The sequence below is a fragment of the Photobacterium sp. genome (assembly GCF_057456235.1).
Window position 1 is genome coordinate 57,672 of record NZ_JBVCPH010000010.1, and the last position, 100,667, is coordinate 158,338.

Sequence of the window (100,667 nt, forward strand, 5' to 3'; positions counted from 1 at the left end):
CGACAACGCCAAACTGAATGCCCGCACGCAATGTCGCAAGCTTGATGTAGTCAGTCAGCACCTGCCAGAGGCCAATCCAGGCATGGATAAGAATTGACAGCAACGCCAGCATGGTGAAGACCTTGGTACTCAGCTTGCCAAAAAAAGCGGTCCAGGTTTCGTAGCTCAGATCCGAGCCGAAGGCGAAAAATCCAACCATATAGATGGTGTAAAAGGTTAAGATGATTGCCGTCGCGCGGATCAGGATAAAATCGTGAACACCATTACGTCCGACTGTTGATACATTGTTTACCATACGAGGCCTCCGGCGAAGACGGCAAGAACCGCTACAATTGCGAAGCTCACTTTGGTGCTCGCAATGCCGGTATCCATTTCTTCAAAATATCCCATGTCCATTAGTAAATGACGCACACCGACCACAATGTGATAAAACAATGCCGTCAGCACTCCCCACAGAATGAATTTCACGAAAAAACTGTCAACAATGTTGGCAGCACTTGCGAAACCTTCCGGGGTAGAAAGGGAAAGGCCTAATAACCAAAGTAGAATTGCAACAGAAACAAACGTAATAACGCCTGATACACGGTGTAAGATCGACGCAATCGCCGTAATAGGGAAGCGAATCGTCTGTAGGTCGAGGTTGACAGGTCTTGGCTTTTTAACTTTCACGTGTTTGCCCACTCAGCTCCATTGAAGCATATTATTTTTATTAAACTCTCCGGCTCAGTGCTATGCCAACGAACAAGAGTAACAATCCCATAACCTTTGGTTGCAGTTTTGTGCTTTTAATGACAAAAAAAAACCTTCAACCTAAGTGACTAATATTGTTGATAACTTATCCATTAACTTCTGGCATCAGCATAACCAGAGACCTGCCGCGAGTATACGCCCCGTAACAACCAAACACAAATCGTGTTACATGACCTCTAACACGATTTGAGATATTTGTACCATTTACTTCAAAGTTGTTAACAAGCGCATACAAAAAACCACGAAAATTGACAACTGCCGTGGCAAACGGTACAACTAGCATACATCCGTCTTGGATCAGGATTATAAAAATAGCAAAGGAGATTGTTATGGCAGATAAGAAAGCTACTCTTCACATTGAAGGGAAAGCACCTATCGAACTGCCGATTATCGGGGGCTCCCAAGGGCCAGAAGTCATTGATGTGCGTAAACTTGGCGCTCACGGTTACTTTACATTCGACCCTGGTTTTCTAGCCACTGCATCATGTGAATCTCAAATTACTTACATTGATGGTGACAAAGGTATTCTGCTTCACCGCGGTTACCCTATCGACCAATTAGCCAATAACGCTGACTATTTAGAAGTCTGCTACGTACTTTTATACGGCGATGTCCCTACACGCGACGAGTATCAGCAATTCCGAACCACGGTTACCCGTCATACCATGGTCCATGAACAAATTGCCAGCTTCTTCCACGGCTTCCGTCGTGATGCTCACCCTATGGCAGTAATGTGTGGTGTGGTTGGAGCCTTAGCGGCGTTTTACCATGATTCACTAGATATCAATAATGATGAACACCGTGAAATCACGGCATTCCGCCTGTTGTCAAAAATGCCGACACTGGCTTCAATGTGTTACAAGTATTCAATCGGTCAACCATTCATTTTCCCAAGAAACGATCTCGATTACGCTGAGAACTTTCTACACATGATGTTCGCAACCCCATGTGAAGAGTATGAAGTCAGCCCTGTCGTTGCCCGTGCAATGGATAAAATCTTTACTCTGCATGCCGATCATGAACAAAACGCATCTACCTCGACAGTCCGTCTTGCCGGCTCTTCTGGTGCCAACCCATTTGCATGTATTGCGGCGGGCATTGCCTCACTATGGGGTCCAGCGCATGGTGGTGCGAATGAAGCATGCCTGAAAATGCTGGAAGAAATTGGCAGCGTTGATAAGATCCCTGAGTTTGTTGAGCGAGCGAAAGATAAAGATGACCCATTCCGCCTTATGGGCTTCGGTCACCGCGTTTATAAGAACTATGACCCACGCGCCACAGTAATGCGTGAAGCATGTCATGAAGTCTTAGACGAGCTGAATATTCAGGACCCACTCCTTGACATCGCGATGGAACTGGAGCGCATCGCGCTTTCCGATCCGTACTTTATTGACAAAAAACTGTATCCGAATGTGGATTTCTACTCTGGTCTTATCCTGAAAGCGATCGGTATTCCTATTTCGATGTTTACCGTTATTTTTGCGATGTCACGCACCGTTGGCTGGATTGCGCACTGGAGCGAAATGCATGATGACCCAACCAACCGTATTGGCCGACCACGTCAGCTTTATACCGGTAAGCTTCAGCGTGAATTTCAGCCTATTCACGAAAGAGAGTAACTAGAAAAAGCGAGTGACGAGAAACTTGATTCTCGTCACTCGCAACTTAAATGCTAAACCGGATTATCAATATCAATATACCCCACTTCCAACTGATGCTCTCTGGCCAACCACTCCCCTAAGGCTTTTATGCCATAACGTTCGGTAGCATGATGACCGGCACTGAAATAGTGAATACCCATTTCACGCGCGATATGAACGGTTCGCTCTGAAACCTCACCAGATATAAAAGCATCAAGCCCTTTTTGACCAGCCAGCTCAATAAAATCCTGCCCCCCTCCAGTACACCAACCGACAGTTTTAATACTTGCCGGTGCATTATCGCCAATATGTAAGGGTTCGCGATGCAGGGCAATCGCAATGCGAGAAGCAAGATCTTCACCACTCACCGCTTCATCCAGCTGACCGTAAATGGCAACAGAGTGCGGATTGCCCTCTTCTAATCCACCGAGGACTTCAAAATCCAGTAGCTGCCCTAACCGCGCATTGTTACCCAATTCGGGGTGCACATCTAACGGCAGGTGATAGGCATAGAGATTAATGCCATTTTCAATCAGTGCTTTAATACGCTTGAATTTCATCCCTCGGATTTCAGCAGGCTCTCCTTTCCAGAAAAAACCGTGGTGTACCAGAATGGCATCAGCGTTTACTTCAATCGCGCGATCAATCAATGCCTGGCAGGCAGTAACACCGGTAATGACTTTTTTGATTTCTGACTTACCTTCAATCTGCAAGCCATTCGGGCAGTAATCTTTGATCAGGTGCGGACTTAGCAGCGCATTTAATGCTGTTTCCAATTTCAGGTTATTCATTATTGATCCTTTTTTCCAGTCACCAATATTTTATATCAAATCGACCACCAGCTTATACCAAATAGCAAAAAAGCTGCACCGCTGCAGCCTTTTCAATATGTTAGAACATGTGATTCTCACATTAGAAAAGCTCTTTGGCACCGTGTTCAGTCTGTTTTAACCAGACCGGTTTTGTGCTTGTTTTCAACCAGACACGGTGGAGATAACTGTAAAATCGTGAGCGTAGTGAGATCGGCAAGAAGACAACAACCGGAAATGACAGAACTCCGGCAGACACAACGAAAGTACGGCGTAAGATGATGCTGTAAAGTGGAAATCGAGTGTACATTTTGCCCCCTGAAACTGGTCTAACCTGTTATTACTTTAATCCATTTACTGTAATAACACTATGACATACAGTTTAATTATCGACCATGTTGGGCTATTAATAAGATATATTCGAGCAAAAAGAAGACACTGAGAATAAAGATGTCGTTTATTTACAATGACGCAACAAACCACCAGCAATATGAAAACAACATCAAGGCAGTTTTGCATTGCCCGCCTCTTACTCTCAATACACCTTACCAGGTCGATGAGGCATGGTTTGCCCATTTTAGAGAAAATGCGTTGATACCTGAAGTCACCCCCTATCAAGGAAACAGGCGTCTCGGCTTTTATTACCAATGGTTATGGCAGCAAATCATTGAAGCCCATCCTCACTATCAGTTAGTTGCCGAAGAAATCCAACTCCATTGGCACCATAAAACGTTAGGGGCTATCGACTTTTTTGTTTTGAATCAGCAAACCAACCAACTTGAGCATTGGGAAGTTGCGATTAAATTTTATCTCGCTTATCAGAAACAATGGCTGGGGCCGAATGCGGCCGATCGACTTGATAAAAAGATAGCCCGGATGGTTGAGCATCAGCTGATGCTGTGTGAGCATCCTGCTTATAAGGAGCAATTACAAGGTGTGTACGGTCAACCAAAAGTAAAACGACTGATCATGCAAGGCCGCTTGTTTTGCTCCCAGAATGATCGCGAACAGGGTTCTGAAATAGCGATTAACCCCAACGTATTAACGGGCCGGTGGTGTTTTCGTTCTCACTTAAATGAGATCCTGACCGGAAAAATGCCATTAAAGATATTGGATAAGCCACAATGGTTAGCACCGCCCCGCTATGATCAGCTGTCAAAACTGCTGGATATTAATAAGCTGACCACTCCGACTCAGGCAGTATCGGCTGATAATCAGGTATGGTTTGTGGTACCCGATCACTGGCCACAGAATGAAAGTATATAAAAATCTCCATCCATAAAAAAACGCCCTCAATGGTTTAAATGAGGGCGTTTTCTCTATTTTTAGCTAATAACTGTGCGTAATTAATAGGCTAACAATGGATTACAAGCCAGCATCAGCGAAGACTTTACTGACAATTTCTTGTGCTTCTTTTTCAATAAGGCTCAAGTGGTCCTTACCTTTAAAGCTTTCACAATAAATCTTGTAAATATCTTCCGTTCCTGACGGACGAGCAGCAAACCAGCCGTTATCAGTCGTGACTTTCAGACCACCAATCGCCGCACCGTTGCCTGGCGCATGCGTCAGGCGTGCAGTAATCGCATCACCCGCTAACGTTTCAGCGGCAACCATCTCAGGAGACAACTTACTCAGGATCGCTTTCTGCTCACCATTAGCCACCGCTTGTAGACGGTTATACTCAGAGGCACCATGCTTAGCAGCAAGTTCGTCGTAGTATTGTTGCGGGTTCTTACCTGTTACTGCCGTAATTTCTGCCGCAAGCAGACACAGCAGAATACCGTCTTTGTCTGTTGACCATGGCGTACCATTCATACGCAGGAACGAGGCGCCGGCACTTTCTTCACCACCAAAGCCAAGCTTGCCAGAGTACAATCCCTCAACGAACCATTTGAAGCCAACGGGCACTTCGCACAAATCGCGGCCAAGATCAGCCACAACACGGTCGATCAGTGCACTTGAAACTAATGTTTTACCAACCGCAACATTTTGGCTCCACTCCGGACGGTGGCGGTACAGGTAATCAATAGAAACGGCTAAGAAATGGTTAGGGTTCATCAAGCCTGCAGGGGTTACAATACCGTGGCGATCATAATCAGGGTCGTTACCAAACGCTAAGTCGTAATTGTCCTTGTGTGCGAGAAGCCCAGCCATTGCATAGGGTGAAGAACAATCCATACGTACCACACCATCTTTGTCGAGAGACATAAAACGGAATGAAGGGTCGATAGATTCATCAACCAATGTCAGATCAAGACCATAATGGGCCGCAATTTGACGCCAGTATTCGATACCGGAACCGCCAAGCGGATCAACACCAATTTTCAGATTCGCTTTTTGGATCGCTGCCATGTCGATAACATTGACCAGGTCGTCAACATAAGGTGCAACAAGCTCTTTCTCAACAACCAAATCGCTGGCAAAAGCAGCTTGGATAGAGACACGCTTAACATCCACCAGGCCATTGGCTATGATTTCATTGGCGCGTTTTTCAATGGCAGAAGTCAACTCACCTTCCGCGGGGCCACCATGCACAGGATTGTATTTAATACCACCATCTTGAGGCGGGTTGTGAGACGGTGTGATCACAATGCCATCTGCTTTATCAGCATTTGCCTCGTTGTGGCAAAGAATCGCGTGGGAAACACCTGGGGTTGGGGTATAGCCTCTACCTTCCTGGATCACAACCCTGACATTGTTAGCAACCAGTACTTCTAAGGTTGAAGTAAATGCAGGCTCTGATAATGCGTGGGTATCTTTACCTAAGAAAAGTGGACCTGTTACACCATTTTCAGCACGCACTTCAGCAACCGCCTGCGCAATCGCCCAGATATGATGCTGGTTAAACGTGCCTTTATCAGCCGTTCCACGATGACCAGAAGTACCAAAGGCAACTTGCTGCTGTGGATTTGAAGCACTCGGCTCAATGAGAAAATAGTTTGCAACTAATGCAGGGATATTATGCATATCTTCTTGCTGAGCGCGTTGGCCAGCACGAGGATGGATCGCCATTAACTTATCCTTGTAAACGAAAGGCATATTGCCTGTTATATTTCACCGCACACTTTTTCGATAATCTCAGCATTAAAGCTCATTTTGGCCATAAACTGATCAACCATCTGCCGTTTGCGATCTGTATTGGTATTCGTGATCACCCAGAAAGGAGTTTCTGGAATAACTTTCGGCTTGGTCGTTTTACCACTCGCAAGTAAAGTTTCTTCGTTATCAGCAAAGTAAACGCGGGTACGACCCTTAATCGAAGCAGCTTCAATAAAGCCTTCCGGATCGATGCGATAAAGTGAAGACAAGATCAGCATAAAACGGCCTATCGCTTTCTCTTGTGCCGCAAATTCATCAGAAATAAGCAAAGATCGCATTTCTTTCACGCGATCTATTCTTGGCTCATTACCCGCATCTTTGCTTACCACGATACCTTTAGGACGCACAGGCAGCACAACCTCACGTTGTTGCTCATCAGTCATCAATAGTAAACGACGCAAAATATCGGATGCGCTTTCGCCGATATGCTGGGTTTGACTGGCGATATAACGATATAGCTCTTCGTCTACTTCAATAGTCTTCATCGTAGTGTTCATTATCGTTCCGTTTAAAAATCACGGTGAGATTATAACGTGAACCGGGGTTATACTCTACGGTAAATACCATACCTAATAAGAGAAAATAGTCAGTGAATCTTCATTATCGTGTTGAAGGCCAGGGTGATGCGGTCATTTTGATCCATGGTTTGTTTGGCAGTTCAGACAATCTGGGGCTGCTCGCCAGAGCCTTGAAAGATAATTACAAAGTGATCAGCATCGATCTTCGTAATCATGGCCAATCCCCTCACACTGAAACTTTCACCTATCACGAAATGGCTGGTGACATCTTAACCGTCGTTGAACAGTTAGATATAGAGCGATTCTCAGTGATAGGGCATTCAATGGGCGGCAAGGTTGCGATGGCGCTGACGGAATTAGCTGCAGCGCGGATGAATCACCTTATCGTACTTGATATCGCGCCGGTTCATTATCTGGTACATCGCCATCAAAATGTCTTTGCCGGTCTGCGTGAGGTGGCAAATCATACCGTGAGTAGCCGCAGTGAAGCTGAGACTTACCTGGCCCAGCATATTATCGAACCGGGTGTTCGGCAGTTTTTGCTGAAGTCATTTGCTAAAAGCGAAAACGGTTACCGCTGGCGTTTTAATGTTGAAGGATTAATTGCCAATTACGACACCATTATGGGTTGGAATGAACTGCCACCGTTTGACGGCAAGACTTTATTCATCAAAGGTCAAGGATCTGAATACATTTTACCGGAACACCGCGAAGCGATTTCAAAACAATTTCCACAGGCAAAAGCCCATATGGTGGCAAATACCGGCCACTGGCTGCATGCCGAAAAACCAGAAACCGTGAATCGGATCATTCTCACCTTTTTACAGCGCCTTTAACGTTACAGTCATGTTATAGTCTGCACTTAGTTAAAATATTGTCAGGGATAAGTATGCTATATGAATACATGGATTTGCTTGAGTCTATCGGGCTAGATTTATTATTTGCAGCAATCTTCTTCTTTATCGGCATGGCTATAAAAGACGTCTTGAAACAAGGCAACGTTCCACCATTTGGCCGTAAGATCGTTTGGCTGGTGCTATTCTTAGGCTGTGCAGGCTTTATTACCAAGGGGCTCATTCAGCTTTTCTGGGAAGGTACCGGCCTAAGTTAAATCTTGATAAGCAGATAATTACGAGCAGCAATGATTGTCTTGGTCAATCTCGGACCAACCCTATCTGATTGACGTAATCGCTTGTTTCAATGCTCAATCGCGATGTCCTCAACAATTTAACTCGTTAACAGACGGCTGATGCAACGCTGGGTTGTTCACTTAATTAGCGAGATCGGTATAATAACGGCCAATAATTAATATACGGGTAATCTCTACTATGGCGAGTGTAGGAATCTTCTTTGGTAGCGACACAGGTAATACCGAAGCTGTCGCGAAAATGATTCAGAAACAACTAGGTAAAAACCTGGTTGAAGTAAAAGATATCGCGAAAAGCAGCAAAGAAGATATCGATAATTTTGATCTACTGCTTCTGGGTATCCCAACATGGTACTACGGCGAAGCACAATGTGATTGGGATGACTTCTTCCCTGAGCTTGAAGGTATTGACTTCTCAACCAAACTTGTCGCTATTTTTGGTTGTGGTGATCAGGAAGATTACGCAGAGTACTTCTGCGATGCCATGGGGACTGTTCGTGATATCGTTGAAGCGCGCGGCGCAACGATTGTTGGCCACTTCCCAACGGATGGCTTTGAGTTTGAAGCGTCTAAAGCTTTGGTTGACGACAACACCTTTGTCGGCCTATGTATTGACGAAGATCGCCAGCCAGAACTCACTGAAGAACGCGTTGAAAAATGGGTTAAGCAAATTTACGAAGAAATGTGCCTTGCTGAATTAGCTGACTAATTCGTAGCCGTTTATACCCAAACCTCTTCGAAAAATAATGAAACGCGCCAAACAGGCGCGTTTTTCTACTGCTCAATCAGATATTTTCCTCATCCTAAAAACCTGCCTCTTCATTTGCAGTTTCGTCCTTCCAGCGATAGCGTACTTTTTCGTTATACCGTATCCGTTTAACTTATTAGATTACTAATCTGCGTATATCGATGACATGCAAATACAAATACCCAACATTTTCATAAACTAAAGAAAAGTTACATATCTCATAGATTCATTTCTTATTAAGGTTTATTGTTACCCTGTGGTCACTTATAATGAGCAGATATGCGAAAGACTATCTCAGCTTTTTTTTTGCGGATAGCCAACAGGAAACTCGAATGTCAGATAATAATCAAGCGCTTAAGCAAGCAGGCTTAAAAGTTACACTTCCACGCCTTAAGATCCTAGAAGTGCTGCAAAAACCTGACTGCCAACACATTAGTGCTGAAGATTTGTATAAGAAACTGATCGATATTGGTGAAGAAATTGGTTTGGCGACGGTTTACCGCGTACTAAACCAATTTGATGATGCCGGCATTGTAACGCGCCACCACTTCGAAGGCGGTAAATCCGTTTTCGAACTCGCGACTCAACATCATCACGACCATCTGGTTTGTCTCGATTGTGGCAAAGTTATCGAGTTTTCTGATGAAATCATCGAACAACGCCAAAAAGAGATCGCGTCAAATTTCAATGTACGTCTGACTAACCATAGCCTATATCTGTATGGTCACTGTATGGAAGGTGATTGTAATGAAGATCCAAGCCTGCATCGGGTCAAATAAGATCTTCTGCAAGCAGGGCCTCATAACCAGCCCCGACTGCCCATAAAAAAACCAGCCACGTGGCTGGTTTTTTATTTGGTCATTTTAACTCGCTTTAGTCGCCGATCTTAGCCCAAGTATCGCGCAAACCTACGGTACGGTTAAAGACAAGATTCTCTGCAGAAGAGTCTTTGTTATCCGCACAGAAGTAGCCCATGCGTTCAAACTGGAACGCTTTTTCTGCTTCTGCATTCATCAGGTTTGGTTCAACAAACCCTTGCTTCACGGTGAGTGACTCAGGGTTGATAACCGAGACAAAGTCATCTTCTGCCGCAGGATTCGGTACTGTAAACAGGCGATCATATAAACGAATTTCTGCTGGAACACCGGCCTCAGCAGACACCCAGTGAATCACACCTTTCACTTTACGGCCGTCAGTAGGGTTTTGGCCCAATGTTTCACTGTCGTACGTACAGAAAATGGTCGTAATATGACCTTCCGCATCTTTTTCGATACGCTCAGCTTTAATGACATAAGCGCCGCGCAAACGCACTTCTTTACCTAGTACCAGACGCTTGTACTTCTTGTTCGCTTCTTCGCGAAAGTCCTCACGTTCGATCCAAACTTCACGGGTGAAAGGAACTTCACGCGTACCCATTTCTGGCTTGTTTGGATGATTGCTTACGGTCAATGTTTCAGCACCGCCGGTAAAGTTTTCAATCACCACCTTCACAGGATCAAGCACAGCCATTGCACGAGGTGCATTTTCGTTCAGATCGTCACGAATACAAGATTCTAATGAACTCATTTCAATGGTATTTTCTTGCTTCGTTACCCCGATTCGCTTACAGAATTCGCGAATTGAAGCAGAAGTGAAACCACGACGGCGCAGGCCAGAAATCGTAGGCATACGCGGATCATCCCAACCTGAAACCAGTTTATCCGTCACCAGCTGGTTCAGTTTGCGTTTTGACATTACCGTGTATTCAAGGTTCAGGCGGCTGAACTCGTACTGATGCGGGTGGCAGTCGATAGTGACATTGTCCAGTACCCAATCGTACAGACGGCGGTTATCCATAAACTCTAGCGTACAGATAGAGTGCGTAATACCTTCCAGCGCATCTGAAATACAGTGCGTGAAGTCATACATAGGATAGATACACCACTTATCACCGGTCTGGTGATGATCGGCAAAACGCACACGGTAGATAACCGGATCGCGCATAACCATAAACGGTGATGCCATATCAATTTTCGCACGAAGACACATTTTACCTTCTTCGATTTCGCCGTTCTTCATCTTTTCGAACTGCTGAAGGTTTTCTTCTACGCTACGATCGCGGTATGGACTATTTTTACCGGGCTCGGTCAGGTTGCCGCGGTACTCACGCATTTGCTCGGGACTTAGCTCATCAACATACGCTAAGCCTTTATTAATTAATTCAATAGCAAACCCGTATAGCTTATCGAAATAGTTTGATGAGTAACAAATCTCACCGCTCCACTCAAAGCCCAACCAGTTAACATCGTTCTTAATAGACTCAACGTATTCGATGTCTTCTTTCTCAGGGTTCGTATCATCAAAGCGAAGATTACATTGTCCCTGATAGTCCTGAGCAATACCGAAGTTCAAACAAATTGATTTAGCATGACCGATATGCAGGTAGCCATTCGGCTCCGGCGGGAATCGGGTATGTACGCTTGTATGTTTGCCACTTGCTAAATCCGCATCAATAATTTGGCGGATAAAGTTAGTTGGACGAGCTTCAGAATCACTCATCAATTAGACCTCGTGTGCTTACAGGATTTTAGAACTCACTATGATCCATAAATATGGGTCACTACTCAACAAATAGTATGCATTGTTTATCGATATGTATAAAAAAACCCCGCAAAAGCAGGGTTAAGTACATCGGATTGTTTTATGGTCCCCAATTTAGGTGCCAAGCAACGACATTTCACTCAGGAATCCACCTCAAGGATGGTATACCCCAACCACCTCAGTAGCTTCTTGATAAGCTCGCAGGGGTAAGCCTATTAAGAAACCGGCTCCCGATCGGGAGCCAGTTGTTACATAGTGACTATCTTTTAAATTACTTTAATAGCGAAGTAATTAAGGCAATTTCACCGAAGACAGATCTTCTGATGCCGGGATTTTTTTCATTTCGCCGGCAACAATTTCGGCTAGAGGGCCAAGGATAACCTGCAGGTTATTTGAACCCAGCTTAACCACACCCATTGCACCTAACGCTTTCAACGTCTTCTCATTAGCCAGGCTGCTATCTTTCAGTGTAAGGCGCAGACGCGTGATACACGCATCGATGTTATCCAGGTTGCCATGGCCGCCAAGCGCTTTCAGGTATTGCTTAGCCAGTTCGCCAGTTTCTTTTGAACCGGTAATACCACTTTCTTCAACCTCGTCATCTTCACGACCTGGTGACTTCAGGTTGAAGGCACGAATTGCTAAGCTGAAAGTAGCGAAGTACAGGATAAAGAAAGCAAAACCGATGAACAGAAGCGTTACCGGTTTAGTTGCTAGACCCCAGTTCAATACGAAGTCAATTAGACCCGCAGAGAAAGTAAAGCCGTGAAGCGTACCAAACATGTTAGCAACAACTAGCGCGAGACCAGTGAATACCGCATGCATTGCATACAGTGCAGGTGCCAGGAATACGAACATGAATTCTAGCGGCTCAGTGATACCAGTCAGGAAAGAACAGAATGCTACTGAACCTAGGGCACCCATAACTTGACTACGCTTGTGCTTAGGAGCAGCAAGGATCATAGCAAGAGCAGCACCTGGCAGACCAAACATCATTATAGGAAAGAAGCCGTTCATGAATGTACCAGCAGACTTGTCACCACCGAAGAAGCTGTGCAGGTCACCCGTTTTGATTGTTTCAGTCACTTCTTTAACTACTGCTGTTATTTCTGGAGTTACAGCGTTTTTAAATTCAAATAGGTGAGACTGACCTACAACCAGCTCTTTAGCAAGTGAAGGATCAACACATAGCTGAGTAATACCGTTTAGAACTGCTACCGGTTCAACATTGATCACCTGACAAGAGCCCATACCAAACCAGAAGTAAGAGTTAAGTACATGGTGAAGACCAACAGGAATTAGACCACGGTTTAGTACACCGTATACGAACTGACCGATTGCACCAGAACTTGAAACGGCGTGTGCCAGTGCATCAAGTCCTGCTTGAATATGCGGCCATACTTCACCGGAAATAGCACCAAGTACTAATGCGAACAGACCAGACATAATCGGTACAAGACGTTTACCAGCAAAGAACGCTAGCCATGAAGGAAGGCTTGTCTCGTAAAAACGGTTATAAGAATGGCCAGCAACGATACCTGCGATAATACCGCCGAAGAACGACATATTAATTGATGGGTCGATTGTTTTAGCTGTAGCGTCAAGTACAAAATAAGCAACAGCACCCGCAAGGCCTGCAGCACCAGAGCCATCTTTAGAAAGACCGATCGCGATACCCAGACCAAATAGTAAAGGTAACTGACCGAAGATTGCGCCGCCAGCTTGAGCCATAAATGGAATATCAAGCACATCCGGTTGTCCTAACCGCAGTAACAGACCAGCAACTGGCAGTACTGCAATTGGAAGCATTAAAGCCTTCCCTAGTTTTTGCATGTATCCAAGAATATTCACCGTTAGTTCCCCCTAATTGGTTTCTTAGATTTGATTATCAGATAACTTACTTTAGCTATTTGATAAAGTCCTCATCAGTGTAAGAAGTTTATTTCGCACCGCAAATTAAAACGTTGCCAATTGTGATCTCAGTCACCTCGCAGAGTAAGATCTAGGCGATTTTGCTAGCCCGATCATAAAACTTATTTTATGATTCAAAACAAAGGCGCTATACCGCTATAATTATTTTGTTTTATCTATCTTGAATGAGGTGTCACTGTGAGACTAATTCCACTGAATAACGCGAAAGATGTCGGCTTGTGGTCTGCCCGCTATATTGCTGATTCTATTAATAAATTTGGGCCAACAGCAGAGCGTCCTTTTGTTCTTGGTTTACCTACTGGTGGTACCCCTCTAACTACATATAAGCGCCTTATTGAGCTTTATGTGGCGGGTGAAGTAAGTTTCAAGCATGTCGTGACTTTTAATATGGACGAATATATTGGCATTCCTGCTGATCATCCTGAGTCCTATCGCAGCTTCATGCACAATAATTTCTTTAACCATATCGACATTCAAGAAGAAAACATCAACCTTCTTGACGGCAACGCTGAAAATCACCAAATTGAGTGTCAGCGTTATGAAGATAAAATTAAATCTTACGGCAGAATTAACCTGTTCATGGGCGGTGTCGGCAACGATGGTCATATCGCATTTAATGAGCCGGCATCTTCATTAGCCTCTCGTACTCGTATCAAAACACTGACCCAAGATACCCGTATCGCGAATTCTCGCTTCTTTGATGGTGACATCAATCAAGTTCCGAAATACGCCCTTACTATTGGTGTCGGTACCCTGCTTGATTCTGCTGAAATCATGATTTTAGTGACTGGGCATAACAAGGCGCAAGCTCTTCAAGCTGCTGTTGAAGGCTCAGTAAACCACCTATGGACGGTATCGGCACTGCAACTGCATCCCAAGTCACTGGTTGTCTGTGATGAACCAGCGACCCAGGAACTGAAAGTGAAAACGGTTAAATACTTCCAGGAACTGGAAGCAAAAAATATTAATAATCTATAACTATAAATGATCACCTTCACTATCGCTACTGGACAGGATAGCAAGAAGGTGAATCGTTACAATAACCTTTAACATAAAAGGAAATGTTCATGTACGCGCTTACCAATTGCCGTATTTTTACCGGTAGCGATGTGCTGGATAACCACGCCGTCATGATCGACGGCGTGAACATTCACGCTGTTTTCCCGGTAGCTGATCTGCCCAAAAATATCAAATCTGTTGATCTTAAAGGGGCTAACCTGACCCCTGGTTTCATCGACCTGCAGCTAAATGGTTGTGGCGGTGTGATGCTAAATGACAAAATCAATGCCGACACTATTCATACCATGCACCGTGCCAATCTGAAATCTGGTTGCACGAGCTTTCTGCCGACTCTGATCACCTCGTCTGATGAAGATATGAAAACGGTCATCGCCGCAGCTCGCGAATATCACAGCCGGTATCAGAACCATTCACTGGGTTTACACCTTGAAGGCCCTTACCTGAATGTGATGAAGAAAGGTATTCACAGCGTTGACCACATCCGTCGTTCTGATGATGCAATGATCCAAACCATCTGTGAAAACGCAGACATCGTGACCAAAGTAACTCTTGCCCCAGAACAAAACGCTCAAGAACATATTGAACAGCTGGTTGAAGCCGGTATTGTTGTTTCAGCAGGCCACACCAATGCATCTTATAAAGAAGCTCGTAAGGGTTTTGCTGCAGGTATCAGCTTTGCGACTCACCTGTTCAATGCCATGACACCCATCGCCGGGCGTGAACCGGGGATGGTTGGCGCAATCTATGACACGCCAGATGTCTATGCCGGCATTATTGCCGATGGTTTCCACGTTGATTATGCCAATATTCGCATGGCACATCGCATGAAAGGCGAAAAACTTGTTTTAGTGACTGATGCAACTGCACCTGCAGGAGCAGACATGGATCACTTTATTTTTGTCGGTAAGAAAGTATATTATCGGGATGGCAAGTGTGTGGACGAAAATGGCACACTTGGTGGCTCGGCGCTTACCATGATTGAAGCGGTTCAAAACAGTGTCGAGCATGCAGGTATCGCCCTGGACGAAGCGATTCGTATGGCAACTCTTTATCCGGCACGCGCAATTAGTGTTGAGAAAAAACTGGGGGCCATCAAAAAAGGCATGGTTGCAAACCTTGCTATTTTTGATCGTGACTATAACGTTCAGGCGACTGTTGTTAACGGTGAATACGAGCAGAACATATGACAGGCGGACAAATTGGTAATGTAGATCTAGTTAAACAGCTTAACAGTGCTGCTGTTTACAGACTAATAGACTTGCAAGGCCCTATTTCACGAATTCAGGTTGCAGACGTGAGTCATCTTGCTCCGGCAAGTGTTACTAAAATCACCCGCCAATTGCTTGAGCGCGGGCTAATAAAAGAAGTCGCGCAGCAAGCATCTACCGGTGGTAGACGTGCCATATCGCTGACAACCGAGTCAGCACCTTTTCATTCCATTGCGATCCGTCTCGGACGTAATTACATCGAAATAACCCTCTATGATCTGAGCGGAAAATATGTTGCAGGCGCAGCAGATCCGTTCACCTACTCCACCCAGCAAGAGCTGACCGAGGGTTTACTTGGTCACATTCGTAAATTTATCTCAGATAACCAGAGTGTCATGAGAGAGCTGGTCGCATTTGGTATTACCCTGCCAGGTCTGATTGATCCTGAGAAAGGGATTGTCGAGTACATGCCCAATATCGAGGTTGATCATTTTCCGCTGGCGGAAATTATCCGAGACAAATTTGGCGTATCTTGTTTTCTTGGCAACGATATCCGTGGCCTGGCGCTGGCCGAGCACTATTTTGGCTCCAGCCGGGATTGCGAAGACTCGATTTTAATCAGTATGCATCATGGTACCGGTGCCGGCATTATTGTTAATGGCCAGGTATTCCTGGGCTATAACCGTAATGTCGGTGAAATTGGTCACATCCAGATTGATCCTCTAGGTGATAAATGCCAATGCGGCAACTTCGGCTGTTTGGAAACCGTCGCCGCCGATCCAGCCGTTATTAAGCACGTACAGACGTTACTTAATCAAGGCTACCCGAGCAGCTTACAGGAATTGGAAGATCTCACGATGCCCGTGATCTGCGAAGCCGCAAACAAAGGTGACGAACTGGCCACTCAGGCATTAATAAAAGTGGGCAACCAGTTAGGTAAAGCGCTGGCTATGACCATCAACTTATTTAATCCACAAAAAATTGTTGTGGCGGGCAATATTACCCTGGCACAAGACATTGTTTTCCCAGCAATTCGACGGTGTGTCGAAACCCAGTCTCTTTCCACGTTCCACAAAGATCTACCGATTGTCGCATCGGAACTTTATGGTCAGCCAACCATTGGCGCTTTTTCGATGATTAAACGTGCGATGTTAAACGGCGTATTACTGCAGCGTATGCTTGAAGACTAATTCAGGGCCATAAGTTGTCTTGTAGCAGCCTAATTTATAACACTTTATCGGGGGATGGGTCAGACAGACACATCCCCCTTGTGCTATATTGAGCGCCCGTTTCACTCACTAAGGATTGTCACTTCAGCTATGGAACTCGTCTTCATCATTGCCGCTTTTCTGGCTGGTTTCATCGCACTGCGATGTAAACTTCCCCCTTTAGTCGGTTTTCTGGTTGCTGGTTTTGCCCTCAATAGTGCTGGCTTTCATTCGACCGAAACCCTCACGACATTGGCAGATCTGGGTGTCACCCTTCTACTGTTTACCATCGGTCTGAAATTAGACGTTAAGACCTTGTTAGCTAAAGAAATATGGGGCGGGGCGACGATTCACAACCTACTCTCAACCGCCCTGTTTACCTTGTCATTGCTCGGTTTAAAACAACTTGGCCTTGGTATGCTCACCGATCTCGACATCGCGCAACTTGTCCTGCTCGGCTTTGCCTTGTCTTTTTCCAGTACGGTCTTTGCCATTAAAGCCCTGCAAGAGAAGGGGGAACTTAACGCCACCTACGGTACCTTAGCTATTGGTATTCTGGTCATGCAGGATATCTTTGCCGTTGTCTTCCTGACAGTCTCAATGGGGAAAATACCGGATATCACCGCATTAGGCCTGTTTGCCCTGCCCCTACTGCGGCCATTATTGTTCAGGATCCTTGACAAGGCGGGACACGGTGAAATGCTGGTTCTGTATGCCATCTTCCTGGCTTTGGTTGCCGGGGCTGGCTTATTTGAACTGGTCGGTATCAAGGCTGATCTTGGCGCCCTCATTCTCGGCATGCTACTGGCCGCACACCCTAAAGCCTCAGAGATGTCCAAGACTCTCTTTAATCTTAAAGAGCTGTTGCTGGTCTGCTTCTTCCTCAACATTGGTTTAGCAGAAGAACCGACGCTTGATGGCTTCCTAATGGCGGTTGTGCTGCTTTTGCTGCTTCCGATCAAAGGGCTCCTTTATTATCTTATTTTCAGCCTGAGCCGTTATCGCGTCCGCACCTCATTACTTGGCACACTCACCCTGTTTAACTACAGTGAGTTCGGTCTTATTGTCGGTGGAATGGCCTATAAACTAGGCTGGCTGCCCGGCAGTCTGTTGGTTGCAATTGCCATATCGGTTTCACTCTCCTTTTTAATTTCCGCACCACTCAACAGCATGGGCCACAAACTCTATACAGAAGCCGCAAAATGGCTAAAAGAATATGAACCGGCAAAACTGAATGCCAGTGATAAGTTGATCGACCTGGGTGATGCCAATATTTTAATTTTAGGGATGGGGCGAATCGGCAGCGGAGCCTATGACGAACTGGTCCTGCGTTATGGGAAACAGGTGATTGGTATCGATACTCGCGAAGACTCTGTTGAAGGCCACCGGACTGAAGGTCGTAACGTGATCCATGGTGATGCAACCGACCCTGATTTCTGGGCTAGAGTGATGGCTAATCATCGTGTCAAATTGGTTTTACTTGCCATGCCACACAGCCAGGCCAACACCTTTGCCCTGGAGCAAATTCACCTGCGCGACTATAAGGGTAAAATAGCAGCCATCGCCAAATACGATGATGATGAAGAGCTGCTCTATGAGCTGGGGGTTGATGCGGCTTTTAATATCTATAATGAAGCCGGAAGCGGTTTTGCACGCCATGTTTGTAAAATCTTAACACCTGATATCAAGCAAATTTAATTCCTGTATTCAATAGCTCGTATATCTGGCTCAACAAACGGCAGCCAAGGCTGCCGTTTGTTTTTACGGTCAAAAAACGCCAACAAATAGACCGCATTCGGAAAAATAAAGGATAAACGAATACTATTCACCAACTAGTCTTTTCTTTAATTGATTGAGGGTTTTTTATTGCATTTAGTTACCGAATACGCAATTTTAACAAACAAGCAAGGGGTGAAGCGAGAGGCGAGTGACTAGAAACTAGAAACTAGAAACTAGAAACTCGCCACTAAAACTCAACTCCCTCGAAAGAATTAGGGATTGCACCAAAAATATTAAGGTTGGAGTGGAAAGTATGTGTTCAGTATTCGGTATCTTAGACATTAAAAGTGATCCAGCAGCACTGCGTGCTACAGCACTGGAAATGTCAAAAAAAATGCGTCACCGAGGCCCTGACTGGTCTGGGATCTATTCATCAGAAAAAGCGATTTTAGTCCACGAGCGTCTTGCTATCGTTGACCTGAATAGCGGTGAGCAACCACTTTACAACCAAGACAAAACCCACGCTTTGGCCGTTAATGGTGAAATCTACAACCACAAAGAGCTGAGTGCCGAGTTTGCATCGGATTACCCATTCCAAACCGAGTCAGATTGCGAAATCATTCTTGCACTTTATAAAGAAAAAGGCCCTGAGCTGCTTGATTATCTGAACGGTATTTTTGGTTTTATTCTCTACGATGCAGAACAAGATGCTTACCTGATTGGTCGTGACCATATTGGTATCATTCCTCTGTATCAAGGCTACGATGAGCACGGTAACTACTATATAGCCTCTGAAATGAAAGCTTTGGTACCAGTCTGTAAATCCATCACCGAATTTCCTCCGGGCCACTTTCTGTGGAGTAAAAAAGGCGAACCAGTGCGTTACTACAAACGTGACTGGATGGAATATGACACGGTTGCTGAGGCAAAAACAGACAAAGTCGCCCTGATAAACGCAATGGAAAGTGCGGTAAAACGCCAGTTAATGACCGATGTACCCTACGGCGTTCTATTATCAGGCGGTCTCGATTCTTCCGTTATTTCAGCTATCACCAAGAAATTTGCGGCACGCCGTATTGAAGATAATGAGCAGTCACAGGCCTGGTGGCCTACCCTGCACTCATTTGCCATTGGTCTTGAAGGCGCACCGGATCTAAAGGCCGCCAAAGTCGTGGCGGACAGCATCGGTACTGTTCACCATGAACTGAAATACACCGTTCAGGAAGGACTGGATGCGATCCGTGACGTGATTTACCACATCGAAACCTACGACGTGACCACCATTCGCGCCTCAACGCCAATGTACCTGATGGCGCGTAAGATCCGTGCGATGGGGATCAAGATGGTGTTATCAGGTGAAGGGGCTGACGAAATATTTGGCGGTTACCTGTACTTCCATAAAGCGCCTAACGCCAGGGAGTTCCACGAAGAGACGGTACGTAAACTCCTTGCGCTGAATATGTTTGACTGCGCGCGGGCCAACAAGTCGATGGCGGCCTGGGGCATTGAAGCGCGAGTACCGTTCCTGGATAAAGATTTCCTAGAAGTCGCTATGCGTTTAAACCCTGAAGATAAAATGTGCGGCAATGGCAAAATGGAGAAACACATCATCCGGGAATGTTTTGGCCATTACCTGCCAGAATCTGTTGCATGGCGTCAAAAAGAGCAGTTCTCTGATGGCGTAGGCTACAGCTGGATTGATACGCTAAAAGAAGTGGCAGAAGCAAAAATTACGGATAAGCAACTGGAAACAGCTAGTTTCCGCTTCCCGTACAATACGCCAACCACGAAAGAGGGGTATGCGTACCGTGAAATCTTCGAAGAGCTTTTCCCTCTGGAGGATGCTGCGAAATGTGTACCTGGCGGCCCGTCGATTGCGTGCTCAAGTGCTAAAGCTATTGAATGGGATGAAAGCTTTAAAAACAGTGCCGATCCATCTGGCCGCGCCATTGCAGCCGTGCACAACGAAGCCTATTAAAAAATAGAGTAGAGTTATCAGGTGCGCGTTTCGAGAAAAGAGACTCGCAGCCTTGAGGAAATAAAAAACCGCCAACTACGGCGGTTTTTTTTATTTGGAATACTACGTTGCTTTTCCTAGGACCTAGAACCTGCTCTTCCTAGGATCCGCTCTTATCTTTCCCAGTATGCTTCTTCCAGGCTGTCTTCGCGCTCTGGTAAACCACGAGATAAACGCGGCGAGTGCTGAGCCAGTACTTCATAGCTCACACGGTTTGCGTACAGACAAACCTGTGAAAACGATGAATAGGTCAGGAAGTTATGCTGATGCTTGCTGGAATTCGGCACGTTGTCTTTGTGATAACGGTTCGCCGACATATCATGCAGTACGGCTGACAGTGCGCCATCACCGGCACCATTGGTATTCTTAATACGCTCTGGGCCACCCATGTATGGTGCAATGTGTGAGTACACCTTAATTGGATTCTCACAACCGGACTTAACCATCGGACGGCTGAACTCATAGCGGTTGAATTCAGGAATGTCACCAGGCAGCAGAGGCAAACTCGTTTCACGCTTCGCTGATTCCTCAGTATAGCCTGCGGTATATAACCCAATAGGACCGGCGGTACACAGTACTAAATCAACCCATTCCAGTGTTTTATCTGACGCGAGCAATGGATCTGACTCGCCCGTCAGTGCTTCGGCTTCATCTTCATTCATCGCAACCACCGTGACATGATCGCGTAAGAAATCACGCCACCACTGCGGATCGTCAGCAATCACAAACTTGGTGCCTAATGTCAGAACAACTGGCACATCGTATTTCTTCGCATATTCAATAGCACGCATGGTAGCATCAGGCATCGGATCGCCGTCTTTACAACGTACCAGATAAGCCGTTAATACCAGCGCCGACGCACGTTTGAAAATATCTTCCGAGATACTATCAGGATGCAGTTGGTTCATGCGGCCTTCATTAATTGCGAAGGTACGCTCACCATCTTTGGAAATCAGAGCAAAACAGCGACCTATCGCACCATCAACGGCCTGCAGGTAATTCATATCCATACGGCTTGAGGTGTTGCAAAGATAGCGGTAGGCATAGCTGCCAATTTCAATATCTTTGCTCATGACGCCTAACAGCACCGATTTATCATCGGCCAGTACAGAATAGTTATGCAAAGTGTTACCAATCGTGCCGCCCGCAAACTCGTGGGTGATCAAATCGTTTTCTTTTAACTCTTGATAAAGTGCTTCCGCTTTATCATCCGTAATGACCAATGAGTGGCCTTTACTCAGCTCATAGCGCTCCAGGAATTCATCACCCACATACGCTTCAATATCAACCAAGGTCTGATCAATACCCACCACGTGGGCGCGTGTCAGACGCTTTTCTGGTTTAGTTTGACTAATAAGTGGATCACGCGCATGTACAGGAAAGTAATGCTTTGATTTACGTTGGCCTGGAAATTTCATGGGAATGAGCTGTCAGTTGTGAATTTTTGCGGATTCTATCACAGAATATAGAACAAAAAAGGAAAAGCTCTCGCAGTTTGTGAGAGCTTTCTCGCTTCAACAGGAAACTTTTTAATACAGTTAATACCCAAACCAGCTCGAGGTATGGCTACCAACCTTGGCTATGCTGTTCGACTAAACTGACCATCATATCAATATGGGCCGGGCTATCATTCAGGCATGGAATTAAATTAAACTCCTCGCCTCCGGCTTCGATAAACGCTGCTTTACACTCTTCAGCAATCTCTTCTAATGTTTCTAAACAATCGACAGAGAACGCCGGACATATTACATCCAAACGCTTAACGCCTTTTTTCGCCAGTGCTTCAATGGTTTTATCGGTGTATGGCTGTAGCCATTCTTCACGACCAAAGATCGACTGATAGCTCATGCTCATCTTGTCACGGCTCAGTGCTAACTTTTCCGTCAGCTTCGCCGTGGTACCATTACAGTGCTCCGGGTATGGGTCACCATTATCGGCATAGCGCTTCGGAATACCGTGATAAGAACAGAGCAGATAATCAGGCTCACCTTTTTCCGCCCACAGTTCATTGACCGACCTAGCCAACGCATCAATATAATCCGGATGATCAAAGTAATGGTTAACAAAGCGAAGCTCTGGAATCTCGGGCTTTTCTTTCAATACCTTAGCGATTTTATCAAACACCGCCGCCGTCGTCGTGCGCGAGTATTGAGGGTATAGCGGTAACACCAGTACTTTCTGACACCCCTGTTGTTTCAACTCTTGCAAAGCCGATTTAATATCTGGCTGGCCATATGTCATGCCCAATGCAACAGGAACATCAAGACGCTGAGCTAATTGTTGCTGCTGACGGCGGGAATAGACCATCAGCGGTGATCCCTCATCCATCCAGACCGCTTGGTATAATTTAGCGACTTTGGGCGCGCGAATAGGCAATATCACGCCATGTAAAATGGGGCACCACAGCCAGCGGGTCATATCGACAACACGTTGATCATGTAAAAATTCAGATAAAAAACGTTTGACCGCGGAAGGGGTTGCTTCGTCTGGGGTACCAAGGTTAACGAGTAGCACACCATATTTATTAATAGTCATTCCCACCTACTGAGTACTTATGTAATCTGAAAAAGCTTATGTTACCACTAAGCGATTAACACTAAAGGCCTAATTAAAAGATTACTGCCACATGTGTGACTTCTAATTAATGTATTTGGTATTAATACGTTAGATAAAACAAGTCGATCATTTCACCATATATAAAAACGGGCGATACCAAGAGGTATCGCCCGTTTTTTTATTGGTAGAAACTACCAATAATTAAGCAAGTTTTTTTTCTAGCTCGGCACTAACAGCTGCAACGTCCTGAGTACCATCGATTTTGATGTACTTAGTGTTACCAGCTTCAGCCTCTTTACCGTAGTAAGCGATCAGCGGAGCAGTCTGCTCATGATAAACGCCTAGACGTGCTAGAACTGTTTCCGCTTTGTCGTCTTCACGAACAACAAGATCTTCACCTGTTTCGTCATCTTTGCCTTCAACCTTCGGCGGGTTGTAAACAACATGATAAGTACGACCAGATGCCAGATGAGCACGACGACCCGTCATACGCTCAACGATAACATCGTCAGCCACATCAAATTCGATAACGTAATCAACAGCAACGCCATTTTCCTTCAGGCCGTCAGCCTGAGGAATAGTGCGAGGGAAACCATCTAGTAGAAAACCTTTTGCACAATCGTCTTGGGCAATACGCTCTTTAACCAGACCAAGAATGATATCGTCAGACACCAACTGACCAGCATCGATGACTGATTTTGCTTGTTTACCTAGCTCAGTACCTGCTTTGATCGCTGCACGTAGCATGTCACCGGTAGAAATCTGAGGAATGCCAAATTTCTCCATGATGAATTGTGCCTGTGTACCTTTACCTGCACCTGGAGCGCCCAGAAGAATGATGCGCATCGTGATCCTCTCTCAAAAATAAGCTGAATTTATCAAAAATCGTCGCTTCTCAAAAACATGCAAAATACACTGATTAGCCAGCTGTCGCAAGCCCGGTACCATGGCCGGGCTTGATTACATGCTTTATCAGAATACTCTTTGATATCACATTACTTATCGCCATATGAATGGCGACTAAGATTAAAAACGATTAGGCCTTAGTCAGAAGCTTGTTCACTGCGGCAACAAACTGTGATGGATCTTCCATTGAACCTCGTTCGGCCAGCATTGCCTGACCCAGCAGTAGTTCAACCCAGCGTCCGAAGGTTTCTTCATCTGCTTCATCTGCCATTTGCTTAACCAGTGCGTGCTCCGGGTTCAATTCAAAGATGTACTTCACTTCAGGCGCATCGTGGCCAGCGGCCGCTAGCAATTTCGCCATTTGTGTACCCATCTCGTTCTCATCAGTTACCACAACAGCCGGGGTATCGTGTAACTTAAACGTTGCGCGCACATCTTTAACGCGTTCGCCCAAATACCCTTTAGCTCGCTCAACGACCGACTTGAACTCTTCTTCAGTTTCTTTGTGCTTCTCTTTTTCTTCTTCGTTTTCAAACTTAGACAGATCAAGATCCGCTTTAGTAATCGCCTGGAATGGCTTACCGTCGAAATCCGCCAGATGACCCATCAACCACTCATCGATACGGTCGTACATAAGGATCACTTCTAAGCCTTTCGAACGGAATTGTTCCAGGTGGGGGCTGTTCTTCGCAGCAGTAAAGCTATCTGCCGTCAGGAAATAAATTTTATCCTGGCCTTCTTTCATGCGTTCTACATACGCCGCCAGTGAGACATTCTGCTCGGCGGTATCGTTATGCGTAGAGCTGAAACGCAGTAAGTTGGCAATCTTTTCACGATTAGAGAAGTCTTCCACCGGGCCTTCTTTCAGTACCTGACCAAATTCCGTCCAGAATGTCTGGTATTTCTCTTCGTCATTCTTTGCCAGGCGCTCAAGCATCGTCAGGGCACGCTTAGTGCATGCCTTACGCAGGGCCTGAGTTACTTTGTTGTCCTGAAGAATTTCACGGGATACATTCAGCGGTAAATCATTGGAATCAATCAAGCCACGCATGAAGCGTAAGTAGCTCGGCATGAACTGCTGCGCGTCATCCATAATGAAGACTCGCTGAACATACAGCTTAAGGCCGTGCTTGCTATCGCGGTTATTCATGTCCCACGGCGCTTTAGACGGAATATAAAGCAGGCTGGTGTAATCCTGGGTGCCTTCAACGCGGTTGTGGCTCCAGCTTAGCGGCTCAGCAAAGTCGTGAGACACATGCTTATAGAATTCATTATATTCTTCGTCTGTGATATCCGACTTATTTCGCGTCCACAGGGCCTGCGCTTTATTGATCTGTTCCCACTTGACCCCAGTTGGCTTACCTTCCTCATCATATTCAGTCGTCTGAATATGAACAGGAATACCAATATGATCAGAATACTTACCAATAATGCTGCGCAGACGGTGTTCATCTAAAAATTCTTTTTCATCATCACGAAGATGAAGAATGATCTCGGTACCACGGCCGGCTTTAGTAATGTCTTCAACCGTGTAATCACCCTCGCCAGCAGAGTGCCAGCTAACGGCTTGATCGGCAGGTACGCCCGCTGCACGTGTGTTAACGGTAACAGAATCTGCAACAATAAAGGCGGAATAGAAACCCACACCGAACTGGCCGATTAATTGTGATTCTTTAGACTGATCTTCACTTAGCTTGGCAAAGAAGTCTTTCGTACCAGATTTTGCAATGGTACCCAAATGCTCGATCACATCGTCACGCGTCATGCCGATGCCATTATCACTGATGGTTAACGTGCCGGCCTCTGCATTGAAAGACAATTTAACCCCGATATCTGCATCATTTTCGTAGAGATCAGGTTGAGAAAGTACACGGAACCGAAGCTTATCGGCAGCATCTGAGGCATTGGAAATCAATTCACGTAAAAAAATCTCTTTATTTGAATATAAAGAGTGAATCATCAGATGCAGAAGCTGTTTCACTTCCGATTGAAAACCACGGGTTTCCTTATTTTTATGTAGCTCTTGTTCGCTCATCTAAACTCCAAAGTAATCATTTTACGTAATTCCTTACATATATGTGGTCATTGGATTGGTTTTCAAGCTATAAAATGGCTTTCACATGCTTTACTTTTTTTCAGTTCGATTTTTCATTTTTTTACATTCAGATTATGTTCAGCGAAACATGGTATACAGATGTCTGAATTATATCTCCGGGGCAAAAAATGCATAAGATACCCACCAAGCTCCTGATCGGGCAACGCTTCCTTTTTGACCCTTACGACAACAGCCTGATTGATCAACATGAAAATAATGCACTGACACGCCTTGGCAGCAATGAGAGCAGAGCCTTAAGTCTGTTGATTGAAGAGCCGGGAGCGATCATTACCCGCACGCGCTTACATGAATACGTTTGGCGAGAACAAGGCTTTGAAGTTGACGACTCCAGCCTGACACAGGCAATATCTACGTTGCGTAAGGCTTTGAAAGATTCTACAAAATCTCCGGGGTTCATTAAAACTGTACCAAAACGGGGCTATCAGATGATAGCCGTTGTAAATGAGTACCAACACATACCCGCCACAGTTTTGCATGAGACTTTCAGTGAGCAGCCAACAGCACAGGCAGCATTATCGGACTCTGAGCATGCTCAGCTGCAAGATAGTGCGAAGACAACGACCAGCCCTGACGGTCAAAAGAGTGCCGCTAACCCCGTTCAATTGTCAGAAAAAATGGGGCTTTGGGCCCGGCTGGCTCTCGTTGTTGCGTTCCTGTTACCACTGCTGGTCAACATGGGCTTTCCGCCTAAATCAGCCGCTTTTGAACCTCTTTTTGATGTCGAAGGCGTGCAAGTCTTAACACCGAAAAATCACCCTGTGCTTTCAGATTGGCAGCCGATAATTGCCAGCTGTGTTCATGCTTATCTCGGATATCATCAAGATAAGATTCGGCCGGTTAAAGTCATTGTAACTGGCGGCCAAAATAATCAACTTTGGCTCAACTACATTCACGATACAGCAGTTCCGGATGAAAACGTTACGCTTCGCTTGCTGACAAGCCAAGAGGATAATTCCAACTTATGTCGATAAAACGTAAACCCGCGCAAATACCGGCACGATTAAAACGCTTCTGGCCGTTTATTGTTTTAGCCTGCTCTGCCATTTTCAGTACTTGGCTGTATTACTCGAGCGACTACAAGCAAGAGCGGCTGTTAATCTCGCGTGAATGGCAATCGAATACCGTGAGCCGAATCGAAAAGACCCAACTGGACCAACTCGGTATGCTGCGTCGTATCGAGCAAGCCAGCCATATGGTTTATCTGCCGAATAAAATGTATTCACGCATTACCCAGATAAAACTGTTCAGTGCCACTGATCAACCGCTGATACTGCATATTTCCGAATCAGGTAAATGGGATGTCAGTGGTGGTTACTTGCTGACAGAGCCCGTCGAATTTAAAGACATCACTTCAGGTCATAATGAAGACTTTCAGAAACAAGATCTAACCACTGTGAAGAAGATATTCCGGATGGATGCACAGAAGAGCCGTCGCATTGATATACTTAATGAAAAATCAATGCTGTTAACCAGCCTGACTTACGGGTCGAGTATTCTTCATTCATTATAATTTATACTCAGTAAGCGGTCAGGGAGCACCTGAGGCCAAAGAACAAAAAAGGAGCCAAAGCTCCTTTTTTTATATTTATCAGCGATCTTTCAGATAAAAAAATACCAACCGTCAGAATCACTCTGGCGATTGGTACTTATACTCACAGGCTGCCTTAATATAACTTATGGCGACCCGCGATAGAGTGAGACAGCGTGGTACCGTCCACCAGCTCTAATTCACCACCAACCGGAACACCGTGAGCAATTCGGGTTGCCGTCACGCCATACTCATTACATAACTCAGCAATGTAATGTGCCGTCGCTTCACCTTCAACTGTCGGGTTCGTCGCCAGGATCAACTCAACAATCCGTTCTTTTTGCAGACGAAACTCAAGTACATCTAAACCGATATCTGAAGGGCCTATACCGTCTAACGGCGACAAGTGCCCCATTAGCACAAAATAGCGTCCCGAAAACTGTCCGGTCGCCTCAACGGCAACAATATCTGCTGGCGTTTCGACAACACAGATCAAGCCATTTTCCTGACGTCGGGGGTTGGCACAAACCGCGCAGATATCGTCTTCGGTAAAAGTACGGCAATCTTTACAGTGGCCGATTTCCGTCATTGCTTTGGTAAGGGCATCCGCAAGTTGCAGACCACCCTGACGATTTCGTTGCAACAAATTGAAGGCCATCCGCTGCGCTGACTTGGGGCCAACCCCAGGCAAGCAACGTAAGGCCTCCATTAATTGTTCCAGTAATTGACTGGTGCGCATTGATTAAAATGGCATCTTAAAGCCAGCCGGCAAGTTCATGCCACCGGTAACACCAGCCATTTTTTCTTTCTGAGCATCTTCGACACGGCGGGCTGCGTCATTAAACGCAGCTGCGATCAAATCTTCCAGCATGTCTTTGTCATCTTCCATCAAGCTGTCATCCAGCTCGACGCGGCGAACACTGTGGCTGCCGGTAATGGTTATTTTTACCAGGCCAGCACCAGATTCACCAGTGACTTCCATATTGGCAATTTCTTCTTGCATCTTCTGCATGCGCTCTTGCATTTGCTGCGCCTGCTTCATCATGTTGCCCATACCACCTTTACCAAACATATTATCTCTCTCTATTGGTCTGGTTAATTTATAACGGCCTAACGCTGTCTTCATCCAAAACAGCGGCAAAGCGCTGACAGATAAAGTTCACATTTGGATCACTCAATAAACTCTGTTTCGCTTGATTAAGCTTCTGTTGATAAAGCGCTTCTCGCCATTCAAGTGGCGATTGGCCCCTTTCACTCAGCTCAATCGATAATTCTACCGGTACTGCCAGTAACCCATTCAGTGCTTGCGTCAACTGCTCCCGGGCTTTAGGGCTATCCAGATGTGCCTGTGACTGGCGTAATGACAAAATAACCAGATTGCCATTCTGTTCAAACGCTGAATTCAACGCTAACTGCTGGACCAACCGCCCTACATCTAGCTTAGTCACTAAATCGGACCAACTATCCTGATTTGCCGCTTCTTTGACAAGCAATTTCGCCATCTCTGGCGTTTTTTCATGCTCTAATGCCTGCTTGATATTACGAGGGGCGACATCAACCTTCATCGCTTCAGGCTCTGCTGCCACCATCGGTTTCCAGCGATACCCATCCTCTTCTAATGGCGTTTCGCCTGGAGAAAAATGATCAGATTGAGGTGGAGCCATCGACGCCGGCATCGCAGGGTTTCCCGAGACAGGAGCAGTTCGTCCTGAGTCCGGTAAGTGCGAGCCAGAATGCTTATTGGCAATCCGATCTAACACATTCGTTGCGACTTTTTTAGCTAACGTCGATTCATTTTTTTTTGGCGATTGCTCGTCATTGCCGCGTTTAGTATGGCTGCGTAGTTTATTACGCGCGGCCAGCAAACCGGACGCCGCCGATTGGGGCTGTAACGGTTGCGCCAGAGTAACCGTTGGTTCAGGTGGCGGTGCCATTTCAGACGATGTCATCGCCGACTGAGGAGCAGCGGGGACGGTCTCTGGATGGCTAGGTTGAACCGGAACCTGAGGCTGTGAGTTCATCTGTGCTTTCAATGCTTGAACGCGCTGTATCCCCTGCTGCGGTATCTGCTGTTGTGGCGCCAACTGTTCCTGATTTGAATGGGCAGCATTCACTGGTGCCATGTTGGCAGGGGCCGAGTTGACAGGAACCGGCGGCTCACTTGTCGGAACGGCAATTGCCTGAGGGATGATCCCCTGCCCTGCAACTGGACGGAAAGCCAGCATCCGTAGCAACACCATCTCTAACCCGGTACGCCCATCAGGGGCAAAAGCCAAATCCTGACGGCCTTGCAGGGCGATCTGATAGCATAGCTGTACATCTTGTGGAGACATCGCCGTACTTAAGGTAACAATACGCTCAGCATCGGGGGCGCTTTGATCCAGCGCAGCCGGTAATGCCTGATACATCGCGACCCGATGTAATTGTGCAGCCAGTTCACGCAGCAGGCTATCCCACTCAACGCCGACATTTGCCAGCTGTTCAAGACTCGCCATCGCCGGTTTCGCATGACCCAGAGCGACTGCTTCCAGCAAATATAAGGCTTGATCGGTATTCAGGGTTCCGAGCATCGCTGAGACAGAAGCTGCATCTATCTGACCATTACCCAGCGCAATGGCTTGATCGGTCAGGCTCAATGCATCACGCATACTGCCTTCAGCTGCACGTGCCAGCAGGTTTAACGCCTTCTGTTCAAATTCAACATTTTCTTGATTTAATACATTATCAAGCTGAGTTTGGATCTGGGCGTTATCCAGATGCTTAAGGTGGAATTGCAAGCAGCGGGATAAAATCGTCGCCGGTAATTTTTGCGGATCAGTCGTTGCGAGAATAAATTTGACGTATTCCGGTGGCTCTTCAAGGGTTTTCAGCAGCGCATTGAAACTATGACGAGATAACATATGTACTTCGTCAATAAGGTAAACCTTAAAGCGACCGCGGGCCGGTTTATACTGAACGTTATCAAGCAGTTCGCGGGTATCTTCAACTTTTGTTCTTGATGCCGCATCAATTTCTAACAGATCAACAAAACGACCTTCGTCAATTTCACGACAAGTATCACACTGACCACAAGGTGTTGCCGTAACTCCCTGCTCACAGTTCAATCCTTTGGCAAAAATACGCGCAATTGTCGTTTTACCCACACCCCGGGTACCGCTGAATAAATAAGCGTGATGAAGACGGTTATGTGCGAGCGCGTTGGCCAGTGCTGTTAATACATGGGACTGTCCTACCACATCACTAAATTGATGTGGCCGCCATTTACGTGCCAGAACCTGATAACTCATGTGATATACCTTACTGAAACGTAATTATTCAGTATATTTCCGTAGCAATTCAAGCCGTCAATATTAACACAGAGAGAAAAATGGAGCGAGAGGGCACAATCGTGAGCGCCCAATCATTAGCCAACTTCACACAAACCTGACCGTTAACGTTTTCAGTTTTATATAAACCAATATTAGTGACCGTCAAAACTACACAGGCTAAACACATTCAGTCCCATGCCGTTCAAACGCTCTTCTCCGCCGATATCAGGCAGATTAATCACAAACGCCGCATCTTCAACCAGACCACCTAAGCGGCGTACCAGCTTAGTTGTCGCCTCAATCGTGCCGCCCGTTGCTAACAAATCATCGACGAGCAAGATCTTATCGCCTTCAACAATCGCATCAATATGAATTTCTAACGTATCTTTGCCATATTCAAGCTCATAACTCTCGGAAATCACTTCACGCGGTAATTTCCCTGGTTTGCGAACGGGTACGAAGCCTACGCCTAACTCAAGCGCCAATGGAGCACCGAACAGAAAACCGCGCGCTTCGGTACCGATGATTTTAGTAATTCCTTTATCGCGGTATTGCTCAAACAGTACCTGAACTGTGGCGCGATATGCTGCAGAATCTTCCATCAGACTGGTGACATCACGAAACAATATGCCTGGCTTTGGGTAGTCAGGAATAGATTTGATGCTATTTTTAATCAGGGTTAACTGGTCTTGAGTCGCGTATTCTTGAGTCATAATTGTTTTCCGTGCACCAAAGTTCGCCCTTCTACAGGCCAGGTGCTTAAATCGAGTTAAACGCCCGCGACTGTAAAGTGCCAGAAGCAAGAGCGGGGTTCCTAATACCAATGACATTATGTCAGCACGCAATACTATTGATTTTTTTTCACGGGAGCAACTGACTCTATGATTGGCAAACGATTAAACCAGAGAAGTAATGTTGCGCCGATCACAATCAGCATAATTTTATGCCAGAGGTGAGGCACCAGGGTAACAGAGAGGGCAAAACTAAGTACTATCGAAATATTGGCACGCCGCTTCACCGTTGGTGATAACGCCCGGTTTTCGTGCCAGTTAATCAGAACCGGGCCTAAATGTGGATGCTTATGCAACCAGCGACTCAGCCGGGGCGAGCCGCGCATAAAACAGGCGCTGGCCAATAGCAAAAAAGGGGTCGTCGGCAATAAGGGAAGAAAAATCCCTGTCACACCTAAAACCACACACAGCCAACCACAAATGACCAGTATGGTTCGCTTGATCAGCGCTTTCACTACCTACTCCTTCTAATCCCCTTTACTCAATAGTAACCGAAATTTTAATGCGTTATATAACCAAGTAACCTCAAGATACAGGTTACTTGGGTATAGCCTTATAGTCAGATTACTGTGTCAGTATCCTGATACAGGTTAAGCTCGCCGGTAAGGTTGCAAAAAGCAATGCAAAAATAAATCCGACAAAGTAAGTGAAATTGTACGGATCTTTATAACTGTGTTCCATTATGTACTTCCTTTTTAAGTCTATTTGAGCGGCTGATATAACGGTCTGAAGCTTCTTTGAGCTCGATTTATTTGTAAATGGACTATATCAGGGGATGAAACTGACAAAAACCGAAGGAAAATACGGGTATTCGGGCGAAGAGTCATAAAGATTTGATTCAAATCACAATCAAACAATAAAAGCGTTTTAGACTAAATTCATCACCAATAAATAAAAAAACAACTATGACAACGTCAGAAGCTATTTATCAGCAATTACAAACCACTTTGGAGCAACAGCACATTGCGCTGACCAAAGAACTCAAACACGAGATGCTTTTAAACACCTTGGCGCCTTCGGTGACGACAATCGAAACCGCAGATCTCAATGATTTGATCATGATGGCAAAGTCTTCTTTTATTCCGGACTTATTTGATCTGGCGATCAGAGTGGAAAAAGTTGATGCTGCAGTCTGCTCGGTCAAATTAGGGATGTATGGCTTGTGCGTCGATTGTGAAGAGGAAATTGAGATTGATGACTTGTTAGAAGACCCGGCTCAGCCTCGCTGCCGAGCCTGCCGTGATCACAGCCGGTATCACCATGACTGACCACAGACTTTGCTGGGTTAAATCAGTCTAATTGAGGGCAACCCAGCAAAGCGGATCTGTTGCCCGTCGCTCTATGCTATAACCCAGACCACCATTATTAGATATCAGGCATATTCAGGTATAAAAATAGTTTTGCTGTAAACACAGATCTCTATACCTGACGATACAATAGCCTGATTAATTAAAGTCGTGCTCAGCCATCCAGATTTTAAAGGCTTTTTTCTCTTTATCAGACGCTTTGGTGTACCACATTTTAAGCTGAGTCAGCGAGTCTCCGGTGATTTTTACCTCTCCCTGCTCGGTAACCTGAACGGCAACTTTTTCCAGATCAACCGCATAGCCCTGCTCAAAGACAATACCATTCTGACTATTATAGTCAGCCACTAACGCTTCCATATCGCTGAAAGCTGCAAACCCTGCCCCCTGAAGTTCAGTATATTTGATGGTTTCTTTCATCCCATCCGCATATTCCAGCGACCAGTCGGCACCGCGCTCAAAGTGTGCTTTTGCCTGTGACAGTGTCGTCAAATTCGGCAGAACAATCGTGGCATCTTTATCGGCCACATTGAAATCGAACAGATAAGGCCGGGTGGTAAATATCGTCCCTTTGGAGCCATTTTTAACTTCGCCGTCAAACCGAACCACGATCTGATGCTTGCCATTAGTCAATTCGATACTTTTGGTGGGTGACCAATATGAAGATAAGACTTTCTTGCCATCAACCACCAGTAATTCGATATTTTCACTGGTCGATAATGTTGCAGCATGCACACTTGCCGACAGCATGAATAAAGCAGCCAATGTTAACTTTTTCATTTACACCCTTAAATATGAATAAAAACAATTCACTCAAAATAGCAAAAAGCCGCCCAAAAAGGCGGCTTTTTTATGAAGTATTCTCAGATTACATCAATCTTAGAATTTAACTTCCATACCAGCTAGGTAACCGAAGTCGTAATCAGCATTGTCAGCGTCAGCATAACCAACTTCAGCATAAACTTTAACGTTGCTGTGCAACTGCTGAGTCACGTTTGCATAAACGTTATCAATTGTGTTGTTAGCTTTATCTTGATCAGCACGGTTATAACCTAGAGCAAAAGTCGTTCTGTCCATAGTGTAAGAACCGTTCAGTTCGATTAATGAAGTATCTTCATCAACAGAGCCGCCCTTCTTCACTTCAACTTCACCATAAGACGCTGCAAACGAGAATGCACCCATGTTGTATGCGCCTTCAAGATTGAAAGCTTCATTTTCTTGCTTAGTTGCAGCAGTTGATGCAGTTTCAGATGTGTAGAAGTAAGCACGAACGTCCAAGTCACCAAAACGTGCACCTAGACGACCATCGGTGATGGTACCATTTGTGTTCAAGAAATCTGTTGCACCTTTTGCACCTTCAGCATCTAAATCGTGTGAAAGACCAAAGTAGAACTGACCGTTGTCAAATACATATTTAACAGTTTCAGAACCTTCAGTATCGCCAAAGCTAATTTGCTCAAAACCTAGCTCGTAGTCTTTACCGACGCCTGCATCATCAGAGATAAGCAGCTGACGACCAAAAGTAAACGTACCGAAGTCGCCACTCAGACCAACCCATAGATCATCGTTAGTTACGTCTGATTTCTCAAACGCAAAACCAATACCGGCAACTGCGTTTAGATCACCAGTAAGCGCGATAGTTGTGTTAAGCGCTAGGTCACCGTCATCAAGGTGAAAACCTGCATCGTCGTTAGACGTGTCTTTTTGAATTGCCTGAAAGTACTGAACTTCAGCTGCAGCTGACAGGTCAACGAAAACGCCGTCTTGATCATACAGAGTAACGCCTGCTGATGCAGAACCTGCAGCTAGTAGAGCTGGTACAGCTAGTGCTAATAGAGTCTTTTTCATGATATCCACTGCCTTATTCTTATTGAGTATGGAATTTCCGTTTCCAGAATTCCTTTTCTTATATTCCCCCGGTCATCCATCTGCTTTAAGCATCAAGAGAAAAAACAACCAAGAGTGAGTAACTTGTGGAACTCATCCTGCAGAACTTCAAACTGCATGTCAAATATTCTAATAGCATGCTCAAAAAACATAAAACTAACTAAAAACCAATGAGTTGGAGCTAATTGAGATTAATTATCAAACACAATTAAGCGTTGATAAATCAAGGTTCACTTTTTAACACGATAAAATAAACAGAATATAATCCCGATATGGCCACCATAAAACAGCAAATAAACCTAAATTACCACAAAAAAGTACCATTAATGGATATATCATTGTTTTTGAACCGCTCAACGGTACTCCCGACAAAGGTTCAATCTTATTTCGTGATGAGATTCTCATTTTATTTATAAACTATTCGGAAATTTGTCACCGCTCACATTTAGGGCTTCATGCTATAATCCCCATCCCTGCCAAAACGAAGTTTAAGAAATGTTACACAGCCAGATCAAAAGTGATATCAAACAATGCTATGAGAACCTGGGAAACCAGCTGGACAATTTTATTCCCCGTCGAGCACAAAACTACCTGGTTGCAGAAATCGCCAAAACTCTGGCTGGTGAATATGATCCGAAACACCGAATGCTCGTGGCAGAAGCGGGGACGGGTATTGGTAAATCGCTGGCTTATTTGCTGGGTGGGATCCCTTTTGCACAATTTAATAACAAAAAATTACTAATCTCGACGGCAACAGTGGCATTACAAGAGCAGTTGATAAACAAAGATCTTCCCCTGTTCAACCGAATTTATCCTCGAGAGTTCAGCTTCATTCTGGCAAAAGGTCGTCAACGTTATTGTTGCACCCATAAACTGGAAGCATGCTGTACCACAGACAGCGACCCGCAAGTGGCATTATGGGAAGAAAAACCTAAAAAGTCTGATTTAGAACTTTTGCGACGAATGCTAACAGCCAGCCAGGAAAGGAAATGGGATGGTGATCGTGACAGCTGGCCGACAACGATCCCCGATCGCGTCTGGCAACAGATTATGGCCGACAAGCACAGTTGCCATGCCGGTATGCCCAAACACCGTAGCTGTCCGTTTGCCAAAGCCAGAGAGCATATGGATAAAGCCGACGTTATTATAGCCAACCATGCCCTGCTGATGGCGGATATAGAGCTTGGCGGGGGCGTGATCCTGCCTGAGCCCGAGAATACAATTTATATTATTGACGAAGCGCACCACTTGCCGCAGGTCGCGCGAGATTTCTCCTCTGCCGCCGCCAGTCTTAAAGGCGCGGCAAGCTGGCTGGAAAAGCTGAACCAGTCCGTCAGCAAACTGGCCGATCTGGCTGAATACAGTAAATCCGGGCGCTTTCAGACTACCTTACAAGAAAATATCCAGCATCTGATCCCTACGCTGCGTCAAATGGCCACGAATATTGATCCCGCCTTGTTAAATAAAGATGGAGTCTATCGCTTCGAACACGGTGAACTACCAGCCTGGCTGGAAGAAGAAGCCAAAGGCTGTAAAGAGGCGAGTAAAAAAGCAGGGCAATCACTGGGTAAGATCCATGATTTAATTTCCGAACGGTTAAAAGAGAACGAGATAGTGCCTCGATTGGGTGAGCAAGCCCTGGCTGAATCCGGGTTCTACCTACAGCGTCTTGAAAACCTGGAAAAGGTCTGGACATTAATGGCTCAGCCGAGCAAGGATAAAGGCGCGCCTTTAGCACGCTGGATAGAAAAAAGTCCGGAGCGGGAAAATGATTTCATTGTAGAAGTCTCTCCCCTTGAAGTGGGTTATCGCCTCGATCAGTTACTGTGGAGCCGCGCGGCTGGCTCAATCTTGGTATCAGCAACGCTGCGCGCGCTGAATCAATTTAGCTATTTCTGCCGTCAGGCCGGTATCTCAGAAAATGACGGTACTCGCTTTCTGGCTTTAGCCTCCCCGTTTGACTACCAGAATAACGCCCGCTTAGTCATCCCTGCATTGCCACTGGAACCACAGGCAGATAAGTTTACCGATTTGCTGATCAAAACGTTGCCGGAATACTTAGAAGGGGAAACGGCCAGTCTGGTCCTTTTCTCTTCCTATTGGCAAATGAACAAGGTCACAGAACAGCTTCGCCCTCTGGCGAAAAAAAACAAGTGGCAATTACTGGTTCAGGGCGAAGAGTCTCGCCATATTATTCTAAAAAAACATAAAGAAAACTGTAAAAACGGCATAATAAGCATCCTCTTTGGTACGGGGAGTTTCTCTGAGGGCCTTGATTTACCAGGTGATTTACTTACCAATCTCATTATTACCAAGATCCCATTCGCAGTGCCGACATCTCCGGTTGAAGAAGCGCATGCGGAATACATTGAAAGTCGTGGCGGCAATCCGTTTTTACAAATTTCAGTGCCTGAAGCCAGTAAAAAGCTGATCCAATCGGCAGGACGTTTACTGCGAAAAGAAGATGATTCTGGTAGAGTCGTGCTGCTTGACCGCCGGGTGATCAATCGCCGTTATGGCAAGGCATTGCTTGATGCCCTGCCGCCTTTTAAGCGTGTGATTGAATATACTTAAAAGTAGTAACGACCGAGATTCTCGGTACTCGCTTAGAGGGCCGCTTTGGCCATAGAATAGACACGAATATTCAAGGTACACGCCAATGTCTGATCTCGCTCGCTTAGAAGCTATCATTAACCAACTGACGACCGAAGCAGCTCAAATTGACCGCCAGCGTGGTGAGGCCTTACGGCCTTTGTTTGATGAGCAATTATTTCGTTGCCGCAGCAAGCTACTAACACCGTGTGTTGATGAAATCCACCATGAAATAACAGCATTGCGTAAAGAGCGCCAGGCCGGAAAGCTGCTCCCCTCTCGGACTCAACATATCTGCGAGAAAGTCATCGCTCAAATTCAGGCGATCCAACGCGAACTGGCGACGTTGAAAATCCGTAAAAATGAACCCAAAAGGCCAGGTAGCTGGCGCCGTCCAATCAATGAGCTCTATCAGGACCTGTCCCAGCACAAAGACTGGGAGCGCCGTTTGGCAGCAATGCTACGGGATAAAGAACTGTTATTCCGCCACTGCTCGACAATGACTGAACAGCAAAATCTACAACAAGAAATTCTGGCGCTTGAAGGGCGATTATCACGCTGTCGTACTGCGCTGGTAAGCATTGAAAAGAGCATTACTCATCGTGAGCGAAAAGGGTAAAAGGCTTTACTGCGCCCTGTTCCCCGGCAACTCGTACACCACACTCATCCATAAGAAAGGTCAGTATGACAAAAGACAATCCCTCAGCATCGCTGGCAGAAGCCCCTGAAGACACTCAATTGGCTGTCGATCTCATTTATCTGCTAGAAAGTAATGAAATCGAACCGCAGGTGGCTCTTTCAGCCCTGGAGATCGTAAAGAAAGATCTGGAAGCTAAGTTAGGGTAAAGATTCATTCTTTGCTCTTATTCATTCCAGCTCAAATAAAGAGTCATAAAATTGACCATTTGTTTAATTGATCGCCATATAATTAACGTTTTTTGTGCTGACAGCACATTATTTAAAATATCATTTCATCTTGATTCGAAAATAAATAGAATGGGCTTCTCAGATCATCATTAAATATCACTCAATAATAATGATGGCTAATACTTATTTTTCATCACTAAGGTTTATTCATGAAGAAGGAATTTCGTATCGCTGCGATTGTTGCAGCCATTACGCTATCAGGTTGTGCGTCAGATTCTAATTCAACAACCAGTCTACCATTAGAAACCAATCAGGCTCAAAACGAGACTCAACTTCAGGATGTCACCCAAGCACTTGATTTCGCGAACAATACATTAGAAGAATCACACAAAATAGAATTAGCTTGGTTTGCAACAGAACAAGTAAAAGATGCCGTCGATGCCCTGAATGAAGCCAAAGAGTATTTTGCTGAATTTGAACATGATCCATCAGAGGCAAATAGCAGTGCAGGAATATTCAGTTCTAAAACCAATATTCAGGAAACTCAAGATGCATTAGCACAATTTAATGTTTATATTCAAAAGGCTAACGCTATCCGTAGTGAAGCTTTAACGGTATTAGAAGAAGCCTTTAGTTATCGCAAGCAACTGGATAGCATTGAGGCTGAGAAATATTACCCGAGCACAACTAAACAATTAGAACAGCAACTAAAGAAATTGGTTAATTACGTTGCCGATGACAACGCTGAAAATGCAATCAAATACCAACCAGAACTCGTGCGAAAACAGCGCGTTCTGGAGGTCAAAACAGTTACCAACATTTACCTGTCTGAAAGTCAGAAAGAGCTAATACGCCAGAAAACAGCGAATATCAGCAGGCATGCACCAGAGACCCTGCGCCATGCTGAAGCAACACTAAAAGCGGCCGAAGCGTTTATTAACGCTGAACCAAGAGCCATCTCGCGCATTGCTGATAAAGCAGAAGAAGCCCGCTTTGCCCTTGCCCATTCACAGCAAGTTGCTACGGCCGTGCAAAAGCTGAAAGCGATGCCGCAAAGCGATTATGAGCGCCACATTGTCAGCTATGAAAAAATTCTGCTGGAAGTCAGCGTCGCTCTCGGCTCTGGTGATCTGCGTGATCAGCCGATATCCCTGCAAGGCAAGCATCTGGTCAATCACATCAAAACTAACCTGCAAGGGCAAAACGACAGCCTGATGGCGCAGAAAGAAGCCGAAGCCAAGTTAGAAAACAAACACGATCAGAACAGCGCTCTACAGCTGGAAATCGCCGAACTCAAAGCAACATCCGCCAAAGAGCGCCGGATGCTCAGCGAAGAAAAGAATCGCTATTTACAGCAGGTTGCCGAGCTGTCGGCACAGCTTAACCGGGCTAAATCACCCCAAGCCGTCCAGCCAGAGCAAGTCTCTCCGGTGAAAAATACTGAAGCAGACCAAAAGCCGGTACAAAAAACGGAGGTTTCAGCAACGGAGACTCCTGTTGAGAATGCAACGGCAGAAATCACCGCTGAAACGACAAGTTAACCCAAGACCTTCTATTGGATAAAAAAAGAGCCTTTGCTCAGCAAAGGCTCTTTGTTATTTTTCCCGGAATAAATTAAGATTTAGGCATTAAGACATGTTCAAGCTGCGTTGTTTTACTGCCCATTAACCGCTCGATTAAATGGTTAATGTCATCTCTGCTGATCTGCTCGATCTGCTTGTCAGGATCATTAACCGCATCCAGACCATAACCATGTACCAGATAGCGCGTCATAAACCAGGACATTTCTTGTGCATTGGTCGCCATTGGCTTCAAGTCACTGGCCAGCTGTTTCGCGGCAGAATCTCGCTCCTCCTCGGTAATACCTGAACGTAAATCACCGATAAGTTCGGCCATCGCGCTGCGCACCAGATCCAATTTCCCGGCATCGGCATTAATTTCAAGTATCAACCGCGAAACTTTACTTCCATCAGGCATGATATTAAAGGCCGTCGGCGAATAACCCAAGCCATATTTCTCACGTAATAACGTTATCGCTCGCTGAGAAAATACCCTCAGCATCATATCTTCGGCAAAGACATCCTCGACGGTTTTGGCGTTACCTTCGGCCAGAAAGCTCACCCCGTAAAACATGCCGGATTCATTGGATATCGGCAGTAAAATATCCTCTGGCTGCTTATCAAATTCAATAATATGGTGGTTATCACTTGGCTTCGCCATAGGGATATTCGCAACATAGCGGGTCAGTAGCGGTACGAGCTCATCGGCTTCAATATTACCGACAACCACCAGCTTGAAACCTCGGTTCTGACCAAACAATTGCCGATAAACTTGCTGAACCTGCCCTGCACTCACGCCTTGATAGGTCTTACCGTCATGAATATAACGCAGGCTATCAGGCGTATAGAGATGACTATAGATCTCTGCATTAAACCTGCCGCCAGACGATGCCAACCAATTATCACGCTCGCTGGCAAATTGTTGCTGTACTTGCTTAAACTGAACTTCATTTACCTTTGCATGGCTTGCCGCTTCTCGCAATGCCGCGAAAGCCAGCGGTACTTTTTCGTAACGAGTCTGAAGGTAAAAACCGTGTTGGGTTTCATCGATAAACGGATTGAGCATCGTTTCATTACGCGTCATATATTGATTCAGCTGTGCCGCGTTAAAATCGCCCAACCCGCTGCGAAGAAATGTATTTACGGTTAAATTAGAGGCCGCATACAAAGCAGGATCCAATGCCGCTATTCCCCCCAACGATGAGTAATACATATAGACTTGCTTTTCGGCGGCCGGCATCTGCTTCAGCCACACTTCCACCCCATTGCCTAATTGCCACTTCGTGGTATCTGGACTTATTTGCTCAGTGCTTACAATGGCTCCCAATGTTGACGGAACCGGAAAATCCGTCATGGTTTTAGCCATAAGCAGAGGCGCCCCTTCAGCATCGAAAAGTACCTTATAAGCTTGGTTAGTCAGCTCCAGCTCAAAGGGTTGCTCTTGCTTTTCGATACCAAAAAAGGGTGTTGTAGACTTTTTGCTCAGCCTGTTTTTTAGTGCCTTATTTGTTTTCGCTAACTCGTTGGATTCAATAAAGGCTGTCAGGTTGGCTTTATAATCCTCTTTTGCCTGAACAGGCATTTGATCAATCAATGCATATACTTTGACATCCGCCATTTTACCCGACGTCATCTGCCGCCAGTCACCGTCAATATTTTCCAAATCACGGTTAAACAGGGCTAATGCTGTGCTTAACTCAACAGCTCCCACCCCGTGATCGCGCAGGCTCGCCAACTCCTTGGCCAAGAAAGCCTGACTCTGTATGCGATCTGATGCGTTAAATGAAATATCAATCACTACCTGCTTGCGATCAAGCAGATCAAACGGCATAACCATTACTGCGTGGATCGGGGTATTGGTGGCTAACATCCGTTCACGTAATCGTTGCTCAATCAGAATATTCAGCAAATTATCATTCATGATCTTCTGCTGATCGGCATGAGAGCTAAATGCCCTCGCCTCAAGATCAAACACGATACTCATGGTTGCAAGCTGACCTTGCGGAGCAATCAGGGCTATCGGATTCTCACCGACAGGATTCACCTTAAAATCTTCTGCTTGCTGGGCACCCGGATCTTGCTGCCAGCTCGTAAACATCTCACTGACAAGTTGCTCGGCTTGCATTGCCGTAAAGTCGCCGGAAATAACCAGTTCAGCATTATTAGGCTGATACCAGCTTGCATAGAAGGCCGCTAATTCTGCAGGATCAATATTTTCAATTGAAGCTTTGGTTCCCAGTACATCATGCTTACTGTGTTCACTATTAGCCAACAAAGCAAAATGCGCCTGCAGATCAAGCGGCATTTCATTTGGTCGTGATTGACGAATTTCACCTAACACCACTCCTTTTTCGGCTTCAATGGCGTCGGGGGTTAATAACAGGCCGTCAGCAACATCTCTGAACCAGGTCAGGGCCGGCTGCAGTTCAGTTTGATCAGGCAGCGCTATCTGATAAACCGTATGGTCATAATAAGTATAAGCATTCAGGTCGTTACCAAAATCAACACCGACCTTTTCAAACAAGGCGACAACGTCATTTTCGCTGAAGTGCTGACTGCCGTTAAATGCCATGTGTTCGAGGAAATGGGCATACCCCTGCTGCTGCTCTGTTTCTTGCAGGCTACCGGCGTGGATCAAAAAGCGAATTTCTACCGGCTCACCGGCTTTAGGGTGAAAGTGGTATTTCATCCCGTTGGTCAGCACACCTTGTTGCCAATCCGGATCTGGCACTATCGGTTTCTGCTCAGCAAGATTGGTTTGGCTGCAACCAATCAAAACTATAGCCAAAGAAAACAATACAACTATTCTCGATATAATGCCTTGCCTCATGTTTTTAGTCCCATATATATAAATTAATCAGCATATTAGCCTTTATGAAAAGGTGTTAAAAATATCAATAAAAACAAATGACTCCTCTAAAACAAAAACAACGAACGGATTCACACTTCAAAAAAGAAACAGTGTGCAATAGTAACTTGTTCCTGTAAAGGCTCGAATAAGAATAATATCTGCAGATCTGCGCCCGACCTTAGTGCCTGGAAATTATCACAGAGACAGCATATTGAGATCACTTAGGTATACACTTAAATATGTTGCATGCCGCCCCGGAGTACATAAGGACACTATGATGAAAAAGATGATTAATCATGTTGATAACATCGTAAGAGAGCAACTGGAAGGGATCGCTAAGGCGTACCCGGAACTACAGGTAAACTTTGAACCTTTTTATATCTGTCGCAAAACACGCGGCAAGCCTAAAGTCGCACTGATTTCAGGCGGCGGTAGCGGTCACGAGCCGATGCATGGCGGCTATGTCGGTTTTGGCATGTTAGACGGCGCATGCCCGGGGGAAATGTTTACGTCACCAACCCCGGATCAAATGTACGAATGCGGCCAGCAGGTTAATTCCGGAAAAGGGGTTCTGTTTTTAGTTAAAAACTATACCGGCGATGTGCTGAATTTTGAAACCGCCGTCGAGCTGCTTCATGGCGACGGCATTGCAGTTCAAGCCGCATTGATCGATGACGATGTCGCCGTAAAAGACAGTTTATACACTGCAGGCCGGCGCGGTGTCGCCGCTACCGTGCTGGCAGAAAAAATATTGGGCGCCGCGACAGAAGAAGGCTATACCCTGGAGCAATGCACCAAACTCGCTAAACGCATCACTAACCGTGGCCGCTCAATAGGTATTGCCCTGTCTGCCTGTACCGTGCCGGCAGTCGGTAAACCGGGCTTTGATTTGGCAGACAACGAAATTGAATTTGGTGTCGGCATTCATGGCGAACCCGGGATCAGACGAGCGCCTTTCACTGACAGCGACACCGTTACCACCGAGATGATGGCAGAAATATTTGATAACGCCCCATATCAACGCACCATTCGCCGCTGGAACAACGACACCGGCGAATGGCAAGAAGAAAGCTGGACGACGGAAGCCCTGAATAGGGGCGATAAAGTGATTGTGCTGGTTAATAGCCTCGGCGGCACCCCTATTTCTGAACTCTATTGTGTCTTCCGTAAAGTCGCTGAATTACTTGAGCAACAAGGTATTACCATCAAGCGTAACCTGATCGGCGCTTACTGCACATCACTTGATATGCAAGGTGTCTCGATTACCGTTCTGAAAGTCGATGATGAAATGCTGTCACTGTGGGATAGGCCCGTAAATACACCAGTGCTACGCTGGGGCTGTTAGCTAAAGCGAATGATGGAGGCCAACATGATAGTGACTAAGCAGCACATTGTTAAATGGCTGGAAACCGCCGCTGATATTTTTTCCCGGCAGGAGAATTTTCTCACCGAATTAGACCGTCAGATTGGCGATGCCGATCATGGCTTAAATATGAATCGTGGTTTTCGAAAAGTGATGGAGAAGCTCCCAGCCGTGGCCGACAAAGACATTGGGAGCATATTAAAAGCCACCGGAATGACACTGCTGTCAAGCATCGGCGGTGCCAGCGGGCCGCTGTATGGCACCTTCTTCATTCGCGCAGCATCCAGCGTTATGGGAAAAGAAGAACTGACATTAGAGGAGCTTGTGACAATACTCGATGACGGTGTCAAAGGCGTGCAGCTACGAGGTAAGGCTGTCGCGGGCGATAAAACCATGGTTGACACCTGGCTCGCGGTGATCAACAGCCTACGACAGCAACCAGGTAGTGAAATGGACCTCGCGCTGGAACACGCAGCACAAGCGGCTGAACAAGGCATGAAAGCCACTATAGAAATGCAAGCTCGTAAAGGGCGGGCAAGCTATCTGGGTGAACGCTCTATCGGCCACCAAGATCCCGGAGCAACCTCGTCATACTTCTTATTTACCGCCCTGTGTGACAATGTATTACTGTCACGGTAAGGTCTGACCAAGGTTTAACATGGTAAATATTGTCATTGTTTCTCATAGCCGGCGTTTAGCTGAAGGCGTTGTAGAGCTGGCCGTTCAAATGACCCGCGGACGAATAAAAATGGCCATTGCCGCAGGTATCGACGAGCCCGACAACGACAAAAAAAACGGCCTCGGTACCGATGTCGTTGCTGTCATGTCAGCCATTGAGCAGGTCTATTCCGCTGACGGGGTATTGGTGCTGGTTGATATGGGCAGTGCCATTCTCAGTGCAGATATGGCGCTGGAATTACTCGGTAGTGAACAGGCAAAAGCCGTATACGTTTGTGCCGCACCACTGGTTGAAGGCTCTATTGCCGCCAGTGTCGCCGCCGCGGCCGGCATGCCGATTGAACAAGTGATCCATGAAGCCCACGGAGCGCTTGCCGCCAAATACCGACAACTGAATCAAACCATGCCGCTACCCGCTGAAAAGCCATCGGCTGCATCTCTCGTAGCCGCGCCTCTTTCAACCGATACTCGAAAAGCGGTGATCCCGCAGCCTGCTGAGCAATTGCAGTTTTCATGGCAGATCCAAAATCCACACGGTATCCACCTCCGTTCGGCCGCAGCCATTGTCACCGCCGTCAGTCCGTTTGATGCCGACGTATGGCTCAGCAAAGGTGGGCAGCAAATCAATGCCAAAAGCATCAATAAAATCACCCTGCTTGGCCTTAAGCATCACGATACAGTGATTTGCATCACCCGCGGGAAAGAAGCGGGGCCAGCCCTCAATGCATTTCGCGCGTTGGCCCAGCGGCATTTCGGAGAAGATCTTTCCGGCGAAGACATTCTCAGAGAAGGTATGTCCGGAAAAAACACGGTTCGGTAAGCTGAACTTACTGGATTACTGGCCCGTGACGGGCGGCGTTCTGGGCAACTTAAAAATAATCAGGCACTGTCATTCCGGCTCCTCTCTTGGTCTTGCCCGTTAGCTCATTAACCAGCAATGTGGTGATTTCCCCTGCCGGCTTGGGTCGACTGAACATATAGCCTTGCAGCATATCGCAGCCTTCCTTGAGCAAAAAGGCTAGGTGTTCCGGCTCTTCAACCCCCTCCGCCACCACCTTAAACCCCAGAGCATGGGCCATGGTGATAACGGCAGATAAAATCACATTGTTATTCCTGTTATTAATTTCACACATAAAACTTCTGTCTATCTTAAGAATATCAATGGGCAGGTTTCTCAGGTAGCTAAGAGAAGAATAACCGGTTCCAAAATCATCAAGTGCAATGTTAATATTTTTATCATGCAACCGCTCCAGCATGGCGAAAACGTCCTGCTCGCCATTTATAATGGCTGTTTCTGTTAACTCAATATAGAGTGAGCCCGGAATGATTCCACTGTTCATAATGCAATCACTTAACTCTTCAGCAAAATTAAGGTTATTCAGTTGTATTGCAGATACGTTGATTGCCAGCTGGATCTCGGTAATCCCCATATCCTGCCAAACTTTTAGTTGACGGCATGCTTCTCGAATAACCCAGTCACCAATGGCCGTGATCAAACCATTTTTTTCGGCTAACGGAATAAACAGATCGGGTGGGATCCAACCTAATTCTGGATCATTCCAGCGAATAAGGGCTTCCAGTGAAGTAATATGATGGGTACGGCCATCGATGATTGGCTGGAAATAAAGTTCAAACACCTCTCTTTCTATCGCTTCATGCATTTTTTGCCCGATGTTCGAAAACTCATAATTCTGCTGGCTAAGCATATCAGTGAAGTTCTGGTATCTCCCTCTACCCATTTTTTTAGCATGATACATAGCAATATCGGCATTTTTTATCAGCTCCTGGGTCGTAATGCCGTTCTCGGGATAACACGCGATACCAATACTGCCGCTGATATAATAATTTTTATCGTCAATCTTGATTGGTAAAGCAATCACATCAAGAATTCGTTGAGCGACTTTTTCCACACCAGCCACCGCGGAATCGCCAGTAAGCAGCACCGTAAACTCATCGCCGCCAAGTCTGGCAATCATATCTCTTTCGTTGATATAACTGATGCAATCTTTCTCGCGCAGATTTTTATGAATACGAAGCGCCACCTCGTGAAGCAGCTGATCACCGGCGCAATGACCAAGGCTGTCATTGATCTGCTTAAAATTATCTAAGTCGATGAACATGACGGCAAGATGACTATTATCATTAATTGCGCTTTCTAACGTTCTGTTGAGATGCTTGGTAAACATGAAACGGTTAGGTAAGCCCGTCAGGAAATCATTGAATGCCAGATCGCGGATCTTTTCATTCGATTTAAAGAGTTTAAAGCTCATTCGATTAAATTCATGGCCTAGCTCATTCAGTTCGTCATCTCCCGACGTTTTCACCTGAACCAATTCATTGTCATGACTTAAGCGTAAAAAAGCCTGATGCAGATTTTTCAGTGGCCGGACAATTTGAAAATGGCTGAAAGAAACCAGCAAGGGGATAAATATTATAATAGAAAACAGAGTAATGATGGCCACAAGCATACTGATATTACGGCTCGATTGTAATAAGACCTTATACGGTAGCAGTGCATGAAGCCGTAATTGATGTTGCAGGTTAACGCTGGTGTGGTAGTAATCTTTTCCCTCTATATCGAGAAGATTAAAAGTGCTCTCTTCGGCCGATTTTAATTTCGATGCTAAATCAAGTGGCGTTATAGTTTTCGCATTTTTTGCCGAATAAGGTAATACGACTTCCCCCGATTGTTCGGTGATTAAAAAACGTCCCCCACTCCAGGAAAAATCACTCAAGGCATCATTTAACACCTCCAAGTTTACGGTTATTACCAGGTAACCACGCACTTTCGGAAGGGCGGTAAAAGAATCGACCGCCTTGTTGATAATATCTAGCCGTTTAGAAACATACAGGCTGAATTCACCATTGTCTGGATTAACCATAAATTTCGCATGGTGATTATTCTCATTTTTCGCGATGGCCGAAAACAATACGCTCCCCTGTTCGGTTTCTGTCTGGTTCGGAATAAAAGGAACCGTTAACCGGAGATCTTCATAACCATCGGGCAATATCACCCGCATTTCATAATACTCGGGAAATACCTGCATAATACTTTTCAGCTTGCTTAACAAAGGGCGCTGCATCAACGTATAGCGCTCTTCTTTATCATCGGTCAGTATATAGTTTCTTAATAAATCGTCTTCCGTGATCAGTTCGACATTGGCTTGTGCTGTTTTCACAAGCCTGTCGGTCTGAGCAACAATTTGCTCAAGAAATTTTGTTATCTGAGTCACACTGCCCTGCTCTGCAGTGCTTCTGAGTTCAACAAAAGCAATGGTACCTAGCAGCACTTGCGGTATGCAAAGCAACAGTACAAGAAGGATTGGCAGCTTGACTTTTAGTTTCATCGCGAAAGCTACTGAATAATACTGATGGCAAGCCTATTGCGTTGACGCTGCGCATCGGCTGAAAGTAACTTATAAAACTCGGATTTTTTCAGGCTGTCCGGGTCCGGGTAAATCGCCTCGTTGCTCAAAAACGCCTCAGGTAACAGCTTTTCCGCCGCCAAATTGGGTGAGGCATTGCAAACAAATTGGGCCAGTTGGGCCGCATTCTCCGGCTGGTTGATAAAGTTGAGAAAGGCATAGGCCAGTTCAGGCTGTTTTGCGTTCGCGCCGATAGTTAAATAGTCGACCCAGATCCCACCTCCCTCTTCAGGCAGCACAAAAGTCAGATTTTCACTGTGCTTCTGTACCATCACGGCATCACCGTTATAAACCATCGACGCCAGAATCGTCCCGGATACGATGGGTGAAGTTTCATCAAGTGTCATGTAAATATAGGAATTAACCATGTTTTTTTGGGCATGCAACACTGCTTCGACCTCTTTAAGTTCGGTACTCTCTTCGCTATTGGCCGAATAGCCCAGTGATTTCAACCCCATACCAATCAGATCACGGGTATCCTCAAACATGCCAATTTTACCTCGTAGCTCAGGAATGGGATGATAAAGTTGCTGCCAGCGGGTGATTGGCTCTTCAAGTAAGTCATGCCGGTAGATAATACCCACGGTTCCCCAGAAGTAAGGGACTGCATACTGCTCTGCCCCTGAGAAGGTACTTCGCCACTCCGGGTTGATATGTTGTAAGGTAGGGAGTTTCTCTTGTTCCAGCTCAGCCAGCCAACCGCGCTTGATATAGCTTGCCAGATCAACACCGGAAGAAAGGATCAGATCATACCCTTCAGCATTATTTTGCAGCAACATTTCAGATCGCTGTTGATCAGAGCCGAAGTATATTTCAACCACTTTGGCCTGATACTGTTGTTCAAAACGCTGAACAAGCTCGGGGTCAAGGTATTCACTCCAGTTTAGAATCGATAAGACTTTCTCAGCACAATAGGCTGATTGAGGAAAAAAAGATGAAGAACAAAGGATAAGCACGGCACTTATCATTGATATTTTTATCGTTGTCATAAGCACACTAATCCTTGGCCATCTACATTCCAGATTAGTAAACGATAATAAAATTTACAAGACAGCCATGCCTGCCTTTCTATCTACATTCCCACGTTTGGCTTAATTAGCCAAAGGCTTAGCGAATATGTGGCGTTGATTGAAAGTAGCGAGGGAAAAACAAAAAAAAAGTGCGATGATATTTTATTTATTCACTTTATCCTCAAGCCCAATATCATCAGCATCATCTTCAACAAGCTTTTGTTTCTCCGCTTGTTTTTCATGCAGAGCATCAATTAACTTTCGGTTTAGTTCGGCAAAATAGATATCTTCTTCCGCCTTTCCCTTCAGACGCATACGCTCAGTGAAGTCAGCCATATTAATACCTCAAATAACCCTCATAGATTAATATTAGCTTATTAAGCTGTATCAAGTAGATCTGGATACTACCTGCAAATAAAAGAGAAGATAGATGCGATGGAAGTTTGAGTGCGCCGGGGGGGAAGAGCGACGGCTTGGCTTTACACGAGGATAGAAGGTAAAACTGAGATTGCTTGTGATGACTTAAGCAAGTGCTAGGACCTGCCCAACAACCTCAGATTCATTAGTCAGGTTAGATGCCTGCACGCTTTAACAAGCCAGTCATCAATGGTGAGCTTGCCTTCACCTGTTTAGACTTAGCCTTAAACTCACGAGCCAATGCCACATCGTGCATTTCGTTCGCGATATAAATCATCGACTGGTACATATCGCGTGGTGTTTTGATGCGTGCAGCGTCGTTTAGCGGACTGATGATTTTAACAACATCCCCGCCCGTTTTGTTGTACTTATTGGCATACTCAAGAACAGAATCAAACAACTTATCCAAATCAAGCATAAAGTCAGAGTTCTCTACACCCTGCTTCTTCATCTCTTTCAGGTTTCGCTTTCTTACTTGCTTAATGATAAATCCAGGCGTGTTTAATTTCCGATAACCGTAGAAACCCGCAAGAATCAGTAAGACAGTACCACCTGCCACATACCCCCAAATTGAACCTGAAGATTCAACAACCGGCTGAACCACATCGACAGCATTTGCAACAGAGACTGGCACATCAGACATATTTGTAACCTTTAACTTAAATAAAACGGAACATCAGAGACATTATGCATGCCGCAACCAAAGGGCTATGCGTTTTATCAATTTTTATGTCGAATAGAGTGACAGAGGTCAAGATTTTGACAATTCCTCGCCATCATTGGTGCGGCAAAGGGAAGGCTCGCCTATGCATCCCAGCGTTTTGTGCCTGTCTATAGCCTGGCTGACGCCAACTGGCAGCGCGGGATATCTGCTGGATCAGGTTGGCCATCGGCATCGCATTTAGCTAACAGCTAACAGCTAACAGCTAACAGCTAACAGGAGATTTTTCAGTTAGCCATTGGTTCAACATTGCGGTCAAGGCAGGCTTAGAGGCTGGTTTAGTCAGATAGCCATCCATCATGTTGCTGATGATTTCCAGCTCTCGCGATCCAGACTCGCCTGATAGCGCTATGACGGGGGTAGCAGGGCTGAGCTGTTTGATTTTTGCTGCTGCATCAAAACCATTCATCACTGGCATTTGAATGTCCATGAGAACAAGATCGATAGGATTGTTCTGGAATATATCGACCGCGATTTTGCCATTATTTGCCTGAATCGTATCAATACCCAGTTGTTCGAGGTAGAGCTTTATCAAGGCACGTTGAACCTCTTGATCGTCAACGATCAGAATCGTTTTTCCGCCATAATCTCCTGTCGCCGGCGTAGATAGCGGTTGATTGGCAACAGAACCTGGCTGACGTTGCACAGCGTCTATCACAGATGAATGGTTCACTACCTCATCGTAAATTGAACTCTCAACAGACAAGATCGGGAAAATCAAATGGAACTCGGTGTACTCCCCATGTTTTGATTTGCACTGAATACGGCCGCCAAAGGAGTTCATGACTCGTAAACAATACCCGAGCCCAAGACCACTACCACCATTTTTGTTATAACTAAAAAAGTCGTCAAAGATCCGCGTGCGGATATTCTCTGGTATACCTGGCCCGGTATCTCTGAAAACGACCCTATTTTCGTGACCGTTAGAACAAGATGTTATTTCAATGCGGCTCTCTGGATAGGAATCAAAATAGTAAATCGAATTACGGCATAAATTGAAAATCACAAAGTTAAATAACGTATCGTTGACCCTGACAGAAAAGTCTTCATTGATATTCAGATGCACCCTGCTTTCAATTTGTTCACTCTCAAAACCATATTGATTAAGGGCCTGCATCAATAAGCGCTTGATCGGTGATGTCGTCATTGGTTCTTGATCGAGCGATGAGTTGTTCACTTCTCGCAAAATGATATTGATCAGCTGCCTCCCCCTGTCAATTGCCATCTTACCTTTTTCTATCTGATCCAGAAGCGTCTTGAGATCAGCCTGTGTTTGCACCTGTATTTGGAGTGTTTCCAGGTTGAGTTGCAATTGAGTCAGGGGGTTGCGCATTTCATGCGCGATTGAATTTGCTAATGCCTGAGATTGACAAATCCGTCGCTCAAAATTGATGTAACCTTGCGCTTGTTTCAGCACTTTTTCTAATACCACTAACTCTTCATTTGAAAACAATCGACCGTCTTGCTTATGGGGTGAAATCAACAGATGCGAAATCATCTGCTGGCTGTCAAAAAGCGGCATAACAACGGCCGCTTCGTTCTGGCTCATTTTATAATGTAATGCAGCAAGGGTATCTTGGCCGGTACTGTTATCGAGCTTATCGGTAATCTCTTCAAATACCAGGGGTTCTCGGATTTTGGCTAAATAATGAGTATAAACATCTGAATCATGAGAGTTTTTCACTAGCTGCATTTTGTTGCCGGGAACATTCAACAGTGTTGCCAGCTTCTGAATAGCCGTTGTCGGTGATGATTGAAACTCTTCAACCAAAGAGTATATTTGCTCTGTTGGTGGCATAGGGGAATTGTACACCATTAAACTGGTGTATTTTTTCACTCGGTTCAACAGTTTCTGCCATGTGAGACCAAGGATCACGCTGTAAGCAACAATAAGCTCAAATTGGTACGCCGTGAAATCCATCACAAGGGAGAGCGGCACCAAATACAGCACACTGGTCACCGCTACCGTTAAAGCCAAGAAAAACAAATATTTGATACTGTAAAAGCGGGAAGTAAGCGAGGCGTAACCCATCAGCAGCATTTCGCTGATCGAGAAAGCGGGTGGCAGCCAGGTAAGGGAAAAATCACCGAGGAAATAAGTCATTCCCAGATGAATCGTTGCCGTTGACAGCATGAACACCACAATACCAGCAATCATGTAGTTATTTTTGGTCAGACTGAGCTTACTACTCCGCCTGCGCATGGCGATAAGGTTCGTCAGGGTGAGTACGACCAGCGTTATCAAGCTCATAAAGAACACGGAGGTCTGGGGTCCAAAGTCGATAATGAAATCACTTGGAGCCACGATCGCAACATTTTTTACCGTTAGATTTGGTTGTAGGTTCACATACAGAGAGTAGAAAGAAAGCCCATAAAAAACAATAAATTGCCATTTAAAAACCTGCCGTTTTTCCTTTGCAGCTGAGAGACGGCATGAAAAATAAAACGCAAATGCAAAAGCAAAGAAGGACGCCAGATTAGCCAATTTGGCCATGAATATGCCGCCAGCGTCACCAAACTCGACAAGCAGATCAGTGTGGAAATAAGCATTGCTTGAAATCCACAACGTGATGCAGCTGGAATATGCAATATATGCTGCGTGATAAGTCCCTAAAATCTTTTCATTTTTTAACTTCAGGGTATAGCAGTAGTAAAGCAACCACGCCATGACCATACTGGTAGCGAGCAGTAGGATAATGGCTTTGGGATACATAATTGATTGCAGGTTCAAGTCAAACATTGGTCACCTAGAGGTTCGCCTTATTCTTTCGTCCAATTAAAACCGCCCGCTTATAATCTCGGAATAAGACATTCTCAAATACTTTGTCCATATAATCGAAGTTCCAAAAACCCCGATATGTAATCACGCCTTCACCATTGATATCACAATAGCAACTATGGAAGTAAGCTCTCTTATCAATGGCTTTATAGAAGTTAAGCATAAATGGCTGCTCTATGATCGTCAGACCGACCACATAACCCGCATTACACAACGTGCTCATCAGCAATTTCTGAGTCAGATATAAGTAATACAGCCTTTGCTGATGTGTCCCACTTACGGTCAAACGCAACACTTCACAGATTGAGGACGTATTATCAAGGTTAAACGCCAATATCTGATTAAACTCTGAAGCCGTATCACAGCTTTTCATTAGCGGAGGATCAAATAACTGGTGCCGATTCAACTCGCAATATGCATGAGGAGGTAAGCACATTGTCCATTTTTCGCTTTCAAATTGCGGAGCCAGACTCAACCAGGTTGCTTTTTGGTTCCAATCTTGAATCAACGCTGATGCGACGATAACTCGTATTCCGCTATCGGCCTGGTCGCTAAACAGTATGAAGTGCTTCCCTTCCCTGGAAAGCGACAGAGCAAACAGCATTTCATACCATTCTTCTCCACGGACAAAAAGTTCTAGGTTTATCAGGCATATTGCGTCGCAGAGTTTCATCGGCGCGTCATCATAAAGGGTATTGAACAAACGACAATCAGTTTCAATGTTGTCGATCAGCTCTCCTCGATAGTCCTTGTCTTCATAAGTCAGGGGATCAGGGGATAAGCGCTTCAATGGCGCCTCGGCGTACTTGGCTTTCACGTCGTGGATTTCGTAATCACACCAAAACGCTAGCCAGTGTGGATACCACAAACACGCCGCTTGCTCTATCAGTAACAGATCATCCGGCAGGCCCTCACTATCCCCCAAGCATAGTTCAGAATAGTTAACTGCTTTGAATATGGTTGCCAGATTCGCGCTGTGGAGTTCTGGTTTGAGTTGTAAAATCTGTGCCTTACGCTTAAAAGTCAGTTTTTGAAACAACTCTGTGCGTGTTCGATGGGAAAAACGGTCTTTAACCTGAGAAAATAACGCAATACGGCATAAATCTTCCGTCATAGCGTTGTTGAATTGAATTGGCATTTGAACAGCAGCCTCAATCTTCATAGTACGCTCTAGATATTACATTTATTATCAACCATATAAGCACATATTTTACTGATATCCCACCCTCAAGCCGACTCTCCGAGGCCAAGTGATCATAGTGTGATCGACTTCACTATCGGCCTCCGGCGTTCGGCCCCATTGCCGTAGAACAGAGCTTGATTATGCGCCAGGCAGCGGCAGGGATGACTGGCACAGAAACATATAGAGTCCGGTGCCTGCCATGATGCTCAGCAGGGCATTGCCGCGCCAGAGATGCAAAACCACCACCAGAGCAAGCGCCAGCAATTCTGCTGGGCCATCGGTGTACGTGGTAAAGCGCAGGTCGCGAAAACAGTAGATCAGCAACAGCACCATCATCACCGGCGGCAGGTAACGCCCCAGGTAGAGCAACATCGGATGGTCGCTGATCTTGTACAGCAGAACGAACGACAGCGCCCGGGTCATAAAAGTCGCGACGGCCATCACCGCAATAACCAGCAACAAGTAGTGAATATCTTGCATCTAGAGAGATCCCTGTGCGATCGCTTCGGTAGGCTTTTGTCCCCGGCGAAGGACCAGCAGGACAATAATAGACAGCAGGATCGACATCAGCAGCATATTGTCCCGACTGAACAGCCAGATCGACAGGAATGCCACGGCTCCTGCCATCACAAAAGGTCGAGACTCGCGGATCGTCTTGTACTGCTCGATCGCCAGCACCATAAACAACGCCGGAAGGGTAAAATCGAGCCCTGTGGTATCAATCGTTATATTGGCACCCAAAATAGCACCGAGGGTCGAGCCGAGCACCCAATAGCTATGATTCAATGCGGTGATCAACAGATAGAAGTCGGTCTCATCTTTATCTTCGGGCGGCCGGATGCCGGTCAGCAGCGAATAGGTCTCGTCCGTCAACCCGAAGATCAGGTAAAACTTGCGCCACCCGTTGGTCTTGAACTTGTTGATCAGCGAGATCCCGTAAAACACATGCCGAGAATTCAACAGCAAGGTAGTGATCGCCACTTCCATCAAACCAGCATGGTTGGCCAGCAAGCCTACCGCCATAAATTGCCCGGCACCCGCGTAGATCACCGTCGCCATCAACGTGGCGTAAACCCAGTGAAACCCAAGCTCGTTGAACAGGATCCCAAACGCAATCCCCAGTGGGATGTAACCAAACAGAACGGGAACGGTCGCCTTGAAGGCCGTCAGAAAAAGTGACTTATTCATTAATATGATGGATCTCCTATCCCTGAATTATAAATATTAATCAATACTTTACAAGTACAGGCTTGCTGCTCATGTCCAACACTGAGTATCCATGCTGTTACTATCAAGCACCCCGCAGGCGTCTAAACCGACGTCCAGGGCTGACACCAGCCTCGGTAATGGCCGGTTTCAGGTTGAATTCGTGGTCAATCATTAAGGGAGTGAATGCGCCAAACGGTTATTGCTCAAAACACACTTCTAGTGCCACTTCATCACATACATGCTGCTTCGTACAACGCTCGCAATCTTTCATGATTTTTTCAGGCAACAGAGCACGTGACGTTAAAATAAACCCTTGCTTCTTAAAGAACTCGGGAGTTCGGGTCAGCACAAACACTTTCTGGATTGCCATTTGTCTGGCTTTTTCCACCAAGTGATCCACAAGCGCCTTGCCTTGGCCTCTCCGTTGAGCTCCCGGATACACGCCCAATGAGCGAATTTCAGCTAAGCGAGAATCATAAGCGTATAAAGAGGCACATCCTGTCACAATCCCCTGTGCTTCTACAACCACAAAAAATCCAATCTCACGCACAATTTCCTGTTGCTCACGGGGTAAATTTTCACCTAATTCAGCCCAGTACTGCACCATGCTTTCAATAGCATCAAGATCGGCCAGCCGTGCGGATCTTACTCTGATATCCGTAGAATAATCGTCCGCTTCTTTGCCAACCACATGGTTACTCTGGCGAGTCCCTGCAAGAGTTGAAGAAGAAGGAATAATCACTTGTGATGCCATTGAGGGGTCTGGTGGCGGTACACAGCAGCGATCGGCCAGACCAAGAATAACCTGTTTTGGTGATTTGGTATCATTCCAGGGACGTGCGACTGTCTTTGCCATGCTCTGATCCTCTCAATTAACATATTAAGTTGTGTCAGTGCCAAGAGGAGTCCCGGGATACTCATGCAGTGATGGTTTGATATTAGAAATATTGACACCAAAACACTAGCTAAAACCTGCCGTAATTATGCCAAGTTCTGCTTGATTTATTCACGGTGGTGGAATGTAGAATTTGGATGATATTTATAGATAAGCAGTGAATTATATGGTCTCTGACATTAGCAAAAAGAAAAACAAAACGAATCAGAACAGATCGATCTTGAATAATTCCTCAGTTCACTGACGGTATGGGATCGTTCCGCCATCTTAATCCAGATATTCAATGTTACGGTGATTTTTAACTGAACGTCGCTTCGCTTAAGCTTCAAAAAATCATTTTTCCAGCCAGCTCTATGAAACAAACCTTTAATACAAACATTAAATCGAATTTATTAAAATGATATGACGATCTCTCACTGTTATAGCGCACTAAAAAAACAATATTATATTTTAAATCAATTGATTACAGATTTTTCCATTGGAATATATTGCGCAGCGGTGGGAATTAAGCATGAAGATAGAAAAAAATACTGCTTTTTTAGAGTAATGCATCTGTTTATAATACATTTTTAATCATAAACTTCGTAAATGAGTTTAAATTTATTGTATTTAATAGACGCTTTATCTGGATTTTCATATGAAAGGAGTAGATTAGCCTTGTACACGCATAGGTAAAATAACCGGCTAACGCTGATAACAATCATCCTATGTAATAGGAAAATATCTCTCTTTATGTGATAGAGGAATACCCTGCTAGGGCTAAATTTCTCTGTGTGATTTATTACTTGTAATAATAAGTCAACACACCGATGGGTTTTAAATCACCCATGTCATTTCGTCATTTAATTTTCTTTATATGCTCAATGATACTTAATCATGAAGCACTAGAACTTGAGACAAATCAATGTTTACATCTTTAAATATAAAGCGAGCTCTGTTGCTCGCTTCTGCTATCAGTTTGACAGGCTGTCGCTGGCATGGACACTCTGAAAATGATGGCAGCGCTCATCCGTCTGTACCTATTACTTTCACAAAGATATCTGGTCAGGTGTTTAAAGGCCCCTTAGCGCAGGCTAATATTGTGGCTTTTGATGCTGCAGGTAACCAGCTAGGTACTACGGACACTGATGCTAAGGGCTATTACTTATTGCCACTGAGTAGCCAGTATCAAGGGGTAATACGTATTGAAGCCAGCGGGGGGGAATATATTGATGAAGCCTCTGGTGAATTGACCCAATTAATAGGATCTATTCAAGCAGCTAAAGAGGTTTCGACTACCGATCCGGTGATTAATGTGACCTTACTAACCGAGTTGGCTGTACGTAAAGCTGAGGCATCTTCCGCAGGCTTGACAGCTGAATCAGTCGCAGCAGCCAATCGTAAAGTGGCTGAATCAATGGCATTGGAACTCGATATTGTTAGCGAAGCCCCTGTTGATCTACTTGATCCTATTAACCAAGAACAAATAGGAGAGAGAGTGGATTACGCGCTGGTCATCGCTGGTATGACCAAATTGGCGCAAACCGATAGCATTCAGATAGGGGAAGTTGTTGATAAGTTTAGCGATGATTTAGCTGACAACGGAGAGTTGGATGATATTGAACAATTAAATCGCCTTAATCAGGGGATTAATGACTTTATTGACTCAGATAATAATAAGGTGGTTGTAGATAAAGAAACCACCTCGAAAGATGAAGATTTCTACCGCAATACCCCCCCGGTTGTAGCCTCATTGGTTGAGCTAAGCCTTACAGAGAGGCAGCAAGGCCAGATTGCTCCCGCTATCACTGATGATAAAGATGGTTTGACCTATCAATGGCGACAGTTGTCTGGTTCGGCGGCGGCTATGGCTGATGCTGATACGGCAGCACTTACGATTACCCCTGCCGATACCACACAAACCACTGAGTTAACGTTTAGCTTAACGGTCACAGATCTAGGTGGTTTAAGCAGTCATCAAACTTATCGAGTAAAAGTTGCTCCTGCTCCAGTTATCTCAGGGGTTGCCTTTAAAGGGCCATTAACTGGCGCGACTGTGACGGCTTACCAACTTGATAAAACTGAAATCGGTCAGACAACTACGTCAGATAATGGTGATTATCTAATTAAAAACTACGGTTTATATCAGGGACCCGTTGTTGTCCAAGTCACCGGTGGGCAATATGTAAACGAAGCAACAGGCCAGACAGACACCCTTTTGCAGCCATTGCAAGCCGCATCAAATTTGCAACTGAGCGATACTACAATCAATATTACTCCGTTGACCGAATTGGCGGTTCGCAGGGCACTCGCGTTAGCCCCTGAATTGACGATAGATAATATTGGACAAGCTAATACAGAAATAGCACAAAGCTTTAGTATCAACGGCAGTTTGGTAACCACTACCCCAACAAATCTGATGGATGGAGACAATCAAGGTATTGTGGGAGTCGCTACTGACTATGCATTGGCGATTGCTGGCGCCATGATGAGTATAGATGCAGAAGCGAAAACATTGACACAATGGCTGGATAATTTGGCTTTAGATCTTAATGACAACGGACAGCTTGATGATGTGAGCTCATTAAATGCCTTGAACTCGGGAGTTAATAATTTTATTACTTCTCCGCAAAACGTAGCCCATTTATCAATTCACAATACTGAATTGGATACGGTGTTCTACCGCAATACCGCGCCACAGGTTAATCCTCTAACTGATAGGGTCAGCTATGAACGTGAGGCGCTAAACATCAGTGCAATTGTTAACGATGACAAAGGCAATATAGCGTATCAATGGCAACAGACTCAAGGAACAACAGTTAATTTTACTGGATCGTCTTCCAGCAGGGAAACGGTGGAAATAACGTTACCAAGTCTAACCCGTTCAGAAGAGATGGTCTTTAAGGTTACGGTGACCGATGAAGGCGGGTTAACTGATACAGAGACAGTATCAGTGACAGTTAATGCTTATCCCTCTATTGATTTAAATGCTATTACAGATAGTCAATTTCTCAAATGTGTATCGGACGGCTTGAATGGAGCAAGTGATACCGGTTCTTTAACAAGGTTGGCGTGCGATTACAGTCATCCTAACATCGCACAGCTTACCGGTATCGAGCAGTTCGTGAATTTGGATTCTTTCACCATCTACGGTAGCAATACGCTGACAGCACTATCACCTCTATTGTCACTAAGCAAGTTAAAATACCTCTATATACGAACTGCAGCGCTAACAGATATTAGTCCGTTACAAGCTCTGCCAAACTTGGAACAGGTTAATATCACAAACAATATTAACCTAACGGATTTTAGTTCACTCCCCCTATTCCCTAAACTTAAAGGCATCGATATCACTGGTACGGGATTCAGTGACACGACTATCTTCAAAAGTCTTCCTTACTTAACTAATCTTGCTATAAGTGACACCCCTGTTAGGGACATTAGTTTCTTAGAGGACTTACCTAATCTTACATCAATAAGTTTATATAATTTAGCGTTGACAGACATTAGTAAGCTAGCGTTATTACCTGAGTTGACTTTCGTTAATCTGACGAATAACCAGATTACTGATTTAACACCGCTTACTGGGTTAAGTAGAATCTCTCGCCTCAATCTATCTAATAATCTAATCACGGACTTTTCACCTGTCGCAGGATTAAGCAACTTGTCTTACCTTGGGGTTGGAAGTAATCCCGTCTCTGAGATCTCTTTTGTCACTGGGCTGCAACGCCTAAGCTCTCTTGATTTAAGATCTCTTAATATAACTGACCTAACACCGCTGGCAAACCTAAACCTGCTCAGCCAGGTGGTATTACATGCTTCGACGGTGACTGATTTGTCTGTCTTTTCTACGATGAAAAACATACAGACTGTTTATTTTGCCGGCTATAAAGGAAATGACCTCAGTCCATTCATTGACGTAAAAAAACTGCTCGGAAACCGGTTATCTACGGTATATCTGGAAAGTGCACCTAATGTTCCATGCGCCCAAATTACCAGCTTGGAAAATGCCGGAGTATCTACATCGGTAACCATTAACTCTGGTGTTACTTGTGCAGCCAATTAGTTGCTGATAAAGCCGATTTCTTAGCGGTAATGCTGATAGTGTAAGAACACCTTAACAATCTTGTAGTTAGAAGATAATCCCTATCGGTACACTGGTAGGGATTTTTTTTGGTGTCAACATCCCGGTTTGTTTAACATTCCTAGCTGTTAGTTTGTATGCGCACCATTATTCCACGGGTGGTTATTAGTTTGTTTCCATAAATTGATAGAACAGAGCAATGGAAAATGCACATGTTTAACGTTAGTCATAGAATTGGAAATACTCGGGCATCTGGACATTAGCAATATCTGGATTAAATGGCTGACACGATCTGCAAGTGAATTTTTCCACTGTAAGCGGCTGCTATGGCCTCAGATAACAAAAATATGACAGAAACAATGGCTTAAATTCTAAGCGCTTGAAATATAACTGCCATTGAAATGCATTAAAACTGTCAAATAACTTGTGCTAAACCGTCACATTCTGCTCTTAGGATAAAAATCGAATTTACTTCCCTAGTCCTGAAGGATAGAGACAATGAAAACTTTGCTAAGTTGTTCCGCTTTAGTATCGACAACGCTTATTGCCGCGACATTAACAGCGCCAGCCATGGCGAAAGAAGCAGATCTAGAGTCACTGATTAAAGCGGCACAAAAAGAAGGCGCGGTATACAGTGTGGGAATGCCAGACAGCTGGGCTAACTGGAAAGAGACTTGGGTGGATCTTAAATCGAATTATGGTTTAAAGCACCAAGACACCGACATGAGTTCGGCGCAAGAAATTGCCAAATTCGAAGCAGAGAAGAAAAACGCAACCGCAGACATCGGTGATGTGGGCTTTGCTTTTGCCCGTATCGCAGTTAAAAAAGGCGTAACACAGTCATACAAACCAACGACTTGGAACGACATTCCTGATTGGGCGAAAGACAAAGATGGGCACTGGGCATTGGCTTACACCGGTACTATCTCCTTCATCTCAAACAGTAATCTTGTGAAAAACGCACCTAAGACCTGGGATGACCTACTAAAAGGCGATTACAAGGTTACCGTTGGTGATGTAGGCGTAGCAGCACAAGCAAACAATGCGGTTCTAGCGGCAGCGTTTGCTAACGGTGGTGACGAATCGAACCTTAAACCAGCAATCAAATTCTTTGCTGAGCTGGCGAAACAAGGCCGTCTCTCATTCACGGACCCAAACATCGCCAACCTTGAAAAAGGCGAAGTAGAAGTAGCGATCATGTGGGACTTCAACGCCCTGAACTACCGCGACAAAATCGATCGTGAACGCTTTACGGTAAGCATCCCCCAAGATGGTTCTGTGATTTCGGGTTACACCACCATCATCAACAAATACGCGAAGAACCCAAATGCAGCGAAGCTAGCACGTGAGTACATCTTCAGCGACCAAGGCCAGATCAACCTAGCAGAGGGTTACGCGCGTCCAATCCGTACCAGCATCACTCTGCCACAATCTGTGCAAGACAAACTGATTGCAAACGATCAATACCGCAACGTCCACCCGGTAACCGACTTCTCTGCTTGGGAAAAATCGGCTCGTAAGTTGCCGCGTCAATGGCAAGAAAGTGTCCTTATTCACCAACAGTAAGCAGCCGTAATTAAGTCTCTCTCCCAAGAAGTAAACGAGAACATATCATGAGCAATAAGGTCATCCTTGTTGTTCTAGATGGACTGAACTATCAGGTAGCCCGTGATTGCATGGGCTACCTTAACGGTCTGCTAGAACAGCAACGCGCAACGCTTTACCCTGTGCAGTCTGAACTGCCTTCTCTGTCACGCCCACTTTACGAGTGCATCCTAACCGGTGTTCGCCCAGTCGATAGTGGCATTGTCAACAACCACATCGTGCGCCTGTCGAATCACGAATCGATTTTCAGCTTAGCGAAATCCCAAGGCAAAGTGACCGCTGCAGCCGCTTACCACTGGGTGAGCGAGCTTTACAACCGCGCCCCCTTTGATGCCGTAAGAGATCGCTTCACCAATGATGAAATCCTGAATATTCAACATGGTTGTTTCTATCACTGGGATCACTACCCAGATGAAGCGGTATTCTTGGATGCCGAGCATTTACGCCGTACTCATCAACCGGATTTCTTACTGATCCATCCAATGAATATTGATGACATAGGGCACAAATACGGCTTGGACTCTCGCCAGTACCGCAACAGTGCCCGTGATGCAGACATCATTCTTTCTCATTACGTGGAACAGTGGCTGGCCGACGGTTACCAAGTGATTGTGACGAGCGACCACGGCATGAACAACGATTTATCTCATGGCGGCATTCTGCCAGAAGAGCGTGAAGTGCCGCTGTTTGTGATGGGTAACAAGTTCACCCATCAAGAATGCCACGTTAAGCAGACCGACATTTGTGGCACGGTTTGCCACCTTCTTCACCTCGACCACAACAAACCTTACACTCAGGAATTGTTAGCACTATGAGCAGTTCTGTCATATCGCCAAGTTATCGCCAGGCGAGCTCTGCAAAGCCAAAAGCTAGCCATTGGCTAAAACGCATGAAGCCTGCCTTGTGGCTAGCCCCTTTCGCGCTGTTCTTCTATTTATTTCAGCTCGCCCCTATGATTTGGATGCTGATCAACAGCTTCATCTACGAAGAAGAGTTCGCATTCACCAACTATATTGACGTGCTCGATTCCGCCTTCATGATGCAAGCCTTTGGCAACAGCCTATGGCTCTCGGTCTGGTCAAGCATCGCAGGCCTTGCGATTGCGACCTTGTTGGTTTCTTCACTGCGTCGTGTCGATTCCAAAATCCGCGATGGCGTGATTGCCTTCACCAATATGAGCAGCAACTTTGCTGGGGTACCTTTGGCGTTCGCTTTCATCATCATCCTTGGCACCAATGGCGCAATAACCCTGCTTCTCAAGCAATACGGCTTACTGGGTGATTTCGACCTTTACGGTAAATGGGGCTTGCTGGCAATTTATATCTACTTCCAAATCCCGTTGGCGGTGTTGTTGCTTTATCCCGCCTTTGATGCCCTCAGTGACGATTGGCAAGCTGCCTCAGCGCTGCTTGGCGCCAGCTCCTGCCAGTACTGGGCAAAAGTGGTGCTGCCCGTGCTTTCGCCCGCGCTGTTCGGCACCTTCATCATCTTGATTGCCAATGCCATTGGCGCTTATGCCAGTGTGTACGCCCTTACCGCGGGCAACTACAACGTCATCACCATTCGCATTGCGAGTTTGGTCTCAGGCGATTTGTTCCTAGAACCCAACCTGGCGGCGGCTATCTCGGTCATTCTGATGGCCATACTGGCGTGTATTACCCTGATCAACCAATGGCTGATTACTAAGAGCTACGCAGGAAAGAAAGCTAATGCAAAACGTTAATGTTCGCTTCCACAAAACCGTGGTGTACTCCATTGTTAGCATTATGCTGATCCCAATTTTGGCCACCTTCATCTATTCGATTTCATCGCGTTGGGGGGCAACAATTCTGCCGGACGGGTTTACCCTTGATTGGTACATCAAACTGCTGACCGACCCACGTTTCTTGCAAGCTTTCGGTCGATCGCTGTTTATCTGTATTGCAGCGCTGGCGCTCAGCGTTATACTGATTCTGCCTGCAATTTTTGTGGTGTTTTACTATTTTCCAAAACTCGACGAGCTGATGAATATCATAATCTTGCTGCCGTTTGCCGTCCCGCCGGTGGTCTCATCTGTGGGTCTATTGCAGCTATACGCTGACAGTGAAATTGCCTTAATCGGTACCCCCTGGATTCTGATTGGCACTTACTTCACCATCGCGTTGCCATTCATGTACCGCGCGATTTCAAACAGCTTTGAAGCTATCAACCTACATGACTTGATGGATGCCGCTCACCTGCTCGGGGCAAGCACAACCAAAGCCTTCTTATTGGTCATTTTGCCAAACCTGAAGAAAGGGTTGATGGCATCGCTATTTCTTTCCTTCTCGTTCCTGCTGGGTGAGTTTGTGTTTGCCAATATCTTAGTCGGCACCCGCTACGAAACCCTGCAAATTTACTTATACAACATGCGTCAGACCAGCGGGCATTTCACGTCAGCACTGGTGATGACCTACTTCCTGTTTATTTTCTTTCTGACTTGGCTGGCAAGTCGTTTCAGCCGAGGAGTCAAATAATGAGTTACGTCACTGCGAACAACCTAACCAAACGCTTTGGTGACAATACGGTATTTGAAGACATTCAATTTACCATCGAGCAAGGCGAATTCATCACCCTTTTAGGCCCAAGTGGTTGTGGCAAATCGACCCTTCTTCGCAGCTTAGCTGGCCTCAACCCTGTTGATGGCGGCGAGATTTGGGTCAACGGTGAAGATATTACTGATCAGGTGCCACAAGAGCGTGGCATTGGAATGGTTTTTCAGTCTTATGCCCTGTTCCCAAATATGACGGTAGAAGGCAACATTGCGTTTGGCCTGAAGATGAAAAAACTTGGCGCGAATGAAATCCAACGTGAAGTGGCCAAAGTGATTGAACTCGTTGACCTTAAAGGCAAAGAAAAGCACTACCCGCATCAACTGTCTGGCGGCCAACGTCAGCGTGTTGCTCTGGCACGTGCGCTGGTTGTTAAGCCACGTATTCTGTTGCTCGATGAACCACTCTCGGCTTTGGACGCTAAAATCCGTAAGCACCTTCGCCAACAGATTCGTGATATCCAGAAAGAGATGAACCTGACGACCATCTTCGTGACTCACGACCAGGAAGAAGCGATGATCATGTCTGACCGTATCTTCCTGATGAACAAAGGTCAAATCGTTCAAGCAGATACGCCAGAATCCATTTACACCCACCCAGCCAATGAGTTTGTTGCGGGTTTTATGGGTCACTACAACCTCGTTGAAGCCAACAAAGCCAAGCAACTTTTCAATATCGAGACTGAATGGAAGGTCGCACTTCGTCCTGAGTCGATTTACGTTAAAGAGCAAGGCCGCCAATATGGCAGCCACATCTCAGCGCCACAAACCGGGACTATCAAAAACCATCAGCTTCTTGGTAATGTGATTCGCTACCAAGTAAGCGTCGACGAATGCGAGCTGACAGTCGATTTATTAAACCGTTCATCCGAGCGCTTGCTGGACAATGGCAGCCAGCTAGAATTGTTATTTAACCTCAACGAAATACAACCTGTGAGAGCTTAACATGTCCAAACCTTTGTATGTCTTTGATATGGACGAGACCTTGTTCAATGCTGATTGTGCGATGATTTGGAACGCGTTTTTGGTCGAGAAAGGCATTGCCACACAGCCGAATTTCATTGAAGAAGACAAGCGTCTGATGGGGCTCTACGCGGAAGGCAAAATGGATATGGAGGACTACCTCGCGTTCTCCATCGCACCAATCGCTAGCCTGCCAATAAAGCACGTGAACGCACTGGTTGAAGAGTGTGTCGAAAGCCACATTCTGCCAAAACAGTTCCAGCAATCAAAAACACTGATTGAGCAGCTTACACGTGATGGTATTGATATCGTTATCATCTCGGCCAGTGTCACTTTTTTGGTCGAAGCGGTAGGTCGGCGCTTAGGTATTCCAGCCGCACTGGGCATTGACTTGGTTGAAAAGCAAGGTACTTACAGCGCAGAGATTTTCGGCGTACCCAGCTATCGGAAAGGCAAGGTGACGAGGCTAGAGCAGTGGCTAGAAGCACAGCCTGAAACCTACTCAGCCATCCATTTCTACACAGACTCCATCAATGATTTACCGTTGTGTGAGTACGCTGATTTTGCTTATTTGGTTAACCCTTGCCCACGGCTACAGCAGCATACTAATACCCCAAACTGGACCGTTTTGTATTGGGGTTAACATTGTTCCGCCCCTTCAACACTGAACACTGTGTTAAGGGGCAGCTTGAGTGGTTAGGTGTCTTTCTTCTGAGCCGGTTATTTCCAACCTTGAATCCATTCATCCTCATTTTTAAGATCGGCCCAATCAATTGGATACTGATTCTTCGAAATAACAGCTTCCAATTTGCATGAAACAATTGAGCCATCTTCATCGAACTCAACGTCCGATACCAAAAAGTGCTTTTCTCTGTTCATGGGTTTCACCGCTGTCCATTTGCTATTACGCAATTTAGCTGGATTTATTCTATTCATATAAACTCCGTAAACACTAAAGCTGATTCAAACTGACAATGCCGAATGTATAAAATCGTGCTGATGCATTTGTTATGTGACGTTTTTTAATTTTCCATTCAATATTTTTAAATGATTAACCTTATTATAATATCGATACTCCTCAACACAGCTAAATACCAATTTAATCATATGATCATCATTGCTATTGATCGCATTTTTGAAGTTCAACTTATCAGTAGTTATACTATTACCCTCTACAATCTCATTGAAATTTAAGTTTTTAATAGAAAGCACAGCGACCAAAGCAGCAGACCAATATGATTTTAATGCTGTACTTTCATCACTAATGTACGGCAATACCACCCTCATTGCGTGACTACTCGTCACAGCATGAAGCATTGTGAAATCATTACTCTGTAGATATAGCTGAGAAAATAGAGTACTAAAAGAGCCTAATGATAAATCTGATGGATAGCTATTTATACGACTAAAATCAGGATGATTAGATATGTCAGTCATTCTCTGAGTTACAGAATTACCAACGGCTGTATAGTTAGAGAAAACATTCAGTGCGTTATTTACTAACTCCTGTGATTTGGTATCCCCTTTTAAAGGAAGTGGTAACAGTATGAAATGTGATGACATATGAGCCAAACCAAAAGTAATTTCTTTAGGGTTTTCTTGAATAATACCGTAGCTTAAACGTATTAAGGCATGAAATGCCGATGCTGCACACCCTTGAATGAGCTTATCAATATAAGTCCTTAGCGTTGATGTAATACCGTACAAAGAGATTTGCTTTGAGTAAAAATCCAAATACACATTAAATTTCTCTTTTTCTCCTAAATGCTCAAGCCAATTGAAATCTTCATCGTATGAAAGAGACTCAAGTGGCTTCAGTTTTTCAGAGTAAAATTCAAAATATTCCTCTAAACGTTCAGGGCTAGCTCCTAGCCGATCCAGTGCGATTAGAGCCATTGGCAAATGATTCGTAATTCCTTTCACTTTAGTATCAATATCATAGTGTTGAACACGTTCTAGTAGTTCATTTAGCATGAAACCTCCTTGTTTCATGTAGTAACATAACGACTAAATATTTGTCAGGTTATTTACTTGTTAGCTGCGATTGAGCTAGACCTTCTTAACCAAAACAATGATAAATAGCAAAATAACAGCGCCGATAGTTGCCATAACTATTGTTCCTAAAAACCCGCTGGCTGTTATACCGAGCAAACTGAAAACAAAACCACCAAATACAGCGCCAACAACCCCCACAATAATATTTCCTACAGCGCCAAATCCTCTACCCTTCACTATGATGCCAGCAAGCCAACCAACCAGCGCGCCAACTGCTAAAAATATTATCAAGCTAATGATATCCATGTTGCCTCCTGTTTATTTTTTAAGGAAAAGGTATATACCAACAACAAAACTGACAGCACCAGCAATGTAGAAAGTCATTACCTTATCAGTGTCCGAACCTGTGACACCCCGTGTGATTTGCGAACCGACAGAACCCGATAATTGATATCCCCATATTGCAAGGCCAATTCCTAAAACCACCAGGGAAATAGCGATTATTTTCATTGTGGTTCTCGCTCTCATAGTCATGTTGAACTCCTGCTAGTTGAAAGAAGTGGAATGTTATTAGTATTACAGCCAACGCCCTGTTATAAAATAGCAGCTGTTTGGTGATCGTCTTTAAATCCCCCTTTCAATTTGCATGTCTCGTATCCATAATGCTATTCATTCTGTTCCTCTGCACATAGCACAGACTGCGCTTCCAGCATTTCGCGCACTTCCGACATGCGCCTTTCGAGCCGCTCGCGATCATAGCTGGCTTCGATGGTGCGATCGGCCAGTTCGGCAATACATTGCAGCTGTTCGTCGAGTGCACGTAAATAGCTGGGCCTGATCGTCAGACTACCGATGGTATCAAGGGCGCCGAGCAGGCGCGCGAGAATAGCAACATTCTCTTCGGCACTACTCCGAATCTGATCGAAAGCTTCGGCCAATAGTCCCTCAAAGCTCGGAACAATCGCAATCACACGCAGTGTTTCTCCCTGGTAACAGTGCACTGGCGGGAATTGTCGACCGGCCAGCCGAGCCAGAATCGATGTCAGATAGTCCACGCACATCACCGCCGTTGAGGTGTCATTAACCCCAGGTGAAAGTGCCTTGATGGCCATATCCACGATCTGTCGAATACCGAAAGCCGGGTCCTGTTCTACCGTGCGATGGCGGCCAATACTGTAAGCAGCATTAACCACATCAATGGTCTGCTGATCTGGCGGATAGGTCAGAGCGAGCGAGACCAGTGCCGTATTTTGCACAACGAACGCGCCGATACCGTGCTCCATTCGCAAGATGGTTCTGTTGTCTCGTGCCAGGCTCATCAACGCTGCGTTATTCACGCTTTGAATGTACCCGCTCACGGCCGCTGGCACGGGATACCAGGACCTCTCATCCAGTAACTCGAGCCCCCGGTTCTGGCCTTCATCTTCATCGGCCCCCTGATCCAGTTCTTTTGGTAGCAGCCGATCAATGGATGCGTTGGTGTCCTTGGCGACCGAGGCGATGATGCTAGATGCCTGGATCGACAAGGCAATATGATGAAGAAAATAGATAAGGACACCCACGCCACCGAGCGACAGGACAAAAGCAAAGAATACCGCCAGGCTCGGCACGAACCCCTCAACACCAGCACCACCGCGAATGGTGCGCAACACGATCAGGCAATAAACGAAAGTGCCGGCGAAAACCCCCAGCGTGAATTGTGTGATGCGGCTACGCATGAAGTTCCGCAGAATGCGGGATGTGTACTGGCTAGACGCCAGCGTCAGTGCCAGCAAGGTCATGGAGAAAGTGATGCCCATCACCGTCATCATTGAACCGGCCAGCGTGGATAACATCAGGCGCGCGCCTTCCGCCCCGACCCCAAACAGGCGTGGCCACTGGTTCAGCCAGCGGTCACTACCAGCCGAGTCGGCCTCGATCAACACTACCGCCAAGGCAATGCTGCCACCGACCATCTGTGCAGGCATATACCAGAAGCTCGATCGTAGATTACCCCAGAACTGTATTAACTTATTCATGCAACAAGTCCAATTTGTCTTGTCCGAAGATAAACGTACTATCTATTATGGTCTGAAACAGCAGCTTTAGACACCGCTGCATTGTTCAGGGGAGGGGAAAATGGACAATCACTTACGTCATTTTTGATATCATGGATAACGAGTACTCCACTTCTATCATTAAGTACATTAATAGATGAACTTTGGTCAATTAAGGTAAAGATAACTGGACTACAATCATCCAATATCCAGAAACTACCCAAAGGTTTGCTCTTCGGGTAAGGTTTCAGATTTTTCCACCTCTTTCCAAGAAGCCATCCCAAAATATCTTGCAGTTGTAGCACTCCCACAAAACAAAACGCTTACATTGGCTATTGGAGAGCAAGTTAGATTAGGCGGCCAACGTATGAAGGCCTAAACAATCATTCCGTGTTGCCCACTAATGAGAAATCGGTGAGAAAAGCTAAATCGCCACGCACATCGGCGTATTTGATATGGGGTCACGGAACACACTCGCTTTGAGATCGAATACATGACTAAGCATGGTTTCTGTCATTACCTCATCAGGCGAGCCTTCGGCAACTAAACGCCCTTTTTCCAAAACCACTAAATGGTCGCAGTAACGACTGGCTTGGTTAAGGTCATGCAACACGACAACCACCGTTTTTCCTTTGGCATTCATCTGCTGCATCAGGTTCATCAACTCTACCTGATGAGACATATCAAGGTATGTGGTAGGCTCATCCAACATCACGACTTCCGTATCTTGCGCTATAACCATCGCAATCCACGCTCTTTGGCGTTGACCGCCAGATAAAGACTCTACCGGCTTATCAGCAAACTCAAGCACGCCTGTATCGCGCATTGCTTGTTCGACAATCATTTGATCTTCTTGTCCTAATCTTCCCCAATGAGACACGTAAGGCGAGCGACCATATTCGACCAGCTTTCTTACCGTGATACCTTCCGGACTGACCAAAATTTGCGGCAGAAGCGACAGCAAACGCGCGAGGGTTTTATCGCCATAAGTCGATAGTGGTTTGTCTTCAAGCAACACCTCTCCTGTCGCTGGTTTATTGATTCTCACTAGCGTCTTTAACAAGGTGGATTTACCACATCCATTGGGTCCTATTAAGGCGGTAATTTTCCCCTTGGGAATGGAAACCGAAAGGTTCGGTATGATCGTTTGTTTGCCGTACGCGACGGAAAGATTCTGCGTTTTAAGCATGGTTACCAACCTCGATAACGATAGAGAAGAAAGATAAAATAAGGCGCGCCAATCACAGAGGTGAGAACCCCTGCAGGCAGCTCGATGGGTGGTTGTAGCCCTCTGGCAAGCCCATCAGCACACGTAACCAGAATCGCGCCCGCCAGCGCAGAGACAGGGATTAACAACTTATGATTATGCCCAAACAACAAACGGGCTAAGTGAGGCGCTAATAGACCCACAAAACTAATAGTGCCGGCAACAGAAACGCTGATACTGGCAAGCAATACTGCGGCCAACAACGCGAGAATCTGAATCTGTTTTGGCTTAGTGCCTAATGTGGTTGCACTTTCCTCGCCAAGCCCCATCACATCTAAACGCCAAGCCAGCCATAATGCCATTGGCAATAGCAAGAGTAATGCACTCCAAATAAAGGGGACTTGCTGCCAATTTCGCCCCCAAAAACTGCCCGTTAGCCATACCATGGCCGTGTTGATCTCAATGGGATTGGTGACAAGTAAGAAGTCGATGCAACTCGCAAGAAACGCGCTCACCGCAATACCAATCAACGCCAGTTTGGCGGGTGTTGGCTTTGACCACCATGCCAGTAACGCAATCAATCCAGCGGCGAAAATTCCACCGACCATCGCCACCAAAGGAAGTACGCTGACTGGCGCGTCAGGAAACCAAACTAAACTCGCTGTCGCGGCAAGCCCGGCTCCTGCACTAATGCCCATAAGATCGGGAGAGGCTAACGGATTACGTATCACGCCTTGCACCAATACCCCCGAGAGCCCTAACCCAGCACCCACACTAATGGCGAGCAACATACGTGGTAGCCGATACTGATTGATAACAAAGTCGTCACTAGAAAACGCGAACAAATGTTCAATAACTTGAGAAACAGAAAGTGAAGCTGCGCCCACAAACAAGCCTGTGGATGCCACTATCACAAGTAACCCGAATAACAAAAGAACCTTCGTGTGATGGTGCATTATGATCTCCTTGTCGCAATCAAAATAAAACAAGGCGTCCCAAGTAAGGCAGTAATCACACCCACTGGCGTTTCAGTAGGGAAAGCAATCGCACGTGACAATGCATCTGACCAAGACACTAATGCCGCGCCAGCCAATGCGGAAATCGGAATGAGTAAATGGTAATTATGCCCAACCATGGGCCTAACTAAATGAGGCACTAGCAAACCAACAAAGCCGATAGGCCCAGCGATAGCGACGCTTGCGCCGGCAAGCAACACAATAGTCATTCCGCTAATGACGCGAGTAAGCCTGATGTTACTTCCCAGCCCGACTGCAACTTCTTCGCCAAGCGCCAATAAATTGAGATTACGAGCAAGGCTCATTGCCAATACCAAACCAATCACGACTGGCGGCCAAAGCTGTTGCCATTGTTCATCATCGACACTAGACAACGAGCCAGTAAGCCAATGCAACACGCTATAAGCCATGTCGTCAGCAAGGATAAGCGCCGCTCGAGTCAATCCAACCAGTAACGCAGTGATAGCAATACCAGCCAGAACCAAACGCAACGGATGAGAACGAGAAGAGAAAAAGCCACCAAGAAGCATCACAGCGACGCCGCTTAGCAACGCACCACAGACGGCATTGAGGATTGGATTTAGCTCACTCACCACAGGCATGCCTATCGCGGCTAAGGCCATAAAACAGGCCGCGCCAGCGTTAATGCCAAGAATCGAAGGCGATGCGAGTGGGTTGCGCGTTAAGCCTTGCATCAATAACCCTGAGACAGCCAAACTCGCACCAATTAATAAGCCTGCGTAAGCTCTTGGTGCTCTTAATGTCGCCAATATTTGATGAGTCATATTGCTCTCATCAAACGTAAACCAATACCGCACCAAGTCATTACATGTTAAAGAAAAATTAGACCACCCCAGCATAGATGCCATGTAACCAGACATCGCTAAAATCGATACTGATACCGTAAATAACGCCACTCGCCACGGAAATCTCAGCAGGCATTGTTTCTTAGTATCCAGTTTGCTATCAGAGAGCAACAGAGCGCTCATGACGGATCCAAAATTTGATCAAGGTTTCGTGCCATTTGTTCGGCGGCCAACATACCTCGATTCAATGACCAAAGTGCTGGCGAAACTTCAACGATTTGCTGATTTTTCGCCGACGTTAGTACATTAAACAACGGGTTTTTCTGCCAACCATCAACAATATTGGGATGGGAATAAGCGCCAAGGAGTAACCAATCCGGATTGGTTTTCAATAACAGTTCAAAACTGGTTGGCAAATACGCTTTCTCTGTTGATTTCACAATAGGGCTAGCAATGCCCAATGTAGTGAGCACTCCTCCTGCGTAGGAAGCAGGACTGTGTAACCACATACCTTTAGCCGACACGACAGCAAATTGGACGGTTTGGTTGAGAGAGAAATGACTTTTGAATTCAGCCATGGCGTGTTGATGTTGTTGAATTCGTTGCTCCATTGCCGATTGCTTATCGAGAGCGATACCAATCTTGAGCGCTGATTCCAAATTCTCTTGATAAGTCTCACCACGGCTTTTTAGCAGCAAAGTGGGAGCGATTCGCTGCAAATCTTGATAGACAGTACGATGGCGCTCGGCATCAGCAATGATCAAATCCGGCTTTAATACTGCAATAGCCTCTAGGCTCGGTTGAGAACGCATACCAACCGATTCCCATGGTTGAACTAACTCACGCACCGCCGGAATCACTCGCGAGGCATCATTATCATCGGCAACACCCGTCGGAGAGATCCCTACTGCAGCTAACGCATCCACAAATGAGAACTCCAACACCACAATGCGTTGCGGCGTAGTAACGATCTCAAACTGGCCCTGCTCGTCTTGTATCATCCGCGTTTTTGCTGAACTTGAGAATGAGAACAAGCCCAGCACCAACAAAGCCAAGGCCACCACCAATCCGTTCAATGACAATACTCGAGAATTGTTTTCCATATTTAATTATCCTTTAACGCTAGAACCGTCAAAGTCGCCAAGGGCATTGGCGACTTTTATTTGTTCTTATTTTCAATAAATTACGTATTAGAACTGGTAACTCAGATCCAAGGTGTAAGAGCGTCCAGGTGCTGGATAACGACCGACAGGGCTGGTATCAATACCGCGGAAGTAATAGTCCTCATCAAACAGGTTGTTCACGGCGACATTCATACGTAGCTTGCCGTTTTCATCCTTGTACAAGTCGGAGCCTAAATTGAAGTTCCATACCATATAGGCAGGTACTTTACCTGTCGCACCCGTTGCATCTTCAGCACTTGTGTTGGCATTGTCAGAGTAAGACTCACTGAAATAGTAACCAGATAACGTAGTATCTACCCCCGTAAAGGCGTAAGTCGCATCCCAACTAAATTGGTGTTTAGAAGTGTAAGGGAGTTGATTACCTTTATTTTCGCCCTCTTCCTCTATCGTTGCATCTAAGTAGTTATAACCAGCACCTAAGCTCAGAGCTTGCAGTGCTTGAGGAACATAACGACCTGAGAGTTCAATACCTTGGTGAAGCGTTTTGCCAATGTTATCGAAGGTTTGTGTTGCACTTTGCCACTGCAACTGATCTTTAAAATCAATGCGATAAAGCGCGACGTTAAAGCTAGTTGAATCTTGGTTGTAGCGGGCACCCAACTCGTAGTTCCATGCCAGCTCACTGCCCTCTTCACCTAGACCACGGATGTAAGCAATTTGTGGTGCACGCAAAGATTTCTGCGCGTTGGTGTAACCAACCCATTGTTCTGTTAGATGGTATGCCACTGTTAAGCCCGGCAACCACTCTGTCACCTTGTTGTCGGTGCTCCGCACTTTACCCAGATCATCAAACGCCATATCAATTGACTCGTAGCGAATGCCCGGTGTTACCTTTAACACGTCATTAAACAGGCCGACTTCGTTACTGATATAACCAGCGAAAGCGTCGGTATCAAGATGCCAATCACGAGGCACATTTGTCGCGCCACCAGCAATTGGAGTTTGAGTCAGCTTGTAATCGATATCTTCATTGACGTAGCGCGCACCCACAATCCAGTTTTGAGTGACTGCCTTACCGTCACCGAAGTACATCGATAACTTAGGCTCAACACCGTAAACAGCAAATTCACGTGGTGAAGTACGAATATCGGTGGATGGTAATGCCGGATCCGCCCAGTGACCGCCAGCGCGATTAAAGCCCCACTGGAAGAAGCGCTCAGAACGGTGACCAAATGTCAGCACTTCAAATTCTGCGCTGTCCGCAAGGTTCAAGTCATGCAGGTACTTCACGCTCCAACGTGTTGATGTGCCTTGGTACTCGTCATATGGTCGTTTTGATTGAGTTCGATCGTTCTTGTAGTCTTCTGGAGATAAAGCTCCCGGCATTTGTGTGTCAGCATCATAACGTTGAATGAACGTTTGCAGTTCTTGCGTATCGCTAAGCAGCCATTGCAGCTTAACTTGGAAGTTTTTAACCTCCGTATCAGAATGCTCACGGAAGCTTTCGCCGTTTAAGAAGTTACCTTCAAGTTGCAGTGCAAGCGTATCGGTTAACCAACCACCTGTGCGTAAGTACAAATCGTTAAGCGGTGTATCACCATCTTCAAATACGGTCAGACGGTTGCTGATTTCAGTTTGCCAAGTGTTTGGAATCGGCTTTGTCACCAAGTTAATCACACCACCCACGTTGTTCGGTCCGTACTGTACGGCCGCACCACCACGTACGATGTCTATTCGGTCGAGCATCGACAGGGTTGCAGGGAAAATAGATTGTCCTGTGTGACCGTAAGGTGCAAGCGTGAGTGGTACCCCATCCATCAGAAATTGAGCATGACCACTGCGGCTCGCTTTCAAGCCGCGCACCGAGATGTTAGGTAAAACACCGGTGCCCGTTTCGTCTTGAACTTTGATCCCTGGAACGCTTTGAAATGCGGAATCAATCGAGAGTGCTGCAGTCTTTTTAATTTGGTCATTGGTAAGGACGGTACGAGCTCCCGGATACTCTTTCACATCCTCTAGCTCTGAGTTACCGATCAAACTGCCCGTCACGACAATCGTTTCCATGGTAGTCGTTTGCGGATCAGATGCAGCGAACGCGCTCATGGAAGTCACTGAAGCGATGGCCATCGCAAGTACACTAAGGCGCAGTTGCGCTTGTTTTTGTATTTGCGTTTGGGGTTTACCATCCAAATTCTGGTAAAGCATGAAAATCTCCTATGTAGGCAGGTTAGGGTCAAAGGCTGTGTTTGTCGATTATGTTGGTGCTTTGACCCTATGGGCTAAACGGCCTCAAAATGAGGCGAACTGTTCGCCAATGCATAACGAACAAATCAAAAGATCTTAGAACTGGTATCCGTAGCTGAGCATGAATTCTGCTGGCGCACCGTAGCCAATCTGATTCGTGCCAGACTTGCCGTTGGTTGCACCCAGAATGTATTCCTCATTAAGCACGTTGTAAGCGTTCGCTTGAATTTTGTGACGACCAGTGGTGTACGCCGCCATCAAATCGACAGTGGTGTAATCGCCTAATGCGACAGCTTCGTCGTTGCCCGCATAACGGTCACCTACGTATTTCACACCGCCACCCAAACGCCAGTTGTCATCTAACTGATAAGTACTCCAAAGTGAGAACAGGTGATCAGACACATCGTTCGGCTTTTTACCTGTCTCTTTGTCTTCCGCATCTAGGTAGCTGTAGCCCACCGAAATATCCCACTGCTCGGTAAACTGACCGCGAGCTTCCAGCTCAATACCTTGGTGACGAGCTTCAATCTTGTTGATAACGTCTCCGTCGGTATTAGTTTCTGGCTGCTCTTGATCAATTTGGAAGATCGCCGCATTAAGCATCAACGCGTTGTCTAATAGGTAAGCTTTTGCACCCACTTCTTTTAGATCGGTATGGAAGAATTCTGCTAATTTAGGGTTGATGTAAATACCGGAGTAAGGAAGCTGCCATGAGCGAGCTAAGCTTGCGTACACTGACATATCATTGTTGAGACGGTAGACCAAACCACCTCGGTAGCTCACTTTGTTATCATCTAGGTTCTCTTTTGCTGCCCCTGCTTTTTGCTGTTCAAGCTCCATGGAGTCGTAACGCACATTACCTATCACCGAAAGATCACCGAAGGTGTAAACATCTTGAAGGTAAATGCCTGCCGTTGTGGTTGTGTTATCACGGAAAGGTTTAAAACCCGGATCAGGCGTTGGACCAGCGACAGGATCATAGATGTCTTTCGGCGGTAAGGTTTTATCGCCTGCCAACGTTAGATCGATGTTGATCTGGTTGTAATCAGCACCGATCATCATTTGGTTAGAGTCGGTTTCCCAAACTAGCTCAGATTGCAGCGTTGTAGTAGTACGAGGGTCGTAACCGAAATTGTTTACGGTTTGAGAAACTTCATTCCCCGTCACTGTCCCTTGACGCGTGCCCTTTTGCTCGAGTTCGATATGGTTGTACGCCGCGCGGTTTGTCCATGCCCATTCGTTGTTCAAACGCCACTCATAGTTGACACCAACACGAATGCTATCTGACTCTTGATAATCGTTCGTGCCACCGTAGAAAGTGCTTTCAGAGACATCGACAGGTTTACCCTTTTTCGATGGAACACCGCGGTATGGCACCAATTCTTGATGTGCATACTCGACGTCCAAATCGATGGTATGCCCCTCTGCAGGCAATACTCGAATCGTTGGTGCGATGAAGAAATCATTAGAATCGATGTGGTCGACATAGGAATCCGCTTGTCGATGTTCCACGTTAATACGACCACTGACTTTGTCTGTAAACGCCATCGAGCTGTCAACCTGACCAACAAACTGGTTGTTGCTGCCAACACTGCCATTTACGTGAGTGAAGTTATCACCGTTAGCACGCTTGGTTACCAGATTGATGATACCGCCCGCTGAACCTCGGCCATAAAGTGCACCCGCAGGGCCTTTTACCACTTCAACACGCTCAATATTGGCCAAACTGCGATACGATTGCAGCGTCCCGTCATCACGCATGCCGTCACTATACATGTCGTTAAGCGCATCAAAACCACGAATTACAAATTGGTCTCGGCTACCTTCACCCAAGGTGTTATTGACCCCGGCAACACCGTCAAGTGCGTCCACTAAACGCACTGCACCGCGGTCTTGCATTTCCGTCTTTGTAACCACTGATACTGCCTGTGGTACATCCAACCATTCCACATCAGTTTTGGTGCCTGATTGTGGCATATGCTCCGCATAACCTTCGTATTGATGACCAATAACTTGCAGAGTTTCATCCACCGTTACTTCTTCTGCTGCCATTACATTTGACACGGTAGCTCCTGCGGTTAATGCACCTCCAATAGCCAAAGCGAGAGGGGACAAGGTCAATCTCATGTTCATTTGCTAATTCCGTTTTAGTTTATAAATCACAACAGATGCGAATGAAAACAAATATCATTTGTGTTTGCAATATAAATTTTATGATCTATATTTGCTTGCCTTATGTAACAACGCTAACGACAAAATAATAAATAAAAATAAAGCTATAACAAAAACCTCGAAAGAGACCGCTTGGAAGCCACTTGTGAGCAAACAACAACAACGTTAGAAAAATTAGGAAAACCCCATGAAATCTACGATTATCATCGTGAGTCATGTCGTGAATGATGCAGTCACTCATGGCTTCGTGCCTACAGCAAAAGCGATGGGTCTCCACGTCATTTTGATCACCGACCATAAGCTCAACCACTTGAAGTTAGCCAGTGACGATGGCCGCTTTACCCCCGATGCAATTCTTGAATGCGATGTCTTCAACCCTCTTGAACTCATCGAGACCATCACAGAGCAAGGTCTAAAGCCCGATGCTGTTTTCAGTAACAGCGATCACCTGCAAACCTCCACCGCAATCTGTGCACAATTCTTTGGCGTACCCACGAAAGATTGGACCGTCACGCTTAAAGCAAAGAACAAATACTTAACTCGCCAAGTACTCAACGAAAAGTCGCTTCCCAATACCCAGAGCGTGTTGTTACATCGAGATGCCGCTCCTACATTCGATTTTATTTTCCCTGTGGTTGCGAAACCCAAGGAAGGTGTGGCGAGCTTGGACGTTCAGCGCTGTAATTCTGAAACTGAGCTCGATAGTTATTGCGATGCGTTTTGGCAAAAGCACCCAGCCACCCCAATTTTGGTTGAGGCGTTTTTGCAAGGTCCGCTTATCACGGTTGAAACCATTGGTGACGGGGAAAGTTTGACTGCGCTTGGTGGGTTCGATGTTGAGCTCTCAGCTCCCCCTTACTTTATCGAAACAGCGGCAAGCTGGAATGGCATTAACAGCGTTCAGTATCGTGACGAGTGCGTACGCCAGCTACAGGCTTTTGGCGTGGGTTTTGGTGTCTGTCACAGCGAATTTATCATCACAGAGACAGGGCCTGTGTTAGTCGAAATCAACTATCGCAGTATTGGTGATGGCCGCGAATTTTTGCTCGATAACCTCAGTGAAGGGCGTTGGTTCACCACTATCTTAAACCTTCACCTTGGTAACAAGCTTGATAAGGCATTTCACATTGATGGCAGTGCCCATGTGCATTATGTGGTAGCAGAACAAAACGGAATAATTGAAGGGACATCCACCTCTTTCATTCACCAAGAGGGCGATATCGTCACTCAACAGCAAGTGCTCAAACAGGCGGGTGATGCTTTCCAACAAAGTTTCTCCAACAAGGATTACTTAGCGAGAATTTCAATCGTCTCCCCTTCTGGCCAGCCTTTAGAACCTGCGATCCAACAAGCAATAGCTCGCTTCAATCTCACAGCAGTCAACGAGGTGACAGCATGAACGACAACGCTTTATATCTCACTCAACGCTTAATCGACACTTGCTTACGTGAAGATCTCTTTGGGTTGGTTTCTCGAAGCCGATTTGAGACTGAACTCCCAAGCAAACTCAATATCTCTTCTTATCCTCGTGAACAAATGTGGCTTATTGTTCCCGGTTCGGATTTTACGCTCTACTTGCCCGTCACTCCGAGTTATTACATGCAACGTTGGGTATACGGACAACCAAATGGCTCTGGATGTCATGGCTGGCTGATCGAGGCAAATGATCTTGTTAAACCTCAGCAGCACTATCGTGATTGGATTGAATTACTGAAAGCGATTGCTCACGAAAGCTCTCACTCGTTGCTCGATAGTTACTTACCAGAACTCGAATGTGCAGAGAGGCACAAAGGCCTGTGTGACGAAGCCTTCAGTCAACATTCTGAATCACTCATGCAGCCGATTTCTCAACTAGATCGTTGGGAGCAAAAACTCTTACGCGCCGATCAAATCGCCTCCTACCTTGACCATCCTTACTACCCAACAGCCCGTGCTAAGTTCGGTTTGAGCGATCAAGACCTCGCGCAATACGCGCCAGAGTTTGCACAAAGCTTTACCCTTCGTTGGCTTGCAATTGAAAAGTCACTCGTTACCTTGACCAGCCCACAACCGGAATGCTGGCCGACAATGGAGCAGGTGGGAATGCCAGCAGATTTTGCTCTGAGCCATGAATTGTTCCCCGCGCATCCACTAACGCTTCAAAGTCTGGCTTCTCTGCCTGATGGCGTGATTGAAACGCCCCTCGCATACCTTGATGTAACTCCGACCCTATCCGTGCGTACCGTCGTCGTGAATCAAGCACCGCATATCCACATCAAAGTGCCGCTGATCATGCGCTCGTTAGGTACTAAAAATATCCGCTTAATCAAACCATCAACGCTCTATGACGGACACTGGTTTGAACGCTTATTAACGCACTTAGAACAAAATGATAAAGACTTGCACGGCACGTTTTTCCATTGCAATGAGAAGCACGGCGGTCATGTTGGAGACGACAAAACCTTCGCTTACATCGTACGTGAATATCCGCAGAGCCACTTCCAAGACAAAGCACTGGTGCCTGTTGCCGCCCTTGCCAGCCCAATGCCTGATGGACGTCTGTTCTTAGAACACCTCGCCGAGCAGTACTATCAGCAAGACACCCTTGCATGGTTTAAAGATTACGTTGACCTGTTATGCAAAGTGCAACTCACGTTATGGCTTCGCTACGGTATCGCTTTGGAATCGAATCAACAAAACGCCATCATCGCCTTTGATGAGCTGGGTAAGATGACCTTAGCCATGAAAGACAATGATGCAGCACGTATTTGGCCAGATCGTTTCCAAGCGTTTGAACAGCACTCGCCTGTTAAATGCGAACAACTGTTAGATCAACGTATCAAAGTAGACGACGAACTTGCCCTTGGTCAGATGTTTACCACGATTACTTTGCAGTTAGACATCGCTGCGATTGTGGAGGCAATGGCCGCAAAAGGGATTACAACGTCGGCTTCTCTGTATGCAACGGTCGCAAACAGTCTTTCACAACAGCTTCGCCAGTTAGGCAAACAAGGTCATGACACCAAACTCGCACACAAGATGTTATTTGATTCGCCAAACCTATACGCCAAGTATTTATTAAGCTCGGGGAGCTTGTTATCAAAAGAAGCGTCTGGCGCAAGCGATATCAACAAATTCTATGGGTTGTCCACACCGAACTTCTTGTTGCTTACCAGTGAAGAGGCACAACATGCTTACCTCGAAGCCATCAAGCAGAGCGTGAGTTAATCCATCATGACCAAACTCATCTACTGCGTGCTGCTGTGCCACTTTATCGCGGCGTTTGCCGCCTTAGGAATGCCTCTGTTTTTACCTATGGTATTGCCCACACTTGACGAGCAAATTGATACCGATTGGGCGGGGGTATTATTTATTCTGCCCACCTTTTGCACCGCTGTGGCGGCACGTTTTTGGGGGAAATTTGCCGATAAATATGGCAGGCGCCGCTCTTTATTGCGTGCCCAACTCGGACTTGCAGCAGGCTTCGCGTTGTGTGGCTTGGCAGATAACCTCACGATGTTTGTGTTTGGTCTTATCGTTCAAGGAACCTTTGGCGGCACCATGGCCGCCTCAAACAGCTACTTATCCAGCCAAATCAACGATGCGAAAACACTCGGTAAATCGCTCAATAAGACTCAGCTTTCTGCCCGCTTGGCGTTAATCATAGCGCCGATTGGACTGGGCTGGAGCTTATCGGAAACCAACCCACTGAACGCGTATCTTTGGTTGTCCGTTTTACCTTTGTTAGCGTTGGCGATCACCTTAACACTGCCTGCCGATCACCTTGCGAAAAGAAAAGCTGAAAAAGGCCAAGCATCTAATGAAGCTCAATGCACTCAAACTCAACCATTAAGTGTCCTTTATTGGGTGTTCGGCGCGCAATTCTGTTTTGCTTTCGCCATGGTAGTCACATTCCCCTATTTCTCACCTTATGTGCAGCAATACGGTGTGACAAACCAAGCGTGGATTGGCTTTTTATACGCCCTGCCACATGGTGTCTACTTGCTCTTTGCCGGGAAAGTTCATCTGTTCTCAGAATGGATTAACCGCCACCATCCGCAACGTACTTTGTGGTTAGGTTTCAGCTTGCTTTCACTCAGTGCCGCAATGCATCTGATACCTTTCCAAGCGATGCTGATTGCTGCTCGTATTGTCTTTGGTCTTGGCATGGTCTGCTGCTATCAAGGTTTACACCAAGCTTTAGCAAACCAGATCGATCGACAACAAAGCGGAATAATATTCTCGCGCTTTGATGCCATGTCTAAATGGGGCGGAGTTGCAGCAGGGTTGAGCGCGTCTTTCATCGCAAGTTTGGGCTGGCTTGAGGTTCCTTTCTTACTTTCTATGTTGATCAGTGGCGGTACCGTTATTGCGCTGATCATCCATTCAAAATTTGGACATCAACATGTTACACACTCAATTATCTCCGACTGAGCACTTAGCCGAAAACACAGAGCTGCTAAATCGTAAAAAAGTGCAGCTCAACCGTGAAAAAGCCCAACTCAATACCAGCATGGGCGTGGTGAACTGCTATTTGCGTGAATACGCGATACCGAACGAGCAAGTCGATTGGTGCTTTAGCGCTGTCTCTCTGCCACAGACCTTGAAAAGAAACTATACCGCTCAGCAGCGTGTGGCGATCCACCTACCTCACCAAAACCTACCTCAGGAAAATGGCTTGCTGGTTTTGCCCATTGAGTACATGAGCAAACTGGGGAAAATAAAACTCAGCGATAGACCCTGGGCTAAAATGCCCGGTGTAGGCTGGTGCAAACTGGACGCAACGCAAACTCTGACACTGTTACTCAACTACCTCAAACAAGTGTTAGAGATTCCATTCAATCACGAGTTGGTCGAGCAAATGGAAAACAGTTTGTTGATCACCGAGCAGTTCCTCAACCTAGACAATGCACCTCAGCATCACAATGCGTTTATCGCCTCAGAGCAGTCATTATTGTGGGGGCATACTTTTCACCCAACACCAAAGAGTCGCTCTGGTGTCAGTATCGATGACTTGCTCGCTTGCTCACCTGAAGTTGGCGCTAAGGTTCCTCTGTATTGGTTTGAAGTGGATACCACACTGCTCGATGTATTAAGCTCAGGCAATCGAACTGCACCGCAAGCAATGCTTGAGCAACTCGCACCAGAACAGAGTGAATCTGCGACTACCATGCTTTACCCTTGCCATCCTTGGGAAAGTTACACCCTTTTGCAAAACCCAGCGGTCAAAAAAGCCATAGAACAAGGCAAAATGACCCCGCTGGGTTTAGGTGGTGAAAAACTCTTGCCAACGTCATCAGTGCGAACTCTTTATCACCCAGATATGGATTGGTTCGCTAAATTCTCTATCAACGTACGTTTGACCAACTGCGTACGAAAAAACGCATGGTATGAGCTCGATAGTGCGGTTCAATTGACCTCTATTCTGCATCCAATCAAAGAAAGCGAGCAGCTGCGTAACCCTGTATTCAAGGTGATGACAGAACCTTACGCCACCACATTAAATCTAGAGTCCGTCGCCGAGCTGCAACAGACAGATGTCATAAAAGCGCGTGAGTCGTTTGGTATTTTGTATCGAGAAAATTTCACTTTGAGTGAAACCGATATCTTGCAACCGACTTTAGCGGGAGCACTCTTTGCCTATGACAGAGACGGAAACAGTTGCATCGCTACTCAGCTCAAACATAAAGCTAAAGCCACACAAAGTCAGTATGAAAATGTGGCAACGTTGTGGTTCGAGCGCTACTTACATTGTTTGATTCCGGGCGTATTTAACTACTACTTCAAACACGGGGTCGCGTTTGAACCTCATTTACAAAATACGCTAATTGGTTTTGAAAATGACATGCCTTGCTGCGTATGGATTCGTGACTTAGAAGGTACCAAACTACTACCTGAGTTTTGGTCGCCAGAGACGCTGCACCGATTATCTGAGCGCGCTCGTCAATCCGTATACTACAGCCGTGAGCAAGGGTGGAATCGTATCGGTTACTGCACCTTCATTAATAACATCAGTGAAGCCATTTTCTTTATCACTGAAGGGAACTCAAGGCTTGAAGAAGCATTATGGAGCGCTTTAAAAGACGCCATAGTTCGTTGGCAGTCAATCAATGGCAAACAACCAGTATTGGTTGCACTACTCAACGACGGCCATTTCCCAAGCAAAAACAACTTCACAACACGTTTGATGCAAAGTGCCGATAAAGAGTCTAGCTATACCCAAGTTGCGGCACCTTGGGCGACTCATACAAAAGGAGTTGACCATGCCTAATTCCCCTCAACTTCCGACATATATTCAGCAAGAAGTGCAGCGACTGGCAGAACAACAAACACAACCGCTGTGCGCTTATCTCTATGACCTAAAAGCATTAGAACTGCACATTAAGCAGATGTGTCATGTATTACCGAAAAACGTTGAATTGTTTTATGCCGCAAAAGCCAACCCTTCAGCGCCAATACTGCGCACTCTCGCGCCTTATATCGATGGTTTTGAAGCGGCGTCGGGCGGAGAGCTTAGTCACCTTGACCAACAACAACTCAACAAACCGCTGATCTTTGGTGGCCCGGGAAAAATGCCTAGTGAGTTAGAACAGGCCATTAAGCTTGATGTCGATGCTATTCATGTCGAAAGCCTTACAGAGTTGCAACGCATTGGCGCCCTGACAAAGAAGTTGAATCGAACAACCTCTATTTTCCTGCGCATGAACATCGACATTGGTGACATCACACTTAGCAAGTTAGCCATGGGCGGAAAACCAACCCCGTTTGGTTTAGATGAGAGTGAGTTAAGTAACGCGCTGATGTATCTGCGCGATTGTCCCTTAATAAAGCTGAAAGGCTTTCACTTCCACTTGATGTCACACCAACTTGAAGTTGATCGCCATCTCGCCTTGATGCAACGTTATTTCCAAGTAGTAAAAGAATGGCAAAAGACGTTCTCACTCGATGAACTAACGATCAATCTCGGTGGCGGCATGGGCATCAATTACCAAAACCCTAAACAACATTTTCCGTGGATGGAGTTTTGCGACAAATTGGAGTTCCTCATTGCCAAAGAACATCTGCAAGGCTGGAAACTGCGTTTTGAATGTGGCCGCTACATCTCTGCACCTTGTGGTTATTACGTGATGGAGGTGTTGGATATTAAGCAAAATCTTGGAGAGCATTTTGTGATCGCTCGCGGTGGCACGCATCATTTCCGGACGCCTGCAGCGCAAAACCATGACCATCCTTTTGCGATCGTGAAAAGTAAGCAGCAACCCGTTATTTCACATTCGATAAACCATACTACGGCCACGCTGGTTGGTCAGTTATGCACACCAAAAGATGTTCTCGCTCGGAATCAACATATCGAGCACATCGACATCGGTGACTATGTGATATTCACCCTAGCAGGTGCTTACGCTTGGAATATCTCACATCAAAACTTCTTAATGCACGAGCCTCCTGTATTCCATTATTTCTAACTTAAAGTGTAAGTCGAAACTCCCCGGAGCTTAGCTAAAGACCGCGTAAATGAAAAAGGCGTTAGTAAACTCGAGTCTACTAACGCCTTAAATAAATTGAACATCATCTACGTATGATGAACATGTTTCAGTTTAATGATTACGCTTGATCTGACTCTGCATCAATACCGCAACCAGTGTAACTTTGTAGTGCGATTTCGTGTTCAAAGACTGCGGCATCGTTACCTTCTGCCAGTAGCTCCGCTATTTCATCCGCGACTTCTTGCTCATTGATGCTTGCACTATAAGTCTGCATAACTAAAACCAATATTCAAACAGTTACAAATCAATTTTCAGCATAAGTTCGCATAGGATTGCAGGAGAAGCCAGCAAATTAAAACCACTCTAAAAATTCAACATTGTAAAATTACCACATGAATATGGACTTGCTGAAGCCGTCACAGAAAGCTTTGGGCCGGACCTAATTCAACGCTGAAACACATATAGACAGAACTGCGTTAGAACTTAAGCTCTAACTCGGGTGTTTCGGATAAAGAATGGTATCTCAAACTGCGCAGTCCCCCCCACTTGCAACTGGCTTTGTGATACGCATAAAGACGATTACTAACGGGAAAACTGAGCATTAAATCCTTGGTTTGCTTGTCACTTACTAGTGATTCAATGCTGCCTGGCACCTGAGTCCTTTATCCTTTTTAAAAACGGCTATTCAGATAAAAGTGACCGGAGTGCAAATGAATTTGGTACAGGGAGATGTCACCCGGCTTACAGAGGGTGAAGTGGGATCCGATTTCCGGCTCATCTTGGATACTGGCACCTTCCATGACTTCGATACCGAGCAGCAGCAAGCAATGGCCCGCAGTGTGGACGCACTGGCAACCGAGGACGCCACTGTAATCTTGCTGTGTTGGCCGCGGCGCATTCGTCCGTTGATCCGGGGGGTGAGCCGGGTGGAAATCGAGGCCGCCTTTACTGGCTGGCAAATCACCGACGTGGAACCATCCTTTTTCAAACTGCCTCCACCCCTGGAATGGGTGCTGCGCCCAGACGAGCATTGGTACCGCCTGCGCCGCGTATGAGATTGAGGTTCTGGCTGCAGTGGACGTCCGCTGCGCGTACCGCCGCTGAACGCGAGCTAAAGCACAAAGTTTATCTAGAGAAGAAGTGCGTCAATATCAGCCTCATTTTGAGGCTGCTTCAAACGCCTCTGGACTGACGCCACCACAGTTTTATCGGTTATATTAACGATGCCATGGCCCCATCCCCTCTTTTTATGACGAAAACAATCATCGACTAATAGAACTCTCTACCCGTGACTGGGAGTCATCCGAGTGCCAGTTATTAGCTGCAATCATCATGAGAAAAAGTATGGTAATTTCAGGATTACCATCTGTTACTGAATAAATACGTTAACTCAGTTTGGGGCAGAACCGAGCTAGCCATAGCAGCTAACTTGGAAGTGGACAGAACTGCGTTAGATCTTAAGCTCTAACTTGGGCGTTTCGGATAAAGAATGGTATCTCAAACTGCACAGTCCCCCGCTTTGTGATACGCATAAAGACGCTTACTAACGGGAACACTGAGCATTGCGGCCTTAGTGAAATTCAATGAAAAAATGCAAAAATGATGATTACGATTCAATGATGCCTGGCACCTGCCCCCTTTATCCTTTTAAAAACAGCCATTCAGATAAAAGTGACATCAACCATTGTTAACAAGGTAAAGCTAATGTAGCATCTGCCTATATAATAAAAGCCTAATTTAACAGAGAGTAAATGGAGAAGTGACAGATGTTCATGATAGAGCTAAATGATACTGGCTGGAGATACTGGCTGATAACGGCTGTACTGCTTAGTTACGGAGTCGTCGCCGACCCGATGGGGTTTGTGTTTGCTATAGGCCTGACCGTCGTTCATCTGCTCCACTTTGTCATCAGCAAACGAAGTGTTACCGCATTTCCGATACAGGTTCGATTCTGGTACTTGTCGCTGCTGTTGTTGGCACAGTTCGAGGGGCTTGGTTGGATATATTGGATCCCGGCAATAGGCACTTGGGCTCAAGTACTCTTTGGATACTGCGCCATGGCACGCCTTGTTTCACTGTTGCCTTGGAATAGCAATGAGCGTTTTTCAATTGCTCTGATCAGACGAACATTGCTTGCCCGCCCGGTTAAAGGCAGCATCAAGCAAAAGGTTGCCGCTGACAGTTAATCGACCAAGGGGCTGACAAAGTGACAAAGGCATCGGAGTCTGATCCCTTTGTCCTATAATTGCTGACAGTGGCTTCGTGTTTCCTGGTCTAATATTCCTGGCCCCTGGCAGAGGTGGCTATGAGCAGACAGCTGAAAGTTGTGGTACTGGTATTGCAAATCAAGATGAACAGGATACGAATAAGCAATAACTCTAAGTGATAATGGAGCAAAATCGTGCCAGATGGTGAGGCTGGCACGAAGTTGTCGGATAGACGACACTTGTTACCAAGTGCCGTCCTCCTAAGAACCGTACGTGCAACTTTCACTGCATACGGCTCAAGCCTCCGCTAAGGCGTGTTATGTTACCCAGCAATCACAATGCAGCTAAGACGGGATCAAACCACGAATTTCGTCCCTGTTTTTTTGGCTTACGCTCTTTGAGGTAAGGTTCATAAAAGGGATCGTAAGGCGTTGCCTTACTCATGATTTTTACATGCCTTTTAATTGGGGTTTGGGCTATCTGAACCAGATTAAAATGGCAGTCCATATTGGCGATTTTCTGCCAGCCGTGAAATTGCCATCCACCTGTGCGGTTCATATAATATTTTCGACGTACCCAGTCTTTGCTTTTCGCTGGATGACGTCTAACTGCCCATCGCCACAACAACCAGAAAAGTTGATGACTTACATAATCGAAAGTTCGCTTTGCAACACAATGACGATAATAGTTCGCCCATCCTCTCAGCTTCGGATTCAGTATCTTAATCAGATCGTTAACTGGAATAGTTGCGTGCTTTTTGATGAGTTCGCGTAAGTTACTCAAAAATGAAAGAACGTTGATCTTGCTTGGTTTTATAAGCAGTTTGCCTTTGTATTTTCTGAGGTTGAACCCTAGAAAATCAAAACCGTCATCAATGTGGGTGACATGCGTTTTCTCTTCAGAAAGCGTTAAGCCCCTTTCTTTTAAAAAGCCAATGAGCTGCGGTTTAATTTCGTTAACTAAGACTTCCTGTGAAGACCCTGTTATTACGAAATCATCTGCGTATCCAATGAAGTTCACTCTATCACCCGTTTTACGCGCTATCGACTTAACTAGTTTTTCCAAACCAGCTAACGTCAGTAACATAAGCGTCGGGGAGATGATGCCACCTTGTGGCGTCCCCTCTGCTGTATTGTAAAACATTCCTTTATCGATAAAGCCACATCCTAGCCACTGTTTCAGCATTCGTTTATCCGCGGGTTGCTTTTGCAATGCGCATTTGAAGCTTTAATACGAGCTGCTCCATGGCTGTCCAGTTAATGGCTTTCCATTGAGCATCGATAGGAGGGGCACTAACTTCAATTGAAGCTACCATTTGCATTCCTCCTTGAATAAAGTTCTTCAAATCATCTTGCAACGGGAGACCAGCTAGAAGTCAGCTCGCTTTCGCGCCAGATAACAACCTGTATCCGCATCATTACAACACGGCTTTCGCTTTTTCTAGCCTCCTTTACCTGCACCACTATCGGCTATCTTCGCAGATAGCTTTCCCATAGGGAGAAGTACAGGCTTACCCTGTTCCATATGTCACGCAACGTCGGGTTAGATGCCCCATATAAGTGCGGAGAGCGTATTGATCACGAAAGAGTACTGTCCAATCTCTTTCCTACTCTCGTGCCTTTTGGCCACAGCGTATTAACCACTTCCGCTGATCCACGTATAACGCACCTTGTATGGATTCACTTACGTTCATCATACCGACACCCTAGCACTTACCCGATTTGTGGTTATCAGGAGGAACGTCCTCTCACGATTCCATTCCCGCTCAGCGAACTGCTGAACTTCGTTACATTGTCGGGTTCGCTGCTTTATTCAGAACCCTAGGGTCATCTGGTGATACAGATGGTTCACTCTTATCGCGGTGAACAGCGCTTCATACGACTTCAGGTCGCACGGACATAAACGTGTTAGGTCATTGAGCTCTGGGGCAAGCTCACCTATTAGGAAAAGTAAGGTAACATGGATTAGAGTTCTGGCCTGCGATTGTCCGATAAAACGGATCAAGTCCAGTTCCTGCCAAAGCGTCGGACTGTACTTACTGCCCTCGTTAAGTCCCGACAAGGTTCACCGAATTCTAGAAAAAACCTTTCCGTTTTTAGGCTAGTGCTCATTGAAACTCAAGTATCTAGACGTTTTAACGCTCTCGGTAACTTCATTCGCCACACAGGTAGCTTTGTTGTTCGAACCTTTCGCCAGCCCTGCTTGATTAATCGGCTATTTTGTTCCCCGGCTTGAATACGTGCGCTTATTTGTTGCCACTGTTCACTGTTATCCACTTTGGCCATTTCTAATTGTGAAGTATGCGTACGCGCTTGTCGATATAACAACGTACGTACCGCGCCCCAACGCTTGGCTCTAACAAGACGACGGAATGTTAGCCAGGCAGGAACAGGCCGTTTTCGGTAGTAACGCTTAATGGCAATTATCGCTGAGACCAGTAACGTAAGCAAGATACAGGCGGCAATTAACCACGATGAATAGGCTTTGAGGAATGATGCGAGCGTGTGTTTCGCGTGAAAACTTTGCCCTTGCACCACAACGGTCTCAAGCTGGTTGCTTTTGCTGTTCCACCAATGAAATTCGATATCCGGTAAAGTGATGTCTCCGCCTTGTTGAATCACATAAACACTCTGTTCGGTTCGAGTCGACTGATAATCGCCACGTGTTTGTGTATCAGACAATTGATGTGGCTGCGGATAGGTGTGGTATTGCTGTGTAGACAGATCTGACAGCAGATTTGGCAAGAGCACCGACAGGCTATCTTGCGCACTCACCGTTACCGTTCGTGTAATCGCATCACCGACTTTCAATTGCTCGTGAGACGTCTGCCATTGCTGTTCTATTTCAACATTTGAAGCGACAAACCATGGAGTTTGATCGCTGACCATCCCAGTTGGCAGAGCGGCCTCAAATCGCAGTGGTGGCGTATATAAAGTGCCCGCAACATTTGAACCATCGGGCACAGAAACTTTTACCCAAACCGGTACTGGTGGAATCACAAAGCTCCCCGAAGCTTGTGGGTAAAGCGTCACTTCCCAGCGCTGGCGCGACCAAGTTTGCTCACCCTTTCGGTCTGAAAAGTTAGTGGCCAACTGGTTACGCTGCTTGGCAATCAAGTTAGCCACATCAATTGCACCGATGCGTGTGCCACCTGTAAACCAACGGGACGTCGCGACTTCAATATTCAAAATCACTTGCTGGTTAACACTCACTTGCGGTATGCGGCTATCGCCTTGCGTGCCGATCCAAGCTGTGATTTCAACATCATGGTTACGCTGCAATTGGTTAATATCCAGTTCTGCCGCAAAGCCACTGAATGGCGTAAACAAGGCCAGTACCAACAACCAAATAGTGATGAGTATGTTAGCTTGAGGTGACGAGTTATGGTTTTGAATCAAAATAGTTACTCCTCACCTAACTCATTGGCACTGTTAGATACATCGACCGGATTTTGTAACTGGATTTGGAATTTGGCGCGTAAGAAATACTTCGGATCAGCTTCAACACGTTTTAGCCATTTATCCGCCACCGCTTGGTCATTCAGCAACTCTTCAGCACTTATCGACTCTTTGATCATCAGTTCTTCAGAGGTTTGTTCTTGGAAGCCGTCGCCAGTCCTTGGTTGATCCTCGCCGAGCTCTACGGATATCTCTTGTTGCCCTTCTGCTGATTTCCCTTGGCTTTCACTCATCTGGTTAATCTCGTCCACCAAAGCGGTGATGACTGCTAGGTTGTGTTCAACGTCTAGTCGTAACTTTTCACTTAATGTGGTTTGCGCGGCCAGTATTTGCAGTAAATCTCTGGCAGCAACGTACTCTCGCTGTCTAGCCAGTGCGCTGGCGGCGTTATACAAACCTAAATCGCATTCGTCTTGTGTCGCGGCGTGCCTTAGTTCTAAAAACGCGCTATGCGCCAGCTTATATTCGCCCGCGTAGTAATAAGCGGTGCCTTTACGTAGTGGGTCTTTAAAATGCTTGGCCGCTTCAAGGTACTGTTTGTTGTTTATTAGGTGCTGGCCTTGCTGATCCGGCGTTAACCACAAGTCCCACCAACTTTGCGCGAGCTTATCCCACAATGTGACTTTTTGGACCACTTCGACTTGCTCGGCTTTACTTTGCACTGGCTGCGCCATTGCCGTTTTGGGCAATAATAAAGAACCAGAAACCATCGCAAGCAAACACCACTGCACCAGCCAACCTTTGCGGAACCACAACATCATGATCAGCGCAATAGGATAAAGCAGCACGTAGCCCATGTCCTTCCAAGGCATCGACGATTCGCCGTTGAGCTGCATGTTGCGCTCCACTAGGCGATTCAGCGTTTTGATATCACTACCGTCGATGCTCACTTCAACCAATTGCCCGCCTGTTGCACGAGCCAACGCGCGCAATGAGTCTAAATCCATCGGATTATCGCTAACTCGCTCAGGATTTCCTGCAGCAAGAATCAACAACTGATATGGTTTGTCTGAAAAGAAGTCTTCAAAGCTATCGATAGTATTGGGCGTCACACCATCGCTGACCAATAACACGCTTGAGCCTAGCTCGTTATTTAACTGTTGATCGATAAGTGATAAGGCTTGTGATGAGTCTTTCCCGTCAACAGGCATGATTTCTGGTGAAATAGCCGCGAGGAAAGGGTCAAACACTTTTGCGTCTTGCGTCACTGGCATTGCGACATGTGCGCTGCCAGCGTAGACCACCAAGCCAGTTCGACCGCCTTCTCGCGCTGAGAGCAAATCTCGCACCTTTTGCTTGGAGCGCTCTAAACGACTTGGCGGCAAATCTTTTTGTAGCATCGAATCACTGTTGTCTAGTACCACCAGCATCGACGCTTTATCTTCCCCAAATGGTGACGCTTCTCGCTGCCAAGTTGGTCCGGCGCAGATGACAATCGCCAACGTCACGTTGACCAGCAGTAACTTAAGCGGCAACTGTTTTCGCCAGCCTTTTTCGCCGATGGTCAGCGCGCTGCGTAGGTGTTCGGGTAACACATCTTTCCAGCTTGGTCTGGAATCTTCCAATAAGCGTAGCCAAAGCAACAATACCATCGGCACAAACGCCAGTAACCACCAAGGTCTTAGGAAGTGAAATTGGCTGAAGAACTGCTCAACAGTCAGAGAATCAAACATGCTTTTCTCCTTGTTGAGTGTTTGAAGTTGAGTTCGCTAATCGTCTTCGTTGCAGCGTTGCTAAACTGAACGCCAACAGATGCATCACGACTACGATCGCCAACAAATAATGATGCAGAGTTTGTTTTGGTCGATAAGTGGTACTTTCGTAGAGTTGAGGTTCAAGATCACCAATCTCTTGATAAGCGAGCGCTAACTCATCTCGGTTGAGCGCTTGAAACGCTTTACCACCTGATTCACGGGCAATACGTTCGATCGTCTCCATATCCAGTGCGGATTCACCCACAGTTTGCGGATCTCCCATCGCGATAACATGTACGCGCACGCCTTTCGCTTTGGCAACTTTTGCCGCGTCAATCGGTTCGACAAAGCTGCCAGTATCATTTCCATCGGTCAGCACAATCACGACTTTCTCTTTTGGCTTGTTTTGCTGAGGATTGGATTGCGTACTCTGCTCAAATACTTTGATCGCCAAACCAATTGCATCACCAAGGTGGGTACTTTGCCCTGCCATTGCAACCTCCGTTTGGTCGAGTAACTCTAACCAGACTTGTTGGTCTGCGGTAAACGGGGTTTGTACAAATGCAGCATCGCCAAACAAGATCAAACCTAATCGGTCGCCTTTTCTTGTGGTCACAAACTCAGCAAGGACCTCTTTCGCTGCATCAAGACGAGACATTTTGCTGCCCGATTTTGAGTTGAAATCGACTTCTGCCATTGAGCCGGACAAATCCACCACGACCATTACGTCACGCCCGAGCTGCTCGCGCACTTGTGATTTACCCAGTACGTTCGGCTGCGCCAATGCCGTGACTACGCACACCCAAGATATAATCAGAGTGGCTCGCTGCCACCATTTGGGCGCAAGTTGGCTCGCGCCTTCAGACGGCGTTTCACCTATCGCATCCACCAGCAATTGAAAGAAAGGTACTTTGATCGCCATTTGTTTGGTGCGATAAGCTGGTACGAGATATGAGATAAGCAGCGGCACTGGTAAAAGCAAAAACCATAACGGGTGGGCGAACTCTAGACTGTTCAGTGAGAGCAACGGATTCATACTCTGCCCTCCTGAGTCTTATTGCTTAGGCTATGTTGTTCAAGCCAGACTTTCGCTCGTTTGATCAGTTCAGCATTTTGCTCTGGGTTGAGTTCAATGCTCGGATTGACCAAACTTTGCTGCCACTGCTTTGCGGTTTGATCATTAAAAGCGGGGTGTTCTGGGCTGAGTTCATTGAGCTTATCTAAGAAGGCCATATCGAACAGACAAGCGTTACCGCTGTCGAGATAAACCAGTACGATTTTCAAAACAGAAAACAGCCTTTTCCCAGTATAATCATCTTGCGGATTGAGTTCGTTGAGCACAGTTAATGCTTCACTTCGGTAGCGATTGCTCCACCAATGACGAAGCGCCTTATAGGTCAAATACGCGAGTACGAGCAATGCAACTAAAGCGAGCAGCTTCCAACCGATAGTTTGCGGCCACCAACTGACACTTTCTGGCACCGTCACATCGTGTAAATCCCGTAAAATATAGGTGCTTGGCGGGGTATGGATAGTCGCCATTATCGACCTCCCACCAACTGTTGAAACTGAGCAATGTGCTCACCGGAAGTATCAAGCTCGATATGGGGTAGCTTTTTGATCGACATAAGCTGAGCCAGAGACTGTCTTTGCTGCGCCATTCGTTCGGCCAGATGCTCGCTGGCGGTTTCGACTTTGGCTTTGCTGTCTAAGTTAAGTTGATAGCGCCCGTCACCCACCACCCACTTCAGGCTGGCGAGGTCTTCTGGTAACGCTTTTTCAAATGGGTCACTGACCATCACCGCCAGCACATCGTTGTGTTGCTGCAGTTGTTTCAGATGGTCGAGATGACTTTCCTCGCAATCATGCCAATCACTGATGAAGATAATCGTCGACTGTTTGAGCTTCATTCTTTTCACTTGCTCAAGCCAACGCGAAAAGCTGACGTGTTCACTGTTGTGCGCGTCAACATTCAAGGCTTGGTTCGACTGAGCGAGGCGTTTTAACTGGGCTAAGAATTCATTTTGCGAGCGCTGTGCTTTGCTATGAAAAACGCGTTGATGCGCGGCAATCACGAACCCGACACGGTCACCGTCTTTCAATACTCGCCATCCACACATTGCAGCGATTTCTGCCGCGACCACCGATTTCATCACTTCAATCGAAGAGAAAAACATCGCACTGCGCTGGTCGACACAAATAATGACGTTGCGGTCTTTCTCTTCGGTGTAACTTCTCACGTGCGGTTTTCCGGTACGCATCGTCACTTTCCAATCGAGGTTACGAATATCATCGCCGAGTTGGTAATGACGTAACTCTTCAAAGTTCAAGCCACGACCACGAAATAGAGAGTTATGACGTCCAGATAGAACACTGCCGGCTTTGAGATGTGGCAAAAGACTGAATGATTTAGCCTGAGCTTGCAGGCGAACTAAACGGGCGTAATCACAATATAAACGCGGATCGAGTCCTCGGGACTGAGGAGCATGAGTCGGCTTGACCATTTCTACCTCCGCGCTTAGCCGATTTCGACGTAATCTAACAGCTCTTCAATGACGCGTTGATGGTCAACGCCGTCTGCCAACGCGTCGTAGCTCAGTGAAAAACGATGTCCCATGACGGCAGGCACCATGGCGCGAACGTCATCAGGTAGGACATGGTCGCGACCTTGTAGCCACGCATAAGCACGAGCACATTTATCAAGCGCAATAGACGCACGCGGACTTGAACCGACTTCAATCCACTTGTCGAGTTGAGAATCTGGGTAACGTTGCGGTTTGCGGGTTGCCATCACCAAAGCAACGATGTAGTCTTCGACCAGCTCAGAGACCGCGATATGCGGCAACTCTTGGCGCGCTTCAAGGATCAGCTCGGGAGAAATATGCTCTACAGGGTTCGCCGTTTGTGAGGCTTTTGCACCAAGCTCTTCACTACGAACCAAGCGGATAATATCTCGCTCTGCCTCGTCTTCTGGATAATCGACAGTCACCTTCATGATAAAGCGGTCCATCTGCGCTTCAGGTAACGGATAGGTTCCTTCCTGCTCAATCGGGTTTTGCGTCGCTAGTACCATAAATAGATCGGGTAGCTGGTGCGTTTTGTCACCCACGGTAATCGTCCCTTCTGCCATCGCTTCAAGCAAGGCAGCCTGCACTTTAGCGGGCGCACGGTTTACTTCATCGGCAAGAACAATACTGTTAAAAATCGGTCCCGGTTGGAAATGCAGTTGTGGCTTACCCGCCACTTCTTGATACACCTCGGTGCCAGTGACGTCTGACGGTAATAAGTCAGGAGTAAACTGGATACGTCCGAAGCTAGTATTAAGCAAATTAGCCAGTGATTTTACCGAGCGCGTTTTCGCTGTTCCCGGCAAACCCTCAAGCAGCACGTGTCCGTTAGTCAGCAAACCAATAACCAAAGCACGAACCACATGACTTTGACCAATTACACTTTGTTCTGTTTGTTCGATCAATTGCTTGATCGCTTGTTGTGCGTTATTCATCCCAACCCCTTACTTAGAATTTTGTTGCTGTAAGATCTGCGATAAACCCACCAGCATAGGCAAGGTGTCATCGAAGTATCGACGGATACCTGAACAAAGGTAGTTAAGCCCTTGTTCACCGTCCGGGGTCTTGATTAAACGGTTTTTCGGGCATTCGCCCCAGCAGTATTTTAGGTAGGGACACTGCTTGCAGTATTCTGGTAGTGAGTCACGCTTTGCCATACCAAAAGTAAACTGACGAGTGGAGAACGCCATCTCATTCAGCGTATGGTCGTGAATGTTCGACAACTTATATTCGGGATACACATAGTGGTCACAGCTGTACACGTCACCGTTATGTTCAATCGCTAAGCCTTTACCACAGAATTCTGCGGTAATACAAAGCTGAGAAGGTTTTCCCATCACTTGAGCGACAGCAGTTTCGAATAGATTGACCAGCACTCGGCCTAAGTCGTTGTTGACCCATTCCACAAACATTGTGCTAAGGAATTCACCCCAGTCATCAGGGTCGACCGACCAATCGGTGACGACTGACATTGGATGTCCCGGTTTGGCTAACTCACTGCCCAGCTCTGGGATCATCTGCTCATTCCAGAACTGTGGCGCGGTCGTGTGGAAATCATTTGGCTCGACCACAGGCGCTAGCTGGATATAAGTGACGCCAAGCTTGCGGGTGAGGAATCGGTAGATCTCCAATGGATGCTTCACGTTGTGGCGGTTTACCGTCACCAGAGCGTTGAATCGCACTTGGTGTTGCTGCAGCTTTTCAACCGCTTTCATTACCAAATGGAAAGTAGGCTTACCGCTACGGGTTTTGCGGTATTTGTCGTGTAGCTCTTGCGGACCATCAACCGATAATCCCACTAAGAAGTTATTCGCATGCAAGAACTCGCACCATTCGTCATTGAGTAAAATACCGTTGGTCTGCAAGTCATTTTCGATGCGCGTGCCTGTTGGTTGGTATTTCTTCTGTAGCTCAACCACTTTTTGGAAGTAGTCTAACCCGAGCAGTGTTGGCTCCCCGCCCTGCCAAGAAAATACGATTTGTTCGCCGTCTTGACTCTCAATATAGCTCTTAATAAAGGCTTCTAAGGTTTCATCATCCATTTTCGGTTGTTTTGGTTGATGAAGCAGATTTTCTTTATGCAGGTAAAAGCAATATTGGCAGTCAATGTTACATTTTGCACCGCCGGGTTTGGCCATCACATGAAAGCGACGTTCATTTCCTTGCGCGGATTTAAACGCAGTTTTCATTGGGACGATTGGCATAGCCGTAGAATGACGTGGGGAAGTTTTGCTCATGCATCTCTCTCTTTGAATTGTGGCGCCCCTAGGAGCGCCACTTTAATTATTCGTTACTTAGGAACAAATGTGCCCGGTTCCATACGAGGTGGGTATTCTTTAAACGTCCCCATCACCTCTTTCACTTTTTCCATCGCTGGCATCATTAAGAATGAGCGCTCGTACATCCAAGTATCGTATCCCATACCAGTATCACCGCGTTCAAATGGATCGATACTTAGGTCAAAGATCTTCGGAACACGAAGCTTGGTGAATGGTTTTTGCCAAATCTCTAAGCCAGTCTCATTTTCTTGAATCAAGAAATGGAACTTATATTTGCCTTGACGTAGTGCAAGTAAATCACCGTCGTCACTCCAATAAACAAACTCGTTACGTGCAGATTTGTCTGATTTACCAGTAATATAAGGCAATTGGTTGTAACCATCTAGATGAACTTTGTAGTTCATATCACCAACTTTCTTACCCTTAAGCAACTCATCAGTCACTTTATCGTTACCTGCTGCTGCAACTAACGTTGGGAAGAAGTCTTCTAGAGACATGATACCGTTAAACGTTTTACCCGCTTCAATCTTACCAGGCCACTTGATCAACATAGGTACACGGAAAGCCCCTTCCCAACCAGTGTTTTTCTCAGAGCGGAATGGCGTCATACCTGCATCTGGCCACAAGTTGATCATCGGACCGTTATCTGTGGTGTAAACGATGATAGTTTTGTCATCAACACCCAGCTCTTTGATCTTGTTTAGTAGGTGACCAATTTGGTCATCGTGCTGTTTTACACCATCAGCGTAAAAACCAGCACCTGTTTTGCCCTTGTACTCTCCTGGTACGTGAGTGAAGTTGTGCATGCGAGTGGTGTTGAACCAAGTAAAAAACGGTTTATCTGCTTTTACTTGTTTTTCAATGAAGCTTTCTGCTGCATCTAGGAATTCGCCGTCAACGTTTTCCATACGCTTACGAGTTAGAGGGCCAGTATCTTCGGTTTTTCCGTCCGCGTATGAGTGGATAACACCGCGTGGACCAAACTTCTTCTTAAACTCAGGATCAGTAGGGTAATCCACGTTCTCTGGCTCTTCTTCCGCATTCAGGTGGTAAAGGTTACCGAAAAATTCGTCGAAACCGTGGTTAGTTGGAAGATGTTCGTCTCGGTCACCTAGGTGGTTTTTACCAAATTGACCTGTCGCGTAACCCAGCTGTTTTAGCATGGTGGCGATCGTTGGATCTTGTTTCGAGATACCTTCAGCCGCACCAGGTAAACCCACTTTAGATAAACCAGTACGCTTAGGCATTTGGCCAGTGATAAATGCAGAGCGGCCAGCGGTAGAGCTTTGCTGTGCGTAGAAGTTTGTAAACTTCGCGCCCTCTTGGGCAATAGTGTCGATGTTTGGAGTGTTGTAAGCCATCATACCTTGGTTATACGTACTAAGGTTCCAATAACCCACATCGTCACCAAATATCACCAAGATATTGGGTTTGTCCGCCGCGTATGCGGTAGCAGAAGCCGCACCTAACGCGAGCGTACAGACGTTAAGCACCAGCTTTTTGCCTTTCCCTTTGGTCGCATTTTTCATACCATCTCCGTTATTTCACTGAAATTATAGGAAGTTAACCTTAAGCTCCCTCATCAGCTAAGATAAACTACGAAGAAACCAGAATAAAGATAGTGACAGTTTACTAATGTATCAATTTAATTTATGAGTACTGTGATGGACTTAAACCTAATTCAGACTTTTCTCGTAATCGCAGAATTCCAGTCTTACACCAAAGCAGCAGAGCATCTGGGGCTCACTCAGCCCGCGGTCAGTGCCTCAGTGAAACGTCTGGAACAAGTGGTGAATAAACAGCTATTTGTAAAGAAAGGACGAGGAATTGCGCTGACCTCTACCGCGTATCAGTTGATTCCGCAGTTCCAGCAAGCACTCAGTATTATCGACAATGCGGTAGTGAAAGAAAAAGCCTTTGAAATCTATTGCTCTGAAGCGCTGTTGCACAAAATAAGTGCAATCGAAGGCGTAATACTTAAAGAATCTCCACCTGATAAATATTTGTTGTTTGATGAACTACGTCAACAAAGTGTCGATTTGGTCATTGATACCATCATTGCTAAGGAGCCCGCTTTTGTTGTCGAAGAGGCCTATAGCGAACCGGCTGTAGTGATCTGTCGCAAAAACCACCCGAGAATTGCGGGCTCAATCAGTACAGTGCAGTTCTATCAAGAAAAGCACTGCCTATTCTCGGGTAAATGGCAACAAGCAACTGGCTTTGAACAGTTAACTAAAGAGGCGTCTCACGAGCGCAAAGTTGATATTGTCACTTCATCTATCGCGAGTATGGCAATGCACGTCGCACGGCGCGACTGCTTGGCGGTTATTTCGAAATCCTTTGCTCAGAAGTGGAGCGAAATCCTCGGGCTACAGGTCCTATCTTGTCCAATTGAGATTTATGAGATCCCCTACAAGTTGGTCTATCACAAACGTCAAATAAACAACCCTGCACATATGAGATTGCGAGAACAGATAAAAGCCTTACTCAAGCTCGAACAATCTATAGAGCATCGTTCAAAGTTCTAGGACGTGATTGGTTTGCTGCCCGTTAGTCTAAAAAAACACCCCAGCAATCGCTGGGGTGTCTGTGTTGTGTTGCTTGAACCATAAGTCGACATAACGCACGACTATAAATCAGTCATTTAGGGGATTCTTTGCATCATAAGTTGGCATAAAAATGAAGCATAAAGTGACATAACCTTACATTCACTCAGTCTAATGAATCGAACATTGAAGGAAACTTTCAAACAAGCCTCATTAGTTTGCTCCCCTTGTTGGCAACAGCAAGAATCATATGAAACAACACCAACCGCTTCCTTATAAACAAAAGTTCATGCATCAGAGTCAGCACCAG

The 100,667-nt window shown here is 46.0% G+C and carries 85 protein-coding genes and 2 pseudogenes (1 of these 87 only partly in view); 35 read left to right on the forward strand and 52 right to left on the reverse strand.

The features are described from left to right. A protein-coding gene (gene sdhD, locus AC2204_RS12745; protein WP_318925973.1) for a succinate dehydrogenase, hydrophobic membrane anchor protein crosses the window boundary here: on the reverse strand, nucleotides 1-295 show its 5' portion. Its footprint begins 53 nt before the window's first position; 295 of the gene's 348 nt are visible here — the first part of the coding sequence; the start codon lies at nucleotides 293-295; its stop codon lies beyond the left edge, outside the window. Further along, a complete protein-coding gene (gene sdhC, locus AC2204_RS12750) occupies nucleotides 289-681 on the reverse strand; it encodes a succinate dehydrogenase cytochrome b556 subunit (RefSeq protein ID WP_318925975.1) in 393 nt (130 codons plus the stop codon). The genes sdhD and sdhC overlap by 7 nt, the downstream gene beginning before the upstream one ends. Before the next feature lie 398 nt (nucleotides 682-1,079). On the opposite strand from sdhC, the gene AC2204_RS12755 reads away from it, so the two are divergent. Next, nucleotides 1,080-2,369, forward strand: a complete 1,290-nt coding sequence (locus AC2204_RS12755; protein ID WP_318925977.1) for a citrate synthase — start codon at nucleotides 1,080-1,082, stop codon at nucleotides 2,367-2,369. A 53-nt stretch (nucleotides 2,370-2,422) separates the two neighbouring features. On the opposite strand, the gene AC2204_RS12760 is transcribed toward AC2204_RS12755, so the two are convergent. Together AC2204_RS12760 and AC2204_RS12765 are read right to left on the reverse strand one after the other, a co-directional pair. Further along, nucleotides 2,423-3,181: a Nif3-like dinuclear metal center hexameric protein gene (locus AC2204_RS12760; protein WP_318925978.1), complete on the reverse strand. Its 759-nt coding sequence runs from the start codon at nucleotides 3,179-3,181 to the stop codon at nucleotides 2,423-2,425. 121 nt (nucleotides 3,182-3,302) lie between these two features. After that, a complete protein-coding gene (locus tag AC2204_RS12765) occupies nucleotides 3,303-3,509 on the reverse strand; it encodes a DUF2517 family protein (RefSeq protein ID WP_318925979.1) in 207 nt (68 codons plus the stop codon). A 140-nt stretch (nucleotides 3,510-3,649) separates the two neighbouring features. Here AC2204_RS12765 and AC2204_RS12770 point away from each other — a divergent pair, with 140 nt between their 5' ends. Next, the gene (locus AC2204_RS12770) at nucleotides 3,650-4,465 is read left to right on the forward strand and encodes a DUF1853 family protein (RefSeq protein ID WP_318925980.1); all 816 of its coding nucleotides are present in this window, start codon (nucleotides 3,650-3,652) and stop codon (nucleotides 4,463-4,465) included. A gap of 99 nt (nucleotides 4,466-4,564) precedes the next feature. On the opposite strand, the gene pgm is transcribed toward AC2204_RS12770, so the two are convergent. Continuing rightward, nucleotides 4,565-6,211: a phosphoglucomutase (alpha-D-glucose-1,6-bisphosphate-dependent) gene (pgm, locus tag AC2204_RS12775; RefSeq protein ID WP_318925982.1), complete on the reverse strand. Its 1,647-nt coding sequence runs from the start codon at nucleotides 6,209-6,211 to the stop codon at nucleotides 4,565-4,567. Between the two features lie 35 nt (nucleotides 6,212-6,246). Beyond that, entirely contained in the window at nucleotides 6,247-6,783 is a 537-nt protein-coding gene (gene seqA / locus AC2204_RS12780; RefSeq protein ID WP_318926095.1) for a replication initiation negative regulator SeqA, read from the reverse strand. 104 nt (nucleotides 6,784-6,887) lie between these two features. Between seqA and AC2204_RS12785 the strand changes: the two genes are divergently transcribed. From AC2204_RS12785 to fur, 4 genes are all read left to right on the forward strand, one after another. Next, nucleotides 6,888-7,652 (forward strand): alpha/beta fold hydrolase, encoded by a 765-nt coding sequence (locus tag AC2204_RS12785; protein WP_318925983.1) that lies wholly within the window; start codon nucleotides 6,888-6,890, stop codon nucleotides 7,650-7,652. 53 nt (nucleotides 7,653-7,705) lie between these two features. Next, nucleotides 7,706-7,927, forward strand: a complete 222-nt coding sequence (locus tag AC2204_RS12790; protein WP_318925985.1) for a DUF2788 domain-containing protein — start codon at nucleotides 7,706-7,708, stop codon at nucleotides 7,925-7,927. A 217-nt stretch (nucleotides 7,928-8,144) separates the two neighbouring features. Next, entirely contained in the window at nucleotides 8,145-8,672 is a 528-nt protein-coding gene (gene fldA, locus AC2204_RS12795) for a flavodoxin FldA (protein ID WP_318925986.1), read from the forward strand. 371 nt (nucleotides 8,673-9,043) lie between these two features. Further along, nucleotides 9,044-9,490: a ferric iron uptake transcriptional regulator gene (gene fur, locus AC2204_RS12800; RefSeq protein ID WP_318925989.1), complete on the forward strand. Its 447-nt coding sequence runs from the start codon at nucleotides 9,044-9,046 to the stop codon at nucleotides 9,488-9,490. Nucleotides 9,491-9,584: 94 nt separating this feature from the next. Here the strand turns inward: fur and glnS are convergent, their stop codons facing one another. Further along, complete coding sequence (gene glnS, locus AC2204_RS12805; RefSeq protein ID WP_318925990.1) at nucleotides 9,585-11,249, reverse strand: glutamine--tRNA ligase; 1,665 nt, start codon at nucleotides 11,247-11,249, stop codon at nucleotides 9,585-9,587. Nucleotides 11,250-11,582: 333 nt separating this feature from the next. Continuing rightward, a complete protein-coding gene (gene nagE / locus AC2204_RS12810) occupies nucleotides 11,583-13,142 on the reverse strand; it encodes an N-acetylglucosamine-specific PTS transporter subunit IIBC (RefSeq protein ID WP_318925991.1) in 1,560 nt (519 codons plus the stop codon). A gap of 258 nt (nucleotides 13,143-13,400) precedes the next feature. Between nagE and nagB the strand changes: the two genes are divergently transcribed. From nagB to asnB, 5 genes are all read left to right on the forward strand, one after another. Next, nucleotides 13,401-14,201 (forward strand): glucosamine-6-phosphate deaminase, encoded by an 801-nt coding sequence (nagB, locus tag AC2204_RS12815; protein ID WP_318925993.1) that lies wholly within the window; start codon nucleotides 13,401-13,403, stop codon nucleotides 14,199-14,201. An 89-nt stretch (nucleotides 14,202-14,290) separates the two neighbouring features. Beyond that, nucleotides 14,291-15,430 (forward strand): N-acetylglucosamine-6-phosphate deacetylase, encoded by a 1,140-nt coding sequence (nagA, locus tag AC2204_RS12820; RefSeq protein WP_318925995.1) that lies wholly within the window; start codon nucleotides 14,291-14,293, stop codon nucleotides 15,428-15,430. Then, nucleotides 15,427-16,641 (forward strand): DNA-binding transcriptional regulator NagC, encoded by a 1,215-nt coding sequence (gene nagC, locus AC2204_RS12825; protein WP_318925996.1) that lies wholly within the window; start codon nucleotides 15,427-15,429, stop codon nucleotides 16,639-16,641. Before nagA ends, nagC begins: the two co-directional genes overlap by 4 nt. A gap of 129 nt (nucleotides 16,642-16,770) precedes the next feature. Beyond that, nucleotides 16,771-18,357 carry a cation:proton antiporter family protein gene (locus AC2204_RS12830; RefSeq protein WP_318925998.1) on the forward strand — a complete coding sequence of 529 codons (1,587 nt, stop codon included), beginning with the start codon at nucleotides 16,771-16,773 and terminating at the stop codon, nucleotides 18,355-18,357. Between the two features lie 334 nt (nucleotides 18,358-18,691). Continuing rightward, complete coding sequence (asnB, locus tag AC2204_RS12835) at nucleotides 18,692-20,356, forward strand: asparagine synthase B (RefSeq protein ID WP_318925999.1); 1,665 nt, start codon at nucleotides 18,692-18,694, stop codon at nucleotides 20,354-20,356. Nucleotides 20,357-20,508: 152 nt separating this feature from the next. Here asnB and AC2204_RS12840 read toward each other — a convergent pair whose 3' ends face one another. The 4 genes from AC2204_RS12840 to htpG form a co-directional block, all read right to left on the reverse strand. After that, nucleotides 20,509-21,813 carry an inosine/guanosine kinase gene (locus tag AC2204_RS12840; RefSeq protein WP_318926000.1) on the reverse strand — a complete coding sequence of 435 codons (1,305 nt, stop codon included), beginning with the start codon at nucleotides 21,811-21,813 and terminating at the stop codon, nucleotides 20,509-20,511. Between the two features lie 148 nt (nucleotides 21,814-21,961). Continuing rightward, nucleotides 21,962-22,930 carry a ferrochelatase gene (gene hemH / locus AC2204_RS12845; RefSeq protein ID WP_318926002.1) on the reverse strand — a complete coding sequence of 323 codons (969 nt, stop codon included), beginning with the start codon at nucleotides 22,928-22,930 and terminating at the stop codon, nucleotides 21,962-21,964. Nucleotides 22,931-23,152: 222 nt separating this feature from the next. Further along, nucleotides 23,153-23,797 (reverse strand): adenylate kinase, encoded by a 645-nt coding sequence (gene adk / locus AC2204_RS12850; protein ID WP_318926003.1) that lies wholly within the window; start codon nucleotides 23,795-23,797, stop codon nucleotides 23,153-23,155. A 190-nt stretch (nucleotides 23,798-23,987) separates the two neighbouring features. Next, nucleotides 23,988-25,892 (reverse strand): molecular chaperone HtpG, encoded by a 1,905-nt coding sequence (gene htpG / locus AC2204_RS12855; protein ID WP_318926005.1) that lies wholly within the window; start codon nucleotides 25,890-25,892, stop codon nucleotides 23,988-23,990. Between the two features lie 188 nt (nucleotides 25,893-26,080). Here htpG and AC2204_RS12860 point away from each other — a divergent pair, with 188 nt between their 5' ends. Further along, the gene (locus tag AC2204_RS12860; RefSeq protein WP_318926007.1) at nucleotides 26,081-26,944 is read left to right on the forward strand and encodes a winged helix-turn-helix domain-containing protein; all 864 of its coding nucleotides are present in this window, start codon (nucleotides 26,081-26,083) and stop codon (nucleotides 26,942-26,944) included. Beyond that, on the forward strand, nucleotides 26,935-27,483 hold the full coding sequence (locus AC2204_RS12865) for a regulatory protein ToxS (protein WP_318926008.1): 549 nt from the start codon (nucleotides 26,935-26,937) through the stop codon (nucleotides 27,481-27,483). Before AC2204_RS12860 ends, AC2204_RS12865 begins: the two co-directional genes overlap by 10 nt. Nucleotides 27,484-27,637: 154 nt before the next feature. Here the strand turns inward: AC2204_RS12865 and recR are convergent, their stop codons facing one another. From recR to AC2204_RS12890, 5 genes are all read right to left on the reverse strand, one after another. Next, nucleotides 27,638-28,240, reverse strand: coding sequence for a recombination mediator RecR (recR, locus tag AC2204_RS12870; protein ID WP_318926009.1), 603 nt, complete (start codon nucleotides 28,238-28,240; stop codon nucleotides 27,638-27,640). A 3-nt stretch (nucleotides 28,241-28,243) separates the two neighbouring features. Next, a complete protein-coding gene (locus AC2204_RS12875; protein ID WP_318926010.1) occupies nucleotides 28,244-28,573 on the reverse strand; it encodes a YbaB/EbfC family nucleoid-associated protein in 330 nt (109 codons plus the stop codon). A gap of 28 nt (nucleotides 28,574-28,601) precedes the next feature. Next, nucleotides 28,602-30,788 (reverse strand): DNA polymerase III subunit gamma/tau, encoded by a 2,187-nt coding sequence (gene dnaX / locus AC2204_RS12880; protein ID WP_318926012.1) that lies wholly within the window; start codon nucleotides 30,786-30,788, stop codon nucleotides 28,602-28,604. Between the two features lie 173 nt (nucleotides 30,789-30,961). Beyond that, entirely contained in the window at nucleotides 30,962-31,522 is a 561-nt protein-coding gene (apt, locus tag AC2204_RS12885) for an adenine phosphoribosyltransferase (protein ID WP_318926013.1), read from the reverse strand. 134 nt (nucleotides 31,523-31,656) lie between these two features. Beyond that, nucleotides 31,657-32,055 (reverse strand): YbaN family protein, encoded by a 399-nt coding sequence (locus tag AC2204_RS12890; protein WP_318926014.1) that lies wholly within the window; start codon nucleotides 32,053-32,055, stop codon nucleotides 31,657-31,659. Between the two features lie 450 nt (nucleotides 32,056-32,505). Between AC2204_RS12890 and AC2204_RS12895 the strand changes: the two genes are divergently transcribed. After that, nucleotides 32,506-32,868, forward strand: a complete 363-nt coding sequence (locus AC2204_RS12895) for a TraR/DksA C4-type zinc finger protein (protein WP_318926016.1) — start codon at nucleotides 32,506-32,508, stop codon at nucleotides 32,866-32,868. A gap of 177 nt (nucleotides 32,869-33,045) precedes the next feature. Here AC2204_RS12895 and AC2204_RS12900 read toward each other — a convergent pair whose 3' ends face one another. Together AC2204_RS12900 and AC2204_RS12905 are read right to left on the reverse strand one after the other, a co-directional pair. Continuing rightward, nucleotides 33,046-33,684: a YccT family protein gene (locus AC2204_RS12900; protein ID WP_318926017.1), complete on the reverse strand. Its 639-nt coding sequence runs from the start codon at nucleotides 33,682-33,684 to the stop codon at nucleotides 33,046-33,048. A gap of 99 nt (nucleotides 33,685-33,783) precedes the next feature. Then, nucleotides 33,784-34,752 (reverse strand): porin, encoded by a 969-nt coding sequence (locus tag AC2204_RS12905; RefSeq protein WP_318926019.1) that lies wholly within the window; start codon nucleotides 34,750-34,752, stop codon nucleotides 33,784-33,786. 534 nt (nucleotides 34,753-35,286) lie between these two features. On the opposite strand from AC2204_RS12905, the gene dinG reads away from it, so the two are divergent. The 4 genes from dinG (at nucleotide 35,287) to AC2204_RS12925 (ending at nucleotide 39,791) form a co-directional block, all read left to right on the forward strand. Beyond that, on the forward strand, nucleotides 35,287-37,365 hold the full coding sequence (gene dinG / locus AC2204_RS12910) for an ATP-dependent DNA helicase DinG (protein ID WP_318926021.1): 2,079 nt from the start codon (nucleotides 35,287-35,289) through the stop codon (nucleotides 37,363-37,365). Between the two features lie 85 nt (nucleotides 37,366-37,450). Further along, nucleotides 37,451-38,002: a primosomal replication protein gene (locus AC2204_RS12915; RefSeq protein WP_318926022.1), complete on the forward strand. Its 552-nt coding sequence runs from the start codon at nucleotides 37,451-37,453 to the stop codon at nucleotides 38,000-38,002. A gap of 65 nt (nucleotides 38,003-38,067) precedes the next feature. Beyond that, the gene (rsmS, locus tag AC2204_RS12920; protein WP_318926024.1) at nucleotides 38,068-38,229 is read left to right on the forward strand and encodes a pleiotropic regulatory protein RsmS; all 162 of its coding nucleotides are present in this window, start codon (nucleotides 38,068-38,070) and stop codon (nucleotides 38,227-38,229) included. A 230-nt stretch (nucleotides 38,230-38,459) separates the two neighbouring features. After that, entirely contained in the window at nucleotides 38,460-39,791 is a 1,332-nt protein-coding gene (locus AC2204_RS12925) for a hypothetical protein (RefSeq protein WP_318926025.1), read from the forward strand. 73 nt (nucleotides 39,792-39,864) lie between these two features. Here AC2204_RS12925 and AC2204_RS12930 read toward each other — a convergent pair whose 3' ends face one another. Next, nucleotides 39,865-42,585 carry a M16 family metallopeptidase gene (locus AC2204_RS12930; protein ID WP_318926026.1) on the reverse strand — a complete coding sequence of 907 codons (2,721 nt, stop codon included), beginning with the start codon at nucleotides 42,583-42,585 and terminating at the stop codon, nucleotides 39,865-39,867. Nucleotides 42,586-42,937: 352 nt separating this feature from the next. Between AC2204_RS12930 and dhaK the strand changes: the two genes are divergently transcribed. Genes dhaK through dhaM form a run of 3 tightly spaced genes read left to right on the forward strand, consistent with a single transcriptional unit; the run spans nucleotide 42,938 to nucleotide 45,521 of the window. Then, nucleotides 42,938-44,005: a dihydroxyacetone kinase subunit DhaK gene (gene dhaK, locus AC2204_RS12935; RefSeq protein ID WP_318926027.1), complete on the forward strand. Its 1,068-nt coding sequence runs from the start codon at nucleotides 42,938-42,940 to the stop codon at nucleotides 44,003-44,005. 24 nt (nucleotides 44,006-44,029) lie between these two features. Then, the gene (gene dhaL, locus AC2204_RS12940; RefSeq protein ID WP_318926028.1) at nucleotides 44,030-44,662 is read left to right on the forward strand and encodes a dihydroxyacetone kinase subunit DhaL; all 633 of its coding nucleotides are present in this window, start codon (nucleotides 44,030-44,032) and stop codon (nucleotides 44,660-44,662) included. A 19-nt stretch (nucleotides 44,663-44,681) separates the two neighbouring features. Then, complete coding sequence (dhaM, locus tag AC2204_RS12945) at nucleotides 44,682-45,521, forward strand: dihydroxyacetone kinase phosphoryl donor subunit DhaM (protein ID WP_318926029.1); 840 nt, start codon at nucleotides 44,682-44,684, stop codon at nucleotides 45,519-45,521. A gap of 49 nt (nucleotides 45,522-45,570) precedes the next feature. On the opposite strand, the gene AC2204_RS12950 is transcribed toward dhaM, so the two are convergent. From AC2204_RS12950 to AC2204_RS12990, 9 genes and pseudogenes are all read right to left on the reverse strand, one after another. Further along, the gene (locus AC2204_RS12950; RefSeq protein WP_318926030.1) at nucleotides 45,571-48,048 is read right to left on the reverse strand and encodes a bifunctional diguanylate cyclase/phosphodiesterase; all 2,478 of its coding nucleotides are present in this window, start codon (nucleotides 48,046-48,048) and stop codon (nucleotides 45,571-45,573) included. A gap of 8 nt (nucleotides 48,049-48,056) precedes the next feature. After that, nucleotides 48,057-49,115, reverse strand: coding sequence for a polyamine ABC transporter substrate-binding protein (locus tag AC2204_RS12955; protein WP_318926031.1), 1,059 nt, complete (start codon nucleotides 49,113-49,115; stop codon nucleotides 48,057-48,059). Nucleotides 49,116-49,298: 183 nt separating this feature from the next. Further along, nucleotides 49,299-49,472: a hypothetical protein gene (locus AC2204_RS12960; protein ID WP_318926032.1), complete on the reverse strand. Its 174-nt coding sequence runs from the start codon at nucleotides 49,470-49,472 to the stop codon at nucleotides 49,299-49,301. A gap of 235 nt (nucleotides 49,473-49,707) precedes the next feature. Next, nucleotides 49,708-50,196, reverse strand: a complete 489-nt coding sequence (locus tag AC2204_RS12965; RefSeq protein WP_318926033.1) for a hypothetical protein — start codon at nucleotides 50,194-50,196, stop codon at nucleotides 49,708-49,710. 283 nt (nucleotides 50,197-50,479) lie between these two features. Then, nucleotides 50,480-53,014: a hybrid sensor histidine kinase/response regulator gene (locus tag AC2204_RS12970; RefSeq protein ID WP_318926035.1), complete on the reverse strand. Its 2,535-nt coding sequence runs from the start codon at nucleotides 53,012-53,014 to the stop codon at nucleotides 50,480-50,482. Nucleotides 53,015-53,021: 7 nt separating this feature from the next. Beyond that, the gene (locus tag AC2204_RS12975) at nucleotides 53,022-54,215 is read right to left on the reverse strand and encodes an acyl-homoserine-lactone synthase (protein WP_318926036.1); all 1,194 of its coding nucleotides are present in this window, start codon (nucleotides 54,213-54,215) and stop codon (nucleotides 53,022-53,024) included. Nucleotides 54,216-54,374: 159 nt separating this feature from the next. Then, nucleotides 54,375-54,716: a branched-chain amino acid transporter permease gene (locus tag AC2204_RS12980; RefSeq protein WP_318926037.1), complete on the reverse strand. Its 342-nt coding sequence runs from the start codon at nucleotides 54,714-54,716 to the stop codon at nucleotides 54,375-54,377. After that, nucleotides 54,717-55,424, reverse strand: a complete 708-nt coding sequence (locus AC2204_RS12985; protein ID WP_318926038.1) for an AzlC family ABC transporter permease — start codon at nucleotides 55,422-55,424, stop codon at nucleotides 54,717-54,719. A gap of 217 nt (nucleotides 55,425-55,641) precedes the next feature. Next, nucleotides 55,642-56,100, reverse strand: a pseudogene (locus tag AC2204_RS12990) (GNAT family N-acetyltransferase); the annotation flags it as partial. Between the two features lie 1,144 nt (nucleotides 56,101-57,244). Here AC2204_RS12990 and AC2204_RS12995 point away from each other — a divergent pair. The 7 genes from AC2204_RS12995 (at nucleotide 57,245) to AC2204_RS13025 (ending at nucleotide 66,183) form a co-directional block, all read left to right on the forward strand. Further along, nucleotides 57,245-60,385 carry a leucine-rich repeat domain-containing protein gene (locus AC2204_RS12995; protein ID WP_318926039.1) on the forward strand — a complete coding sequence of 1,047 codons (3,141 nt, stop codon included), beginning with the start codon at nucleotides 57,245-57,247 and terminating at the stop codon, nucleotides 60,383-60,385. A gap of 516 nt (nucleotides 60,386-60,901) precedes the next feature. Beyond that, on the forward strand, nucleotides 60,902-61,969 hold the full coding sequence (locus tag AC2204_RS13000; protein ID WP_318926041.1) for an ABC transporter substrate-binding protein: 1,068 nt from the start codon (nucleotides 60,902-60,904) through the stop codon (nucleotides 61,967-61,969). A 47-nt stretch (nucleotides 61,970-62,016) separates the two neighbouring features. Next, nucleotides 62,017-62,823: an alkaline phosphatase family protein gene (locus AC2204_RS13005; RefSeq protein ID WP_318926043.1), complete on the forward strand. Its 807-nt coding sequence runs from the start codon at nucleotides 62,017-62,019 to the stop codon at nucleotides 62,821-62,823. Further along, nucleotides 62,820-63,731 (forward strand): ABC transporter permease, encoded by a 912-nt coding sequence (locus tag AC2204_RS13010; protein WP_318926044.1) that lies wholly within the window; start codon nucleotides 62,820-62,822, stop codon nucleotides 63,729-63,731. The genes AC2204_RS13005 and AC2204_RS13010 overlap by 4 nt, the downstream gene beginning before the upstream one ends. Continuing rightward, nucleotides 63,718-64,503: an ABC transporter permease gene (locus AC2204_RS13015; RefSeq protein ID WP_318926045.1), complete on the forward strand. Its 786-nt coding sequence runs from the start codon at nucleotides 63,718-63,720 to the stop codon at nucleotides 64,501-64,503. The genes AC2204_RS13010 and AC2204_RS13015 overlap by 14 nt, the downstream gene beginning before the upstream one ends. Continuing rightward, the gene (locus tag AC2204_RS13020; protein ID WP_318926046.1) at nucleotides 64,503-65,522 is read left to right on the forward strand and encodes an ABC transporter ATP-binding protein; all 1,020 of its coding nucleotides are present in this window, start codon (nucleotides 64,503-64,505) and stop codon (nucleotides 65,520-65,522) included. The genes AC2204_RS13015 and AC2204_RS13020 overlap by 1 nt, the downstream gene beginning before the upstream one ends. Before the next feature lies 1 nt (nucleotide 65,523). After that, on the forward strand, nucleotides 65,524-66,183 hold the full coding sequence (locus AC2204_RS13025; RefSeq protein ID WP_318926047.1) for an HAD family hydrolase: 660 nt from the start codon (nucleotides 65,524-65,526) through the stop codon (nucleotides 66,181-66,183). Between the two features lie 77 nt (nucleotides 66,184-66,260). Here the strand turns inward: AC2204_RS13025 and AC2204_RS13030 are convergent, their stop codons facing one another. From AC2204_RS13030 to AC2204_RS13080, 11 genes are all read right to left on the reverse strand, one after another. After that, nucleotides 66,261-66,476 carry a TIGR02450 family Trp-rich protein gene (locus AC2204_RS13030; RefSeq protein ID WP_318926048.1) on the reverse strand — a complete coding sequence of 72 codons (216 nt, stop codon included), beginning with the start codon at nucleotides 66,474-66,476 and terminating at the stop codon, nucleotides 66,261-66,263. A 72-nt stretch (nucleotides 66,477-66,548) separates the two neighbouring features. Continuing rightward, nucleotides 66,549-67,514: a questin oxidase family protein gene (locus AC2204_RS13035; RefSeq protein ID WP_318926049.1), complete on the reverse strand. Its 966-nt coding sequence runs from the start codon at nucleotides 67,512-67,514 to the stop codon at nucleotides 66,549-66,551. A gap of 75 nt (nucleotides 67,515-67,589) precedes the next feature. Next, nucleotides 67,590-67,841, reverse strand: coding sequence for a GlsB/YeaQ/YmgE family stress response membrane protein (locus AC2204_RS13040; RefSeq protein ID WP_318926050.1), 252 nt, complete (start codon nucleotides 67,839-67,841; stop codon nucleotides 67,590-67,592). Nucleotides 67,842-67,853: 12 nt separating this feature from the next. After that, nucleotides 67,854-68,069: a DUF3185 family protein gene (locus tag AC2204_RS13045; protein WP_318926051.1), complete on the reverse strand. Its 216-nt coding sequence runs from the start codon at nucleotides 68,067-68,069 to the stop codon at nucleotides 67,854-67,856. A gap of 131 nt (nucleotides 68,070-68,200) precedes the next feature. Next, complete coding sequence (locus AC2204_RS13050) at nucleotides 68,201-69,553, reverse strand: DUF2254 domain-containing protein (RefSeq protein ID WP_318926053.1); 1,353 nt, start codon at nucleotides 69,551-69,553, stop codon at nucleotides 68,201-68,203. A gap of 442 nt (nucleotides 69,554-69,995) precedes the next feature. Beyond that, entirely contained in the window at nucleotides 69,996-70,760 is a 765-nt protein-coding gene (fecE, locus tag AC2204_RS13055; RefSeq protein ID WP_318926054.1) for a Fe(3+) dicitrate ABC transporter ATP-binding protein FecE, read from the reverse strand. A gap of 2 nt (nucleotides 70,761-70,762) precedes the next feature. Next, complete coding sequence (locus AC2204_RS13060) at nucleotides 70,763-71,734, reverse strand: FecCD family ABC transporter permease (RefSeq protein ID WP_318926056.1); 972 nt, start codon at nucleotides 71,732-71,734, stop codon at nucleotides 70,763-70,765. Next, the gene (locus AC2204_RS13065) at nucleotides 71,734-72,783 is read right to left on the reverse strand and encodes a FecCD family ABC transporter permease (RefSeq protein WP_413466698.1); all 1,050 of its coding nucleotides are present in this window, start codon (nucleotides 72,781-72,783) and stop codon (nucleotides 71,734-71,736) included. The genes AC2204_RS13060 and AC2204_RS13065 overlap by 1 nt, the downstream gene beginning before the upstream one ends. Beyond that, complete coding sequence (locus AC2204_RS13070) at nucleotides 72,780-73,703, reverse strand: Fe(3+) dicitrate ABC transporter substrate-binding protein (protein WP_318926058.1); 924 nt, start codon at nucleotides 73,701-73,703, stop codon at nucleotides 72,780-72,782. Before AC2204_RS13070 ends, AC2204_RS13065 begins: the two co-directional genes overlap by 4 nt. An 87-nt stretch (nucleotides 73,704-73,790) precedes the next feature. Continuing rightward, nucleotides 73,791-75,929: a TonB-dependent receptor family protein gene (locus AC2204_RS13075; protein WP_318926059.1), complete on the reverse strand. Its 2,139-nt coding sequence runs from the start codon at nucleotides 75,927-75,929 to the stop codon at nucleotides 73,791-73,793. A gap of 135 nt (nucleotides 75,930-76,064) precedes the next feature. Beyond that, the gene (locus tag AC2204_RS13080) at nucleotides 76,065-78,101 is read right to left on the reverse strand and encodes a TonB-dependent receptor (RefSeq protein ID WP_318926061.1); all 2,037 of its coding nucleotides are present in this window, start codon (nucleotides 78,099-78,101) and stop codon (nucleotides 76,065-76,067) included. 226 nt (nucleotides 78,102-78,327) lie between these two features. On the opposite strand from AC2204_RS13080, the gene AC2204_RS13085 reads away from it, so the two are divergent. From AC2204_RS13085 to AC2204_RS13105, 5 genes are read left to right on the forward strand one after another with little or no spacing between them, the layout of a single operon-like run. Further along, entirely contained in the window at nucleotides 78,328-79,539 is a 1,212-nt protein-coding gene (locus AC2204_RS13085) for an ATP-grasp domain-containing protein (protein WP_318926063.1), read from the forward strand. After that, complete coding sequence (locus tag AC2204_RS13090; RefSeq protein WP_318926065.1) at nucleotides 79,536-81,347, forward strand: IucA/IucC family protein; 1,812 nt, start codon at nucleotides 79,536-79,538, stop codon at nucleotides 81,345-81,347. Before AC2204_RS13085 ends, AC2204_RS13090 begins: the two co-directional genes overlap by 4 nt. Before the next feature lie 6 nt (nucleotides 81,348-81,353). After that, nucleotides 81,354-82,553, forward strand: a complete 1,200-nt coding sequence (locus AC2204_RS13095; protein ID WP_318926066.1) for an MFS transporter — start codon at nucleotides 81,354-81,356, stop codon at nucleotides 82,551-82,553. After that, nucleotides 82,525-84,390: an IucA/IucC family protein gene (locus tag AC2204_RS13100; protein WP_318926068.1), complete on the forward strand. Its 1,866-nt coding sequence runs from the start codon at nucleotides 82,525-82,527 to the stop codon at nucleotides 84,388-84,390. The genes AC2204_RS13095 and AC2204_RS13100 overlap by 29 nt, the downstream gene beginning before the upstream one ends. Continuing rightward, entirely contained in the window at nucleotides 84,383-85,585 is a 1,203-nt protein-coding gene (locus AC2204_RS13105) for a type III PLP-dependent enzyme (RefSeq protein ID WP_318926071.1), read from the forward strand. The genes AC2204_RS13100 and AC2204_RS13105 overlap by 8 nt, the downstream gene beginning before the upstream one ends. A gap of 139 nt (nucleotides 85,586-85,724) precedes the next feature. Here AC2204_RS13105 and AC2204_RS13110 read toward each other — a convergent pair whose 3' ends face one another. Together AC2204_RS13110 and AC2204_RS13115 are read right to left on the reverse strand one after the other, a co-directional pair. Then, complete coding sequence (locus AC2204_RS13110) at nucleotides 85,725-85,880, reverse strand: hypothetical protein (protein ID WP_318926098.1); 156 nt, start codon at nucleotides 85,878-85,880, stop codon at nucleotides 85,725-85,727. A 397-nt stretch (nucleotides 85,881-86,277) separates the two neighbouring features. Further along, nucleotides 86,278-86,637, reverse strand: coding sequence for a hypothetical protein (locus AC2204_RS13115; RefSeq protein WP_318926073.1), 360 nt, complete (start codon nucleotides 86,635-86,637; stop codon nucleotides 86,278-86,280). A gap of 735 nt (nucleotides 86,638-87,372) precedes the next feature. Between AC2204_RS13115 and AC2204_RS13120 the strand changes: the two genes are divergently transcribed. Further along, nucleotides 87,373-87,792 (forward strand): hypothetical protein, encoded by a 420-nt coding sequence (locus AC2204_RS13120; RefSeq protein ID WP_318926075.1) that lies wholly within the window; start codon nucleotides 87,373-87,375, stop codon nucleotides 87,790-87,792. 354 nt (nucleotides 87,793-88,146) lie between these two features. Here the strand turns inward: AC2204_RS13120 and AC2204_RS13125 are convergent. The 10 genes and pseudogenes from AC2204_RS13125 to AC2204_RS13170 form a co-directional block, all read right to left on the reverse strand. Next, nucleotides 88,147-89,007: pseudogene (locus AC2204_RS13125) on the reverse strand (group II intron maturase-specific domain-containing protein); the annotation flags it as partial. Beyond that, on the reverse strand, nucleotides 89,003-89,128 hold the full coding sequence (locus AC2204_RS13130; protein ID WP_413466699.1) for a hypothetical protein: 126 nt from the start codon (nucleotides 89,126-89,128) through the stop codon (nucleotides 89,003-89,005). The pseudogene AC2204_RS13125 and the gene AC2204_RS13130, both read right to left, overlap by 5 nt. An 802-nt stretch (nucleotides 89,129-89,930) precedes the next feature. Beyond that, nucleotides 89,931-91,211 carry a BatD family protein gene (locus AC2204_RS13135; RefSeq protein WP_318926077.1) on the reverse strand — a complete coding sequence of 427 codons (1,281 nt, stop codon included), beginning with the start codon at nucleotides 91,209-91,211 and terminating at the stop codon, nucleotides 89,931-89,933. A 5-nt stretch (nucleotides 91,212-91,216) separates the two neighbouring features. Next, nucleotides 91,217-92,944: a vWA domain-containing protein gene (locus AC2204_RS13140; protein ID WP_318926080.1), complete on the reverse strand. Its 1,728-nt coding sequence runs from the start codon at nucleotides 92,942-92,944 to the stop codon at nucleotides 91,217-91,219. Then, entirely contained in the window at nucleotides 92,937-94,001 is a 1,065-nt protein-coding gene (locus tag AC2204_RS13145) for a vWA domain-containing protein (RefSeq protein ID WP_318926082.1), read from the reverse strand. Before AC2204_RS13145 ends, AC2204_RS13140 begins: the two co-directional genes overlap by 8 nt. Beyond that, nucleotides 93,998-94,507, reverse strand: coding sequence for a DUF4381 domain-containing protein (locus AC2204_RS13150; protein ID WP_318926085.1), 510 nt, complete (start codon nucleotides 94,505-94,507; stop codon nucleotides 93,998-94,000). Before AC2204_RS13150 ends, AC2204_RS13145 begins: the two co-directional genes overlap by 4 nt. Continuing rightward, nucleotides 94,507-95,469 carry a DUF58 domain-containing protein gene (locus tag AC2204_RS13155; protein ID WP_318926086.1) on the reverse strand — a complete coding sequence of 321 codons (963 nt, stop codon included), beginning with the start codon at nucleotides 95,467-95,469 and terminating at the stop codon, nucleotides 94,507-94,509. Before AC2204_RS13155 ends, AC2204_RS13150 begins: the two co-directional genes overlap by 1 nt. Nucleotides 95,470-95,483: 14 nt before the next feature. Beyond that, nucleotides 95,484-96,467 carry an AAA family ATPase gene (locus AC2204_RS13160; protein WP_318926087.1) on the reverse strand — a complete coding sequence of 328 codons (984 nt, stop codon included), beginning with the start codon at nucleotides 96,465-96,467 and terminating at the stop codon, nucleotides 95,484-95,486. A 9-nt stretch (nucleotides 96,468-96,476) separates the two neighbouring features. After that, complete coding sequence (locus AC2204_RS13165) at nucleotides 96,477-97,769, reverse strand: anaerobic sulfatase maturase (RefSeq protein ID WP_318926088.1); 1,293 nt, start codon at nucleotides 97,767-97,769, stop codon at nucleotides 96,477-96,479. A gap of 53 nt (nucleotides 97,770-97,822) precedes the next feature. Then, the gene (locus AC2204_RS13170; protein WP_318926089.1) at nucleotides 97,823-99,340 is read right to left on the reverse strand and encodes an arylsulfatase; all 1,518 of its coding nucleotides are present in this window, start codon (nucleotides 99,338-99,340) and stop codon (nucleotides 97,823-97,825) included. A 123-nt stretch (nucleotides 99,341-99,463) separates the two neighbouring features. Between AC2204_RS13170 and AC2204_RS13175 the strand changes: the two genes are divergently transcribed. Further along, nucleotides 99,464-100,339 carry a LysR family transcriptional regulator gene (locus tag AC2204_RS13175; RefSeq protein WP_318926091.1) on the forward strand — a complete coding sequence of 292 codons (876 nt, stop codon included), beginning with the start codon at nucleotides 99,464-99,466 and terminating at the stop codon, nucleotides 100,337-100,339. The last annotated feature ends 328 nt before the right edge of the window (nucleotides 100,340-100,667 follow it).

Bases quoted from the DNA above. Each gene is read 5' to 3' on its own strand.
- AC2204_RS12760 (WP_318925978.1), bottom strand. From the start codon at position 3,181: ATGAATAACCTGAAATTGGAAACAGCATTAAATGCGCTGCTAAGTCCG.
- AC2204_RS13100 (WP_318926068.1), top strand. From the start codon at position 82,525: ATGTTACACACTCAATTATCTCCGACTGAGCACTTAGCCGAAAACACA.
- dhaL (WP_318926028.1), top strand. From the start codon at position 44,030: ATGATAGTGACTAAGCAGCACATTGTTAAATGGCTGGAAACCGCCGCT.
- fecE (WP_318926054.1), bottom strand. From the start codon at position 70,760: ATGCTTAAAACGCAGAATCTTTCCGTCGCGTACGGCAAACAAACGATC.
- asnB (WP_318925999.1), top strand. From the start codon at position 18,692: ATGTGTTCAGTATTCGGTATCTTAGACATTAAAAGTGATCCAGCAGCA.
- AC2204_RS12860 (WP_318926007.1), top strand. From the start codon at position 26,081: ATGCATAAGATACCCACCAAGCTCCTGATCGGGCAACGCTTCCTTTTT.
- pgm (WP_318925982.1), bottom strand. From the start codon at position 6,211: ATGGCGATCCATCCTCGTGCTGGCCAACGCGCTCAGCAAGAAGATATG.
- AC2204_RS12905 (WP_318926019.1), bottom strand. From the start codon at position 34,752: ATGAAAAAGACTCTATTAGCACTAGCTGTACCAGCTCTACTAGCTGCA.
- AC2204_RS13005 (WP_318926043.1), top strand. From the start codon at position 62,017: ATGAGCAATAAGGTCATCCTTGTTGTTCTAGATGGACTGAACTATCAG.
- AC2204_RS12770 (WP_318925980.1), top strand. From the start codon at position 3,650: ATGTCGTTTATTTACAATGACGCAACAAACCACCAGCAATATGAAAAC.
- AC2204_RS13015 (WP_318926045.1), top strand. From the start codon at position 63,718: ATGCAAAACGTTAATGTTCGCTTCCACAAAACCGTGGTGTACTCCATT.
- AC2204_RS12865 (WP_318926008.1), top strand. From the start codon at position 26,935: ATGTCGATAAAACGTAAACCCGCGCAAATACCGGCACGATTAAAACGC.
- AC2204_RS13000 (WP_318926041.1), top strand. From the start codon at position 60,902: ATGAAAACTTTGCTAAGTTGTTCCGCTTTAGTATCGACAACGCTTATT.
- AC2204_RS13165 (WP_318926088.1), bottom strand. From the start codon at position 97,769: ATGAGCAAAACTTCCCCACGTCATTCTACGGCTATGCCAATCGTCCCA.
- AC2204_RS12900 (WP_318926017.1), bottom strand. From the start codon at position 33,684: ATGAAAAAGTTAACATTGGCTGCTTTATTCATGCTGTCGGCAAGTGTG.
- AC2204_RS12955 (WP_318926031.1), bottom strand. From the start codon at position 49,115: ATGACAACGATAAAAATATCAATGATAAGTGCCGTGCTTATCCTTTGT.
- AC2204_RS13130 (WP_413466699.1), bottom strand. From the start codon at position 89,128: ATGGTAGCTTCAATTGAAGTTAGTGCCCCTCCTATCGATGCTCAATGG.
- AC2204_RS13140 (WP_318926080.1), bottom strand. From the start codon at position 92,944: ATGTTTGATTCTCTGACTGTTGAGCAGTTCTTCAGCCAATTTCACTTC.
- AC2204_RS12985 (WP_318926038.1), bottom strand. From the start codon at position 55,424: ATGAATAAGTCACTTTTTCTGACGGCCTTCAAGGCGACCGTTCCCGTT.
- dinG (WP_318926021.1), top strand. From the start codon at position 35,287: ATGTTACACAGCCAGATCAAAAGTGATATCAAACAATGCTATGAGAAC.
- AC2204_RS13050 (WP_318926053.1), bottom strand. From the start codon at position 69,553: ATGAATAAGTTAATACAGTTCTGGGGTAATCTACGATCGAGCTTCTGG.
- AC2204_RS13120 (WP_318926075.1), top strand. From the start codon at position 87,373: ATGTTCATGATAGAGCTAAATGATACTGGCTGGAGATACTGGCTGATA.
- AC2204_RS12995 (WP_318926039.1), top strand. From the start codon at position 57,245: ATGTTTACATCTTTAAATATAAAGCGAGCTCTGTTGCTCGCTTCTGCT.
- AC2204_RS12965 (WP_318926033.1), bottom strand. From the start codon at position 50,196: ATGTCTGATGTGCCAGTCTCTGTTGCAAATGCTGTCGATGTGGTTCAG.
- dhaM (WP_318926029.1), top strand. From the start codon at position 44,682: ATGGTAAATATTGTCATTGTTTCTCATAGCCGGCGTTTAGCTGAAGGC.
- AC2204_RS12755 (WP_318925977.1), top strand. From the start codon at position 1,080: ATGGCAGATAAGAAAGCTACTCTTCACATTGAAGGGAAAGCACCTATC.
- AC2204_RS12975 (WP_318926036.1), bottom strand. From the start codon at position 54,215: ATGAAGATTGAGGCTGCTGTTCAAATGCCAATTCAATTCAACAACGCT.
- AC2204_RS12840 (WP_318926000.1), bottom strand. From the start codon at position 21,813: ATGAAATTTCCAGGCCAACGTAAATCAAAGCATTACTTTCCTGTACAT.
- AC2204_RS13090 (WP_318926065.1), top strand. From the start codon at position 79,536: ATGAACGACAACGCTTTATATCTCACTCAACGCTTAATCGACACTTGC.
- glnS (WP_318925990.1), bottom strand. From the start codon at position 11,249: ATGAGTGATTCTGAAGCTCGTCCAACTAACTTTATCCGCCAAATTATT.
- apt (WP_318926013.1), bottom strand. From the start codon at position 31,522: ATGACTCAAGAATACGCGACTCAAGACCAGTTAACCCTGATTAAAAAT.
- dhaK (WP_318926027.1), top strand. From the start codon at position 42,938: ATGAAAAAGATGATTAATCATGTTGATAACATCGTAAGAGAGCAACTG.
- nagC (WP_318925996.1), top strand. From the start codon at position 15,427: ATGACAGGCGGACAAATTGGTAATGTAGATCTAGTTAAACAGCTTAAC.
- AC2204_RS13080 (WP_318926061.1), bottom strand. From the start codon at position 78,101: ATGAACATGAGATTGACCTTGTCCCCTCTCGCTTTGGCTATTGGAGGT.
- nagA (WP_318925995.1), top strand. From the start codon at position 14,291: ATGTACGCGCTTACCAATTGCCGTATTTTTACCGGTAGCGATGTGCTG.
- AC2204_RS12970 (WP_318926035.1), bottom strand. From the start codon at position 53,014: ATGTTTGACTTGAACCTGCAATCAATTATGTATCCCAAAGCCATTATC.
- AC2204_RS13075 (WP_318926059.1), bottom strand. From the start codon at position 75,929: ATGCTTTACCAGAATTTGGATGGTAAACCCCAAACGCAAATACAAAAA.
- AC2204_RS13145 (WP_318926082.1), bottom strand. From the start codon at position 94,001: ATGAATCCGTTGCTCTCACTGAACAGTCTAGAGTTCGCCCACCCGTTA.
- rsmS (WP_318926024.1), top strand. From the start codon at position 38,068: ATGACAAAAGACAATCCCTCAGCATCGCTGGCAGAAGCCCCTGAAGAC.
- AC2204_RS12765 (WP_318925979.1), bottom strand. From the start codon at position 3,509: ATGTACACTCGATTTCCACTTTACAGCATCATCTTACGCCGTACTTTC.
- adk (WP_318926003.1), bottom strand. From the start codon at position 23,797: ATGCGCATCATTCTTCTGGGCGCTCCAGGTGCAGGTAAAGGTACACAG.
- recR (WP_318926009.1), bottom strand. From the start codon at position 28,240: ATGCGCACCAGTCAATTACTGGAACAATTAATGGAGGCCTTACGTTGC.
- AC2204_RS13010 (WP_318926044.1), top strand. From the start codon at position 62,820: ATGAGCAGTTCTGTCATATCGCCAAGTTATCGCCAGGCGAGCTCTGCA.
- AC2204_RS13110 (WP_318926098.1), bottom strand. From the start codon at position 85,880: ATGCAGACTTATAGTGCAAGCATCAATGAGCAAGAAGTCGCGGATGAA.
- AC2204_RS13070 (WP_318926058.1), bottom strand. From the start codon at position 73,703: ATGGAAAACAATTCTCGAGTATTGTCATTGAACGGATTGGTGGTGGCC.
- AC2204_RS13155 (WP_318926086.1), bottom strand. From the start codon at position 95,469: ATGGTCAAGCCGACTCATGCTCCTCAGTCCCGAGGACTCGATCCGCGT.
- AC2204_RS13170 (WP_318926089.1), bottom strand. From the start codon at position 99,340: ATGAAAAATGCGACCAAAGGGAAAGGCAAAAAGCTGGTGCTTAACGTC.
- AC2204_RS13160 (WP_318926087.1), bottom strand. From the start codon at position 96,467: ATGAATAACGCACAACAAGCGATCAAGCAATTGATCGAACAAACAGAA.
- AC2204_RS13025 (WP_318926047.1), top strand. From the start codon at position 65,524: ATGTCCAAACCTTTGTATGTCTTTGATATGGACGAGACCTTGTTCAAT.
- AC2204_RS12960 (WP_318926032.1), bottom strand. From the start codon at position 49,472: ATGGCTGACTTCACTGAGCGTATGCGTCTGAAGGGAAAGGCGGAAGAA.
- AC2204_RS12895 (WP_318926016.1), top strand. From the start codon at position 32,506: ATGACAACGTCAGAAGCTATTTATCAGCAATTACAAACCACTTTGGAG.
- AC2204_RS13045 (WP_318926051.1), bottom strand. From the start codon at position 68,069: ATGACTATGAGAGCGAGAACCACAATGAAAATAATCGCTATTTCCCTG.
- AC2204_RS13020 (WP_318926046.1), top strand. From the start codon at position 64,503: ATGAGTTACGTCACTGCGAACAACCTAACCAAACGCTTTGGTGACAAT.
- AC2204_RS13030 (WP_318926048.1), bottom strand. From the start codon at position 66,476: ATGAATAGAATAAATCCAGCTAAATTGCGTAATAGCAAATGGACAGCG.
- AC2204_RS13150 (WP_318926085.1), bottom strand. From the start codon at position 94,507: ATGGCGACTATCCATACCCCGCCAAGCACCTATATTTTACGGGATTTA.
- seqA (WP_318926095.1), bottom strand. From the start codon at position 6,783: ATGAAGACTATTGAAGTAGACGAAGAGCTATATCGTTATATCGCCAGT.
- AC2204_RS13060 (WP_318926056.1), bottom strand. From the start codon at position 71,734: ATGCACCATCACACGAAGGTTCTTTTGTTATTCGGGTTACTTGTGATA.
- htpG (WP_318926005.1), bottom strand. From the start codon at position 25,892: ATGAGCGAACAAGAGCTACATAAAAATAAGGAAACCCGTGGTTTTCAA.
- AC2204_RS13035 (WP_318926049.1), bottom strand. From the start codon at position 67,514: ATGCTAAATGAACTACTAGAACGTGTTCAACACTATGATATTGATACT.
- AC2204_RS13115 (WP_318926073.1), bottom strand. From the start codon at position 86,637: ATGCTCGTCTGGGCGCAGCACCCATTCCAGGGGTGGAGGCAGTTTGAA.
- AC2204_RS12875 (WP_318926010.1), bottom strand. From the start codon at position 28,573: ATGTTTGGTAAAGGTGGTATGGGCAACATGATGAAGCAGGCGCAGCAA.
- AC2204_RS12980 (WP_318926037.1), bottom strand. From the start codon at position 54,716: ATGCAAGATATTCACTACTTGTTGCTGGTTATTGCGGTGATGGCCGTC.
- AC2204_RS13085 (WP_318926063.1), top strand. From the start codon at position 78,328: ATGAAATCTACGATTATCATCGTGAGTCATGTCGTGAATGATGCAGTC.
- AC2204_RS13065 (WP_413466698.1), bottom strand. From the start codon at position 72,783: ATGAGCGCTCTGTTGCTCTCTGATAGCAAACTGGATACTAAGAAACAA.
- AC2204_RS12790 (WP_318925985.1), top strand. From the start codon at position 7,706: ATGCTATATGAATACATGGATTTGCTTGAGTCTATCGGGCTAGATTTA.
- AC2204_RS13040 (WP_318926050.1), bottom strand. From the start codon at position 67,841: ATGGATATCATTAGCTTGATAATATTTTTAGCAGTTGGCGCGCTGGTT.
- AC2204_RS13175 (WP_318926091.1), top strand. From the start codon at position 99,464: ATGAGTACTGTGATGGACTTAAACCTAATTCAGACTTTTCTCGTAATC.
- AC2204_RS13105 (WP_318926071.1), top strand. From the start codon at position 84,383: ATGCCTAATTCCCCTCAACTTCCGACATATATTCAGCAAGAAGTGCAG.
- AC2204_RS12925 (WP_318926025.1), top strand. From the start codon at position 38,460: ATGAAGAAGGAATTTCGTATCGCTGCGATTGTTGCAGCCATTACGCTA.
- dnaX (WP_318926012.1), bottom strand. From the start codon at position 30,788: ATGAGTTATCAGGTTCTGGCACGTAAATGGCGGCCACATCAATTTAGT.
- AC2204_RS13095 (WP_318926066.1), top strand. From the start codon at position 81,354: ATGACCAAACTCATCTACTGCGTGCTGCTGTGCCACTTTATCGCGGCG.
- fur (WP_318925989.1), top strand. From the start codon at position 9,044: ATGTCAGATAATAATCAAGCGCTTAAGCAAGCAGGCTTAAAAGTTACA.
- hemH (WP_318926002.1), bottom strand. From the start codon at position 22,930: ATGACTATTAATAAATATGGTGTGCTACTCGTTAACCTTGGTACCCCA.
- AC2204_RS12915 (WP_318926022.1), top strand. From the start codon at position 37,451: ATGTCTGATCTCGCTCGCTTAGAAGCTATCATTAACCAACTGACGACC.
- AC2204_RS12830 (WP_318925998.1), top strand. From the start codon at position 16,771: ATGGAACTCGTCTTCATCATTGCCGCTTTTCTGGCTGGTTTCATCGCA.
- AC2204_RS12950 (WP_318926030.1), bottom strand. From the start codon at position 48,048: ATGAAACTAAAAGTCAAGCTGCCAATCCTTCTTGTACTGTTGCTTTGC.
- fldA (WP_318925986.1), top strand. From the start codon at position 8,145: ATGGCGAGTGTAGGAATCTTCTTTGGTAGCGACACAGGTAATACCGAA.